Source organism: Nannocystis punicea (assembly GCF_026965555.1).
Taxonomy (GTDB): Bacteria; Myxococcota_A; Polyangia; order Nannocystales; family Nannocystaceae; genus Nannocystis; species Nannocystis punicea.
Window position 1 is genome coordinate 12,371,503 of record NZ_CP114040.1, and the last position, 115,343, is coordinate 12,486,845.

78 protein-coding genes and 2 tRNA genes (2 of these 80 only partly in view) are annotated in these 115,343 nt (G+C 71.1%); 39 read left to right on the forward strand and 41 right to left on the reverse strand.

Annotated features, from left to right (window positions below; translation table 11 throughout):
• On the forward strand, positions 1–2,317 hold the 3' portion of the coding sequence (locus O0S08_RS47635; protein WP_269036215.1) for an AAA family ATPase. 1,235 nt of this gene lie to the left of the window's left edge; 2,317 of the gene's 3,552 nt are visible here — the last part of the coding sequence; the start codon falls outside the window, past its left edge; it ends in the stop codon at positions 2,315–2,317.
• A 68-nt stretch (positions 2,318–2,385) separates the two neighbouring features.
• On the opposite strand, the gene asnB is transcribed toward O0S08_RS47635, so the two are convergent.
• Positions 2,386–4,263: an asparagine synthase (glutamine-hydrolyzing) gene (asnB, locus tag O0S08_RS47640; protein WP_269036216.1), complete on the reverse strand. Its 1,878-nt coding sequence runs from the start codon at positions 4,261–4,263 to the stop codon at positions 2,386–2,388.
• A gap of 111 nt (positions 4,264–4,374) precedes the next feature.
• On the opposite strand from asnB, the gene O0S08_RS47645 reads away from it, so the two are divergent.
• Positions 4,375–5,412, forward strand: coding sequence for a class I SAM-dependent methyltransferase (locus O0S08_RS47645; protein WP_269036217.1), 1,038 nt, complete (start codon positions 4,375–4,377; stop codon positions 5,410–5,412).
• Between the two features lie 140 nt (positions 5,413–5,552).
• Positions 5,553–5,629 (forward strand) — tRNA-Asp (locus tag O0S08_RS47650).
• Positions 5,630–5,771: 142 nt separating this feature from the next.
• Here O0S08_RS47650 and O0S08_RS47655 read toward each other — a convergent pair.
• On the reverse strand, positions 5,772–6,302 hold the full coding sequence (locus O0S08_RS47655) for a hypothetical protein (protein WP_269036218.1): 531 nt from the start codon (positions 6,300–6,302) through the stop codon (positions 5,772–5,774).
• Positions 6,303–7,031: 729 nt separating this feature from the next.
• Between O0S08_RS47655 and O0S08_RS47660 the strand changes: the two genes are divergently transcribed.
• The 5 genes from O0S08_RS47660 to O0S08_RS47680 all read left to right on the forward strand — a co-directional run bounded on the left by O0S08_RS47660 (position 7,032) and on the right by O0S08_RS47680 (position 16,180).
• A complete protein-coding gene (locus O0S08_RS47660) occupies positions 7,032–10,673 on the forward strand; it encodes a vitamin B12-dependent ribonucleotide reductase (RefSeq protein WP_269036219.1) in 3,642 nt (1,213 codons plus the stop codon).
• 131 nt (positions 10,674–10,804) lie between these two features.
• On the forward strand, positions 10,805–12,196 hold the full coding sequence (locus tag O0S08_RS47665; RefSeq protein WP_269036220.1) for a S41 family peptidase: 1,392 nt from the start codon (positions 10,805–10,807) through the stop codon (positions 12,194–12,196).
• 80 nt (positions 12,197–12,276) lie between these two features.
• Positions 12,277–13,149 (forward strand): divergent polysaccharide deacetylase family protein, encoded by an 873-nt coding sequence (locus O0S08_RS47670; protein ID WP_269036221.1) that lies wholly within the window; start codon positions 12,277–12,279, stop codon positions 13,147–13,149.
• A gap of 128 nt (positions 13,150–13,277) precedes the next feature.
• Positions 13,278–14,393 (forward strand): FHA domain-containing protein, encoded by a 1,116-nt coding sequence (locus O0S08_RS47675; protein WP_269036222.1) that lies wholly within the window; start codon positions 13,278–13,280, stop codon positions 14,391–14,393.
• The gene (locus tag O0S08_RS47680; protein ID WP_269036223.1) at positions 14,390–16,180 is read left to right on the forward strand and encodes an FG-GAP repeat domain-containing protein; all 1,791 of its coding nucleotides are present in this window, start codon (positions 14,390–14,392) and stop codon (positions 16,178–16,180) included. The genes O0S08_RS47675 and O0S08_RS47680 overlap by 4 nt, the downstream gene beginning before the upstream one ends.
• A gap of 666 nt (positions 16,181–16,846) precedes the next feature.
• Here O0S08_RS47680 and O0S08_RS47685 read toward each other — a convergent pair.
• A tRNA-Arg gene (locus tag O0S08_RS47685) sits at positions 16,847–16,920 on the reverse strand.
• 131 nt (positions 16,921–17,051) lie between these two features.
• On the opposite strand from O0S08_RS47685, the gene O0S08_RS47690 reads away from it, so the two are divergent.
• From O0S08_RS47690 to bfr, 3 genes are all read left to right on the forward strand, one after another.
• A complete protein-coding gene (locus tag O0S08_RS47690) occupies positions 17,052–18,920 on the forward strand; it encodes a S8 family peptidase (RefSeq protein WP_269036224.1) in 1,869 nt (622 codons plus the stop codon).
• 863 nt (positions 18,921–19,783) lie between these two features.
• Entirely contained in the window at positions 19,784–19,996 is a 213-nt protein-coding gene (locus O0S08_RS47695) for a (2Fe-2S)-binding protein (protein ID WP_096328988.1), read from the forward strand.
• A gap of 155 nt (positions 19,997–20,151) precedes the next feature.
• Positions 20,152–20,616, forward strand: a complete 465-nt coding sequence (gene bfr / locus O0S08_RS47700) for a bacterioferritin (protein WP_269036225.1) — start codon at positions 20,152–20,154, stop codon at positions 20,614–20,616.
• Positions 20,617–21,307: 691 nt separating this feature from the next.
• On the opposite strand, the gene O0S08_RS47705 is transcribed toward bfr, so the two are convergent.
• The 4 genes from O0S08_RS47705 to O0S08_RS47720 all read right to left on the reverse strand — a co-directional run bounded on the left by O0S08_RS47705 (position 21,308) and on the right by O0S08_RS47720 (position 24,643).
• Complete coding sequence (locus O0S08_RS47705) at positions 21,308–21,496, reverse strand: hypothetical protein (protein ID WP_269036226.1); 189 nt, start codon at positions 21,494–21,496, stop codon at positions 21,308–21,310.
• Positions 21,497–21,578: 82 nt separating this feature from the next.
• The gene (locus O0S08_RS47710; RefSeq protein ID WP_269036227.1) at positions 21,579–22,475 is read right to left on the reverse strand and encodes a hypothetical protein; all 897 of its coding nucleotides are present in this window, start codon (positions 22,473–22,475) and stop codon (positions 21,579–21,581) included.
• A 25-nt stretch (positions 22,476–22,500) separates the two neighbouring features.
• Positions 22,501–23,931 (reverse strand): S41 family peptidase, encoded by a 1,431-nt coding sequence (locus tag O0S08_RS47715; protein ID WP_269036228.1) that lies wholly within the window; start codon positions 23,929–23,931, stop codon positions 22,501–22,503.
• A 4-nt stretch (positions 23,932–23,935) separates the two neighbouring features.
• Positions 23,936–24,643 carry a Crp/Fnr family transcriptional regulator gene (locus O0S08_RS47720; protein WP_224197154.1) on the reverse strand — a complete coding sequence of 236 codons (708 nt, stop codon included), beginning with the start codon at positions 24,641–24,643 and terminating at the stop codon, positions 23,936–23,938.
• A gap of 199 nt (positions 24,644–24,842) precedes the next feature.
• On the opposite strand from O0S08_RS47720, the gene O0S08_RS47725 reads away from it, so the two are divergent.
• Positions 24,843–25,271, forward strand: coding sequence for a hypothetical protein (locus tag O0S08_RS47725; protein ID WP_269036229.1), 429 nt, complete (start codon positions 24,843–24,845; stop codon positions 25,269–25,271).
• Positions 25,272–25,434: 163 nt separating this feature from the next.
• On the opposite strand, the gene O0S08_RS47730 is transcribed toward O0S08_RS47725, so the two are convergent.
• The 6 genes from O0S08_RS47730 to O0S08_RS47755 all read right to left on the reverse strand — a co-directional run bounded on the left by O0S08_RS47730 (position 25,435) and on the right by O0S08_RS47755 (position 32,124).
• Positions 25,435–26,607, reverse strand: a complete 1,173-nt coding sequence (locus O0S08_RS47730; protein WP_269036230.1) for a S41 family peptidase — start codon at positions 26,605–26,607, stop codon at positions 25,435–25,437.
• Between the two features lie 418 nt (positions 26,608–27,025).
• Entirely contained in the window at positions 27,026–27,406 is a 381-nt protein-coding gene (locus O0S08_RS47735) for a helix-turn-helix domain-containing protein (RefSeq protein ID WP_096328995.1), read from the reverse strand.
• A 134-nt stretch (positions 27,407–27,540) separates the two neighbouring features.
• Positions 27,541–29,934, reverse strand: coding sequence for a TonB-dependent receptor (locus tag O0S08_RS47740; RefSeq protein ID WP_269036231.1), 2,394 nt, complete (start codon positions 29,932–29,934; stop codon positions 27,541–27,543).
• 100 nt (positions 29,935–30,034) lie between these two features.
• Positions 30,035–30,448, reverse strand: a complete 414-nt coding sequence (locus O0S08_RS47745; protein WP_269036232.1) for a hypothetical protein — start codon at positions 30,446–30,448, stop codon at positions 30,035–30,037.
• Positions 30,449–30,556: 108 nt separating this feature from the next.
• Positions 30,557–31,390, reverse strand: a complete 834-nt coding sequence (gene proC, locus O0S08_RS47750) for a pyrroline-5-carboxylate reductase (protein ID WP_269036233.1) — start codon at positions 31,388–31,390, stop codon at positions 30,557–30,559.
• Between the two features lie 35 nt (positions 31,391–31,425).
• Positions 31,426–32,124, reverse strand: a complete 699-nt coding sequence (locus tag O0S08_RS47755) for a hypothetical protein (protein WP_269036234.1) — start codon at positions 32,122–32,124, stop codon at positions 31,426–31,428.
• A 69-nt stretch (positions 32,125–32,193) separates the two neighbouring features.
• Between O0S08_RS47755 and O0S08_RS47760 the strand changes: the two genes are divergently transcribed.
• The 3 genes from O0S08_RS47760 to O0S08_RS47770 all read left to right on the forward strand — a co-directional run bounded on the left by O0S08_RS47760 (position 32,194) and on the right by O0S08_RS47770 (position 35,150).
• Positions 32,194–32,805, forward strand: coding sequence for a hypothetical protein (locus tag O0S08_RS47760; protein ID WP_269036235.1), 612 nt, complete (start codon positions 32,194–32,196; stop codon positions 32,803–32,805).
• A 497-nt stretch (positions 32,806–33,302) separates the two neighbouring features.
• The gene (locus O0S08_RS47765) at positions 33,303–33,638 is read left to right on the forward strand and encodes a ComEA family DNA-binding protein (RefSeq protein ID WP_269036236.1); all 336 of its coding nucleotides are present in this window, start codon (positions 33,303–33,305) and stop codon (positions 33,636–33,638) included.
• 540 nt (positions 33,639–34,178) lie between these two features.
• Positions 34,179–35,150, forward strand: a complete 972-nt coding sequence (locus O0S08_RS47770; RefSeq protein ID WP_269036237.1) for a hypothetical protein — start codon at positions 34,179–34,181, stop codon at positions 35,148–35,150.
• 392 nt (positions 35,151–35,542) lie between these two features.
• Here the strand turns inward: O0S08_RS47770 and O0S08_RS47775 are convergent, their stop codons facing one another.
• The 3 genes from O0S08_RS47775 to O0S08_RS47785 form a co-directional block, all read right to left on the reverse strand.
• Positions 35,543–36,688 (reverse strand): hypothetical protein, encoded by a 1,146-nt coding sequence (locus tag O0S08_RS47775; RefSeq protein ID WP_269036238.1) that lies wholly within the window; start codon positions 36,686–36,688, stop codon positions 35,543–35,545.
• Positions 36,689–36,922: 234 nt separating this feature from the next.
• Positions 36,923–37,678, reverse strand: coding sequence for an alpha/beta fold hydrolase (locus tag O0S08_RS47780; protein ID WP_269036239.1), 756 nt, complete (start codon positions 37,676–37,678; stop codon positions 36,923–36,925).
• Positions 37,679–37,768: 90 nt separating this feature from the next.
• Positions 37,769–38,617: a tetratricopeptide repeat protein gene (locus O0S08_RS47785; protein ID WP_269036240.1), complete on the reverse strand. Its 849-nt coding sequence runs from the start codon at positions 38,615–38,617 to the stop codon at positions 37,769–37,771.
• 1,273 nt (positions 38,618–39,890) lie between these two features.
• Between O0S08_RS47785 and O0S08_RS47790 the strand changes: the two genes are divergently transcribed.
• Together O0S08_RS47790 and O0S08_RS47795 are read left to right on the forward strand one after the other, a co-directional pair.
• Positions 39,891–40,547, forward strand: coding sequence for a hypothetical protein (locus O0S08_RS47790; protein ID WP_269036241.1), 657 nt, complete (start codon positions 39,891–39,893; stop codon positions 40,545–40,547).
• Between the two features lie 626 nt (positions 40,548–41,173).
• A complete protein-coding gene (locus tag O0S08_RS47795) occupies positions 41,174–42,217 on the forward strand; it encodes a PA0069 family radical SAM protein (protein WP_269036242.1) in 1,044 nt (347 codons plus the stop codon).
• 313 nt (positions 42,218–42,530) lie between these two features.
• Here O0S08_RS47795 and O0S08_RS47800 read toward each other — a convergent pair whose 3' ends face one another.
• Complete coding sequence (locus O0S08_RS47800; protein WP_269036243.1) at positions 42,531–43,571, reverse strand: methyltransferase; 1,041 nt, start codon at positions 43,569–43,571, stop codon at positions 42,531–42,533.
• Between the two features lie 388 nt (positions 43,572–43,959).
• Between O0S08_RS47800 and O0S08_RS47805 the strand changes: the two genes are divergently transcribed.
• From O0S08_RS47805 to O0S08_RS47815, 3 genes are all read left to right on the forward strand, one after another.
• On the forward strand, positions 43,960–47,091 hold the full coding sequence (locus O0S08_RS47805; protein ID WP_269036244.1) for a DEAD/DEAH box helicase: 3,132 nt from the start codon (positions 43,960–43,962) through the stop codon (positions 47,089–47,091).
• A gap of 7 nt (positions 47,092–47,098) precedes the next feature.
• Positions 47,099–48,622, forward strand: coding sequence for a phytoene desaturase family protein (locus O0S08_RS47810; protein WP_269036245.1), 1,524 nt, complete (start codon positions 47,099–47,101; stop codon positions 48,620–48,622).
• A 522-nt stretch (positions 48,623–49,144) separates the two neighbouring features.
• Positions 49,145–50,284, forward strand: coding sequence for a DUF4350 domain-containing protein (locus O0S08_RS47815; RefSeq protein ID WP_269036246.1), 1,140 nt, complete (start codon positions 49,145–49,147; stop codon positions 50,282–50,284).
• Positions 50,285–50,349: 65 nt separating this feature from the next.
• Here the strand turns inward: O0S08_RS47815 and O0S08_RS47820 are convergent, their stop codons facing one another.
• The 4 genes from O0S08_RS47820 to O0S08_RS47835 form a co-directional block, all read right to left on the reverse strand.
• On the reverse strand, positions 50,350–51,168 hold the full coding sequence (locus O0S08_RS47820) for a cyclic nucleotide-binding domain-containing protein (RefSeq protein ID WP_269036247.1): 819 nt from the start codon (positions 51,166–51,168) through the stop codon (positions 50,350–50,352).
• A 70-nt stretch (positions 51,169–51,238) separates the two neighbouring features.
• Entirely contained in the window at positions 51,239–53,020 is a 1,782-nt protein-coding gene (locus O0S08_RS47825; protein ID WP_269036248.1) for an HTTM domain-containing protein, read from the reverse strand.
• Positions 53,020–53,973, reverse strand: a complete 954-nt coding sequence (locus O0S08_RS47830; protein WP_269036249.1) for a hypothetical protein — start codon at positions 53,971–53,973, stop codon at positions 53,020–53,022. The genes O0S08_RS47825 and O0S08_RS47830 overlap by 1 nt, the downstream gene beginning before the upstream one ends.
• A 266-nt stretch (positions 53,974–54,239) precedes the next feature.
• Positions 54,240–56,810 carry an HTTM domain-containing protein gene (locus O0S08_RS47835; RefSeq protein WP_269036250.1) on the reverse strand — a complete coding sequence of 857 codons (2,571 nt, stop codon included), beginning with the start codon at positions 56,808–56,810 and terminating at the stop codon, positions 54,240–54,242.
• Between the two features lie 237 nt (positions 56,811–57,047).
• Here O0S08_RS47835 and O0S08_RS47840 point away from each other — a divergent pair, with 237 nt between their 5' ends.
• Both O0S08_RS47840 and O0S08_RS47845 read left to right on the forward strand, forming a co-directional pair.
• Entirely contained in the window at positions 57,048–57,557 is a 510-nt protein-coding gene (locus tag O0S08_RS47840; protein ID WP_269036251.1) for a TlpA family protein disulfide reductase, read from the forward strand.
• Between the two features lie 14 nt (positions 57,558–57,571).
• Positions 57,572–59,152 (forward strand): formylglycine-generating enzyme family protein, encoded by a 1,581-nt coding sequence (locus O0S08_RS47845; protein ID WP_269036252.1) that lies wholly within the window; start codon positions 57,572–57,574, stop codon positions 59,150–59,152.
• Positions 59,153–60,113: 961 nt separating this feature from the next.
• Here O0S08_RS47845 and O0S08_RS47850 read toward each other — a convergent pair.
• The 6 genes from O0S08_RS47850 to O0S08_RS47875 all read right to left on the reverse strand — a co-directional run bounded on the left by O0S08_RS47850 (position 60,114) and on the right by O0S08_RS47875 (position 69,434).
• Positions 60,114–60,731, reverse strand: coding sequence for a hypothetical protein (locus O0S08_RS47850; RefSeq protein WP_269036253.1), 618 nt, complete (start codon positions 60,729–60,731; stop codon positions 60,114–60,116).
• A 160-nt stretch (positions 60,732–60,891) separates the two neighbouring features.
• A complete protein-coding gene (locus O0S08_RS47855; protein WP_269036254.1) occupies positions 60,892–61,548 on the reverse strand; it encodes a hypothetical protein in 657 nt (218 codons plus the stop codon).
• A 146-nt stretch (positions 61,549–61,694) separates the two neighbouring features.
• Entirely contained in the window at positions 61,695–63,758 is a 2,064-nt protein-coding gene (locus O0S08_RS47860; protein ID WP_269036255.1) for a S9 family peptidase, read from the reverse strand.
• 65 nt (positions 63,759–63,823) lie between these two features.
• Entirely contained in the window at positions 63,824–64,807 is a 984-nt protein-coding gene (locus O0S08_RS47865; protein ID WP_269036256.1) for an ADYC domain-containing protein, read from the reverse strand.
• Positions 64,808–65,007: 200 nt separating this feature from the next.
• The gene (locus O0S08_RS47870; protein ID WP_269036257.1) at positions 65,008–68,850 is read right to left on the reverse strand and encodes an nSTAND1 domain-containing NTPase; all 3,843 of its coding nucleotides are present in this window, start codon (positions 68,848–68,850) and stop codon (positions 65,008–65,010) included.
• Between the two features lie 92 nt (positions 68,851–68,942).
• Positions 68,943–69,434, reverse strand: a complete 492-nt coding sequence (locus tag O0S08_RS47875; RefSeq protein WP_269036258.1) for a hypothetical protein — start codon at positions 69,432–69,434, stop codon at positions 68,943–68,945.
• A 365-nt stretch (positions 69,435–69,799) separates the two neighbouring features.
• On the opposite strand from O0S08_RS47875, the gene O0S08_RS47880 reads away from it, so the two are divergent.
• Entirely contained in the window at positions 69,800–70,732 is a 933-nt protein-coding gene (locus O0S08_RS47880) for an LIC_10091 family protein (protein WP_269036259.1), read from the forward strand.
• Between the two features lie 645 nt (positions 70,733–71,377).
• Here O0S08_RS47880 and O0S08_RS47885 read toward each other — a convergent pair.
• The gene (locus tag O0S08_RS47885; RefSeq protein WP_269036260.1) at positions 71,378–75,064 is read right to left on the reverse strand and encodes a UvrD-helicase domain-containing protein; all 3,687 of its coding nucleotides are present in this window, start codon (positions 75,062–75,064) and stop codon (positions 71,378–71,380) included.
• A 911-nt stretch (positions 75,065–75,975) separates the two neighbouring features.
• Positions 75,976–78,927, reverse strand: coding sequence for a PD-(D/E)XK nuclease family protein (locus tag O0S08_RS47890; protein ID WP_269036261.1), 2,952 nt, complete (start codon positions 78,925–78,927; stop codon positions 75,976–75,978).
• 300 nt (positions 78,928–79,227) lie between these two features.
• On the opposite strand from O0S08_RS47890, the gene O0S08_RS47895 reads away from it, so the two are divergent.
• The 4 genes from O0S08_RS47895 (at position 79,228) to O0S08_RS47910 (ending at position 83,381) form a co-directional block, all read left to right on the forward strand.
• Positions 79,228–80,373, forward strand: coding sequence for an O-antigen ligase family protein (locus O0S08_RS47895; protein ID WP_269036262.1), 1,146 nt, complete (start codon positions 79,228–79,230; stop codon positions 80,371–80,373).
• Positions 80,370–81,239, forward strand: a complete 870-nt coding sequence (locus O0S08_RS47900) for a glycosyltransferase family 2 protein (protein ID WP_269036263.1) — start codon at positions 80,370–80,372, stop codon at positions 81,237–81,239. Before O0S08_RS47895 ends, O0S08_RS47900 begins: the two co-directional genes overlap by 4 nt.
• The gene (locus O0S08_RS47905) at positions 81,239–81,922 is read left to right on the forward strand and encodes a TylF/MycF/NovP-related O-methyltransferase (protein ID WP_269036264.1); all 684 of its coding nucleotides are present in this window, start codon (positions 81,239–81,241) and stop codon (positions 81,920–81,922) included. Before O0S08_RS47900 ends, O0S08_RS47905 begins: the two co-directional genes overlap by 1 nt.
• Positions 81,923–82,166: 244 nt before the next feature.
• On the forward strand, positions 82,167–83,381 hold the full coding sequence (locus O0S08_RS47910; RefSeq protein WP_269036265.1) for a hypothetical protein: 1,215 nt from the start codon (positions 82,167–82,169) through the stop codon (positions 83,379–83,381).
• A 95-nt stretch (positions 83,382–83,476) separates the two neighbouring features.
• Here the strand turns inward: O0S08_RS47910 and O0S08_RS47915 are convergent, their stop codons facing one another.
• The 3 genes from O0S08_RS47915 to O0S08_RS47925 form a co-directional block, all read right to left on the reverse strand.
• Complete coding sequence (locus O0S08_RS47915) at positions 83,477–84,283, reverse strand: HEAT repeat domain-containing protein (protein WP_269036266.1); 807 nt, start codon at positions 84,281–84,283, stop codon at positions 83,477–83,479.
• 79 nt (positions 84,284–84,362) lie between these two features.
• Positions 84,363–84,968: a class I SAM-dependent methyltransferase gene (locus O0S08_RS47920; RefSeq protein ID WP_269036267.1), complete on the reverse strand. Its 606-nt coding sequence runs from the start codon at positions 84,966–84,968 to the stop codon at positions 84,363–84,365.
• The gene (locus tag O0S08_RS47925; protein ID WP_269036268.1) at positions 84,923–85,213 is read right to left on the reverse strand and encodes a hypothetical protein; all 291 of its coding nucleotides are present in this window, start codon (positions 85,211–85,213) and stop codon (positions 84,923–84,925) included. Before O0S08_RS47925 ends, O0S08_RS47920 begins: the two co-directional genes overlap by 46 nt.
• 75 nt (positions 85,214–85,288) lie before the next feature.
• Here O0S08_RS47925 and dnaX point away from each other — a divergent pair, with 75 nt between their 5' ends.
• The 6 genes from dnaX (at position 85,289) to O0S08_RS47955 (ending at position 90,904) form a co-directional block, all read left to right on the forward strand.
• Complete coding sequence (gene dnaX / locus O0S08_RS47930) at positions 85,289–87,334, forward strand: DNA polymerase III subunit gamma/tau (protein ID WP_269036269.1); 2,046 nt, start codon at positions 85,289–85,291, stop codon at positions 87,332–87,334.
• 89 nt (positions 87,335–87,423) lie between these two features.
• A complete protein-coding gene (locus tag O0S08_RS47935; RefSeq protein WP_224197196.1) occupies positions 87,424–87,750 on the forward strand; it encodes a YbaB/EbfC family nucleoid-associated protein in 327 nt (108 codons plus the stop codon).
• A complete protein-coding gene (gene recR, locus O0S08_RS47940; RefSeq protein WP_269036270.1) occupies positions 87,747–88,352 on the forward strand; it encodes a recombination mediator RecR in 606 nt (201 codons plus the stop codon). Before O0S08_RS47935 ends, recR begins: the two co-directional genes overlap by 4 nt.
• A 286-nt stretch (positions 88,353–88,638) precedes the next feature.
• Positions 88,639–89,112, forward strand: a complete 474-nt coding sequence (locus O0S08_RS47945; RefSeq protein ID WP_269041920.1) for a roadblock/LC7 domain-containing protein — start codon at positions 88,639–88,641, stop codon at positions 89,110–89,112.
• 9 nt (positions 89,113–89,121) lie between these two features.
• Positions 89,122–89,709: a GTP-binding protein gene (locus O0S08_RS47950; protein ID WP_267706392.1), complete on the forward strand. Its 588-nt coding sequence runs from the start codon at positions 89,122–89,124 to the stop codon at positions 89,707–89,709.
• A gap of 322 nt (positions 89,710–90,031) precedes the next feature.
• Positions 90,032–90,904, forward strand: a complete 873-nt coding sequence (locus O0S08_RS47955) for a hypothetical protein (protein ID WP_269036271.1) — start codon at positions 90,032–90,034, stop codon at positions 90,902–90,904.
• Positions 90,905–91,748: 844 nt separating this feature from the next.
• On the opposite strand, the gene O0S08_RS47960 is transcribed toward O0S08_RS47955, so the two are convergent.
• A complete protein-coding gene (locus O0S08_RS47960) occupies positions 91,749–93,497 on the reverse strand; it encodes a tetratricopeptide repeat protein (RefSeq protein ID WP_269036272.1) in 1,749 nt (582 codons plus the stop codon).
• Between the two features lie 120 nt (positions 93,498–93,617).
• Here O0S08_RS47960 and O0S08_RS47965 point away from each other — a divergent pair, with 120 nt between their 5' ends.
• The 4 genes from O0S08_RS47965 to O0S08_RS47980 all read left to right on the forward strand — a co-directional run bounded on the left by O0S08_RS47965 (position 93,618) and on the right by O0S08_RS47980 (position 100,897).
• Complete coding sequence (locus O0S08_RS47965; protein ID WP_269036273.1) at positions 93,618–94,544, forward strand: M48 family metalloprotease; 927 nt, start codon at positions 93,618–93,620, stop codon at positions 94,542–94,544.
• Positions 94,544–96,379: a dynamin family protein gene (locus O0S08_RS47970; protein ID WP_269036274.1), complete on the forward strand. Its 1,836-nt coding sequence runs from the start codon at positions 94,544–94,546 to the stop codon at positions 96,377–96,379. Before O0S08_RS47965 ends, O0S08_RS47970 begins: the two co-directional genes overlap by 1 nt.
• The gene (locus O0S08_RS47975) at positions 96,376–99,429 is read left to right on the forward strand and encodes a dynamin family protein (protein WP_269036275.1); all 3,054 of its coding nucleotides are present in this window, start codon (positions 96,376–96,378) and stop codon (positions 99,427–99,429) included. The genes O0S08_RS47970 and O0S08_RS47975 overlap by 4 nt, the downstream gene beginning before the upstream one ends.
• A gap of 793 nt (positions 99,430–100,222) precedes the next feature.
• Positions 100,223–100,897 (forward strand): ribonuclease H family protein, encoded by a 675-nt coding sequence (locus tag O0S08_RS47980; protein ID WP_269036276.1) that lies wholly within the window; start codon positions 100,223–100,225, stop codon positions 100,895–100,897.
• 120 nt (positions 100,898–101,017) lie between these two features.
• On the opposite strand, the gene O0S08_RS47985 is transcribed toward O0S08_RS47980, so the two are convergent.
• From O0S08_RS47985 to O0S08_RS48005, 5 genes are all read right to left on the reverse strand, one after another.
• A complete protein-coding gene (locus O0S08_RS47985; RefSeq protein WP_269036277.1) occupies positions 101,018–101,632 on the reverse strand; it encodes an RNA polymerase sigma factor in 615 nt (204 codons plus the stop codon).
• 78 nt (positions 101,633–101,710) lie between these two features.
• The gene (gene mutM / locus O0S08_RS47990; protein ID WP_269036278.1) at positions 101,711–102,574 is read right to left on the reverse strand and encodes a bifunctional DNA-formamidopyrimidine glycosylase/DNA-(apurinic or apyrimidinic site) lyase; all 864 of its coding nucleotides are present in this window, start codon (positions 102,572–102,574) and stop codon (positions 101,711–101,713) included.
• On the reverse strand, positions 102,558–103,406 hold the full coding sequence (rsmA, locus tag O0S08_RS47995; RefSeq protein WP_269036279.1) for a 16S rRNA (adenine(1518)-N(6)/adenine(1519)-N(6))-dimethyltransferase RsmA: 849 nt from the start codon (positions 103,404–103,406) through the stop codon (positions 102,558–102,560). Before rsmA ends, mutM begins: the two co-directional genes overlap by 17 nt.
• Before the next feature lie 309 nt (positions 103,407–103,715).
• Positions 103,716–104,762 (reverse strand): tRNA (adenosine(37)-N6)-threonylcarbamoyltransferase complex transferase subunit TsaD, encoded by a 1,047-nt coding sequence (gene tsaD, locus O0S08_RS48000; protein WP_371879585.1) that lies wholly within the window; start codon positions 104,760–104,762, stop codon positions 103,716–103,718.
• A gap of 11 nt (positions 104,763–104,773) precedes the next feature.
• A complete protein-coding gene (locus O0S08_RS48005) occupies positions 104,774–107,011 on the reverse strand; it encodes a DUF4388 domain-containing protein (RefSeq protein ID WP_269036281.1) in 2,238 nt (745 codons plus the stop codon).
• 368 nt (positions 107,012–107,379) lie between these two features.
• On the opposite strand from O0S08_RS48005, the gene O0S08_RS48010 reads away from it, so the two are divergent.
• Positions 107,380–108,438, forward strand: coding sequence for a rhomboid family intramembrane serine protease (locus tag O0S08_RS48010; RefSeq protein WP_269036282.1), 1,059 nt, complete (start codon positions 107,380–107,382; stop codon positions 108,436–108,438).
• Between the two features lie 202 nt (positions 108,439–108,640).
• On the opposite strand, the gene O0S08_RS48015 is transcribed toward O0S08_RS48010, so the two are convergent.
• The gene (locus O0S08_RS48015; RefSeq protein WP_269036283.1) at positions 108,641–108,898 is read right to left on the reverse strand and encodes a hypothetical protein; all 258 of its coding nucleotides are present in this window, start codon (positions 108,896–108,898) and stop codon (positions 108,641–108,643) included.
• Positions 108,899–111,239: 2,341 nt separating this feature from the next.
• Entirely contained in the window at positions 111,240–111,881 is a 642-nt protein-coding gene (locus O0S08_RS48020) for a 16S rRNA (guanine(527)-N(7))-methyltransferase RsmG (protein ID WP_269036284.1), read from the reverse strand.
• Between the two features lie 37 nt (positions 111,882–111,918).
• Between O0S08_RS48020 and O0S08_RS48025 the strand changes: the two genes are divergently transcribed.
• The gene (locus O0S08_RS48025) at positions 111,919–113,088 is read left to right on the forward strand and encodes an aminotransferase class I/II-fold pyridoxal phosphate-dependent enzyme (RefSeq protein WP_269036285.1); all 1,170 of its coding nucleotides are present in this window, start codon (positions 111,919–111,921) and stop codon (positions 113,086–113,088) included.
• Between the two features lie 990 nt (positions 113,089–114,078).
• On the opposite strand, the gene O0S08_RS48030 is transcribed toward O0S08_RS48025, so the two are convergent.
• A protein-coding gene (locus O0S08_RS48030; protein WP_269036286.1) for a tRNA modification GTPase crosses the window boundary here: on the reverse strand, positions 114,079–115,343 show its 3' portion. 58 nt of this gene lie beyond the right edge of the window; only the last 1,265 of its 1,323 coding nucleotides appear in the window; its start codon lies off the right edge, out of view; it ends in the stop codon at positions 114,079–114,081.

Genomic DNA, 115,343 nt, shown 5'->3' on the forward strand with positions numbered 1-115,343 from the left:
GCTGCGTGCCAGCCTCGCCGACCTGGCCGCCGCCGCGCCCGACCTCGAGGACAGCGCCCTGCTCGCCGAGCTCGAGGACGCCCTGGCCCGCCGCGCCGAGCTCGACCGCGAGGAGCTGGCGATCGCCCGCCTGCGCGCCGACCTCGACCTCGGCCTCCTGCGCCTGCACCCGCCGCTGCCCGCCGCCGAGCTCGCCGCCGCCCCCCTGCCGCGCCCCGCCGAGCTCGACGATCACCACGCCCGCCACCTCGACCTCGAGCGCGAGCGCCGGGCTGCCCTTTCAGACCTGTCCCGAGAGCAAGACGACCTCACCCGCGCCCGCGCCGAGCTCGAAGCCCTCGCCGCCGGCGACCTGCCCGATCCGTCGGCCCTCGCGGTCGCCCGCGCCCGCCGCGACGACGTCTGGCAGGAGGTCCGCCGCCGCCTCCACACCCAGGAGGGCTTCGGCGCCCTGTTCGTCGGCGCCGACGCGGCCGACTCGGGCCCCGACACCTCCGCCGCCCGCAAGCAGCTGACGCGCCGCTACGAGCGCGCGGTGGCCGACGCCGACGACCTCGCCGACCGCCTGCGCGACGCCGCCGATCTGCTGGCCAAGAAGACGGGCCTGCAGCAGCAGATCGATCGCGCCGAGCAGGACGTCGCCCGCGCGCAGGAGCGGGTCGCCGCGGCCACCCGCGCCGAGGCGCGCTGGGCCGCCGACTGGGCCGCGCTGTGGCGGCCGACCAGGATCGTGCCCGGTCCGCCCGCGGCGATGATCCCGTGGTGCCGCGACGCCGCCAGCCTGCGCGAGCTCGCGGCCGAGCTGATGCGCCGCGAGGAGGTCGTCCGCCGCCTGCGCCCGGCGCTCGACGAGTTCACCGCCCGCCTGCAGCGCCGCCTCTCGTGGCCCGGCGCCAGCCTGCCCGCGCTCGCCCAGGGCCTCCGCGACCGCGAGCGCACCGCCCTGGCCGCGCGCGCCCGCCACGAGGCCGCCTCCGCCCGCCTCGCCGGCCTCGACAGCGCCGTCGCTCGCGGCCACGCCGCCCACGCCGCCCTCTCGCGCGAGCTCGCCGACATCCGCGCCGCCCTCTCCTCCCTCCTCGTCACCCTCGGCCTGCCCGCCGACCTCGAGCCCGACGCCGCGCTCGCCCGCATCGATGCCCTCGAGGACATGTCCCAAAAGCTAGCCGCGCTCGAGGCCCGCCGCGAGGCCCTGGCCCGCGGCGAGGCGCTCCTCGCCGGCTTCGACGCCGAGTTCACCGCGCTCCTCGCCCGCCTCGGCCGCCCCGCCGGCGACCTCGCCCCCGAGCACACCGTCGACCGCCTCAGCCGCCGCCTCGCCGAGGCCCGCACGGCCGCCGCCGCCGCCGAGCAGGCCCGCGAGCAGGCCGAGGTCAAGCAGCGCGAGCGCGACGCCCTGGCCGAGACCCGCGCCGCCGCGTCCGCCGAGCTCGAGGCCCTGGCCGCCCGTGCCGGGGCCCGCGGAACGCCTGAACTTTTGGACATGTCCGAACGGGCACTCCAGCGCGCCCGCCTGCAGCGGCGCCAGGGCGAGCTGGCCCTGCGACTGGCCCGCGCGCTCGGCGACGGCCCGGCCCGCGACAGCTACGACGCCGAGCTGCAGGGCGCCCGCCGCGAGGCGCTGATGGCCGAGCGCGACGACCTCGCCCGCCGCCTCGCCGACCTCGACCGCCGCCGCACCGGCGCGCTCGAGCAGAAGGGCAAGCTCGACAACCAGCTGCAGCACCTCGGGGGCGACCGCGCGGCCCGCCTCAACGCCGAGTGCGAGGCCCTCCACGCCGACCTCACCCAGCACGTCGACCGCTACGTCCTCGTCCAGCTGGCCCAGCAGGTGCTCGCCCGCGTCACCGACCGCTACGCCCGCGAGAACCAGCCGGCGATCCTCCACTACACCTCCGACCTCCTGGCCACGATCACCGGCGGCCGCCACCTCCGCGTCGTCCCCCAGCCCGAGGCCGGCACCCTCGCCGCAGTCGGCCGCGGCGGCCGGCTCCGGCTCCCGAGCGAGCTGTCCCTCGGGACACGCGAGCAGCTGTTCCTCGCCCTCCGCCTCGCCTACGTCCTCGACTACTGCGACCGCAACGAGCCGCTCCCGCTGGTGATGGACGACGTCCTCGTCAACTTCGACGAGGACCGCGCCGCCACCACCCTGCAGGCCCTCCGCGACGTCGCCCGCACCACCCAGATCCTCTTCCTCACCTGCCACCGCCACCTGATGCACCTGGCCCGCCAGACCACCGACACCGGCGCCGACCTGCAGATCGTCGAGCTCCCCGGCCCGCCCGCGGCCACCATCCCGCGCGCCGCCGAAGCCTGAACCATCGGACATGCTCTTTCGAGCATGCCTCAACGGACATGCCCGCCCGGGCATGTCCTATTTTGGAACTAGTCGGAGTACATGCGCTGCCACTGCTCGAGCACGATGAGCGACCAGATCCGCAGCGCGTGATCGCGGGTCCCGCGGCGGTGCTCGCCGACGATCCGGGCCACCCCGTTGACGTCGAACAGGCCGCGCCGCTTGATGACGTCGGGGTGCAGCCAGTCGGAGACGATGCGCGCCTCGGCGGCCTTGAGCCAGGCCCCGAACGGCGCCGAGAACCCGAGCTTCTTGCGCTTCAGCACCGTTGGCGGCAGCCACTCGCCGGCGATCTCCCGCAGCACCCGCTTCGACGCCAGCGCGGTCACCCGCATCGACGACGGCGCCGCCGCCATCTGCTCGAGCAGCACGTGGTCGCAGAACGGCACCCGCACCTCGAGCCCGTGGGCCATGCTCATGCGGTCGGTGCAGCGCAGCACGTTCTCGGGCAAGAAGCCGTGGATGTCGGCGTACCATGCCCTTGCGACCAGGTCCCCGAGGACAGGTCGGTCGAAGGCCTCGGCGATGAAGTTCGGCGCGCGCACCTCGGCGATCCGCCGCGCCGTCTCGCGCGCGTAGGGCCGGTCGCGCGCCGACTCGGAGCCCTTGCCGACCCACGCCGCGTAGCGCTCGCCCGGCGGCAGCGCCAGGCTGTCGAGGAATTGCCGGCCCCAGCGGCGCAGGCTGAGCGCCGTCGTCGGCTCGCCGAGCACCCGCAGCGCCCGCCCGGCCAGCGCGATCGCCGACGGCGGCACGCGCCCCAGGTGCTCGGAGATCCGCAGCCCCCGGTAGCGCGGATAGCCGCCGAACACCTCGTCGCCGCCGTCGCCCGCCAGCGCCACGGTCACCCGCTGCCGCGCGAAGCGGGACAGGTGGTACGCCAGCAGCGCCGTCCACGACCCGAACGGCTCGTCGAAGCCCGCGACCATCGCCGCCAGGTCGTCGAGGATGTCGATCTTCAGCTCGAGCTCGTGGTGCGACAGCCCGAAGTGCCGCGCCACCTCCCGCGCGTGGTGCCGCTCCTCGTAGCTCGCGCCCTCCGGCCCGTAGCCGACGCAGAACGTCTGCAGCGCCGTCCCGCGGTTCGCCAGCGCCGCGACGATCGTCGACGAGTCGAGCCCGCCCGACAGGAACGCCCCCACCGGCACGTCCGACACCGTGTGCAGCTCGATCGCCTCGGCCAACGTCGGTGCCACCGCCTCCGCCCACGCCTCCACGCTCGAAAGCCGCGGGTCCGGCGGCCGCGGCTCGCAGTCCCACCAGCGCGAGATGGTCACCTGTCCCTCGCGCCAGGTCAGTCGATGCCCCGGCGGCAGCTGCTTCACGCCAGCGAAGATCGAGCGCGGCGGCGGGACATAGTAGAGCTCGAGATACCCGTCGAGCGCCGCGAGGTCGAGCGAGCGGTCGACCGCCGGGCTCTTCAGCAGCGCCTTCGGCTCCGACGCGAACAGCAGCACGCCGCCCGCCACTTGCGAATAATAAAGCGGCTTCTGCCCCAGCCGGTCGCGCACGAGGTGGAGCTCGCGGGTCCGCCGGTCCCACAACGCGAACGCGAACATCCCCCGCAGCCGCTGCAGCGCCGCCGGCCCCTCGCGCCGCCACAGCTCGAGCAGCACCTCGGTGTCGCCGCGCGTGCGCAGCGGCACCCCGGCCGCGAGCAGCTCGGCGCGCAGCGCCGCGAAGTTGTAGATCTCGCCGTTGTAGACGATGACGAGGTCGCCGCTCGCGTCGACCATCGGCTGGGCCCCGCCGGCGAGGTCGAGGATCGCCAGCCGGCGATGACCGAGCCCGACGTCCGGCTCGAGATGCACCCCGTCACCGTCGGGCCCGCGGTGTCGCAGCGCCGCGGTCATGCTCGCCACCAGAGCGGCGTCGCAGGCCCCGACCATGCCGGCGAGCCCGCACATCAGGCCTCGACCCCCGCAAGGCGCGAGCCTCGGCCAGATTCGGGTCGCCAGGGCGGCATCGGGGACGAGCTTGTCATACTATGGCCCGGCCCGCCTGAAGCCGCTCTCATCATGACCGCCGCGACCGACGCCCCCACCGACGCCCCCACCGTCGAACCCGTCGAAGCCTGTCCGGTCTGCGGCGCCCGCGACCGCCACCCCCTCCTCCCCGAGGTCCACCGCATCGGCGTGGTCCGCTGCCAGGGCTGCGACCTCGTCCACGCCACCGGCCACTACGCCGCCACCTACCTCAGCGAGTCCTACTACGCCGCGCGCGCCAAGCAGCGCCAGTCGCCCACGCGCCCCTCGGCGCGAGACATCGACCGCAAGCGCCGCAACGTCGAGCTCTACGACCGCCTCAGCGGCGGCCGCCTCGGTCGCCCCCGCGCGGGCGCCCGCGCCCTCGACATCGGCTGCGACACCGGCCTCCTCCTCGACGTCCTGCGCGAGCTCGGCTACCGCACCGAGGGCATCGAACGCTCCCCCGCCGGCGCGCAGGCCCAGACCGCCGGCCACGAGGTCCACGCCCTCGACATCGAGGTGACCGACCTGGGCCTCGGCCGCTTCGACCTCATCACCATGACCCACGTGCTCGAGCACCTGCGCGAGCCGGTGCGCGGCCTGACGTGGATCCGCCGCCACTTGGCCCCCGGCGGCCTGGCAGTGATCGAGGTCCCGAACTGGGGCGATCTCCTGCGACCGCTGTGGGGCCGCCGCTTCCGCCCGCTCGAACTCGGCGACCACGTCAGCTTCTTCGAGCGCTCCACCCTCGCCGCCGCCCTCACCCGCGCCGGCCTGGAGCCGGAGATCTTGTGGAGCGCCCCGCAGATCGGCACCTCGCTCGCGCCGAGTTTGCTCACTGCCGCCGACCTCGCCCTCGACCTCCGCCGCCGCCTCCGTCGCGGCTCGCCCACCGTCGCCGGCGTCGCCGGCAACCGCCTCCAGTCCGCAAAACAGGGCCGGCGGTGGCAGCGCCTCGCCGGACCCCTGGTCGTCCGCGGCCTCGACAACCTCGACAGCGCCCTCGGCCCCTGGCTCGAAGGCATGTTCGGAGCCCACTGCGGCTGGGGTGCCAACCTCGTCACCGTCGCCAGGGCCCAATCCAGCTGAAGTCCCGACCTGAAGTCCCACGCCGGCCCGGGCTTTGCCGCCCCAACTTCGGGTGCTGGGACCCTCGGATCGTGCTTGACTTCCGCTCTGAACCAGAGCATCTTCCTGGCCCCTTGCTTCGAACGGTTGCAAGGGCCTGAGGGGTGGTAGTTAAGTTGGTCATAACGCCGGCCTGTCACGTCGGAGGTCGCGGGTTCGAGCCCCGTCCGCCCCGCCAGAGAAACTGAAGCGAAGCCCCGAAACCACCCGGTTTCGGGGCTTCGTGTTTTGGTCGCGCGACGAGCCCGCCGCGCAGCGACCTGCGCCGCGGAGCCCGAGAAGAAGTCGCCGGTCGAAGGCCGCGCCGACGCGGCCGCGCCTCACAGCGTCGAGAAGACCGCGTGCCGGCCGACGCCGATGCGCTCGAGCCGACCTTGCTTGACCAGCACCCCGAGGTGGTGGCGGAGCACCTTGCGATCGATGCGCGAGTACTCGGCGATGTCCTCGATCGTGACGTCGCCGTTGCCCTCGATGAAGGGCAGCACCTGGCGCGCGACCTCGTCGGTGGACAGGCCGCCGTCCTCGGGCGCCTCTTCCTTCTCCTTCTTCAGGGCCTTCGCCTCGGCCTCGACCTCGGCCAGCTCCTCCTCGAGGATCCGCCGCTTCTTCTTGCGACCGGTCGGCTCGGGCTCGGCGGCGACAGGCTCCGGCGCCGGACCGAAGCCGTCGCGCAGGTCCCCGAGGGTGATCTTCCCGAACTGCGCCCACAGCCCGCGCGCCTCGAGGAAGTGGACCAGGTCCCCGAGCGACACCGTGTCGCGGTTCTTGAGGCCCTTGAGCGTCTCGAGCGCGCTGAGCCGCTCGAGCGCGCCGCTCTCGGCGCGGAAAATGGCACTGGCTTCACGTGTCATGAAAATGTTCCAGATCGGGCACAGCGGCCGTTCCTGACGCCGCTGCGCGCTTCGGCCGGTATTGCTCATCCGATCGGCCCGCGCAAGCCGCGATCCGCCGGCCACCGGGGAATCATTGTCCCAACCGCCTCCGGGATTCACCTGCGCGCGAAGAGATCTCTTCGCCGCCTCCGCACAGATGCGTGAACGCGCGCTCAGGAATGTACGTAAATGCCCCTACAGGTACGAGTCCTGGCAACCCCAGAGCCCTTGTGGACTGCTTCCGCGCGGTTTCCGCCGTTCGCCGATCCCGCCGCCTTGTGCGGACCGCGCGAAGCCGCTGAGGCACCTCGACGCTCGACTAAACACCATTCCAGATCCGCGCAGGACAGGCAGGCTCGACAACGGAATTCCTGTGGATGCGGAAGGGGCGCAAGCCCCCGCCCTAGAGCCTGCGAAGGGGCGAAAAGCGCGGAGCGCGTAAGTTTTCAGCCCCAATATGTCGTGGTACAAGCCCCGTCACCCACAAGATGTGGGGGGCGAGGAGCGCTTTCGTCCGGCTTGCATCCGGGTGCTCCTCGGTCCATCTCTGCCCGACTACACAATTTCGCCCCTGCTGCTCGACTTCGCTCGCCCCGTCCTGGGTGTACGCGAAGCCTGGTCGCGGCTGGCCAGGTCTTGCTTTCGCAAGGCCGGTCGCGCATTTCACGCCCCCCCCCCGACAACTCTGCCCCCGGAGTCCGCCCCGTCATGAAGCTGTCCCGGCTGTTCACCAAGGATCAACCCCGACCTTTCTCCGGCGTCGAGTTCGAGCGCCGTAGCTCGCGGATCACCAACCCGGACGGGACGGTGGTGTTCGAGGCGAGCGACATCCAGGTCCCCCAGGGTTGGTCGCAGGTCGCAGTCGACATCATGGCCCAGAAGTACTTCCGCAAGGCCGGCGTGCCCGCCCGCCTGCGCAAGGTCGCGGAGGAGGGCGTACCCGAGTGGTTGTGGCGCAGCGAGGCCGACGCCGAGGCGCTGGCCGCCCTGCCGCCCGAGCAGCGCATGGTCGGCGAGACCGACAGCCGCCAGCTGTTCCACCGCCTGGCCGGCTGCTGGACCTACTGGGGCTTCAAGCACGGCTACTTCAGCGACGAGGACTCGGCCCGCGTCTTCTACGACGAGCTGACCACCATGCTCGCCGACCAGGCGGTCGCGCCGAACAGCCCGCAGTGGTTCAACACCGGCCTGCACTGGGCCTACGGCATCACCGGCCCGGCCCAGGGCCACAGCTACTGCGACCCGGTCACCGGTGAGCTCAGCCTGTCGAACAACGCCTACGAGCGCCCGCAGCCGCACGCCTGCTTCATCTCCTCGGTCAGCGACGACCTCGTCGGCCAGGGCGGCATCATGGACCTGTGGGTCCGCGAGGCCCGGCTGTTCAAGTACGGCTCGGGCACCGGCACGAATTTCTCGACCTTGAGGGGCGAGGGCGAGCCGCTGTCGGGCGGCGGTCGCAGCAGCGGCCTGATGAGCTTCCTGAAGATCGGCGACCGGGCCGCCGGCGCGATCAAGAGCGGCGGCACCACCCGTCGCGCCGCCAAGATGGTCATCGTCGACGTCGACCACCCCGACGTCGAGAAGTTCATCGACTGGAAGGTCATCGAGGAGCAGAAGGTCGCCGCGCTGGTGGCCGGCAGCCGGCTGTGCAGCCGTCACCTCAACCTGGTCCTGGGGGCATGTCACGACGTCGCCCTCACCGGCGAGGACCGCTTCGACCCGCGCAAGAACAAGGGCCTGAGCAAGGCGATCCACAACGCCCGCGCCGCCGAGATCCCCGAGAGCTACGTGCAGCGGGCGATCGCCTTGGCCAGGCAGGGCGCGCGCGAGATCGAGTTCAACGAGTACGACACCAACTGGGACAGCGAGGCCTACGCCACCGTCTCCGGCCAGAACTCGAACAACTCGGTGCGCGTCACCGACGAGTTCCTGCGCGCGGTCGAGGAGGACAACGCCTGGGACCTCATCCGCCGCAGCGACCGCAAGGTCCACCGCACCGTGCGGGCGCGCGAGCTGTGGGACAAGATCACCTTCTCCGCCTGGGCCTGCGCCGACCCCGGCCTGCAGTTCGACACCACCATCAACGAGTGGCACACCTGCCCGAACGACGGCCGGATCAACGCCTCGAACCCGTGCTCCGAGTACATGTTCCTCGACGACACGGCCTGCAACCTGGCGTCGCTGAACCTGACCAAGTTCCTCGCCCGCACCAGCGGCGCCAATGACCTCGACCTCGACGTCGACGCCGTGCGCCACGCCTGCCGCCTGTGGACGATCGTGCTCGAGATCTCGGTGCTCATGGCCCAGTTCCCGAGCGAGGCGATCGCTATCCGCAGCTACAAGTACCGCACCCTCGGCCTCGGCTACGCCAACCTCGGCACCTACTTCATGCTGCGCGGGATCGCCTACGACAGCGAGCTGGCGGTGGCGATCTGCGGCGGCGTCACGGCCCTGATGACCGCGGCCTGCTACAGCACCAGCGCCGAGCTGGCGCGCGAGCACGGCGCCTTCCCCGGCTACACCGCCAACCGCGAGCCGATGCTGCGGGTCATCCGCAACCACCGCCGCGCCGCCTACAACGCCCCGCGCGCCGAGTACGAGGGTCTGTCGATCGCGCCGATGGGCATCGCCCAGCACGTCTGCCCGAGCTACCTGCTCAAGGCCGCCCAGGCCGAGTGGGACGCCGCCCTGCGCCTCGGCGAGCAGCACGGCTACCGCAACGCCCAGGTCACCGTCATCGCCCCGACCGGCACCATCGGCCTGCTGATGGACTGCGACACCACCGGCATCGAGCCCGACTTCGCCCTGGTGAAGTTCAAGAAGCTCGCCGGCGGCGGCTACTTCAAGATCATCAACCAGTCGGTGCCCGCCGCGCTCGCCACCCTCGGCTACACCGAGACGCAGATCGCCGACATCGTCCGCTACTGCAAGGGCGCCGGCACTCTGGTCGGCAGCCCGCGGATCTCCCACACCGACCTCAAGCGCAAGGGCTTCACCGACGAGGTGCTCGCGCGCATCGAGTCGGAGCTGGCCGGCGCCTTCGAGATCGGCTTCGTCTTCAACCGCTACGTCCTCGGCGACGACTTCTGCCGCGACGTCCTCAAGTTCACCGACGCCCAGCTCAACGACCCGGGCTTCAACATCCTCGAGGGGCTCGGCTTCTCGGCCGAGGACATCCAGCGTGCCAACGACTTCGTGTGCGGCACCATGACGGTCGAGGGCGCCCCGCACCTGCGCGCCCAGCACCTGCCGGTGTTCGACTGCGCCAACAAGTGCGGCCGCTACGGCACCCGCTTCATCGCCCCGATGGCGCACGTGCGCATGATGGCCGCCGCCCAGCCGTTCCTGTCCGGCGCGATCAGCAAGACCATCAACATGCCGAGCGACGCCAGCGTGCGCGAGGTCGAGAGCGTCTACCTCGCCTCGTGGAAGTACGCGCTCAAGGCCAACGCCCTCTACCGCGACGGCAGCAAGCTCAGCCAGCCGCTCTCGTCCGCGCTCGCGGTCGAGGCCGAGGACGACGTCGCCGACGCGCTGGCGACCACCCAGCCGCAGGTGATCGAGAAGGTCACCGAGAAGATCGTCCACCGCTACCTCGCCAAGCGCCGGCGCATGCCCGACCGCCGCAGCGGCTACACGCAGAAGGCGACCATCGGCGGCCACAAGGTCTACATCCACACCGGCGAGTACGGCGACGGCACCCTCGGCGAGATCTTCATCGGCATGCACAAGGAGGGCGCCGCCTTCCGCAGCCTGATGAACTGCTTCGCCATCGCCATCAGCCTCGGCCTGCAGTACGGCGTCCCGCTCGAGGAGTACGTCGACGCCTTCGTCTTCAGCCGCTTCGAGCCCGCCGGTCCGGTGGTCGGCAACTCGCGGATCAAGATGTCGACCTCGATCATCGACTACATCTTCCGCGAGCTCGCCGTCACCTACCTCGACCGCAACGAGCTGGCCCACGTCAACCCCGAGGACCTCGAGCCCGACGCGCTCGGCGACCAGAGCCAGAACGAGGGCGTCGAGTTCCAGGACGAAGAGGTCGTCTCGGAGCGCATCGTCACCCCCGGCCCGCTCAAACTCAGCGCCAACCTCCCGCGCGGCCCCGTCCCCGGCAAGAAGCGCCACGCGATCGAGGTCGAGGACCGCACCGCCGCCGCCGAGCCCGCCCGCGCCGCCGCCAAGCCGCGCCCGGCCGCCGCCGCCGCCCCCAGCGTCAGCGAGCAAGTCCGCGTCGCCCGCATGTCCGGCTACGAAGGCGACGCCTGCGGCTCGTGCGGCAGCTTCACCATGGTCCGCAACGGCTCCTGCCTGAAGTGCGTCAGCTGCGGCGCCACCAGCGGCTGCTCGTGAACGACCCTTGCGCGCGGATCCTGCATCCAGCGGGATCCGCGCCTCGCCTCGCTGCACCACTGTTGCCCGCGGGGTGCCCGGCGGTACTCTTGACCGATGATGACGGCCAGGTCGCCGCGTAGGGACACACCATGACAGCCAAGCTCCGCGCCGTCGCGTTGGTCGGAATGGGCATGCTCTTCGGGGCAGGTCTTTCGGGATATGTCCAATCGGCCATCGCCCAGCCCGTCACCGCGCAGGTGGCCCAGCCGGCGCCGGCCGACTACTCGCGCTACCGCAAGCTCGACATGTTCGCGCGGGCGCTGACCATCCTCGAGAACCACTATGTCCGCCCGGTCGACAGCGAGAAGCTGATCTACGGCGCCATCTCCGGGCTCGTCGCCGAGCTCGACCCGCACAGCGAGTTCCTCCCGCCGCGCGAGGCCCGGATGTTGCGCGAGGACATCGAAGGCAGCTTCGGCGGCGTCGGCATGGTCGTCGTCCTGCGCCAGGAGACCGAGCCGCAGGCGCGCTACGTCCTCGAGGTCCGCGAGGTCGTCGCCAAGGGCCCGGCCGAGCGGGCCGGCGTCGCCGTCGGCGACCTCATCCCCTCGATCGAGGGCAAGCCGATCAGCCACTTCTTCGACCTGCGGCGGGCCATCATGGCGATGCGCGGCGCACCTGGCACGAAGGTCAGCTTCACCCTCGAGCGGCCCGCGCCCAAGGTCGACGGCAAGCCCGGCAAGCCGAGCGTGCGCAACGTCGTCGTCACCCGCGAGTACATCGACAGCCCCGCCGTCACCAGCCGCATGCTCGCCGAGGGCCTCGGCCACGTGCGCCTGCGCGACTTCTCCGAGACCAGCGGGCGCGAGCTGTCCGACGCGCTCGCCAGCTTGCGCGACCAGTCGCGCGACGGCCTCGCCGGCGTCGTCCTCGACCTGCGCGACAACGGCGGCGGCCTGCTCGACCAGGCGATCGCCATCGTCGACCTCTTCGTCAACGAGGGTCCCATCGTGCGCACCCGCGGCCGCCGCGGCGAGCTCCTCGACGAGGCCCGCGCCGTCCCCGGTCAGGCCTGGTCCAAGCTGCCGCTCGTCGTGCTCGTCAACAAGTCGTCCGCCTCGGCCTCCGAGATCGTCGCCGGCGCGCTGCAAGATCACCGGCGCGGCCTCATCGTCGGCGAGCGCACCTACGGCAAGGGCTCCGTCCAGGCCCCCTTCGAGCTCGGCGACGGCTCGCTGCTCAAGCTGACCATCGCCCTCTACTACACTCCCAACGATCGCCTCATCCAGGCCAGCGGGATCCAGCCCGACGTCGTCGTCGGCGCCGACTTCCGCCCCTACAAGGACAGCATGCCCGAGCTCGAGCCCGAGCGTGCCCAGCCGCGGCACCTCAAGCCCGAGGACTTCGGCTACCCCGCGGTCCCGCTGCAAGACGACAGCGAGGCAGTGCGCGCCGCCGGCGAGGACGCCCAGCTGCGCGTCGCGGTGCAGCACCTGCGCGGGCTCGTGCGGGTGCCGGCGCGCGGCGGCCGGCGGAGGTAGCGCTGGACTCGCACGGCGCTCCGTTCCTTCGATCCGTCGCGGCGCCGCCCTGGGCTCGCGCCTCGCTGATCGCGTGGTGGATGCTCGCGGCGGCGTTGTTCTGGCTCGCGCCCGCGCCGCCGCTCGCTCCGTTGGCGGCCGCCGAGGACGAGGCGATCTTCCAGCGCCAGCTCGACGAGACGGTGGCGCGCACGCGTCGTTGGCAGGACTCGCGCGGCGACCTGACGATCCCGTGGGACCAGGCGCGCGGGCACCTTGCGATCGTCATCGACGACATCGGTCGCGAGCTGCACTACTTCGATCAGCTGCTCGCGCTGCGCTTCCCGTTGACCTTCAGCGTCGTGCCGGGCGGCGTCTACGCCGTGGGCGCGCAGCTCCGCCTGCGCAGCGACCGTCGCCGGCCGCGGGAGATCCTCCTGCACCTCCCGTCCGAGCCGCTCGACGCCGCCAAGATGACCGGGGGTCCCGAGGCGCGGGAGCAATTCCTCCGCGTCGACGCCACGGCCGACCAGCTGCGGGCGGCGCTGCGGGCGGCGCTCGACCGCGTGCCGGTGGCCGTCGGCGTCAACAATCACATGGGCTCACGGCTCACCGCCGACAGGGCCGCCATGGACGCGCTGATGCCCGAATTGCGGGCGCGCGGCCTGTTCTTCCTCGACTCGCGGACGACCGTGCACAGCCAGGGCCTCGCGGCCGCGGACGCCGCAGGGGTCCCGGCGCTCGGGCGCGACGTGTTTTTGGACCACGATCCGCGGCCGAACGCGATTTTGGCCCAGCTCCAGCAGGCAGCCGCGCGCGCCCGCGAGGCCCCCACCGTCGTCATTGCCCATCCATCGCAGGAGGTCGTGGAGGCCCTGCGGGCCGAGCTTCCGCGGCTGTACCGGGACGGGATCGGCGTCTTTCCGCTGCGCGAGATCCTCGCACGCCGCGGCCTCGAGAAAGTGCGGGAGTGAACGTAGTTATTGCCGAAGCGGCAGCAACGGCTGGGTTGGCTGGCTCCGAGCGTGCGGATGCGGAGCCGCGGCGCCGCGGCCTCGCTTGACAGTAATTCGCTGAACTTCCTACCCTGAAGCTCACACGGATGGCCCTGCGACTGATCATCGAGGACGAAGAGGGCGCGACCACGATCGTGCCGCTCGGCGAAGAGGAGATCACGATCGGTCGGGAGCCAGGGAACACCATCCAGCTCACCGAGCAGAACGTCTCCCGGCAACACGCGCGTCTCACCCCAGGTTCGGAAGGGTGGGTGATCGAGGACCTCGACAGTTACAACGGGGTCCGGGTGAACGGAGTCCTCATCGAGGGCACGGTCAACCTCAACGAGGGCGACGTGGTGCAGATCGGCGATTACCACCTCGCCATCACCAACAACGCCGAACAGACGACCCTCAACATCGAGCGTCAGGGGGGCGTGCCGGGGACCGATCCGATGCGTGCCGCCCCCAGCATGGATCTGCCGCGGATCCCGGCCACCGAGGCTGCGGCGATGATCGCACCGCCGCCGCCGCTGCCCGACAGCACGCGCGATCGCGACGAAGAGCGACACACCGAACAGCCCGCTGAGGGCAAGGGTCGCGGCCTGCTGTTCGCCTTGCTCGCGGTGTTCCTGATCGGCGGTGGGTTCGTCGCGTATCAGTTCGCAGGCGGTAGTGGTGGTGGCGGCACCGAAACGCCGAAGACTCCGAAGGTCGATCCGCCGGCGAAGATCGAGGAGCCGCCACCGCCCGAGCCGAAGGCCGATCCGAAGCCGCCCGAGCAGCCGCCGCCCGAGCAGCCGCCGCTGCCCAACGATCCGGTGCCCGGGCTCACGACCGCCGGGCCGAGCGAGCCGCCGCCCGAGCAGACGCCGCCGACCAAGACCGACAAGCCGGTGACGCCGAAGGGCGAGAAGGTCATCAAGCCGACGCCGCCGCCGACCAAGACCGACAAGCCGCCGGTGCCCAAGGGCGATCCGGTGCAGCTCCTCGAGGACGCGCGCAAGGCCAACCTCGCCGGCAACGCCACGCAGGCCTACGACCTGGCCAAGAAGAGTTACGAGATCGAGAAGACCTCGAATGCCCTGGCGTTGATGGGCGCCTCGGCGTGCAAGATGGGCGATCAAGCGAAGGCCAAGTCGGCCTTCAAGAAGTTGACCGACCCGAACCGACAGAAGCAGATGGTCTCGGTATGCGCCGAACGCGGGATTGTGCTCGAATGAGCTGGGGTTCTTCGGGACATGTCCCGAAGAGCATGTTGCAACTCCTGACCGTCGCCGGCGCCCTCCTCGGCGCCTCGCCTGCGTGGGCCGCCCCGTGGGAGGACGCGACGGCGATGACGATCGGCACCACTTCAGAGTGGTCGAACAAGGTCGAGCTCGCCGACATCAACGGCGACGGGCTGGTCGACATCCTGTTCGCCAACGGGGCCGGCTACGCCTCGCCCGAGGCGCCCGAGCCGAACCGGGCCTTCCTCAACCAGGGCCCGGGCATGCCGTTCACGGAGGTCAGCGACGAGGTGTTCGGCCCCGAGTCCGACTTCACGCGGGCGATCAAGGTGCGCGACCTCGACGGCGACGGCAACGTCGACCTCATCGTCGCCAACACCTTCGAGACCCAGAGCCGGCTCTACCTCGGCGACGGCCAGGGCGGCTTCACCGAGGCCAGCGACAACCTCCCGCAGGAGCCGCGCAGCTTCGGCGACGTCGAGCTCGGCGACGTCGACGGCGACGGCGACCTCGACGCGGTCCTCGCCGACTGGGGCCCCGGCGCCGCCAACCAGAGCTCCGCCGTCACGCGCTTGTGGCTCAACGACGGCGGCGTCTTCACCGACGTCACCGAGACGAACATGCCCGACGCCCTGGTCGCGTGGTCGTGGGAGCTCGAGTTCGCCGACGTCGACAACGACCTCGACCTCGACGTGCTCGTCTCGTGCAAGTCGTGCACCGGCTCGTACATGTTCGTCAACGACGGCGCCGGCGTCTTCACCGACGCCTCGGACAAGCTGCCGCAGTACGGCAACAACTACGAGTTCGAGCCGATCGACCTGACCGGCGACGGCTACATCGACCTGATCACGATCAACGACGGGCCCGGGAACACCGAGCACATCTTCGTCAACGACGGCGCGGGCGGCTTCACCGACGCCACCGCCGATCTTTGGCCCGAGGCCGACAACATCCCCGGCGACGACAACATGGTCGCCTACCTCGACTACGAGTCCGACGGCGACGCCGACTTCGTGATCGCCGGCCTGTTCGGCAACGACGACCGGCTGATGCTCAACAGCGGCGACGGACACCTCGAGGTCGTCGACGCCTTCATGCCCGCCAACTCGCAGGGCACCCTCGGGATCGCCGTCGCCGACCTCAACGGCGACAAGAAGCTCGACGTCGTCCTCTCCGAGGGCGAGGCCCAGCAGGACGCCGACCGCGTGTTCCTCGGCGCCGACATCGCGGCCGACACCGCGGGCCCGAAGATCTCCCTCGTCACCGTGACCGACGGCACCGTGTTCGCGCGGATCCACGACAACAAGTCTCCCGTCATGCCGCACGACTTCCAGTCGGTCGTGCTGGTCGCCGGCGGCACCGAGGTGCCGATGCAGTGGTACGGCGAGGCGCTGTGGCGCGGCACCCCGAGCGAGGCGTTCGGCCAGCTGTGCGCCGTCGATGCCGCCGGCAACGAGACCTGCCAGATGTTCGGCGAGGACCCGGGCGAGACCGACACCGACGGTACCACGAGCACCACCGACGGCCCGGACCCCACGACCAGCACGAGCGACGCCCCCACCACCGGCGTCGACCCGACCACCACCACCGAGCCCGCGACGACCACCGACCCCGGCGGCACCACCGACGACGCGACGACCAGCGACGACACCGCCGGCACCGGTGACACCGCCGGCACCGACGACGACGGCGGCTGCGGCTGCCGTCAGCAGTCGCCCGGCCCCGGCGGCCTGCTCGCCCTCGCCCTGCTCGCCCTCCTGCGCCCCCGCCGGCGCCGCTGAGCCGCGCCTGTCCTCACGGGCATGTCTCATCGGCCAGCCGATTCAGGCTGCCGAAGGAGACATGTCCCATCGGCCAGCCGAGGACATCCGCGACTGGGCGAACACGCTCGGCGGCCTCGGCCACCCGTCGGCGATCCCGGGCGCTGGAGAGCATGAGTCCCGAAGGACATGTCCCAACAGTCATGCGCCGTGGGTACGCACGCTGGCCCACCGCTGCGGACCCCGGCGCTGAACCACGCAGGTCCTTCGAGGCATGTCCCATCGACCGACTGCCGAGGCCGCCGACGTGGAACAAGCTCTTTCGCACATGTCCCACGAGACAGACACGTTCTCGGTGAGTGCTCGCTCAGCCGGCCACGTAGCCCCGGCCACGCCCCTCGTCGGCGATCCCGCTGGCCGGCACCGCCGTCGCACCTGTTTTTCAGACCAGGCCCTCATCCACGGCGAGGTTCGTCGCGTGCGCCGGAGCGAGCCGCAGGCGACCGAGCTCGACCGAGACCTGCCCCACCGGGCGGGCAGGCGGCCCGCTCCCTGCAGCTCGACGCCCCGGATCGGCGCGTGATCCGCGGACGTCTCGCCCGGCCCTCTTCCTTCCTTCGCTCGGCTCTCGGAAAAATCGTGCGGACGACCCGGAGGGTCGCTGGGCCGGGGCGGCCCGGCAGTCGATGCGCTCGGCAGGATTCGAACCTGCGGCCCTCGGGTTCGAAGCCCGATGCTCTATCCAGCTGAGCTACGAACGCGGCGGAGCCAGGATACCCGAACTCGCGCCGGGCGAAAAGCGCACGCGCGGCGCGCCGTGCATGGGCCATGCCGCCCTTTTATACTGATGGACCTACTGACCGCCGGCCTCAGGCCCCTCCCAGGAGCACCCATGCGTCTCGTCTCGGCCCTCTCGCGTCACCGCACCCTCCTTTCGGCCTCAGGCCTCGCCGCCGCCAGCGTCTGGTTGGCCGTCGAGCACCGTCCCAGCGACGATGGCGTGCGGGCCGCGGACATCACGCCCGTCGCTGTCACCGACCTCGACGTCAGTGAGACCACCGGCGCCCTGCTCCTCGACCTCGTCGAGCCCGAGGACGGCGAGGGCGGCAGCGAGGCCGAGCTGCGCGCCCTGCTCGACAGCCTCGATCTCGCCTGGGAGCCGGCCGGCTTCTACAGCGAGGGCGAGCACCTCTTCCGCGTCGTCGGCGAGACCGACGAGCTGGCCGCGCTGCAAACCACTCTCGCGAGCAACCCGCTGGTCGAGGTCGTCGAGCCCGAGCTCGTCTATCAGCTTGTCGGCGAAGTCGCCGCTTCCCCGCCCTCGAGTGAGCCCGCCGACGAGCTCGAGCCGACCAAGGAACGCCGCCCGCGCTTCGAGCCCGACGACCCGATGTACAGCCGTCAGTGGCACATGCAGATGATCCACACGCCCGAGGCGTGGGGCGTCACCAAGGGCGAGGGCGTCATCGTCGCCGTCATCGACACCGGCGTCGCCTGGAAGGACCTGCCCGGCGTCGCCAAGCAGGTCCCCGACCTGGCAGGCACCGCCTTCACGCAGGGCGTCAGCTTCGTCCCCAACTCGCTCCCCGACGGCCTCGACGATCACCTCCACGGCACCCACGTCGCCGGCACGATCGCCCAGACCACCCACAACGCGCTCGGCGTGACCGGCGTCGCGTTCAAGAGCACGATCATGCCGCTCAAGGTGCTGTCCGGCGACGGCCGCGGCCAGATCCCCTGGATCGCCAACGCCATCCGCTACGCGGCCGACCACGGCGCCCAGGTCATCAACATGAGCCTCGGCGGGCCGATGCCCTCGAGCGTGCTGGCCAAGGCGATCGACTACGCCAACAGCAAGGGCGTCACGGTCGTCTGCGCCGCCGGCAACGAGAGCCGCGGCCGCGTCGGCTGGCCGGCCTCCAACAACGGCTCGGTCGCCGTCGCCGCGGTCGACGCGATGGGCGTGCGCACCTGGTACTCGAATTGGGGCAAGGACCTCGACGTCTCGGCGCCCGGCGGCGACACGCGCGTCGACAAGAACGGCGACGGCTACCCCGACGGCGTCCTGCAGAACACGATCCTCCTGCAGGACCCGCAGAAGAACGACTACATGTGGCTGCAGGGCACCTCGATGGCCTCGCCGCACGCCGCCGGCGTCGCCGCGCTGGTCGTCTCGCGCGGCGTCAACAACCCGCCCGAGGTCGAGCGGATCTTGAAGAAGACCGCGAAGCACCCCAACAACATCGAGTGGGACAAGGAGTACGGCGCCGGCATCATCGACGCCGTGGCCGCCGTCGACGCGGCGATCGAGAGCTACCAGGTCGAGCGCGGCGGCCTGCTCGGCCTGCTCGGGCTCGGCGGCCTCGCCGGTCTCGGCCTCGCCGGCCTCGCTGGCCGACGCGCGCGCGTGGCTGCCTTTGCGAGCATGTTCCTCGGGGCAGGTCTCGCCGCGGGCGCGTTCGGCCTGGCGCCGATCGCCTACGCCGCGGCCGATCTCGCCGGCGCCACCGCCATCGGCTCGCCGATCTTCCTGTCGGCCCTGCTGCCCGTGCTGGCCACCCTGCTGCTCGTCGGCGTCCGTCCGCTCCGCGGCGTCCTCGTCGGCCTCAACCTCGGCTACGCCGCCCTGCTCCTCCACGGCGCGATCGTCCTGCCGACGCTGCTGAACGGCCTGCCCGGCGGCCCGACCATCGACCGCCTGTGGCTCGCCGCGCACGCCCTCGTGGCCCTCGCCCTCGCCCGCCGCGTCTCGCGGATGTGATCCGCCGCGCGCCCTCGAAGCCCGCGCCTGCCCTCGCGCCGGCGCGGGCTTCGCACGTCGCAACCGCGACCAGGTCCCCATCGCGAAGCACGTCCAGGGACGTGCTTCTCGACATGCTGCAGACGACGCGCCGCGATGCCCGAGCGTCTGCATGACGTGCTCCGCTCCGTCTCCCGGAACCTGCGGGCGTCCCTCCTGCGTCGCAGACACTCCGCTTGAGGCACTCCCGGCCGCGCCGCAGCGATCTGCACTCGCATCGCCTCGTCACGCTGCAACGAGGCGCAGCTCCGTCGCTAAAACCTCTTCCCGATCAGACGAGTGACGCATCACGCTTCCTGGCGCGGACGACTCCGCGGCGCGACTTGGGTGCCGTAGCAGATCGACTCGCGCTCCCACGTGTTGCCGCCGACAAGCCCGCTGACAACTTCAACTCGTGCTCCCGTAGTCGGTTCGAGTGACGCACTCCGCCTGACGCTGAGCCGCAGCGGATCGCAGCGGACGAGCTGCGAAGGTTGGGCGAGCTCCGCGATACAGCCCCTCGGCGGCTCCCGCTCCCACTTCGAATCGCTCGCATCCGCACTTCCCTGGCGCGTCGATCGGCCTCCTCACGCGTGGTGTGAGCCAGGATCACGGTCTCGCGAGCGGACTCGGCCGGTCCCTTGTCGGCCCGCCAGCGGGCTCAATTCCTCAAAGCGCATCCCCCGCACTTCGTAGATGATCGGCGCGCAGGCCGCGCGAGCGGAATCAATCCTGAAAATCACTTTCAAACTCCTTGCGATCCGACCCGGAGGTAGGCACCCTGAGAGTGTCTTTCTGACAATGAATTTCAACGCCATCGTCAGGACCAGGACGCGTACGCCATCATGATCGTCTGTCTGTGCAAGGGTGTCTCGTGTCGCACGATCCTCGCCGAGGCTCGCCGAGGGGCCTGCACGCTGAAGCAGATCCGGCAGACCTGCCAGGCGGGTACGGGATGCGGTGCGTGCGTCCAGCAGATCCGGCAGCTGCTCGAGAGCGCCGCGCCGGCCCGGCACGAGCATCACAGCGGCAGCGTCGGCGGCGGCGAAGCGACCTGAGGCATCGCGCCGAAGTTGAAGGTCTTTTTCACGGCGACGACGTCGACGGCAGCGAAGCGACCTGAAGGGCCGCGCCGCCGCCGAAGTTGAACGTCTTTTTCACCGCGGCGCTACTGCCGGCGGGCTGCGTGAGCCCGTGCTAGCGTGCGCCCACGATGAAGGGCAACGACAAGATCCTCCACGCGCTCAATGACGTGCTGACAGCCGAGCTGACGGCGATCAATCAGTACTTCATCCACGCGAAGATGTGCAAAAACTGGGGCTACAACAAGATCGCCCACAAGGTCCGCGCCGAGTCGATCGACGAGATGAAGCACGCCGACGACCTCATCGAGCGAATCCTCTTCCTCGATGGGATCCCGAACGTTCAGCGCTACAACAAGGTCACCGTGGGCGAGTCGGTGAAGGAGCAGTTCGAGCTCGACCTCAAGCTCGAATACGACGCCGTCCAGCGCTTCAACACCTGCATCGCCCTCTGCCGCGACCTCGGCGACAACGCCACCCGCGAGCTGCTCGAGCGCATGCTGATCTCCGAGGAGGAGCACGTCGACTGGCTCGAGACCCAGCTCGGCCTGATCCAGGCGCTGGGCGAGCCGATGTACTGCGCCCAGCAGCTGTGACCGCCGCGCCTGACTTCGGGGGCACTTCTCGGCTGTCCTGAAGGTCAGCCGAGAACTCACCTCCGAAACGGGTCTCTCTGCGGCCCGCAGCGCCGACCAACCGGCTGTCCTGAGGGACAGCCACAGTCTTGCCAATGAGACCCCTTGCGGGCCTCTCTGCGGCTCGCACCGCCGGCCGACCGGCCGTCCTGAGGGACAGCCACGGCCTCGCCATCGAGCCCCTGTTGCGGGCCTCTCTGCGGCTCGCACCGCCGGTCGACCGGCTGTTCTGAGGGACAGCTATTATCTCGCCATCGAGCTTCCTTTGCGGCCTCTCTGCGGCTCGCACCGCCAGCCGGCCGGCTGTCCTGAGGGACAGCTATGATCTCGCCATCGAGACCCCTTTGCGGCCTCTCTGCGGCTCGCACCGCCGGCTGACCGGCTGTCCTGAGGGACAGCCACGGTCTCGCTATCGAGCCCCCTGTTGCGGGCCTCTCTGCGGCTCGCACCGCCAGCCGACCGGCTGGGCTCGCATCTCCGGCCGGCCGGCCGTCCTGAGGGACAGCCACGGTCTCGCTATCGAGCCCCTGTTGCGGGCGGCCCGGATCGCCGATCGGCTGTCCTGAGGGACAGCCACGTTCTCGCCATCGAGACCTCTGTTGCGGGCCTCTCTGCGGCTCGCACCGCCGACCAGCCGGCAAGGCTCCTGCTCTCACTCTGCCGTGGGCTGCGTCGACAGCTCCGCAGGCGAGCGCCGCGAGAGACCTGTGTAGCAAACGCCATTGGCTGTCCTTCGGGACAGGCGATGTCGACCGTTCGCCCCGCCGGCGAGCGCCTGGATGCTCAAGAACACCGCCTGTCCTTCGAGGCAGCCGATGCCGCTCTCCGTTGGCGAGGACATGTGCCCAAGGGGAGCTTGCTGGACTCCTGGCTCAGGAGCCCAGCTCGGGCCCCCATGCTCGCCCGCCTTGCGCGGGACAGCCTCACTTCTTCGCTTCGGCGGGCCCCTTGGCGTCCGCCTTCGTGTCGGACCCCTTGGCATCCGCCTTCGCGTCGGGCGCCTTCGCGTCCGCCGGCGGCTCGGAGCCCGGCAGGGGGAACTTCGTCTCGTCGACCGGCACGTTGAGCTCGAGCTTGGTGGTAACCGTCTTGAGCTTCTGCAGCTTCATGTCGGCGACTTGCTCGAACGCGAACCACACGCCGTCTTGCTCGCGGTAGTCGGACAGCGTCACCTCGACGGGGATCTCGCCCATCGAGCTGAACTGCTTGAGGCGCTGCGAGACCACGCGGTTGTCGCCGAGGTCGATGCGCAGGGTCACCGTGTTGCCCGACTTGCTGGCGGTCAGCGTCACCTCGGCGAACTTCTTGCCGCCGACCTCCTCGATTTTGGTCGTCTCGGCCTTGTCGAAGAAGCGCTTCCAGTCGTGGGCGATGTTCAGCGAGGCGCCCATCTCGTTCATCGCCGCCTCTTTGCCCGTCAGCTCGCGCAGGCCCTGGATCGGGTCGAGCGTCCACAGCTTGCCGGCCTTGCCGCCGCCGGTAGTCACGCCCACGCCCGGCAGCGTGACCTCCATATAGAAATCGTCGCCCTTCGACCACGTCTTGCCGGCGCCGGAGATCCCCGCCCCCAGGATCTCGACCTGCATCTCCTGATAAAAGCTCTTGATCGCGTCGAGCTTGGCCGCGCCTCCGCTCGCCTCGACCACCTTGGCCAGCAGCTCCGCCGCGTCGGGCAGATTATTGGCCGGGGGCACTACCTCGGCCGACTTCGTCTCGGTCGCCGGCGTCGCCTTGGTCGCCTCGGCCTTCTTCGCCTCGCCGCCGTCGCACCCGCCGAGAGCCATCAGGGCGGTCAGACACAGGACTTGCAGCCGTCGCATGCGGATAGCTCCTTGGGACATGTTCTCAGGGACTGGTGGCGTCGAAGGCCGCCACCGCGGCGGCCAGCACCGGATCGCGGCCGGCCACGAAGTCGGCGCGGGTCTCGACGGCGGTGATGTCGGGGCGGACGCCGTCGCCCTCGGCGACCGTGCCCTTGGCCGAGTGGTAGTCGCCGACGACGTATTGCAGCAGCGCGCCGTTGTCGAGCCGCTCGATCAGCGACGGCAGCGCCGCGCCGGCCGAGGCGCGCGCACCGGCCACGCGCACGCGGCCGAGGTCGCGCAGCCCGGCGGCGAAGATCTCCGACGTGCTCGCCGTGCCCTCGTCGACCAGCACGATCACCGGCCCCGCGAACGCGCCCGGATCGCCGGCCACGTTGAACTCCTGGGCGAACTCGCGGAACTGCAGCTTGCCGAGGCTACCTGACTCTTGGAGCAGGAGGCGCGCGACCGGGATCGACATCGCCCCGACGCCGCCGGGGTTGCCCCGCAGGTCGAGCACCAGCGCCTCCATGCCCTGCCCGCGCAGGTCCGTCATCGCTGCCTTCACGCGCTCGACCATCGGCAACATCCAGTAGTTGAACGCGATGTAGCCGACCTTCTTCTTGCTGCCCTCGCTGGGGAGCATGCGGTGTTCGACGGTGGTCGGCAGGTCGCGCAGGTTGCCGAGCGACACCAGCTCGCCGGACGGCGTGACACAGGCGACCTCCTTCGTCACCTCGGCGTCCTGGGCGCGGGGGTCAAGATACGTCAGGCTGCGCTTTTGGCCAGGTTGGCAGGACAGCGCCCGGCCCGCCTCGAACGCCGCGTGGTAAGCGACCTCGCCGGGTCGCATCGCCTCGCTGCGCGCCCGCTCGATCAGCGACTCGGCGGTCCTGTCGCCGATCTTCACCAATGCCGCGCCGGCGGGCACGCCGCTGGCGACGCCGCCGACCTTCGGGTCGACGACCACGAGCTGCTCGCCGATCATGCGCACGTTCACCGGCACACGCGCCGGGCCGCCGGCCCTGTCCTCGGGCTCCCCGCCGCCGAACGGAGGCACCACCTTGAAGTGACTCTGCCCGAGCGTCTCGAGCAGGTCGTTCATCACCTTGTAGGCTGCCGGCGCGTCGGCCACCGTCGTGAGCTTGGCGCCGTACTCCGCGCGCAGCGCCGGCCAGTCCTTGCAGGCCAGAGTCGGGTCGAAGTGCTTCTCGAGCACCGTCCGCCACACCCGCTCGAACGTCGGTGTGTACGGCGTCTCGGGCAACGGCGGCAGCGTCGCCGGGTCGAGCCCTGCCCAGCTGCGGCAGGTCTCGCCTGCGGGCGGGGCCGTCGCCTCGCTGGCCTTGGCGGGCGGTGTGGCGACCGCAGGCGCGTCCTGGGAAGTCGGCGCCGCCTTCCCGGACGTCGTTTGTTGGCCGCACGCGCAGACGAGCGCCACGGCTGCGGCGCTCACCGACCTGGGGAAGCGCATCGGCTCACTCGTAGGTCACGCGCTCGAGGGCGTTGAGATCGAGGACCACGATCTCCTGGCGGCTGAGGCTCAGGATCCCCTCGCGCTGCATGCGATTGAGGGCCCGCGAGATCTCCTCTCGAACGGTGCCCAGACGGGCCGCAACGGTGTTCATGTCGAGCTGCCGCGGGATCACGCACGGCTTGCCGGGCTCGGCCCCGGCGCGCATCGCCAGGGACAGCAGGAAGGACGCGAGGCGGCGCTCGACTGACCGAAGGGACAGGTCGAGCACCAGGTCGATCAGGCGGTTGGCGCGGAACGCCATGTGCCGCATCAGCGCGAACGCCAGCGGCTGCGAACGCCCTATAAGCGAGATCACAGGGTCCGTCTCGAACTGCCACGCCTCCGAGTCGAGCATGGCGAAGGCCGAGGCCGCGCACTGGACGTCACGCGGCAGGAAGCCCTCGCCGATCAGCTTCCCGGGCTCCGCGAGGTAGAGGATCTGCTCGCGCCCTTCCGAGGAGATGAGACTCAGCTTGAATTCGCCCGACTTCACCACGAACAGGCCGGGACCTGGCTCACCTCGGCGGAAAACTGAGCGTTTGCGCTTCACCTCGACGAGGTTCGCGCCGAGACATAGCTCGGTCATGGTCTCTTCTGGGACCTGGTCCCAACCGGCGTAGCGCAGCAGCGCCTGGCGGACTTGTTCGACTTCCGCGCCCTCGATCGGCATGGCGCAAGTGTAGCCGTTTTGCGCTCATGATGAGTCTCTCATTTGGTCCGAAGTGAGTTCATCCGGGGCCGTCAGCGGTTTTGCGCGGCTGCCGCATAAGCTCCAGGACCGCCGAGTTCGCCGACTTTTTGGATGGCCCACATGTAGGACATACACTCGCGCCAACTTACCCACCCCGCGCCAGAGAACGGAGCCACCCATGGAAACCCAGCAGATCGAGAAGCGCCCCCTGCGCCTGCCCCCCCTCCCGCGGCCCGGCAAGCCTCTCTATGAGCGGCGCCGCAACCGCTTCCAGGACACCAAGTCCGCGCTGACTGCGGCGTTCGACGGTGCAGTCAACCGCGGCGAGCTCGACCTCGTGATCGTCGCCGACGAGAGCGGCTTCGTCGTCTCCCAGAGCTCGACGGATCTCGACCTGACCATGCTCGCCGCAGTCACCCCGCTCATCGGCCGTGGCCGCGCGCGCGCCACCGTCAAGCGCGACGGCCAGGAGCGCGGCCTCAGCGTCAAGACGATCCAGGTCCTCGGCGAGACCCTCTACATCGCCTGCCTCGGCGGCAAGTTCGGCGCCCGCGAGCGCGAGCTGGCCACCAGCGCCAGCGCCGCCAAGCGGATCCTCCTCAGCTAGCGCGACGACCGGGTGGTCTCCACCCCCTCGCTCGCGCCGCGTCGCTCGCGCCCCGGGAAACGTCGGTCGGCGCGAGGGGTGAACCGCGGAACGACTGTCCTTAAATACATGTTTTAAGCGACAGGGCTGAAAGGCCCTGTCCTCTTGGACTACTCCACTTCGCTTACAGGGCCGAAAGCGCCGCGCGCAGCGCGGCCTCCGGCTGCGTCGTCATGTCGGCGACCGGGACGTCCGGCTCGACGCCGACCCCGTCGATCAGCCGATCTTTCGGCGAGAAGTAGCGGGCGATCGTCAGCGTCAGCACCGACCCGTCGTCGAGGCCGATGACGTCCTGCACTGTGCCCTTGCCGTAGCTGCGCTCGCCGATCACCTTGGCGCGTCCGTGGTCCTGCAGGGCGATCGCCAGCAGCTCCGAGGCCGAGGCCGAACGGTGATCTTGCAGCACCACGACCTTCGTCGCGTCGTCGGTGGCCGCCTGCGTCGCTCGCTCTTCGCGGAGGATCTGCCCGCCGCGACCGCGCGTCCGCACGAGCACGCCCTCGCCGACGAAGGTGTCGGCGATCAGCACCGCCTCGCCGACGTCGCCGCCCGGGTTGCCGCGCACGTCGAGCACCACGCCGCCGATGCCCGCGGCGCCGGCCGATCGACGCAGCTCCTTCAGGCTGTTGCGCACGCTGTCGGCGACGCCGGAGCGGAAGGCACGGATCCGCACGTGGGCGAACTTGCGGCCGCCGTGCTCGACGAGCGCCCCGCTGACGACCGGCAGCGACTGCCCCGAGAGCACCAGTCGTTGCGAGGTCGGGCCCGCGTCGCTGCGCCGCTGCACGGTGAGGTCGATCGTCTCACCTTCGCCGCCGAGCAGCAGGACGTCGACCTCGGCGCGCGACAGCATGAAGCCGATGTCCTGATCGCGAATTTTTAAAATGGAGTCGCCGGGCTGCAGGCCGATCTTCTCTGCCGGTGAGCCGGGCAACACCGCCGACACCTCGAGTCGCGCCGGTTTGCGCGAGCCGGGCTCGGCGCGCTGGAACTCGACGATCATCCCGGTGGTGCCGCCGCGGCTGCGCTGCTTGAGCAGCGCGCGCTCGTCGGCGGTGAGATAGTGACTGTGACGATCGAGGCCGCTGACGATCCGCTTCAGCGACTCTGCCAGTACGCGGCCGGGCTCGACCGGGTCGACATAACGGTCGAGGACGGTGCGGAGCGCCTTGCCGTAGGCGTCGGTGCCGAGGCTGTTACCGGCCTGCGCGTCGGGGAGTCCCGACTGGACGCACCACATCGTCGCGGCGCCGAGCGAGAAGGCCAGGAACGAGCGCCAGCGAGACACGAGGTTCATCGTGGCCGAAAGACGCGCGAGGGTCCAGGTTGGTTCCCGACCTCGCTTCGGCTTCGGCCCCGCGCGCGGCTGCCCGCGTCATGCGGCGTGCGGGAGGGCCGCCGGAGAGGCTGGCGCGACGGGCTGGTGGGTCAGAGGTTCGACCGCGCGACGCTGCTCCAGTAACTCGCGGAGGAGCGGGCGGGTTGTGGCGGCATCGACGAATACGCGGTTGAAAAGGGCTGGGCGAGAGCGGAGGCGCATGGTCCCGAACGTCTTGCACGTCGCGGGCCAGCGCGATGTCGAGGAGCTACGGGGACGCGACGGGGAGCGAGGGGGAGCGACCCAAGAAAAAATGGCAACGGCGCTTGGGGGCCGTTGCCAACTTGCGACTCGGCCCGCGGCCTGGACCGACCGGCCGAACGAGCCGGGGTGGGACTCAACCGCCTTCGAGCGTACGAGCGACCTTGACGAGGTCGCGGATCTGCTTGGGCGACAACTGGGCGGCGACCGCGTGGAGCTCGTCGAGCAGCTCGCCCTTGGGACCGCTCTTCGCCTTGGTCTTGGGCAGCAGGTCGGTCGGCTCGCAGCCGAACGCCTGAGCGAGGAGCAGCAGCGACTCGATGCGCGGAGCCTTGTAGCCGAGCTCGAGCTTGTTGACCGTGGTGACCGTCAGACCTGTCTGTTTGGCCAGCTCTTCGATCGTGAGGTGCGGCCGCCAACCGGTCTCACCCTCGCGCTTGCGGCGGGTCTTGGGCGGCGGAGTCGCGGTGCGCCACAGCCTGATCCGTCGTCCGATTTCCTGTGCAACTTCGTTCATCTTGAGCTCCTCGGTCGGATGTCCCGAGCCCCATCATGACACAAGTTACCTGGCGCTTCGAACAGTCCTCCGTTGCGGATGCTCACACGGGCATGTCTCATGGGACTTGTCCTTCGGGGCTTGTTGGCCCCCGCCTAGAACACCCCACGAAGGCCCAGGGAGGGCAAAATGTATCTTAAGCCACGCGAGCCGCAAGCCGTGTCGCTGACGATCGAGCCTGCGCCGGACGACGCTGCGTCCGAATCTCCGTTCAACACGCACGCGATCACTTCGCTCGAATACGTCGAGTTGAGCACGTCTGCGACGAAGTGCAGGCTCCACGCGCGGAAGCGCCAGGTTCGTTCGGCGCGCAGGTCGAGCTGGAAGTAAGCGGGCAAACGACGGTTGTTGCGGTTGTACAGGAGCGCCTCAGAAGCCGTCTGATCGCCGATCTGGACGGTGTACGGACGACCTGAATGAAAGTGCAGGCGACCGCCGAAGCTCCAGCGATCGCTGATGCGATAGCCGAGCACGACGTTGACGATGTGACGCTGATCCCAGTTCGAGGGGGCGCGGCCGCCGTACTCGTACTCGCGGGTCGAGCGCGACAGCGTGTACGCGGCCCACCCGTACGCGCGTTGACCGGGCATGAGGCGCACCATCGTCTCGAGCCCGTACGACCACCCCTTGGCCGAGATCACGAGGTCGTCGATCTCCTGCAGCTTGCCCGACGACAGCGACGCGAGGTCGTAGTCCTGCAGGTTCGACAGCCGACCGAGGTAGACGTCCTGCGTGATCGCCAGCTTGTTGCCGAGCACCAGCTCGTAGCCGACGCTGCCCTGGATGTTGCGCTGCAGGCCGCGCTCGAAGCCGAAGCTCTCGAGCCCCGGCAGCGGGACCGGGAAGCTCGGCGGCTGGTGGTAGACGCCGACGTTCTGGCGCAGCGTCCAGCGCTCGCCGACCTTCTCGCGCACGAGGATCCGCGGGTCGATGCCGAACGCGTGCGTCACGGTCCGCGCCTGCGGCAGCACCGGCGAGTGGCCGACCTGCGCGTAGAGATCGCCGCGCACGCCGGGCCGGATGTCGAACCCGCCCTTGCGCCACAGCAGCTCGGCGTACACGCCGGTGGCCGAGACCACGCGGTCGCTGAACAGCTGCGTCAGGCTCTCGAGCTTCCACCCGTCGCCCGCCATCGCCTGCGTCGCGCCGCGGAAGATCTGCACCTCCTGGTCGATGCCCGCCCCGAACTCCGCGTTGCCGCTCTCGCCGATCGGCACGCGCACGTCGACGCGCGGCGCGATGAGCCACTCGTTGCTGCGCGTGCGCGACAGGCCGGTGCGGTCGAGGCCGAGGCCGAGGCTGTAGGTCGCGACGCCGCCGCGCGGCAGCTCGTGGCGGATCTTCTGCACCAACCGATAGAACTCGAAGCGCACGAACGGGGTCGGGTTGGACTTCTCGCCCAGCTCGTCGAAGCTGCCGAGCGCGAACGCGGTGTAGGTCGCGCGCTTGCCGAGCGCGTGATCGAAGCGGGCCTGGTAGTCCCAGAAGCGCAGCTTGAGGTTGGCCTGCACCAGCGTCAGCACCCCCGCGGTGTAGCTGTAGCGGCCCGCGAACGTCAGCGACCCGCGCGCCGGCCCGCGCCGGCACGCCTCGCGCTTGGCTCGACCTGTCTTCTTGGACCTGGCCTTCGCGCGCTGTTCTCGGAGACATGCCCGATCGTACTCGTAGTTGAGCGGGATCTCGACCAGGCCGCCGGCGTCGGTGAGGCGGACGTCGAACTCGCCGTAGGCGCGGTCGCGTCGGGCCGCGCGCGTGCGGCCCTCGATGATGCCGCTGGCGTAGCGCCCGAGCCGCACCGGCGCGCCGCTGGCGTAGAAGTCGACCTGATCGATGAAGTACGGGTGGATGACGGACGGCCCGAGCGCGACGTGGAACAGGATCGGCACGCGCACGCCGTCGAGGTAGTAGCCGGTGTTGCCGGGCGCCGCGCCGCGGACCACCACGTACGGCAAGAAGCCCGCCAGCTGCGACACGCCGGGCAGGCTGCCGACCACGCGGAACGGATCGCCGAAGGTCCCGGGCACCGCGCGGAGCTCCTCGTCGCGCAGCGTCGTGCTCGACACCGCCACCTCGCGCTGCTGCCGGACCACCGTGCGGTACTTGTTGCCGGCGACGTCCGGCGCGAGGCGGTACTCGTAGACGAGATCCTGGCGATCTTCGAGCTTAATACTTACGGACAGGTCCTGAAAGCCAGCCGCGCGGATCAACAGCTTGTGCTCGCCAGGCGGCAACCACAGCTCGAAGTCGCCGGTCTTGTCGGTCTCGGCCGAGTTCTCGTCGCCGAGCAGACGCGCGCCGGCCACCGGGTCGCGGCTGCCGTAGACCATCACCCGCCCGCGCAGCCGCGCTCGCCCGAGCGGACTCGCCGGAGGGGACGTCGCCGCGGGCGTGTCTGTCTGTCTCGCCGCGGCGCCGCTCGCCGGCGCCTCGCTCGACGCGCTCGCCGGCGCCGACGTCAGCGCGAGCGCGAGGAGGAGGGCGAGCACCACGCGAGCAGGATATCGAAGTCCGCCGCGCGGAGGTCGCGAATGCGCGCGAGCTCGCCGTTGCCTTCGGCTCGGCTACCCGCGAGCACCACGCGATCGCAGCTCACGCTCCGTCGCGACGCGACGAGGCCCGCCGAGCGCCCGGCAGGCGAGCATCCTCGGCGCTCGACGGCCCTCGGCCTGTCGACGCCGGCTCCCGACGCGCGGGCGCTTCGACCGGCGGAGCGGAGCGGACGGCGGCCTGCGACGGCCGGGGCAGCGATCGGCGACGCTCGGCCGGCGACTCTTTCGTACTCGTCGCGCGCGTCGGCGCCTCGACGTACTCGCCGAAGATCCGCTGCTTCATGTCCTCGAGCATCGGCGAGATCCGCCCGCGCGTCCCGTCGAGCAGTTCCTTCGCCTGCGGGGTCTCGCCGATCCGGTCGACGTGCTCCGACAGCGTGTAGGCGCCGAGCTTGACGGTGCAGCTCGCCCACAGGATCGCCACCAGGAACACGAGGCTGAGCAGGGTGCGCATGAGGCCGGGCGCGCGGTCCGCCCGAGGCGCGCGCGCGCGATCTTCGAGCCCGCGGAGGCGCGAGGCAAATTTTCGACCGGCGACGACAGGCGGACCCGAGCCGCGCCGTCACTTCTCGGCCGAGCTGTCGCGTCCGAGCTCGCTGGCGACCTTGGCGGCCTCCTGGATCGTCCGCGCGAGGACGGAGCGGATCCTGCCGTCCTCCATGGTCAAGATGCCGGCGATCGTGCAGCCGGCGGGAGTGGTGACCTGGTCCTTGAGGGCGGCCGGGTGGAAGCCGGTCGACAGCACCATGCGCGCCGCGCCCTGGAACACCTGCGCGGCCATCTGCAGCGCCACCTGGCGCGGCAGGCCCATCATCACCCCGCCGTCGGCCATCGCCTCGATCATCACGTAGACGAAGGCCGGGCCGCTGGCGCCGAGGCTGGTCACCGCGTCCATCAACTTGTCCTCGACCTCGAGGCACAGGCCCACGGTGTCGAACAACTTCTTGGCCAGCGCGACCTCGACGTCGCCGGCTCGCTGGCCGCGCGCGAGCACGGTCATGCCCTGTCCGATGAGACATGGCGTATTGGGCATGGCCCGAATGACAGGGCTCTCGGGCAACCAGGCCTGCAGCTGGGCGAGGGTGACGCCGGCGGCGATGCTGATGACCGGCTTGTCGGCGAGCGCGGCGCGGACCCCCTCTTCGTGGAGCACCTTGCTGACGCGCTGGGGCTTGACCGCGATCAGCACGGCGTCGGCCTCGCCGATGGCGTGGAGGTTGTCGGTGGAGATCCGGACACCGTGGCGCTGGCGGACGGCCTCGGCGGCCTCGTGCCGGCGGGTGGTCGCCACGATCTGCGTCGGCGCCAGCAGCCCCGCGCGCAGCAGGCCGGCGACGATCGCCTCGCCCATGGTCCCGCAACCGATGATCGCCAGAGTACGCCCTGCCAGCAGCATGCGCGGGCGCTTACCACAGGCCGCGGGCCCGCGCCTCAAAACGGGCGGGCGGGCTGGTACACCCACGACACTGCGACCAGGTCGCGTTCGACGGGCTCGCCCGGCTCGCGGCTCGGTTCGGCGTCTTCGACCCACGGATCGACGTCGTCCTCGACCTCGACCGCAGCAGGCTCGAACGAGAAGGCCGCCTCGAAGGGCGCGGAGATCGCCGCCGGCATCTCCTTCGGGATGTCGAACCCGCGAGGCGGCCAGACCCCGCGCCCGATCGCGGCGATCTCCGTCAACAGGCTGCCGCCGGCGATCGCCTCCTCGAGCCGCCGCTTGAGCGCCTGCACCGCCGGGAAGTAGTCTTTGCGCGAGTAGCGCTGGTTGAGCACACAGAATTCCTCGTTCTTCAGGCCCACGCAGGCGAAGCACTGGGTGCAGCCGGTGCAGTCGACGCACAGGACGAGGTACTGCGAATCCTCACAACCTTCGCAGAATTCGAGGTGGCCCGAACGGACGCACGAGCGGCTCATGCGCGAGCGGGTGCAAGCGCGGCAGTCGTGGCACAGCTCGCAGTTGCTGCAGTCGTTGCAGCGGACGCACTGGACGCAGAAGCGGCAGCGGTTGCAATCGAGGCAGCCGTCGCAACGGAGGTTGCCTTCGCCGGCGCGGCTCGGTGCGATCCCGGCGCGGTGGGCGTCGAGGAGCCCACGGAACTGGGCCAGCAGTTCGTCGAGGGTCGGATGCACGGCCTACGAGGGTGCCACGGATCGCGGCGTGACCCAAAGTAGAGGGCCGTGTATGCTCCGCGCGCGTCCATGGCCCCCAGCCGCCTCCTGATCGTCGTTGCGCTGCTCGCGCAAGCCCTCGCGCTCGGCGCCTGTCAGCGAAAGATCGGCAGCGCGTGCCGTGTGAGCACCGATTGCAGCTTCCGCGGCGAGCGAATCTGCGACCTCTCGTACCTCACCGACAGCAACGGCAACCCCGACCCCAACGGCAAGGGCGAGTGCACGATCGAGGGCTGCACACCCGGCTCGTGCCCAAAAGAGGGCGCCTGCATTCAGGTCTTCAACACCGAGTTCCTGAGCGTGGCGTGCGATCCCGACTGCGAAGATCGCCGCCCGGTCGGCGCGGGCGACAACCTCTCGCCCGACGACCCGCAGTACAAGTGCCGCGAGCTCGACGACCCGACGATCTACAACCGCTGCACCGACCAGGAGCTGTGCTTGCCCGAGGGTCTGTGCGCCGACCTCCTGAGCGCGCGGATCTCCTGCCGCAAGGAGTGCAACAGCGACCGCGGCTGCCGCGACGGCTACGAGTGCCGCGAGACCGGCAGCAACGGCGTCTACGTCGCCTTCTCGCCGACCAACCCCGACTCGCTGCCGATCGAGAAGATCTGCATGCCGATCGAGCTCAAGGCCGGCGAGTAATCTTCTCGGCCCTTCGCAGGTCCGGCCGCGCGTCGCGCCATCGCGCTTCGGCCGACGCTCCGCCGTTCGAGCCCGACGAGTGACTCAGGACGGCGCCACGGACCGATCGCTCCCGACGGTCGGTCCGCGCCGCTTACTACATGTCTTTCAGGGCAGGTTATCTGTCCTGCTGCTTGCGACCTCGGCCAGCGGCCCGCAGTCGCTCGGTGGGCTCACGATCGCGGCCTCGTCACGCATTTCGCGGTCCACGCGAGCGCGCCGCTGTCCCGCCGGCTGGCCGGTGTCCAGCCGACGGGACACATGGCCCTTGAGTCATGTCTGAAAGTTCTTCCCTGAGATGCGAACCCCGGGCTGTCCCGCCGGCGGGCCGGGCGTCCCGCCGGCTGGCCACCCGGTGTCGGGGCCATGTCCCCAAGTACTTGAAATGCTTCGAACGGCCGCGCGGCGCTCGACTTGCTCAAGGTGCTGCATCGGCGCAACGCCGAACGGAGACACCCATGTTCAAGCAGATCCGCAACTTCCTGTCCCTGACCACGCTCGCCGCCACGCTGTTGGCGGCCACGCCGGCCTTCGCGGCGCCCACGCTCGAGGGTCAGGTCAACCTCAACACCGCGACCGTCGAGCAGCTCGAGCTGTTGCCGGGCATCGGCCCGGCGATGGCCAAGAAGATCGTCGACTACCGCGCCAACAAGCCGTTCCAGGAGACCAACCAGATCGTCCGGATCAAGGGCATCGGGCCCAAGACCTTCGCCAAGCTCAAGCAGTACCTCGTGCTCAAGGGCGAGACGACCCTGCGCGAGGTCCCGAAGGACGAGCTGGCCACCAAGCCCTGAGCCCGCGTGCTCCGGTGAATCGGGGCACGGGCACGGGCGCGACGGGCGAGGGATACTCCGTGGCCCCGCTCATCGCGACGGTCTGCACTCCTCCACGACGATGACGCTCGTCGCGTCCGTGCTCGTGCCCCGGTTCGCCGGCTCCAGCGCTTCTGGACATGTCCTGAAGTACATCTCACTTCGGTGAACCAATCTCCTCCACCTCGGAGACCGCGACCGGCGCCCAGCGATCGGCGAGCGTCCCTCCTTCACCTCGTACCGACGATGCGAACGCGCCGGCTCGCGGTCCTCCGAGCTCTTCGACCCGACCACACGCGGACTCGATTCTGCGCCTCTCGAAGGCCGTTCTCGTTTGGCCACGGCCATTGATCGTGCCTCACTGCCCCCGTGCCCTCGCTACCCAGCCCCACGATGCTCGTCCCCGCTAGCCTCTTCGAGCTCGGCCACCCTTCTCGCCGCCACCTGACTCGCACCGGGCGCTGGTCTTCGGCGCCCCTCGGCGCGTGCACCTCGCGCCAGGACGGGTTAAGGTTCCGGGGCGTGCGTTCGCGTCTCCTCGTCCCCGTCTTCGCCGCGCTCCTCGCCGCTGCCGCGGCCGGATGCCGTCCGCCCGAGATCCTCCCGCCCTATGAGACGGGTCAGGCGCCCAAGCCAGACGTGCTGCTCGGCGCGGCGGCGCCGAAGATCTCCGCCCTTCAGGTCCCGGTCGCCAAGATCCGGATCGGTCGCGCCCCCAGCGGCAACCTCATGTTCCTGGCCCAAAAGCCAGGTCGATTCTCCGGGCAGATCCAGATCGCCGGCCACGAATTCGTGTCCCTCGCCTTCAACGAGCGCGGCTACACCCTGCGCAACGTCGCCGCCGACAATCTGCCGGCCGGCTTCTTCGCCGGGCCCCCGGCGGACTGCGCGATCCAGCGGCTGCTCGGGGTGCCCTTCGCCGCCTCCGAGCTGGTGTCGCTGGTGCTCGGCGGAGCCCCCATGCTCGCGCCGCCGTACGAGGTCGTCGCGCAGTCCTGGGATCCTCGCCATGGCCACGAGGTCCTGCGCCTGCGTGCCCCCGGCTACGAGCAAGAGCTGCGCTTCGCCTTTGTCGACGGCGTGTGGTGGCCCGCCGGCAGCACCCTCTGGCAGCGCCGCGGCGACGGCGAGCTCGCGCGCATGTGGTCCCTCCTGCACGAGGAGCTGCACCCGGTCGACGGCACGGTGTTGCCGCGTCGCACTCGCCTCGCCGGTCCCAGCACGCGCCGGCAAGACCTCGTCATCATCACCTACGGCGCCCAGACCGTCGATCCCGACCTCGGGGGCAGCTCTGCGGCCATCAGCGACGATGACGCCGGCTGGGAAGACGAGGACACCGCCAGCCCGCCCGAGGGCGAGGGTGACGGCAGCGAGGCACCTGTCCCCGGGGACACACCGGCCGCGGCGACGCCCGCACCCGCCGAGACGACCATCCCCCCGCAGTTCACCCTGGACGGCGCCGGCCTGGCACCCCGCGGCGAGCTCTGCCGCTGAGTCACCTCCCAGCGCTCCCTCGCCCACCGAGTCCGCAGTCGCGCTCGACCGCCCTCGCATCAGCGCGACGAGCTGCACGCCGATGGGGCCTCGCCTGCCGCACCGGCGACCCCGAGACCTTCTCGCCCCGCAGGCCGCAACATCCGACTCGGGCAGCCTTCCAGGCGCTACCTGCAGCACCGGCGAGCCCGAGGCCTTCCCGCGCCACGCTGCATCCCTCAGCCTTCCAGGCGCTACCTGCAGCACCGGCGAGCCCGAGGCCTTCCTGCGCCCCGCAGACCCCGCTGCATCCGGACAGCCTTCCAGGCGCTACCCGAAGCACCTGCCGACGACACGCGAAGGAGCATGCACTGCGGGCACGCCCCTCCAGCCTGTCCTTCAGGACAGGACCACTACTTCGAGCCGAAGAAGTACTGCAGGCTGCCGCCGAAGTAGAAGCCCGTGTTCCAGCCGCCGGTGAGGTTGATGCCGAACGTGTCCTTGATGAGGAAGCGGGCCGTGACCAGCAGGTTGACGATCGGGATGACCGGCAGGTTGATGCCCTTCTCGCGGCCGAGCGCGTTGAGGTCGGCCTCGTTGCAGCCGTCCTTGGTGCACTTGGCGAAGCGGCCGGGGTTCTTGCTGGGATCGTTGTCGAGCTGGAGGCTGCCCGCCGGCGGAGGCGGGGCGCCCGGGTTGTCCGGGTCGGGCGACCAGTGCGGCGTGCACTTGGTGAAGTCGGAGTAGTCGGAGATCGAGTTGCAGGTGGCCTGCGGGTTGCCATCGGTCGAGCCGGCGGCCGGATTGCCGAGCGGCGTCTGCCACAGGCCCTTGCCGGTGATGATGCCGATGCCGAGGCCGCCGCCGCCGCCGAGCTGGAACGCGAAGTCCGGGGTCTCGACGATCGTCCCGCGGCCGATGAAGTCGACCTGCAGGGCGACGAAGCTGAAGTTGACCTGCGTGTAATCGGCGGCCCCGAGGTTCGGGTTGCCGTTCGCGTCCCTCTCGCTGTCGTCGAGCCACAGGCCGTCGGGCGCCTTGAGGCGGTGGTAGGCGACGGCCGGGACGATGTCGAAGTTCTTGGAGAAGCGGTAGATGTACTCGCCGCCGATGTAGAAGTTGCAGCCGTCGACGCGGGTGAGCCCGGCGCCGAACTTGCCGCCCGGGATCGAGTCGCCGCGGCACAGCGCGTTCGTCAGGCTCTGCACGTAGCCGCGGACCGCCCAGGTCGGGATGATCGAGATGCCGCCGCGGATACCGAAGCCGTGACGCGTCCACTTCGGCTTCTCCGGCTCCGGCGGCGGCGGCTCCGGCTCCGGCGTCGGCTCCGGCTTCACCTCGGGCGCCGGCTCCGGCTTCGGAGGCTCCTCGAGCTCCGTGCTCTTCGGCGCCTTCGAGCTCGTCGGCTGCCACTGATCACCCGCAGGCTGGGTCGTCGTCTCCTGCGTGGTCGTGGTGGTGGTCGTGGTCGTCGTCGTCGTCGGCTGCGTCGCTGCGGCCTGCGCCCACAACGAGCTCGCGCGCGCGTACGGGTTCGCGAGGGCGAGCTGAGGCGTCAACGCGAAAACACAAGCGACAGCAAGAGCAGAGCGACGCATGGCGTCTACTATACGCAGATCGCGTCGCGCGCGGCAAAACTGCTGCCGTCTTCAGGCCCCAGCCCAAGCGCGATTTCGCACACTCTCCAGCGCGCACTTCACGCTCGTCGGCAAACCGGCAAATCGCAGTTCACGATCCGGCCTGACCTCGGCGACATGGTCTTTGCGCCCGGCGGCTCACGGGCCAGCGAGGCTTCAGCGCGACAGGACCGCGCGCGCCGGCTCGTCCGGTTCGTCGAGGAACTCGCGGACCGCGGCATAGAACGGCTGGGCGATGACCAACGAAGAGTGACCGCCCGGTAACACGACGTAGTCGTGCTCCCGATCGACGCCCTCGATGGGCCCCGGGTCAGGGCAGAGCGCGTCGGCGTCGGCGTGGATCTGCCGCAGCCGCACGCCCGCCGGCAGCGGGGCGGCCCGCAGTTCCTTGAGGAACCGGCTGCCGGGACGCACCTGCCACACCGAGGCGCTGACCAGCCCGACGGTCGCCATGCCGGCGAGCGACATCCACGTCCCGCCGAGCGGCGTGCCCATCAACGCCAGCCGGCGCACGTGCCGATGGGCTTGCAGGAACTTCACCGCGTGCAGGGCCACGAGGCCGCCCATGCTGAAGCCGACGACGTCGACGCGATCGATCTCGAGGCTCTCCGTCAGCCCGCGCAGCTTGACCGCCAGCTCCTCGGCCGAACGGCTGAGCGAGCCCAGCTGGAGCATCCCGTGGTGGTAGCTGAACACCACCTTGCCGTCCGACTGCAGCCGCCGGGTCAGCGGCAACATCGTCCCGCGAGTGCCGAGGAAGCCGTGCACCAGCACCACCGGCCGGCTGCCGGGCTCGACCCAGGACATGTCTCCGGCGACACGATTGCCGCGCAGGAGGTGGCGCGCGTAGCCGAAGCCGTGGCTGATCGTCTCCGTCGCGTGCTGGATCATCCCTCGCTGTCGCTTCGCCACTGCTTCCTACCTTAGCAGCACGAGGGGGCCGGGTCGCAAGACTCGGCGCTGCGCGCGGAGGCTCGTACACGTGTCCGGACTTCCCCGGGATCAGCGCGTCCGTTCGGAGCGTGACAGGGCCAGCGCCGGCGTCGGCGACTCCGGCAACATGCCGCGGAACAGCTCGTCGCGGCCGCCGGTCCCGAGCGCCAGGCAGCGGGCGCGCGCCTCGCTGGCCAGGCGCGTGCCGGGGAACGACTGCATCGCCTGCTCGTAGCGCGCGACGGCCTGCCTGCGCTCGCCGATCTGCTCGTACGCCTGCCCGAGGTGGAACAGGTAGACCACGCGCGCGGGGTTGTAGCCGAGCGACTCGAGCCCGTGCTCGAGCAACGCGGCGGCCTCGCGTGCGCGACCCATGCGCGCCAGGCACAGGCCCTCGAGCGCGTTCCAGGCCTGCGCCACGGTCGGCTGGTAGGCCGGCGGGACGAAGCGGAGGCAGGCGTCGCGGTCGCCGCGGATCTTCGCCAGTCGTTCGGCCGTCGCCGTCTCGGCGACGCAAGCGATCTCATGCCGGCCGAAGGCCGCGAGCGCGTGCAGGTGCGGCGACAGCTTGGTCGACTGGTCGTCGTAGAGCGCGCCGGCTTCCTCGAGCCGCCACTCGGCGACCAGCAGCCCGCCGAGCTGCGCGCGCGCCAACCACTGGCGTTCGACGCTCACCGCCTCGCCCGCAGCGGCCAGCGCGAGCTCGCGCCGCAGGTGTTGCTCGATCTCTCGGTGCCGTCCGGTCGCGATCGCGCGCCGCAGCACCTCCGCCTCGAGCATCGCTCGCCGACGCCGGTCGCGCCCCACGAGCCACGCGCCGAACGACATGCTGAACACGAGGGCCGCGATCGCCGTGACCTCGCCGGAGCAGCCGGGCAGCAGCACGAGGGTCGGCAGGAGGGTCCACGCGTCGCGCACCTCTTCACCATAGCGCGACGCGACCGCCTGGCGTGAGCGAGCGATTTTTTTTGCCCCGTCGTGCAAAAGAAGGCCGGCTCGCATCGACCTCAGGGGGACCATGTCGCACGTCCCGCCTGAATTTGCCTCACGACCTCGCCGGTCGGCGGAGCTCTCGGCTCGCTCGCCCGCACCTGCCGCCACCCTGCCGATGCTCGCGGTCGTCCCTCTGTCCGCATCGGTGAAGGCGCGAGCCCCGGCCGCCTGCTCGCGGAGATCGGTCGTACCGGCCGGGCCGCCCGCCAGCGCCCGACCGCCCGCAGCGAGTTCGACCTCCCTCGCGCCCGCCCCGATGCTCACGCGCCGGCTGGCAGGGAGCCGGGCCACGCCGGCTGCTTCCCCCGCACTCGCCGATGAGCGCTCGCGGATACCCCTGCCTGCCGCGCGAGCCCGGACCCTCGTGCGGTCCATCCACTCCCGCGATGCGCTCGCCCGGGCCTCGGCCCCGCCCTCACGACCCGCGCCCGAGCCGGCTCGGTTCGTCGACTCATCCTCCCGCGATGCGCTCGCCCGGGCCTCGGCCGCGCCCTCACGACCTGCGCCCGCCCCGGCTCGGTTCGCCGACTCATCCTCTCGCGGTGCGCTCGCCCGGGCCTCGGCCGCGCCCTCACGACCTGCGCCCACGCCGGCTCGGTTCGCCGACTCATCCTCTCGCGATGCGCTCGCCCGGGCTTCGGCCGCGCCCTCACGACCTGCGCCCGCGCCGGGTCAGGTCGCCGACTCATCCTCCCGCGATGCGCTCGTCCGGGCCTCGGCCGCGCCCTCACGACCCGCGCCCGAGCCGGCTCGGTTCGCCGACTCATCCTCCCGCGATGCGCTCGCCCGGGCCTCGGCCGCGCCCTCGCGACCTGCGCCCGCCCTGGGTCAGGTCGCCGACTCATCCTCGCCCGGCCGCTCACACGATTCACCCGAGGAGGCTCGGCTCGCGGGGCTGCCTTCAGCAAAGAGGACGCGCTCCTTGCCCGCAGCCGCTCCTGTGCGAGCGCGTACCGGCGAAGCAAGCCCGTCGCCGGCTGCGCCTGCCCGGGCTCGAGCCCTCGCGGCCGCCACGACATCACGCCCTGCCTCGCGCATCGCTCCCGTGCTCGCCGACGGCTCGAGCCCGCCGGCCAGACCCGCAGCAGACGCCCGGCCGCCCGCCCGTGCCCCGGCCCCCGCGATCCGCTCCGGCGCCGCGGCGCGTCCGCTCGCCTCGCCTGCGGCGAGGCCCCGCGCGGCGGCCCGCGACTGTGCCTTGCCGGCCCTGCGAGCCCTGTTGGTCGATCCGTCCGAGTGCGCGCGTCACCCCGGGGCGCTCGTCCGCGAGCTCGCCCCCGGCTTGTGCGAGCTCGTCGCCTCCGCAGTGTCGGGTGGGCAGATCGAGATCCCCGATCGCCGCGAGCTCGCGGCCACGGGGCTCGGCCCTGCCGGCCTGTTCCATCGCGCGCGCCTCGGCACCTGCAACGAGCGCCTCGAGTTCGCGCTGGCTGCTCCCTCCGAAGGTGTCCATGCGTACATGCTCGGAGGGCCAGGTCGGCCCGACACCGCGGCCGCGGTGCTCGAGCTCGAGGCGCTGCTCGGTCAACCGCCGGGCCCGGTCGGCACGGTCGTCGCGTTCCCGGCCCGCGGCACCGCCCTGTTCATCGCCCCCGGCGCGCGTCGTCTCCGCCGCTCTCTGGTCGCCTGGGGCCTGCGGCAGTTCTGGTGCGCCGAACCCGAGGCCGCGCCGCAATGCCTGGGCGACACGCTCCGCTTCATGGCCGGCTGGGCCCGCGACGCCTACCGCACGCTCCCCGGCCCCGTCTCGCCGCTGCTCTACTGGCACCATCAAGGCAAGTTGAGCGTCCTCGGCGACCTCGGCCTCTCCCACTTGCCGCGGGAGTTGGCGCGGCTGGTCCTCGCCACGGCGTGAGCTCGCAGGCTGATGCGCTCGCCACTGGCGACATGTCCCATGGGCCATGTCCGCCGTGACGCCAGGCAAAGAATGTCTCGAAGGACGTGGCCGTGCAGGCGTCGGAGCAGCTCATGCTCGCCGCCGTCTCGTCACCGCGGGGAGACAGACCCCTCGCCACGGCGTAGCCCGCGTGATGATGCCCTCGCTGACATAAACCTGTCCCCGGGGCCAGGCACATCACGACTCACGCAATGAATGTCTTAAAGGACATGTCTTCGCAACCGCGACACCATCACCGCGGGCAGACAGACTCTCGCCACAGCGTGAGCCCGCGCGCCGATGCCAGCAACGTGTCCCCGGGGCCAGATGAGTCAAACTCCGCCACGAAATCTTCCAAAGAGCCTGTCCTCGCGACACCATCGCGCGACCGCGGGCAGATGGACATATCCTTCCGCTCAGGCACCGTCGAAACTCCCTGCATCTCCGCCGCTCGCCGTCCGTCGCCGACTCGCCCGGGACGCACCGGTTCGACTCCGCCGGGCGTCAATCTTCGGCGGCAGCCGCGCCACACGCCACACGCCCCCACGAGGGCATCCTCGTCTCGCCGCTTCCGCCTCGACGTCCGCCTGCTAGGCTCCCCGCCCGTGCCGCGTCCCGTCGACAACCCGCCGAACCCGTGGCTGTCGACGCACGTCGAGTACTTCGGCGAGCCGCCGCCGGCCGGCCTCGAAGTCTTCGAGGAAGAGGCGCGCAGCGTCGTCGCCACCAACGACAGCCCCGACATCCCGTTCCGCTACAGCGTCAACCCGTACCGCGGCTGCTATCACGGCTGCGCCTACTGTTACGCCCGGCCCACGCACCAGTATCTCGGCTGGGGCGCGGGCACCGACTTCGAGCGCAAGATCGTCGTCAAGGTCAACGCGCCGGCACTGCTGCGGCAGTTCCTGGCCCACCCCAAGTGGAACCGCGAGCTGCTCGCCTTCAGCGGCGTGACCGACTGCTACCAGCCGCTCGAGGCCTACTACGAGCTGACGCGCCGCTGCCTCGAGGCGTGCATCGAATTCGCCAACCCGGTCGGCATCATCACCAAGGGGCCGCTGGTCGCCCGCGACGTCGATGTTCTGGCCGAGCTGAACCGCCGCGCCAGCGTCTCGGTCACGATCAGCATCCCCTTCGTCGACGAGGCGATGGCGCGGCGGATCGAGCCCTCGGTGGCGCGGCCGTCGAAGCGGTTCCAGGCGCTCGCCACTCTGAGCGCCGCGGGGATCCGCACCGGCGTCGCCATCGCCCCGATCATCCCCGGCCTCAACGACAGCCAGATCCCCCAGATCCTCGCGCGCGCCCGCGAGAGCGGGGCGCAGAACGCTTTCCTCACCCTGCTGCGCCTCCCGGCCGAGGTCTTGCCGGTGTTCGACGGCCGCCTCAAGGAGGCCGAGCCGCTGCGCCACGCGCATGTCCTCTCGGCCATCCGCGACGTCCGCCGCGGCGCCCTCAACAACGCCCAGTTCGGGCGGCGCATGGACGGCGAGGGCCCGCGCTGGCAGGCCATCGAGCAGCTGTTCGCGGTGCACGCCCGCCGCCTCGGCTTCAACACCGATCCCCCGCGGCTCCCTGCCCAGGCCACCATGCGCGCCGAACCTGCCCCCAAGGCCAGGCCGCAGCAGCGCTCCCTCTTCGGCGACGACTGACCCGCCACCCATTCCGCAGCAGCGCTCCCTCTTCGGCGACGACTGACCTCGCCGTCACCCGTTCCACGGCAGCGCCTTCGCTCTTCGACGACGACCGCGCACCTCCTGCTCGAAGCCGCGGCCTGCGCAGCTCGCTCACCTGTCTTCAAGACCAGGCCAGACGCATCACCCATCTCCTGCAGCGACCACCGTCGCCACCTGTCCCGGAGGCCAGGCCGTGGCGGCGCCGCCCGCTTCGGCCACAGCACCGCGCAGCTCGCATTTCTTCTGCAGCGACCACCGTCGCGACCTGTCCCGAAGGACACCCTGCCCCTCACTGCCAGCGCGCGCGCACGACCCAGAACCCCGGCACCTCGTGCGTCTCGATCTGCGCGCGCGTGTCCTTCAGCACCTGCACCAGGCGGCCCGAGCGGTTGACCACGAACCACGCCTCGCCGCCCTCGCGCAGCCAGCGGGGCAGGGGCTCGACCAGCGCCGCGAACGCCTCCGGGGGCGCGTGGGTGGGCGGGTTGACCAGCGCCAGCTCGACCGTCCCGCGCCACGGGTGGGCCGCGGGCAGGCCGTCGGACAGCAGCGCCTCGACGCGCTCGCAGCCGAGGCGGGCCGCGTTCTCGCGCACCAGGCCGGCGGCGATCACGTTGCTCTCGACCGCGAGGACATGTCCTTTCGGCCATCTTCGGGCCGCCCACAGCGCCAGCGGTCCGATGCCCGCGCCGAGGTCGACGACTCGCCGCGGCGTCGGCAGCTCGGCCGCGGCCAGCGTCGTCAGCAGCGCGCGCGTGCCGTCGTCGAGGTGTTTGCGGCAGAACACCCCGGGAGCCGACAGCAGCGGCACCTCGCCGAGCAGTGGTTCGGCGATCTCGTAGCGCACCGAGAGCAGCTCGGCGGCCGCCTTGGCGTCGAAGCGGTCCGACTTCTCGGCCGCCAGCAGGTGGTAGCCGCGGTCGCGCTCCGCGGTCTCGCACGAGCCGAGCAGCGCGGCGATCGTGCGGGCCAGCGAGGCCGCGCCCTTGTCCTTGCGGACGGCGCACAGGAGCTTGCCGCCGGGCAGCAGGACCGATGCGGCGAGGGCCAGGCAGGCCTCCGAGAAGTCCTTGCCGAGGTGCGCGCGGGGCCACACTGCGGCGGCGCGGAAGCGCGGGGTGGTGTCGACCGCCCACGGAGCGACCAGCGCCGCGGGTTCTTCCGCGGACTGCTCGCGGACATCGATGGCCCAGCGCGTGGCCTCCGGCCGCAGACCGGGCAACGGTCCGCCGAATACCAGCGCAAGCGCCTCCGGCGGCAGGTCCTGGACCGCGTGGGCGAGCAGGCGCACGCCCGGGTCGGAGGGATTAAAGAGGTTCTCGCCCTGCACTGCGCGGAGGGATAACAGCGGGGCGCCTGGCGCGCAATTCGCCGCATACGACGCCCGCAGTCGACGCCATCGCCCGCGTCAGCGCACACACGGACTCGACCCCCGCGAAACACCCCTGGAGCGGCCCCTGAACGCGCTGCGAGCGGCCGACGTAGCGGCGATCGGCGCCGGCTGCCAGGCAAATGCGGCCGATTGCGAGATTGGGGGTGGACCCGCGAAACGGCCCGTGTTAAAGCACCTGCGGACCCTCCGCCGACCTGGCGTGTATTCGCCGCGGTCGCCGTCGGGCCCGTGCTTGTTGGAGCTCTCGGCGACTTCGCTCGCCGCGCGGGTCCGGCTGCCGAGGCGTGGCCGACCGTGTCAGGCCCGTCATCGTCCCAGGATCTGCGTGTCCACACTCGAAGCGTTCCTCCCCCTGTTCGAGCCGGAGTCGCTGGCGAAGATCGCCAGCAAGAAGGCGTACGCCGCCGGCGTCGAGCTGTTCGAGGCCAAGGCCGTCAACGACATCGTCTTCGCCGGCAACTGTCTCAAAGGCAAGGTCAAGGGGACGCATCCGCAGCCGCACGCGACCACCATCAAATTTCTCGAGTCGGGCGCGGTCGAGGCGACGTGCGACTGCCCGACCTTCACCGACGGCTGGGAGAAGTTCTGCCACCACGCGGTGGCGCTGGCGCTCGCGCTGCGCAAGCAGTACCAGGCCGGCGGCGAGATCACGATGACGCAGAACCCGTGGACCGCCGAGGTCACGGGCACCGGCGCCAACGCCCAGCGCTACACGATCGAGGCGCGGCGCGGCAACTGGCACGTCATGGCCTTCCGCGGCGGCGGCACGCCGGTCGTCAGCCGGCGCCGCTACGAGGGCATGAGCCCGGCCGACCGCGTCATCCACCATTACCTCTCGCAGGAGGTCGACGACGCCGACGACGGCGGCCACGTCATCGACGACATGGCGCTCTCGGGCCTCCTCTACTTCGCCCGCGCCGGCAGCACCGTCAGCCTCAAGGGCGTCGGCAAGCTGCAGTTCGCCGCCGAGCCGCTGACCCTGCGCGTGCGCGCCGAGCCGCGCCCCAGCGACAACAGCGTCGTCCTGCACGCCTTCCTCGAGCAGCGCAGCACCGGCCGCGACCTCGAGGTCCCCGCGGGTCGCATCATCGTCGGCGCGCCGACGTGGTTCCTCGTGCCCGAGACCGCCGAGGTCTTCCTCGTCCCCGACACCCCGCCGTGGGTGCTCGAGGCGGTCGCCAAGCAGCCGCGGATCGTCATGGACGCCCGCGTCAGCGCCCAGGCGATGGACGCCCTCAGCGAGTCGCTCAAGACCGTCGGCGTCCCGCACCAGGACCTGTTCGCGCTCGCCTCCGACTCGCGCAAGATCGACGCCATCATCGCCACCGTCGAGGGCGACGCCTCGCAGATCAAGGTCGCCCTGGCGGCCCGCTACGGCAACGTCACTCTCGGCATCACCGGCAGCGAGCCCGAGTCGGCGCGCTACACCATCAACCTCGGCGACCAGCCGCTCAGCTTCTACCGCGACGTCGAGGGCGAGGCCGTCGCGCGCAAGACGCTGACCGACCTCGGCCTCAAGTACAACCCCGACGCCGACGGCTTCATCGCCACCGGCGACGCCGCCGTCGAGTTTACGATCGTCGGCATCCCGCTGCTGCCCGAGACCTGGGAGAAGCGCGTCCCGCAGCTGCCGCGCGTGCGCAGCAAGTCGCCGACCCCGCGGCTGGCCGTGCGCAGCAAGGAGGGCAGCGTGCTCGACCTCGACGCGGTGGTCGACGTCGAGGGCGAGGAGGACCTGATCTCCTTCCGCGACCTCCTGCGCTGGCTGCACGAGGGCCGGCGGTGGATCACCCTGGCCGACGGCTCGGTCGCCAAGCTCGACCCGCAGATCCTCCAGCCCATCGCCGAGGCCGCCGGGGCGATCGAGTTCGACAAGCAGGGCCACGCCGAGATCAGCACGCTCGAGCTCGGCACCTTGACCCGCCTGCTCGGCGCCGTGCCCTCGGCCGACGTCGCCAAGGAGGTCAAGCGGTTGATGGAGAACATGACCGGCGAGCGCTCGGCCAAGGCGCCCAAGCGGGCCAAGACGCTCACCGCCAAGCTGCGCGAGTACCAGCGCTCCGGCTTCGCGTGGTTGTGGCAGCTCCACGAGAACCAGATGACCGGCATCCTGGCCGACGACATGGGCCTCGGCAAGACGGTCCAGGCGCTGGCGCTGCTGACCAAGGCCAAGGAGGAGGAGGGCGACGCGCCGACGCTGATCGTCTGCCCGACCTCGGTGCTGAGCGTGTGGAAGCAGGAGGTCAAGAAGTGGGCCCCGAGCCTCTCGCTCATGGCCTGGCACGGCGCCGAGCGGGCCGAGAACCGGCGCCTGCTCAAGAAGTCCGACATCGTCGTCACGACCTACGCCATCTTGCGCCGCGACATCGAGGAGCTGAGCAAGATCCGCTGGCGCTACGCCCTCCTCGACGAGGCGCAGTACATCAAGAACTGGGCCACCACCACCGCCAAGAGCGCCAAGCAGCTGACCGCCGAGCACCGCCTCGCGCTCACCGGCACCCCGGTCGAGAACCACCTGGCTGACCTCTGGGCCATCTTCGACTTCCTCGCGCCCAACTTCCTCGGCAAGCTGTCCGACTTCCAGAAGAACTACGTGCGCCCGATCGAGGACGGCGACACCAAGACGCTCGAGGCCCTGCGCGCGCGCATCCGGCCGTTCGTCATGCGCCGCAAGAAAGAGGACGTGGCCCAGGAGCTGCCGCCGAAGACCGAGCAGACGCTGTTCGTGCAGTTCGGCCGCAGCCAGCTCGGCCTCTACAACCGGATCCTCAAGACCGCGAAGGACGAGATCAAGGGCCGCATCGAGGAGGTCGGCCTCGAGAAGTCGCAGATGACGATCCTCGCCGCGCTCACGCGCCTGCGCCAGGTCTGCTGCGACCCCCGCCTGCTCGGCCTGCCCGACGCCTCGACCCTGCCGCCCTCGGCCAAGCTCGACGCCTTCAAGGAGCTCATGGCCGACTGCGTCGGCTCCGGCCGCAAGGTCCTGGTGTTCTCGCAGTTCGTCGAGATGCAGAAGCTGCTCGGCGACGCCCTCAACGAGCTGAAGATCCCCTACCTCTGGCTGCACGGCGGCACCAAGAACCGCGAGGAGCTGGTCCAACAGTTCCAGACCAAGTCCGGTCCGCCCGTGTTCCTCATCTCCCTCAAGGCCGGCGGCTCCGGCCTCACCCTCACCGAAGCGGACACCGTCGTCCACTTCGACCCGTGGTGGAACCCCGCCGTCGAGGACCAGGCCACCGACCGCGCCCACCGCATCGGCCAGGACAAGCCCGTCATGGTCTACCGCCTCGTCTGCGAGGACTCGGTCGAGCAGAAGATGGTCGAGCTCGGCGCCCGCAAGCGCGAGGTCGCCGAGAGCGCGCTCGGCCGCGACGTGTCGGCCGGCAAGAAGCTCACCATGGAAGACGTCGAGGCGCTGCTCGAGACCCCGAGCGCCGGCGCCACCTGGGACCAGTGAGGGCACCATGGCCGGCGACCCCGACGCGATCGTCATCGGCTCCGGCCCCAACGGCCTGGTCGCCGCATGCATGCTCGCGCGCGCGGGCCTGCGCGTGCTCGTGTGCGAGGCCAACCCGCGGCGCTGGGGCGGCGCGCTCGGCTCGGAGGAGGGCACCCTGCCCGGCTTCGTCCACGACGTCGGCGCCGCCTTCTTCCCGTTCCCGCGCATCAGCCCGGCCTTCCGCGCGCTCGACCTCGAGAAGCAGGGCGTGGAGCTGTGCTTCGCCGAGTTCGACAGCTGTCACCCCGCGCCCGACGGCTCGGTCGCGTGCATCAGCCGCGACCTCGACCTCGCCGCCCGCCACTTCGGCGACCCGCGCGACGGCGAGACCTTCGCCGCGCTGGCCCGCTGGTACCGCGGCGTCGAGCCGGCGGTGCTGGGGATCCTCCTCAACACGCTGCCGACGCTCTCACCTGTCCTGAAGTTACTGCCGTTCGGGATCTTCAAGCTCGCGCGGATCTTGCTGTCCTCGGGGGCAGGTCTGGCGCGACGGCTGTTCCGCGGCGAGGCGGCGCGGCGGGTCATGCCGGGCCTCGCCCTGCACGTCGACGTCGGCCCCCGCGACCCGCTCGGCGCCGCTCTCGGCTTCATGCTCGGCATGACCGCGACCACCGGCGGCTACTCGATCCCGCGCGGCGGGGCGCAGGCGCTGGCCGACGCCATGGTCGCCGACCTGCGGCGACACGGCGGCGAGATCCGCCTCGCCAGTCGGGTCGAACGGATCCTCACGGAAGGTCGCCGGGCCGTCGGCGTCCGCCTCGCCGACGGCACCGAGCTGCGCGCGGCTCGTCGCGCCGTCCTCGCCGACACTGCAGCCGCCTCCTTGCTGCTCGACCTCGTCGCGCGCGACCTCGTCCCCGCGCGGGTCGTCCGCTTCATGGAGCGCTTCCCCCAGGGCTGGGGCACCTTCAAGGTCGACTGGGCGCTGTCCTCGCCGGTCCCGTGGTCTGTCCCCGAGGCCAGGCGCGCCGCGGTCGTCCACGCCGGCGACAGCCTCGACGACCTCGAGCGGTTCACCGCCCAGGTCCGTCGCGGTGAACTCCCCGACAACCCCTACCTGGTCATCGGTCAACAGAGCCTCTTCGACCCGACGCGCGCCCCGGCCGGCAAGCACACTCTGTGGGCGTACTCGCGCGTGCCGAGCCATCCCCCGGGCGGCTGGCAGGCCCACGCCGACGCGTTCGCCGACCGCCTCGACGCGCGCATCGAGGGCCTCGCGCCGGGCTTCCGCAGCACCGTCCTCGCGCGGCGGATCGTCGCCCCACCTGACCTCGAGGCCATGGACGCCAACCTCGTCGGCGGCGACCTCGGCGGCGGCTCGAACGCGTGGCACCGCCAGCTCGTCTTCCGCCCGCTCTTCCCGTACTTCCGCCACCGCATGCCGGTCGAGGGTCTTTACCTGTGCTCGAGCTACGCACACCCGGGCGCGGGCGTGCACGGCATGTGCGGCTACAACGCGGCCCAGATCGTCCTGCGCGACCTCGGCTGAGCGTCGACGCGAACGGCCGGCGCAGGCGACCTGCGACGAACTCGACGATGCCGTCACGAAAGCGAGGCGGTGGCGACCGCATCCGCGACACCTCGGCCTCGCCCTGTTCGGCAACGAGGGACGAGGTGCTCGCGGGCCGCGTCACGCAGTCGCCGACCTGTCCGCGCGAACTCGATCGACGAGGACATCGCGCCGTTCAGCCCGGCATCTCTGCGTCGACATCCTCGCGGACGGCAACAACAGGAACGCATCGTCGCGACCTCGCAGGCCCGGTCGTCGCCGCGCAGACCCCCTTCACGCGAGCTGTTCGCGTGCGACTCGAGGTCGACACCGTCCGCAGCGACGCCGATCCGCAACCCTGGATAAACGGCAGGTCGTCACCCGAAAACTTCTGCACGATTCCGCAGGCAGAGCGTCCTCCCGGGCCGCCCCCCCCGCGCGCAGGACGTCGCGTGCGTGCGCGCGGCGACGCGCGAGCGAGTGCGTCGCAACGCGGCGGCACACTCGCTACCATCGATGCGCATGACAACCTGGTTTGGTCCTCTTTCTGCGCTGCTCGGCGCCGCGATCGTCCTCGCCGCCCCGGGCTGCGGCGACACCAACAATAACGTCACCGCCTCCAACGGCGGCAGCGACTCCGACGCGACCCTCGGCCCGACCTCCACCGCCACCGACGGCACGATCACCGCGAGCGGCAGCGACAGCGACAGCGGCGAGACCGACGGCACCGGCTCGGCCAGCATGACCTCGCTGCCGACCACGGGCGACCCGACCTCGACCACCGGGACCTCGCAGACGTCGACGACCACCGAACCGGACACCACCTCGACCACGAACCCGGTCGACACCACCGACGGCCCCGACACCACCCTCGGCACCACCGAGCCGGGCACCTCGAGCACCGGCGACAGCAGCACCACCGGCCCCGAATGCATCCCCACGGGCGACGAGACCTGCAACGACCTCGACGACGACTGTAACGGCATCGTCGACGACGTCGACGTCGGCGGCGACGGCATCTGCGACTGCCTCAACATCGCCATCTTCGGCAACGAGGGCGCCAACCCCTCGTCGGAGTTCCAGACCTGGCTCGAAGACCAGGGCACCCAGGTCGACCGGATCTCCCTCGACGACACCCCGATCGACGCGGTCACCCTCGAGAAGTACGACATCGTCATCCTCGACTGGCTGGTCCGCAACTACAGTGCCGACGAGGCCGCCATCATGAAGACCTGGGTCGACGGCGGCGGCGGCCTGATGTCGATGACCGGCCACACCAACAACCAGACCGTGGTCGATCGCCCGAACTCGATCATCGCGCCGATGGGCCTGGCCTACAACAACAGCCAGGGCTTCTTCAGCGGCCCGGTGACGCAGTGGGCCCAGCACCCGATCACCGAGGGCATCTCCTCGGTGTCGTTCTACGGCGGCCTCTACGTCGACATCACCGACGACGGCGTGGCCACCAACGAGGTGATCGGCACGTTGCCGCAGGGCCCGGTCGCGGTGGCACAGGTCCGCAACGACGGCAAGCTGTTCATCTTCGGCGACGAGTGGATCGAGTTCGACTCGGAGTGGCAGCAGATCCCGCAGATCAAGCAGTTCTGGGTCAACATCCTCGCGTGGCTGTCGCCCCAGAACTTCTGCACGATCCCGCAGTGATCGAGGCTGCGATCCTCGCTCGCGCTCCGTCACGAGCGACGAGGGAGGATCGACAGGTCGTAGTGCTAGCGCCTAGCGAGTTCGTCGCGCCGGGCGCGTAGCCGGGCCACGTCCGGCACGACGATCCGCCCGAGGTAGAACTCGACGAGGCCACGCCCGCTCAGTTCGTTGAGCCCGAGCACCGCGGCCTTGCTCGAGATGTCGGCGTTGTCGGCGATCTTCTGGCAAGTGAGGATAAGGCCGACCTCCCCGCTGTCGATGCCGTGGGCGGCCTCCACCGCCTCGCACAGGTAGCGAGCCACCGCCGCCTCCGCGCCCCTCGGCAGCATCGCCACCGCGTCGTCCGTGCCGAACCTGTGGTCGGGCTCGAAGATCTGCTCGAGGGTCAGCTCGCGCAGGCCGGGGACCCGCAGCAGCATCGGCGCGAGCTCTCGCAGGGTCAGGTCGGGTGAGCTGCGCAGGAGCTCCACGACCCTGGCCTCGAGGCTGCGACCGGCCACCGAGGCGAAGTCGTACTCGAGGAAGTGCCAGCCGCGCGGGTGATGGTTCGGCAGGTGGTCGCGGCAGATCCACCGGCCGTGCTCGAAGATCCCGTGGGCCAGCGCCGCGAACGCCCCGGAGCGCTCACGATCGGTGACCCAGCCGCCGCACTCGCAGCAGCGGCCGCAGTTCCGGTCGGGGTCCTCCTCCAGCAGCCCCGAACGGGTGGAGACCCATCCGATCTGGTCGTCGAAGTCGTCCTCGCCCTTGCCGAGGGCGTCGTCGATCGCCCGCTCGATGCGACTCGTGATCTCGCGGTACTGGCGATCGTCGTCGTCGGGCTCGTCGTATTCGATGATCACCCCGAGGGTGAGCAGGTGCTTGCACTTCTTGTTTTCACTCATCGAGACAGCCAGGCGCGCGCGGGACTCCCGGCAGCGGGCGTGGCCCTCTCAGGCTGCCCGCGCGCGCGGCTCAGCGCAAGTCGAAGGTCCGCAGCACCGCCCGCCCGGCCAGGGCGCGCAGGCCGGGCGCGAGGCACCACGGGTACAGCCACCAGAAGCCGGGGAGGATCGCCACGAGCGCGCGACCGGCCTCGGCCCCGGCCTGGCGCGTCTTGTCGCCCGGCGCGGTGACGACGAGCGCCCCCGCGGGCACCGCCGAATCTGTCTCGAAGTGCAAGCGCGCGCCGAGGTCCCACATGCGCAGCAGAGCGACGCGGCGGATCGACGCCTCGTCGGCCGCGTGGTGGACGACGTACGGCTCGCGCGGGCCGCGGTGGCGCAGGCGATCGAGCGGGCGCAGGAGCGAGGCCTGGAGCCCCGGCTTGCGCTTCGGCCGATCGCCCTCGCCCTCGGCCAGCGGGCGCGACATCAGCGTCCGCCACACCGCGTCGACCTCGGCCCCCGACAGCCACGGGATGTAGACCGCCAGCATCACCTGCACGAAGGTGCCGACGTTCATGACGACGTCGATCACGAGGTGCATGATCACGCCGACGCCCAGCCACAAGCGCTTGCCGCACAGCCACCGCAGCACCCACGCGTGCGTGCCCGGCCGGCGGGCTCGCAGCCACACGTAGCTGCCGACGAGCAGGGCCGGGAACGCGAGCACGCCGGCGACCACCAGCGCCTGCGCCTGCTCGCGGGTGATCGGCACCGGGGCCTCGCCCGGGCTGTAGTAGTACCAGGCGGTCAGGCCGCCGACGTAGGCGAGCACGCCGATGACCGCGGCGATCAGCGCGTACGACAGCAGTCGGCGCCACGCCTGCACCTTGGGCCATGTCCCTGCGGACACATCGCGCTCGTACCGGCGCAGCGCCACCCCGACCAGCGCCAGCGGGAACAGGGTCTCCCACGCCTTGGTGATCCAGGTCGAGAGCGGCAGGAAGCCGATCATGTGCAGGAAGGTGGCGATCTGGATCTGCGCCGGGTGGCGGTAGAAGTGGTCGAGGCTGAGCGCGTAATAAAGCGCGGTGCCGTCGAACCAGGTGAGGCCGCTCTTGAGCGAGCCGGTGGCGCAGTAGATGATGGCGAGCTGCAGCATCATGAGCCGCAGCGGCCACGCGGGGATCTGCCGCAGCGCGGGGACGACGACGCTGCCGGCCAGCAGCTCGCGCTTGCGTCGCCACCAGGTGTCGAGCGAGTAGGCCTCGCCCCAGCGGGTGAGCAGGCCGAGGAACAGGAACACCCGCAGGACGGTGTCGCCGCCGCTGTAGAAGACCGGGCTGTAGCTGTAGAAGGTGTTGACGAGGAACCAGCTGAGCAGCGTGCTGAGGCGCGTCTTGACGCCGAGGATCATGGCGGTGACGCTGGCGCAGGTCAGCGCGAACACGGCCCACACGAAGGCCGGGTCGGCGCGCAGGTGGAACAGCGAGAACTTGGCCCACAGCGCCGGGACGACGCTCCACCAGTGCTCGAAGCCGTGCTCCGGGTCCCACAGCTTGCGCAGCTCGCCGCCGTAGTTCTTGCGCGCCATCGCCGGCAGCCACAAGCCCTCGTCGGTGAACAAGAACCGCATCAGCGGGATCAGGTCGAGCAGCGTCCACAGGACGACGACGCCGAAGGCGATGCGGAACAGCCCCGCCGGCCGCGGGTCGACCCGCTCGAGCCACAGCCGCCGCCACAGCTCGGGCCGCACGAGGAAGAACGCGAGCGCGCAGCCGAGGCCGAGCCACAGCGCACCTGTCGCAAGGGACATGTGCGCGGAGAGGTCGACCGCGGGCGCCTTGGCCGGGGCGAGCAGCGCGGCCAGCATCAGTCACCTCCCCCGTCGGCTCCGCCGACCTCGTTCGGCGGCGGCGGCTCCTCGACCGGCGCGCCCTCGGCCCCGCCGCCCTCGTTGCCGCCGCCCTCGCTCGGCGGCGGCTCCTCGACCGGCGCGCCCTCGGCTCCGCCACCCTCGGCGCGGACCTGGGCGCGCGTGGCGTCGGTCGCTCGTCGCCGCTCGAGGATCCGCGCCTTGGCGTCGGCGCGGTCGCGCCAGGTGTTCTCGTCGATCGCGACGAAGGCGTCCTCCGGCAGCAGCGGGAAGCCGTAGCGGGCGCGGATGTCGTTGGGCAGCTGCGCGTGCGGGGTGGTGGCGCAGTCGAAGCCCTTGAGGGCCTCCTTGTACAGCTTGAGCTCGAACGGGTCGAAGCCCATGGTGGCGATCGCCTTCGACGGGTGCGGGACCTTCGTCCACATCTTGGTGAAGTTGACCCGCACCGGCGCCTCGCCGCCGTGGGTGCGCGCCCACTCGCGGCAGACCCACGCGGCGTACGGCGACTGGTAGCGCTCCTGCTCGAGCAGCCGCCGGTTGATCTTCCCCATGCGGTCGTAGAAGAAGTACGGGTAGTCGCGCCGGCCGTAGATGTCGTGCAAAAGGTCGAGCTCGCCGCCGTCCTTCGTCACCACCCGCACCTGCAAGAACTGATTGGTCCGGTGCGGGTTCGGGGCGAACATCGCCCAGCTCTGCACGCTCGAGGTGGCCCGCATGTACGCGCCCGCGTGCAGCAGACCCGCCAGCTTGCGATTGAACCGCTCCGCCAGCCCGGCCGACGGGGTGGTGTGCTGCAGCAGCGCGACCGTGTGATAGAGGATGAACAGGCTGACGAACACGGCCGCCCAGCCGCGATAGGCCCACGGCTCGTCCGACGGGTCCCGGGCAGGCGGCGCCCGCAGCAGCGCGTCGGCCAGCCGCGGCGCGGGCTGCTCTGCCGGATGACTCATGGGACATGCTCCTTGGGGCATGCTCTGCCCACCACCGGCGCGCGACGACGTGCCCCGTGCGTCCTCGTCGCTCGTCGAGCCTCGCTCGCGGCCCCACGAGGTCCTGCTCGGCCGCCGCTCGAAACGAACTGTCCCTCAAGACATGTCCCGTACACCATCACGAAAGTCCAAGTTTAATAAAGTCGCGCTCGCCGTCCATTGCGACGGGCCCCCCGCGCGTCGGCGGCCCGGCGCCGCGGCGGGGTGCCGCCGCGTTCGCGAAGATTCTACTCGCCATCGCCACCTCCCTCGTCCTCGGCGCCGCGGGCGGGCTCCGGCGTCTCGGCCGCGGCAGGCGCGGCGGGCGTGGCAGGCGTGGCGACGCTGGTGGTGCGGGGCTGGGGGCTGCCGCCCCAGTCGCGGCGGGAGGCCCAGCTGCGGCGGCGCTGCTCGGCCTGGCGGGCCTGCTTCTCCTGGGCGGCCTCGAGCTCGCGGAGGTCGGCCTCGTCGAGCTCGACGCCGTAGCGCTGCTTCAGGACCGCGGGCAGCTGGCCGTTCTTGAGGCAGGTGTGGGTCTCGAGCAGCTCGTAGCTGGCCTTGAGGTCCTTGGGCCGATACCAGCCCTTGGCGGCGACCTGCTCGGGGGTGGGGATCTTCGTGGTGATCCGCCAGGTCTCGACCCTGGCCGCGGGGGTGCCGTAGTCGATGAACCAGTTGCGGCAGACGAAGAACGACCACGGCCGCAGGTACGACTTGCCCTTGCCGATCATGCGCCGATGCATCTTGCGCATGCGGTCGTTCCAGATCCACGGGAACGGGCGGTAGCTGTAGCTGTTGTAGCCGATGTCCCAGCGGGTCCCGTCGGGCAGGACCACCACCGTCTTCATGAACGTGTTGGCCCGCGGCGGGTTGGGCGCGAACATGTTCCAGCTCTGCGAGGTGCCGGTGACGCTGAGGTAGCTGCCGTACACCGCCCGCGCCCCCGACCGCCACGAGCTGAACACGTTGCTGCTCGGGAACAGGCTCAGCGCGACGGCGCTGAAGTGCCAGGTCACGCAGCCGAGCGCGACCGCCCGGTAGAGCGCGCCGCCGGCCAGCCCCGGCGCACCGCCCGGCGCCGCGCTGCGTGGCACTTCGGACATGCCCTTGAAGACATGTCGCAAAGGCCTGGCGAACAGGCGGAACACCACGGCGACGGCGGCGACCAGGCCGAGCCAGGCGTAGACGAGGGTGCCGACGTCACGATCGCCGCCGATCCGCTTGTAGACGATCGCCAGCAGGAGCAGGCCGAGGACCACGACGATCGCGTCGGGGATCGTGCGGCCGCGCGCGGGCAGGTCCTCGGGCCGCTGGGCCGGGCCGAACCACTGCTCGCCGCTCGCCGGGAGGATCCGCCGCAGGCCGGTGCGCCGGGCCTGCCGCCACAGCCAGTGCAACGCCGCGGCGATCTCCTCGCCGCGCAGCCACGCGACGTAGACCATCAGCATGATGAACGGGAACATGCCGATGTTCATGAACAGGATCAGGAAGCCGTGGAAGACGACGCCGAGGCCGAGCCACAGCCGGCGCCCGAGCAGCCACCGCTGCACGAACGCCTGATCGATCGTCCACCGACGCACGCGCAGCGGCCAGCGCCCGAGCGCGAACCAGGCCGCGATCAGCAGCGGCACGACCACGCCCATGGCGATGTGCACCCGGAACACCCCGGCGCTGACGATCGCGGCCGCCTGCTCCGGCTGGTTCTTCGGCAGCTCGCCCACGTACGGGTAGGCGAGCACGCTGATGCGGTAGAGCGCGAGGTAGCCGAGCACCAGCGCGAGGCGGCCGAGCCAGCGGCGCCACGGCCGGTCCTGGGCGACAAACCACGGCTGGTCGCGGTGGCGCAGCTGGAACCCGAGGATCGCGCCGAGCATGGCGATCGCGAAGTGCTCCTCCCACCAGCGCGTCACCCACGTCATCAGCCGGAACAGGTTGGTCCCGAACACCGCCGAGACCTGCTGCGTCCAGTCCTCGAAGCGGTAGAAGTGGTCCATGTTGAGCGCGTAGTAGAGCGCGTCGCCCTGGACCCACACGTTGCCGGTCTTGACGATGCCGGTGGCGGTGTAGATCGCCACCAGCTGGGCCATGATGAGGTAGCGCGGCCAGCTCGGGACCAGGCGGTAGACCGGCTGCTTGCCCGGCTGCGCCGGCTCACCGACCTCCTGCAGCTTGCCCGCGCGCCGCAGCAGCTTGCAGCGGACCCAGTTGTCGACGCTCCACGCGTCGCCGGTGCGGGCGAAGATCAGCACCCACCACAGGGTGCGGTACACGGTGTCGGTGCCCTCGAGGTAGAGGCCGTTGTGGTTGTAGATGCTGCACACCAGCAGCCACGAGAGGACGCCGGTGAGGCGCGAGAGGACGCCGGCCGCGTACAGCAGCAGGACCCCGAAGATCGCGTACATCACCCAATCGACGCCGTCGGGCGACGACCAGAAGTAGAACAGCGAGTGCTTGCCCCACAGGTACTTGAGGACAGCCCAGTTGTCGAGGAAGCCGTCCTCCGGGGTCCAGCCGAGCAGCGCCGAGCTGCCGAACCGCGAGCGGATCTCGTCGAGGTCGTAGAGGCCCTCGTCGCTCCACAACATGCGCCAGTACGGCTTCAGGTTCCAGAAGCACTGGATCGTCATCAGCGCGGTGCCGATCCTCAAGGTCGCGAACATGCGCGGGTCCTCGAGCGCGAGCAGGCTGCGCCGGATCCACTCCATCCGCGTCGCCGCCCACGCCAGGGTCGCCACCACCACCGCCAGACACAGCCAGCCGACGTGGCTGCCGAGCTCGGGGGGGACGCGGCTGAAGTCGAGCGCCTCGGGTGCCAACATCGGGTGAGGCCGCCGACACTAGCACGCCGGGGGCCCTCGCCAGAGCCTGATCCGTATCCGCAAAATTTGCGCGATGGGCACAATAGAGGCTACTGGCGCGGCCTGGACCGGTGATTCTGCCGGAGGGTCAGGGTCGGGCGCGCGCCGCTCGTGAGCTGTCCGAAGGGACATCTTGGTCGGGCGGATCCGTCACGCAGAGGCTTTCGCGGGCGGCCTGGTTCGCGGTACAGGAGAGTGATGCCTTGGAGCAGGCGGCGGGTGTTGGGGCTCGTGGCGGCGGCGGCGGGTTGTCGGCCGTCGGAGATGCCGCCGTCGGCGCCGACCAGCCTGCTCGGGGAGCTGGCGCCGCAGTTCTCGCGGCGGGGCCTCGACGGGCGGGTGGTCGACCTGGCGGCGCTGCGCGACCGGGTGGTGGTGGTCGAGTTCTTCGCCCGCTACTGCGAGCCGTGCTGGAAGCACCTGCCCAAGGTCCGGCGCTGGGCCGCGCGGCAGCGCGACGTCGCGGTGATCGGGATCGGCGCCGACGAGTTCGCCGGCGACACCCAGGCGATGGTGCGCGCGCTCGGGGTCGACTTCCCGGTCGTCCACGACAGCGGTCTCGTGCTCACCGCCCGCTTCCGGGTCGACAAGATCCCCTCCACCCTGGTCCTCGACCGCGGCGGGCGGGTCCGCTGGCGCTCCTTCCCCGGCGACGGCGTCGGGGCGATGGACCGGGCCGTCCTGGCGGTCCGCCGCGCGCGCGATTGAGGTACGCTGGCAGGGTGTCCGCCCCCCGTCCGGCCGCGCTCGCGTTCGGGTTCGCCGCTCTCCTGTCCGTAGGGCCAGGTTGTCGCAACGCCAACCTCGCCAGCGCCATGGCGCAGACGCCGAGCTACGAGCCGGAGGATCAGACCCGCTGCGGGGTCGCGCGCAGCCACGCGCGGCCGCTGATCATCGAGTGGCCCGCGCACGACCGCAGCGAGCTCGAGACCCTGGTGGCCGAGGGTGAGCGGATGGTCGCGGTCCGCTACGCGGGCTGCGAGATGGAGCTGCTGCGCGGCTGCACTGCGCCGGGCAGCTACCGCTACCAGGGCGTGCAGCCGAAGCGCGAGGACTACCTGTTCAAGCGGGCCGACGACCTGTACGCCAAGATCCCGCTCGGCGCGGCCAACCTCGAGGCGGAGCTCGAGCGCCACGGGGCGCTGACTCTCGGCATGACCGTGGTGGGCCGCTGGCAGGGCGGGCACGGGCGGCCGGCGCGGGTCGACCTGCGCGGCGACTGCGAGCGGGCGACGCACGTGATCTCCGGGCTCTCGGTCGGGGCGTTTCGCCTGTCCTCCGAGGCAGGTGCGGAGATCCGCGGCGAGGCCAAGTGGATGAACATGGGCGGCGGGGCCGGCTCGTCGGCGGCGCGCGGCCTGGTGCGCAGCGACGGCGACCTCGGGTCCTGCGGCGACGACCGCGAGGACGGCCCGCCGAGCCGCTGCCGGGCGCTGCTGCGGGTCGAGGTCGAGGCGATCCGCGAGCCCGCCGAGGTCGCGGCGGCGCGGGCCCGTCAGGTGTGCCCGGGCGACGCGGCGCTGGTCGAGGGCGGCCGCTTCCGCGCCAGCGTCGGCGGCCAGGTCGAGGTCGCCGACTTCTGCCTCGACCGCGAGGAGGTGCGCGTGGCCGACTACGCCGCCTGCGCCGCCAAGGGCCCCTGCTCCGAGGCCGCCACCAGCGCCCGCTACAAGAGCTCGAGCGCCGAGCTCGAGTGGGCCAGCTCGCAGTGCAACGGCGACCGCGGCGGCAGGCGGCGCCACCCCGTCAACTGCATCAGCTGGAACCAGGCCGCCGCCTACTGCCAGTGGGTCGGCGGCCGCCTGCCGACCGAGGTCGAGTGGGAGTGGGCCGCCCGCGGCGGCGAGCAGGAGCGCACCTACGCCTGGGGCGAGCAGGAGCCGGGGCCGCGGCTGGTCAACGCCTGCGGGGAGGAGTGCGCGCGGGCGCGGACGCGGCTGCAGCCCGAGCTCAAGCATGGCCTGAAGGACATGCCCCCGGAGACATGGCTCAAGTTACACAACAAGAGCGACGGCGAGGTCGGCACCGCGCGGGTCGGCAGCTACGGCGCCGGCCGCGGCCGCGGCCAGCTGGCGGACCTGGCCGGCAACGTGTGGGAGTGGACCGCGAGCGCGGAGATCTCCTACCAGACCGGCGAGGAGCAGCAGATCGGCTGGGGCGGGCCCGACACCGGCCGCCGGGCCACCCGCGGCGGCGGCTTCCTGTCGACCGACGACGCCGACGTGCGCACCACCGCCCGCCGCCTGCGCGACGTGAAAGACCGCCGCCCCGACCTCGGCTTCCGCTGCGCCTACGACCCGTGAGGGTCACGTCTGGCTGCATGTCCCGAAGGACAGGCGACATGGCACCGCGCTCACACGCGTGAACGCCAGACTGCGTGAGGCCTGGTCGGCCGAATGTCCCAAAGGACATGCGGCCTGCTCTCGCGCCGGAGCCAGTCCCGCCCGCTTCATCATGCGCGGCAGGCAGGGCTCACGACCTTGTCCTGAAGGACAGGCAACCAGGCCTCGCGCTCACACGCGTGAACGCCGATTTGCGTGAGGCCTGGCTCAGACGCATGTCCCAAAGGACATGCGACCTGCGTCGCGATATGGCCCCGCCAGCTTCCTCATCCGCGGCATGCAGGGCTCACGACCTTGTCCCGAAGGACAGGCAACCAGGCCTCGCGCTCACGCGCGTGAACGCCGGTCTGCGTGAGGCCTGGTCGGCCGCATGTCTTACAGGACAGGCGGTCTGCGCCCGAGTCGGCCCCGCCGCTTCCTCATGCGAGGCATGCACGGCTCACGACCTGCGCGAGCTGCTGTCCACTGTTGGTCGCGCCGCACTCGCCGCCAGGCGTCGACCCTCCCCGCACGACGACAAGCGGGGCCGGCGACGCTCTCCCCAGGCGGGCACGGAGCGGCGGAGTGGGACGCAGGCGGGAGGGGCCGCAGGCAACCGCGCGCAGGCGCCATCGTCCGCGAAACGCATACGAACATGTCCTCAAGGTCAGATCACGTTCGAAGCCGAAGGGCGCCGAGCACGTTGCCTGGGAGGGCCCCGCCGTGGCGAGGGACCCGCTCCGCCGCTCCGTGCCCGCCGTCACCCAGGCCTCCACGGCCCCGCGTCTTCGGGCCCGCGTCTTCAGGCCCGCGTCTTCGGGCCCGCGTCTCTGGGCCCGCGTCTTCGGGCGCGCCTCTCTCAAGCAAGGCCCGCTCTCGAGGCCGTCGAGCCATGTGGCCTGAAGGACATCTTGCGCCAGCCGAAGATCGGCCTGTCCCGAAGTCACCACGGGCACTTCGGGCGGCAGGTCGCTTTGAGGCAGCCGGTCAGCGGCTTCCACAGGCCATACGACGGGCCCTCGGTGCCCCCCCACAGGTTGACCGTCGTCTCGCACGGCTCCTGGCACTCGAGGTCGTAGCAGCCGTTGATCTGAGCGCACTGCTGGATCGCGGTGCAGCCGGGGTCGGCGTGGCAGGCATCCCACAGCATCAGGCAGGCGGTGCAGATGCATTCGCTGCACTCGTCGCCGGGGTCGACCTCGGCGAGGCAGGCCTCGACCGGGTCGGGCATGGTCGTGCTGCCGGTCTCGCCGGTGGTGGTCTCGTCGCCGGTGGTCGCGGTCGTGCTCGTCGTGCTCGTGCTGCTGCTCGCGGCCTCGCCGGTGCTCGTGGTCGAGGTCGTGCTGCTGCCGCTCTCGCCCTCGCTCGCGCTGCCGCTCGCCCCCTCGCTGCCGCTGCTCGCGCTGCTCGAAGTCGAGCTCTCGGCGGTGCCGGTCGAGACGCTGGTGACCGCGGTCGTGACTCCGGTGACCATGGTGGAGCCGCCGCCGTCCTGGCGGCAGGCGGCCAGAACAGCGAGGAACGCGGCGAGGACGGGGGCGGCGAGGGGGAGCCGGACCATGTGGGCTCGACGATATCCGCTCGCATCCGCGCCGGTCAAAATCGCGCGGGAGGCGCGAATGTGACCTCGCCCGGGGGCGAAAACAAACACCGGCGCAGGGGCTGCGCCGGTGTGGAGCACCGGAGGGTTCAGGCCCGGTGCGAGGGGTGCGAGCCGGGGCTCAGCACTGACCCTGGCACTGCTGGTCGACGCAGGTGCCGATCTGCTGGGCCAGCATGCCCGACGGGCCGAACGGTCCGCCGTTCATCTGGATGATGTCGCCGCACGGCCCGAGGCAGTCGATGCCGCCGCAGCCGGCCTCCTGGGCGCACTCGCGGATCGCCGTGCAGCCGGCGTCCGCCTCGCAGGCCTGCAGCTCCTCGAGGCACTCGGTGCAGGCGCACTCGCCACACGGATCGCCCGGGTTCACGTTCTCGAGGCACTGCATCAGCTCGTCGTCGGTGGTGGTGCCGTCGGTCGTGGTGGTGGTGGTGCTCTCGGTCGTGGTGCCGGGCTCCTCCGTCGTCGTGCCGGGCTCTTCCGTCGTCGTGCTGGGCTCGGTCGTCGTCTCGGGCTCGACCGTCGTCGGCTCGACCGTCGTCGCCGGGGAGGTCGTCGTCGGGTCGTCGCCCGTGATCGAGGTGCCGGTGCCCTCGGTGGCGGTGGCGTCGGTCGTGCCCGGCTCGGTCGTGCCCGGCTCGGTCGTGCCGTTCGTCGTCGAGTCGGTGGTGCCCAGCGTCTCCTGCACGTTGGTGTCGGAGGTCTTGCCGTCGTCACCGCAGGCGCCGAGAGCGAGCAGGCTGAACGCCGTCATCGAGAAGAAGAAGTTGCGAATCATAGGTCAGTGCCTTTCTGATGGGCGCCAGGCGCCCTTTCCGCCGCACCCTAACATGGCACCCGAGCAGGTGGGCCAGAAAGGAGCGAAAAAGCTCATCGCCACGCGTCAAGTGACGCGCTCCACAACGACGTAGCAGACTCGTCCGCTCAGAGGCCTGCTGCGCTTGCGGACGCGGCCCCGGCCGGCGGCGCGGCGACCTTCTGCAACATGTCGAAGCGGGCTTGATAGAGCTCGGCGATCCGCCCCAGGCCCTCGATGTGATGGCCCTGGCCGGCGAATTCGACGAGCGTCACCGGCTTGCCGAGCGCGCGGGCCTTCTCGTAAAAGGCGCGCGACTCACCGACCGGGACGCGCCAGTCGTTGCTGCCGTGAGTGAGGAGCAGCGGGGCCGCGAGCAGGTCGACGTGGCTCAGCGGGCTGCGATCCTTCATGCGCGCCAGGTCCTCGGGCCGGCTCGGGTCGCCGCTCTCGAGCACCACCCAGTCGGGGATGTTGCACTGGTCGTGGAAGCTCTTGATGTCGGAGAAGCCGGCGTGCGCCAGGCCGAAGCCGAACTCGTAGCGGTCGTTATGTCCCTTGGTACCTGGCGGAAAGGTCAGGGCCCGCATGGTCGCGTAGCCGCCGTGGCTGCCGCCGAACACGCCGATCTGCGCCGGTCCCAGGCCGAGAGTGCGCTCGGCCCAGCGAGCGACGTGGAACAGGTCGACGATCTCGTCGCCGCCGAGGTCGCGGTCGTTGAGGGCCGCGAACGCCTTGCCGAAGCCGTCGCCGCCGCGCACCGTCGGCGAGACGACCGTCAGGCCGGCCGCGCACATGACGTGGTCGAAGGTGCTGTAGCGGTTCTCGCCGCCGTAGAACGCCTCGATGAGGGCGAGCCGCCGGCCCGGGTCGGCGGGCGGGCGCAGCGGGGTGAGGACGAAGGCGTGCAGCTCCCGCGGCTTGCCGGTGGCCTTGTCGCGGTCGAAGGTCGGGATCTTCACGCGCTCGGCCTTGCACTGGACGACCGCGTCGCGCACCGCGTCGGTGAGGCCGACGCTCCAGCCGCGGCTGAACGCCGGGCCCTGGGCGTCGGCGAGGACCTGCTGGACGTTGAGCTCGAAGTACTGGTCGGGCGCCTCGTGGGTCCAGATCACGCGGCCGTCGCGGCCCTCGAGCACGTCGGCCGAGCCGGGCAGCGGACGCGCCGCCAGGACCTTGCCGCCGCGCGGGTCGATCACCGCCAGCGACGAGCCGAGCGGGCTGCGGTGCACGCCGACCACGCCGATGTCGGTGATCGACGCCGAGGTCAGGTCCTCGGTGAAGCGGGTCAGCTGCTTCACCGCGCCTGTCTTTCGGGACATGCTGTAGAGGTTGCGGTAGCCGTCGTCGTTGGCGAGCAGCAGCCCGGTGTCGGCGTCGAGCCAGCCCTCGAGCAGCTCGGCGTCGGTGCGCGTGACCTTGGGGTCGGTGACGACCCGCACCGCCGGGCGCGCCGCGGTCAAGTCGACCGCGACCAGCTGGGTCCGGTTGCGGTCGCCGTCGACCTGGGCGGCGAAGTACACCTCGCGGCCGTCGGGCGAGAACCGCGGCACCGACCATGTGAACGACAGTGCAGGCGTATCGCAGACGACCTCACGCGCCGCCTTGCTGGCGACGTCCATGACCCGCAGGCAGGTGCGGTACGGCGGCGCCGCACCGGCGCGCGGGAGGTAGGCGATCTGCGATTCGGCATCGTCGAGGCCGAATCCGTAGACGTAATCGTGATCGGTGACCTGCTCCAAAGACCCTGTCTTCAGATTCAGGGTCCACAGATTCATGTGCTCGTCATTGCGAGCATCGGCGTGCAGCCACACGGTGTCGCTGGCGGCGTGGTGGTGCAGGCGCCACAGGCTGCGCTGCGACCAGTCGACGTCCGAGACGGTGACCGCCTGCGTCAGGCTCTTCGCCGCGTCGCCGGCGAGGTCGAGCATCTGCAGCTCGTAGCGCTCGCCGGTCTTCAACACGAACAGCTTGTCGGTGCGCAGGCTCGGCATCCATTGCACATAGGGGAAGCCGGTGAGGAACGGCGCGAGGTCGACGGTGCGGTCGAAATAGCGGACCACGCCGACCTCGGCCCCGGCCTCGCCGTTCGCCTCGCCCGCCGGCGGCTCGGCGTTCGGATACGGCTTCGCCGCTCGCGGCGGGGCGCAGGCGGCCAACAGGGTGAGCGACGCGACGAGGGGGATCCGCATGGCCCTACCCTGCTAGCAGCCCGCCCGCGCCCGAAGCAAGGGGGGCGCGGGCAGCGGCGCGCGGGTCAGAGCGCGTTGGCCTGGGTCATCAGGAGGCCGCCGAACTCGGTCGGGCTGCTGTTGGTGCAGGTGGGGAGCACGCCCTTGCCGGCGGCCACGCACTCGGCGATGACCGTGGCCCGGCTCCACGACTGCCGCCGCGGCGTGTTGAGGCAGACCGCGCCGTCGGGGCCCCACTTGGCCTCGACCGGCCAGGCGGTGCCGGGCACCTGGATGCTCCACTTGTCGCTCACGTCGATCGGGTTGCCGTTGACCGTGTGGGTCACGCCGGTGCCGCAGTAGTCGGCGCGGATCATCCGCACCGCCGCCTGGTGGGCGTCCTTCAGCGAGGTCGCGCCGGCGGACCGCCACGGCGCGTAGCCCCACTCGACCGCCTTGGCCAGCGCGGCGCCGCGGCAGGCCCAGGTGAACGCGTCGGGGTACTCGAGCCGGCTGCCGGTGCTCTCGTCCCACGCGAAGTTGAGGGCGATCGCCTCGGTCGGGTTGCTCGCGCCGTCGCGGCACAGATAATCCCAGGTGACCTCGTCGACCTGATAGCGCACGTCGTTGAAGTAGATGTCGGGGTCGGTGCTGCTCTGCACGACGCCGGCGATCCGCAGCTTCTTGTGCTCGTAGCTGCCGGGCGTGATCTCGTAGTCGAAGTCGTACTCGGCGTCGACGAGGTCGGCCCCGGACCGCTGGATCGAGTCGAGCAGCGCGGTGATGAGGCTGCCGGCGGTGACGGCGAAGCTCTCGAGCTCGGATGTGTTCATGCGCATGCCATTCATCCGCATGCCGTTCATCCGCATGCCGTTCATCCGCATGCCGTTCATCCGCATGCCGTTCATGAGCGGCCCGTTGATCTCGACGCCGTTGTCGACCACCTTGCGAAAAGTGACGTCGTCGTCGACCGGGGTGCCGAGGTGCGTCTGCTCGACTGCCTCGTCACACCCGACCAACCCGATGCACAACCCGGCGACCACCAAAATGTTCTCATTACGCGAAAACATGCTGTCCCCTCCCACGAGCCGGACATCCCGGCCCCACCATCCGTTCATAACGCGGGCGCCGCGAATTTACGAGCGAGGCGGCGCCGCGAAATCTTCGCACCGCGTGCGGGCGCCCGTCCGGCGCTCGCCGGCGGCGTCTTCGACGATTGCCCGCCGGCCTCCGAGGGCCCGCGAATCATCGCGCAGGGCGGATGACCTCTTCACGATCCGCCGGTCGGCCGTGCAGTCGCGATCGAGGCGCAAACACGCAGCCCCAGCGTCGAATCGCGGGTGTCCGGAGCCCACGGATAGCGGTTGACGGAGCGACAGGTCACCTCGTCGTAATAATAAGCCCCGCCGCGGATGATGCCCTCGTTCGCGGCCAGGGACGAGGTCGTCCACTCCCACACGTTGCCGACCAGATCGTCGACGCCGAAGGGGCTGCGCGAAGCGGGATGGGCGCCCCCGACATCGGGCCCGCCGTGCTCGGCGACGCGGGCGTAGGTCTCGTCGTAGTTGGCGTCGGCGCGCGTGATCGTGTCGGCGTGCGGGAAGTTGCGGGCGTCGGCGCCCCGGGCCGCGCGCTCCCACTCCCACTCCGAGCAAAGCCGGGCGCCCGGCACCCGCCCGGTGCGATCGAGCCAGGCGAGGTACGCGTTCGCGTCGTCCCACGAGATCGCCGAGACCGGCATGTCGAGCCAGTCCTGCTCCGCCAGCGCCTCGCGCCCGGCGTACTTGAGCGCCTCGCCGGCGCGCGCGGTGTACGTCGCCTCGCCGGCCTTCGTCACCAACCGCCAGCCGCGCTCGTGCGGCTCGAGGCGGACGCCGACGTGGAACTTGTCGGCCTCGACGCCCGGGGTCCGCAGCGCCCGCTCGGCCGCGGGCAGGTCGTCGAGGAAGGCGATCCACTCGCGCCAGCTGGTCTCGCGCCGGGCGATCACGTAGCTGTCGGTGACGACCTCGTGCTGCGGCGCGGCGAAGAAGAACTTGCGGCGGATCGTGTCCTCGTCGGCGCTGCCGAACAACGACGGCCCGGCGGCCACGAACGCGAAGCCGGCCGGGATCGCCGCGGCCGGCGGGATGTCGAGGGCGACCCGCCGCGCCTCGGCGCGCTTCAGCAGCACGGGGTAGAAGATCGGCTCGCGCCCGGCGAGCTCGAGCTCGAGCAAGTACGAGCCCGGCGCCAGCTCGAGCGGCGCGACCGGGGCCTCGCCCAGCTCCCTCGGCTCGATCAGCACGTAGCGGTGGGCGTCGTCGCGCTGATAGCGGGCGATCTTCACGCTGGCAGACTCGGGCGCGACCGTCACCGACAGCGAGGCCGGCGCGGTCCAGCGGGCCAGCCGCGTGCCGTCGTCGTAGAGCTTCACGCGGGCGATCAGCTCCTCGGCCAGCTCGGGCTTGTAGCGCTCCTCCGCCAGCACCGCTCGCTCGTAGAGCGCGTCGGCGATCAGCCGCCTCGCCTCCGGGTGCGCGGGGTCGAAGCCGAGGGCCAACTCGGCGGCCGAGATCGCCTCCTTGTACGTGCGGTCGGCCTCGTCGAAGCGCTGCAGCGTGCGCGCCCACTCCACCTCGCCGCCCGGGACGTCGCGCGCGTCGAACTTCCGCAGCGCTTCCACGCGGCTCGTCTCCGCCGCCTGGTCGTGCACGTGGGCGGCCGCGAACGCCTGCCGCGCGCGCGCGAGCTGGTCGTCGACCCGGCCGGCGAGCGCGCGCGCATCCTGGACCTTCACCCCGGCGAACGCGAGCCCGGCGACGAGCGGCAAGGTCGCGACCGCGGCGGCCCGCAGCCAGCGACGGCGGCGCAGCTCGGCCGCGCTGGCGGTGAGGAACTCGCGCTCGCGCGCCCGCAGGCTCGCGGCCTCGAGCTTGTCGGCCTCGTCCAGCTGCTCGGCCGTCCACAGGCCCACGCGGCCCTGGCCGAGGCGCTGCCACTCGACCGCGGCCTGCTCGAGGCGATGACGGATCTCCCGCGACTCGCGCTCCTCGTTGATCCAGCGCTGCAGGGTGCTCCAGTTGCGGATCAGCGCCTCGTGGGCGATCTCGTGGACAGTCCCGTCCTGGGCCTCGCGCGCGACCACGAGGCGGCCGCGGACCAGGGCCTCGAGCGCGGCCTCGCTGGCCGGGTCGGCGCTGACCAGGTCCTCGACCGGCAGGCTGGCGCGCGTGTCCTCGATCGTGACGAGGCGCATCAACAGACGACGCACTGCGATCCGCTGCGACGGCGGCAGGCCGGCGACGACGTTGTCGGCGTGGCGCGCCAGAGCTCCGGTGACGCGACCGATCCGCTCGAGGTCGGCGGCGGTGATGATCTTGCTGCCGGCCTCGCGCGCCTCCCACAGCTCGGCCAGCGCGAACTGCAGGAGCGGCAGGCTGCCCTCGACGCCCGCCTGGATCAGCTCGTCGACGAGGCCCTCCGAGGCGAAGTGCACGCCCTGCAGCGCCGCCGGGCCGACGATCGCCTCGCGCATGCCTTCGCGCGTGAGCGGCGTGAGCAGGTAGACCGCGGGGTTGATGAACGGGCCCAGCTGCGGCAGCGCGGCCGCGCGGGTGAGGAAGTCGCCGCGCACGCTGGCGAGCAGGCGCAGGCTCGGCACGCCGGCGGCGAAGGCGGTGAGGAAGCGGCCGAACGGCTCGACCTGCGGCGCCTCGCTGAGGGTGACGAGCTCCTCGAGCTGGTCGATGAAGAGGACGAAGCCGCGGTCCTTGCCCTGACGGCGGGCGAGCAGGCGCACCAGGCCCTCGGGCTCGCCCATGAGCAGCGTGCGCAGGGCCTCCTCCTTGAGGGTGAAGTGCGAGGCGAGCGCGGACACCAGAGTCTGCAGCGGACGCCGACCGGGGATCATCGCCAGGCTGCTCCACGTGCGCCCGCCGACGCCCGGCGGCTCGCTGGCTTGCGGCAACACGCCGGCGCGGCACAGCGACGACTTGCCGACGCCCGAGTCGCCGGCCACGAGCACGAACGACTGCACGCGCAGGCGATCGACGACCGCGCGGATCTCCTGGACCCGGCCGAAGAAGACCGCGCGGTGGCGGGCCTCGAACGCCTGCAGGCCGCGGTACGGGTTGCCGTGGATCGCCTCGGCGATCGGCCCCGTGGTGAGCAGCAGCTCGAGCGCGGTGCACAGCTCGTCGGCCGAGGCGAAGCGGGCCGCCGACGAGCGCTGCAGGCAGCGGTCGATCAGCGCCGCGAAGCGGGCGTCGACCCCGGGCGCGACGTCCTGCAGCGGCCTCGGAGATGTCTCTTGGGACAGGCGCGCGAGCTCGAGCGTGCTGCTCGCCTCGAGCGGCGGATGGCCGGCGCACAGGATGTAGAGCAGCGCGCCGAGGGCGTAGATGTCGGAGCTGCGGGTGGCCGACTCGGCGCGCCACAGCTCGGGGGCCATGTAATAAGGCGTGCCGACGAGGACCTCGCAGCTCTCGTCCTCGGGGACGCCGGCCATGCGCTCGGCCATGCTGCTGCCCGGCAGCGCGACGACGTCGATCCTCGGGCTGCCGAACTCGGCGGTGTCGCCGAGGCGGCCGTCGCCGAGCGCTGCGGGCAGGGGCGTCTTGAGGTCGGGCAAGCGGCCGCCGGACCCCTGCGGCACCAGCTTGGCGAGGCCGAAGTCGAGGAGCTTGATCTCGCCGAGCTCGTTGCGGATGACGTTGGCGAGCTTGATGTCGCGGTGCAGCACGCCCTGGCGGTGCGCGGCGGCCAGGCCGCGAGCGAGGCCGACGGCGATCGTCAGCGCCTCCTGCCACGGCAGAGCGCCCTTGATGTCCGACAGCGGCTGGCCGCGGACGTACTCGGAGATGATGTAGAGCCGACCCTCGAGCTCGCCGATCCGGTGGATCGACATCACGTTGGGGTGGGCGATCCGGGCCGCCGCGCGCGCCTCGGTGACGAACCGCTCACGCGTGCGCGGGTTCGACTCGCGCGCGTTGATGAACTTGATCGCTACAGGCCGGTCGAGGATCGTGTCGTGGCCGAGGAACACGACCCCCATGCTCCCGCTGCCGAGCACGCGGACGAGGCGGTACTCGTCGAACTGTTGCGGGAGGGACCATTCGCCGTCGGCCGACATCGAATGCGCGTCGACCCCTCCTTTCATCGTTTCGTCGATGACCGCAAGTATATACGGCGGAGCCTGCGCTCCGGGGCGCCATGAGGCGGCGATCAACCACCGGCGCCGCCGGCTCCCGGCCATGCGCCGCTCGCGGATGCACCGCTGCGGGCGTCGGCACCGGACCCGTGCGCCAGCCGTCGACCCTCGACCTGATACAGGAACTCGAGCGCGGCGTCGAAGCTCGCGCCCTCGCCGACGACCTGCACGACGATCGTGCCAGTCCCCGAGCCGATCTCGAGCACCAGCCGACGCGAGGTGCCGTACAGCAGCATCAGCAGCAGCGCCACGCCGAACAGGCCGTAGGTGATCGTACGGTCGTACTCGAGAGCGGCGATCCCGAGCACCGCCGTCACTGCCGCGAGCCACAGCAGCCACGGCAGATGATGACGTCCCAATCGGACCCACTGCACCGCGTCGACCGGCATCGACGTCAGCGCCGCCGACGAGCCCTCGCGCGCGACCTGCCAGACCCGATGGGATGTCAGCGTGATGTCCCGCCAGGTGGAGATCAGGTGCTCGCCGCGCAACAGCTTGCGGTTCATACGGTCGCGGCATGCTACCGCCGCCGCGAGGGGCGAGAAAGCGCGGCGTCCGGCCGGTCGGCCCTGAGTTATCCTCGCCGCTCGAGGTGCGGATGCTGTTGACCCTGGTCGCGAGCGGATGGCTCGTGAACGCCGCTTGCGACGCTCCTGCAGACCCTGGACCGCGCGCGGGCGAGCGGCCGGCCGCGGCCCTGGCGGAGCTGCCCCCGGCGGCGCCGCTGCCGGTTGCAGCTACACCGGACCGAGCCGGCGGCGCGTCCGCAGACAGCGATCGGGGCGGACCCGCGGCGCGCATCGACGGCCCGGCACCGCTGTCGCCGTCGCAGCTGGCGACGCTGCAGCAGGTGCGGTCCGAGCGGATCTTCATGACCCCGCTCGAACACTTCACGGTCAGCAACGAATACCGCCACGAGCTGTGGTTCCCGTTCGTGCGCGAGCTCGGCGGCGTCTACGTCGGCGTCGCCTCGGACCAGAACTACACCCTGCTGGCGGCGGCGCGCAGCGAGCTCGCGTTCCTCGTCGACATCGACCGCGAGGTCGTCGACCTGCACCGGATCTACGCGGCCCTGATCGCCGCGGCGCCCGACCCCGCGGCGTTCCTGGCGCTGTTCGAGCCGCGGGACCGCAGAGCGGCGCACGAGGCGATCGCCGCGGGGCTGGCGAGCGACACCCGCGACCAGCGGAGCCGCGCTCAGGCGCTGTTCGAGGCGCAGCGCGAGTCGCTGGCGGTGTACCTGCAACGGGTGCGCGAGGAGCAGACGGGCTCGTGGTTGGCCGACCCTGCTGCATACACCTATGTCCGCGAGATGTTCGCGGCCGGACGGATCCGCGTGCACCAGGGCAACCTCACCGGCAGGACGACGATGGTCGACATCGCCGCGGCCGCCCGCGCCCTCGCGCTGCCGGTCACCGTCCTCTACCTCAGCAACGCCGAGGACTATCTGTTCTACACCGACCGCTTCGCCGCCAACGTCGCCGCGCTGCCGGGCGAGGCGCGCAGCGTGCTGCTGCGGACGATCCACGACCGCTTCAGCGGATGGGAGAGCGCCGGCGAGGGCGACGCGCGCTGGAACTACCAGGTCCAGGCGCTCCCCGACTTCCAGCGCCGACTCGGGGACCGCACCCACGGCCGCAATCAGGACCGCACTTCGATGCTGGCCGCGGCCGTCGCCGCCGGCGCGGTCGAGCGCAAGGCTCGCGGCCTGAGCGCGATCGCCCTGAACCCGCTCGAACGAAGTGGCGGGGGAGATCTCCTCGTCGCTCGCGCCGGCGATGCCGACGACTCGCGGCGAGACTGACGCGCGCCGAGCCTCGGCGTTCGCAGGTCTCTTCGGACATGTTCCTTCGCGCGATCCGCCGGGCCGGAGCGTCGCTCTGGCCGTCGGGAAGACCTGTCTCTTCGGGCATGCGAGTTCTTCGGAGGCGGTGACATGGCGATTTGGACATTCTTCATTGAACATGTCTTTAAGTGCAGATATTTTGACGACGACTCGGACCGCGAGCACGAGGACGCGCTCTGCTTGCGCACGCGCGGCCGCCTACTCGCTGCGGCGTCAGGCAGACACTGCGTCGCGGTACAGAGGGCCCGCTCTTCGGCCTCGGACGGTCCCTCGAATGGGTCGGACAGCGCCGACCGCGTTCACGGTGCGCCTGCTCGGACGCGGCGGCGCGCCGGGCGGATACCGCGTCGTCCCGATGGCCTCGGACGGCTCCTCGAATGGGTCGAAGCGGTAGCGCCTTCGCGTCGAGTCGGCGACCGCTCAGGCCGCGAGCACGACGGCGGCGGCCGCGAATAACACGACCGCCTCGACCTGCTTGCGATCGAGGTCCGCCTGCTCCGCCGCGCCAGACGGCCATGGCGTTCCGAGGGACGCGCGCCCACTCCTCCGCCTCGGACTGCTCCTCGCATCGGTCGAGGCAGCGCCCCGACAGGTCGCGACCTGTCAGACCGCGAGGACGACGTCGGCGGCCGGGAACAGCAGGACCGCCTCGACCTGCTTCTTCTCGAGGCCTGCCTGCTCGGCCGCGGCGGCGCGCCAGGCGGACACGGCGTCGCGGTACATGCGGGCCCGCTCCTCGGCCTCGGACAACTTTTCGATGTTGTCGAGGCAGAGGCCGTAGACCGTGGCCTTTTGCACATGTCCCTCGGGACCGGCAGGATCGGCCTCCTCGATGGCGAGCTCGAGGTTGGGATCGAGCTCGAGCACGAGGCGGGCGATCTCGCCGGTCTGGAGGGCACCTCCGTCGAGGCGGGCGAACGGGACCTGCCGCTCGACCCGCAGGCCCGCGGGGTCGCGGTCGCCGCGGCTCAGCGCGGCGCGCAGGTTGGGGCCCTCGAGCACGCGCAGGAACTCCTGCACGCGCGCGCGTACCCACGTCTCGTCGCGGCTCGGCGCGGCGGCGCGGACGATCGCCTCGAGCTGCGGGGTGCTCGGGTTGAACTCCTCGAACCAGCCGATCTCGGCGAACAGCGCCCGCATCGCCGCGCCCCAGTGGGACAGCGGCGTGTCGGCCAGATGCATGTGGTCGGCGACGGTGCGGCCCGGGTCCTGCGCCAGCACTGCGGCGCGCACCAGCGGGCCCTGCGAGGGCAAGAAGCTGAGGCCCGCCGGCTCGCCCGCGAGCGCCTCGCGGGCCGGGCGCTCGCCGGTCCGCGGGCCCGACGACTCGAGGTGCGGGTCGGACGGGTCGCTGACGTCGGGCGTTACATAGGCGTGCGGCGCCAGCCAGCTGCGGTCGCCGTGCTCGAACAGGACGCTGTCGGGCTCGACCGGCCCCTCGTGGAGCGCGTGGATCAGCATCGCCGAGGCCCGCGCCGGCGCCCCGCGGCTGCCCTCGCCGGGCGGGTCGACGAGCATGAACAGACCCTCGCGCGCGCGCGTGACCGCGACGTAGAGGAGGCACAGGCTCTCGTGCGCCAGGCGGTCGATGTGCTGCTCGAAGATCGGGCGCAGGTCGTCGAACTGCTGCCACATGTCCTTCGAGACATGCCGGGCGATCCGCACCACCGGGCCGGCGTCGCCGTCGCGCTCGTAGACGACCTTGAGCGTGCGCGTCGAGGCCAGCTCGGTCTCGAGCTCGGGCAGGATGACGATGTCGAACTCGAGGCCCTTCGACTGGTGGACCGTCATCACCTGGACCGCGGAGGCGGCGGGGTCGGCGACCGGGCGGGTCTCGACCATGGCGACGAACTGGTCGCAGCGGAGGGTCCGGCGCTCGTCCCACACCTGGGCCAGCTGGATGAGCTGCATACAGCGCCGGTACTGCCGCTCGTCGACCTTCGAGGCGATCGCGCGCACCCACTGCTGCAGCGTCGGCGCCAGGCCGTCGCTGGCGATCTGCCGGCGCACCCGCGCGGCCACGCGGCGCTGCAGGTTGCGGTCGTCCTTGTCGAAGCCGACCACCTGTCCCAAGGGACTGGCGAACACGTTGAAGCCGGCGATCGAATGATCGGGGTGGTCGGCCAGGCGCAGGAGGTCGAGGATCGCGTTGACCGCCGGCGCGTCGGTGAGCGGACCGCCGCCGCGGCCGGTCGCGGGGATCTTCAGGCGCGTGGGCCCGAGCTCGTAGAGCACGCGGCCGACCGCGCCGTTGGTGCGCAGGAGGACGCCGATCGTCTTGCCCGGGTGGCGGTGGTACAGCTCGGCGACCAGCGCCGCGGCCTCCTGCAGGCGCAGCGCCTGCCGCTTGCCCTGGTCCTCGCAGCGGCCGACCGCGCGCACCTGGACGTAGCCGGCGATCTTGCGCGTGGTGGTGTGCTGCTCGAACTCGGAGTCCCAGCGCCGCGCCGCGTACGGGTAGCGCAGCAGCGACGGGTTGTCCTTGAGGTTGGTGAAGATCTTGTTGACGACCTCGATCACCGCCGGCGACGAGCGGAAGCTGGTCGCCAGGGTCTCCTTGTGCAGCACCTGACCACCTGGCCGATGGAGCAGGTCGTCGAGGCGCGAGAGGATCTCCGGGCAGGCGTTGCGCCAGCCGTAGATCGACTGCTTGACGTCGCCGACGCAGAAGAAGCTGCGCTCGTCCGTCGCGTACGAGACGGTCTCGTCGACGATCGGCCGCAGGGCGTTCCACTGCTGGATGCTGGTGTCCTGCATCTCGTCGAGCAGGACGTGGCGCAGGCGGGCGTCGATGCGGAAGCAGATCTCGTCGAGGTGGCCGGAGAGGTCGGCCTGCGCCAGCGCGACGGTGAGGTCGGCGAAGGTCAGGACCTTGTGCTCGCGCTTGACCCGGCGATAGCAGCGGTCGAACAGCTGCAGCAAGGTGCAGGTGGCCCGCGTCTGCTCGATGACGCGGCGGCGGAACACCCCGCGCGCGTGGCCCAGGAGGCGCCGGTAGGCGAACACGGTCCCCGGGGCGATCGGCTTGTTGTAGTAGACGAGCTCGTTCTCCGCGACCTTCTTGGCCAGGCCGGTGGTGAAGAACTCCATCCAGTCGTCGGAGCTGCCGGTGCGGCACTGCTCGGCGCGCTGGCAGTCCTTGGTGTGCGCCTCGATGCCGCGCTTGCCGAGGTCGGTCGGCACCGCGAAGCGCAGGCCCAAGATCGCGTCGTCGAGCTCCTGCTCCGACAGCGTCGGCTCGGGCGCGATCGCCTCCCACGCCGAGGTGTCGTGACACTCGCGGTAGAGGTCGTAGAGCGAGCTGACCGTGTTGTCGATCGTGTCGGTGACGGCCCGCTCCGAGCTGCCCTCGGTCAGCGACGCCAGCAGCTCGATGATCGCCTCGGTGTCGCCCTCCTCGAGCATGAGGCCGATCGCCTCGCGGCGCAGGCGGAAGGCCTCGTCCTCGTCGACGATCCGCGCGTCGGTCGGCAGGCCGAGCTCGAGCGAGAAGCAGCGCACGATCGTGCCGAAGAAGCTGTCGAGCGTGCGGATCTGCAGGCGGTGGAGGTTGTTCGCCAGGCTGGCCAGGAGGTCGAGCACGCGCGTGCGCGCGAGCTCCCGGTGGAGCCGGTGGCCGAGCTCGTCGCGCTTGGCGGCGTCGTCGGCGGCCTCGGCGAGGGTGCGCAGGATTCGATCGCGGATCTCGCCGGCCGCGGCGCGGGTGAAGGTGCTGGCCAGGATCGAGTACGGGAAGGCGCCCCGGCTCAGGACCTGCAAGTAGCGGTTGGTCAGCTGGTAGGTCTTGCCCGAGCCGGCCGAGGCCAAGATCCGCATGTGCTCGAGCCGGTGCCCGCCCGCCAGCCGCGTCTCCGGCGGCAGATCCAGAGCGGCCTCGGCGACCCGCTCGGCCTCGGCGATCACCGCCAGGACGTCCTGCCGCGGCGCCGGCGGGCTGTCCGAAAAGACATGCGAGGTGTCCGCCGGGACAGGTCGCTTGCGCGGGCGCGGCGGCTCGCGCGGGACGGCCTCGGCCAGCGCGAGGGCGTCGCCGAGGCTGTCGGCGGGCGCCGGGAGGTCGGAGACGTCCGGGTGAAAGACCGAGTCCTCTCGCATGTCCCCGGGGACAGGCGAGAGGTCGGACGAGTCTTTCGAGCGGTGCTGCGACTCGTCGAAGGATTCGGCGGCGACGTACGCTCCGCTGCCGCCGTCCTCCGCGGGGACGAGGCCTCCGGCGTCCTCGACGTGGATGTCCGCGAGGACAGGCTCGACTCGTTCGGCAGCTTCAGCGAGCCGCACCGAGCGACTCACGGGAGAGTCCTCGGAGAGCGGTCCCTCGTCGGTGGCGCCGGGCGCGTCGTCCGCGGGCTGCCGACTCTTCGTGGCTCTCGGACGGCGCGTTCGCGTGTCTGAAAAAACAGGTGGTTTCGCGTCACTCGCGGCGTCCGTCGCACCGTCCGCGTCCACGGGGGCGAGCGGCTCCGCGTCGTTCGAGGTGCCGCGCGCGTCCGCGAAAACGGGCGGCTCATCTCGGAGCGAGGTACCCTTCCCGCTGCGCGCGTACGCGGAGGCGGGCGGCTCCTGGTCGCTGGCGGGACCCGTCGCGCCGTACGCGTCCGCGAAGGCGGGTCGCTCAATGTCGATAGCGGCGCGACGCGCTGCCCCGGAGGCAGGTGGCTCCGCGTCGGTCGAGGTGCTCTTCCCGCTGCGCGCGTGCCTGGTGGCAGAGGCAGGCAGATCGCCGTCGCCCGTCTCATCGCGCGGCTGCCTGTCCTCGCGGCCAGGTCGCTTCACTCCGGCCGAAATCGTGCCGCGCCCTTGCCTGTCCGCAGGGACAGGTCGCTCGGGTTCGACCTGCGTCGCGCCGGAGCTGCGCGCCCGCACGTTCGCGACGGCCGAACGCTCCCCGCCGGCCTGGGCGTCGGTGCTGCCGCGCGCCTGCCTGTCCGCAGGGCCAGGTCGCTCGCCGTCGCCCTTGCGGCCGCGCTTGCGCGGCTCGGGGGCGGGCTCCGGCGGCTGCGGGGCCGGGCGGGCGGCCGCCTCGGCGCTGCGGGCGAAGGCGCCGGCGACTGCGTTGAAGAGGTCGCGCGCGGGGCGGGCGACCTGCCGCGGCGCGGGTCGGTTGCGCCTGGCTTTGCGGACAGGTGGAGGCTGGGCCGCGGCCGCCTCGGGCTCGCCGAACAGCCACAGCGACTCGGGGCGCGGCGGCTTCTCCGGGTCGCTCACGCCTCGGCCTCCAGGTCGTCGGCGCCGCCGAACACGCGGGTCTGGCAGATGTTGGCGAAGTCGTCCTGGTAGCGGGCGGCGAAGTCGCCCATGATGTCGAAGCGGCAGGCGCGGATGCTGCGGACGATGTCACGCGCGGTGCCGACGGCGTCGTCGAGGTCGGCCGGGGTCCAGCGAGCGACGTGCAGCGCCTCCTGCTCCGGCTTCTTCGGCAGGTTCATGTAGGCCAGCTGGACCGGGCCGGTGTAGCCGTGCTGCGCCGCGAGGTGATGGTAGAGCGGCAGCTGCAGGTCGCTCCACTGGCTCGCCGAGCCGCGCGCGGCCCGGTGCGTCTTGTCGGGGCTGTGGCCCGACTCGCTGGTCTTGTAGTCGATGATCATCCACGAGCCGTCGCGGATGTTCTGATCGATGCGATCGATCTTCCCCTTGATCCGCATCGGCGCCTGATCGGGAATTTGAAGAAATGTCTCTTCGGGCAGCTCGAACTCGCAGCGGCGGATCTTCCACCCGTCGGCGCGGCGGCGGGCCTGGTGCGGCGCGAACGCGACGAGGCGCTGGCGCAGACGGGAGATCTGGATCCGGATCGCCGGCAGCGGGCGCGCGCCGAAGGTCGCTCGCGCGCGGTCGTCGAGCACCCCGTCGAGGTAGCGCGCGATCGCCTCGGGGTCGACGCTGTCGGCGATCGCCGGGTCCTCGCCGAAGCGCTGCAGGACGTCGTGGGTCAGGTTGCCGAACTGCAGCGCGTCGAGCTCGACGGCGCTGTCGTCGACGAGGCGCAGGCGGCGGACGTACTTGAGGTAGTAGCGGAACGGGCAGCGCAGGTACCAGCCGAACTCGGTGACCGTCATCGCCTGCGGTTCGACGAACGCGCCGGGTTCGGGGATCCGGAAGCCGGAAGTCGCGCCCGAGGGCGGGGCGCCGTACGGCAGGGCCCAGCGGCGGGCGTGGTTCGGATCGCAGAGGCGGAGGATCCGCGCGGGCAGGCGCTCGAGGTCGCCGGCGAGGAGGAGGCGCGAGGGCGTGAGCGGCTCACCGTCGGCGGCCTGACGCCCGGCGATGAAGGTGCACTTGACCCGGCTGCGGCGGATCGCCTCGATCAGGTAGGCGTCGCGGGCGTAGCGGCGGCCGTTGCTGAGCACGCCGAGGTGCTCGCGCAAGCCGTCCGGGAGGAACGCGTCGGCGGTGACCGCCTGCGGCACCGCGCCGTCGTTGCACCCCGCGAGCACCAGCACCGGCGCCGGGTCGTGGTGCAGCTCGAGCCAGCCGAGCATCTCGATCTGTCCCGAGCGCGGATCTTCGGGGACGCGCAGGCCGGCCAGCTGGGCCAGCACGAGCCGCAGGGCGGTCGGGCCGTCGACGTCGGGCTGGAGGCCGGGCGCGGCGCCGGTGAGGTTGCCGAGGTTCTTGGCGATCTCGATGCAGGTGTTGGCGACGCGCTGGTCGCTGATCGCCTTGGCGTGGACGTCGAGGTGGCCGTAGGCGTTGCGCAGGACCTCGAGGATCGGCTCGAACCACTGCGTCAGCGGCCGGCGGTCGCCGACCAGCGGCGAGTACAGCTTGGCGACGATGTCGTGGAGGATCTGCATCCGCCGCGCGGCCTTCTCGTCGCCGAGCCAGGCGGTGCCGAGGTTGTCCTGCAGGTGCTCGGTGTGATAGCGGTCGAGCACCGTCAACCACTCGACGATCGTGTGGTCGTCGGCGGCGACGTCTTCCTTGCTGTCCTTTGGGCCCTGTCCTTCGAGACCTGCGCTGAAGGGCACGTCCTCGGGGACCTGCTCGACCGGCTTGCCCTCGGCCCACTCGGGCGCGGGGCCGGCGACCGGCTTGGCCTTGCCGAGCAGGCGGCGGACGAAGCCCTCGACGTCGGGGTGGCGGACGAGGGAGGCGAAGGCGAAGAAGCGCGGGTCGCGGACCCACTCGAGGCCGGCCTGAAGCAGGCGGAACGGGCGGCCGTGGAGGGCCAGGAGGCCGCGCGGGTCGTGGACGGCGATGTCGGCCCACTGCCCGGCCTGGGTCATGGTGGGGGCGAGCTTCTCGTCGCCGAGGCCGATCGTGACCTCTTCGGGGCGGTAGGCGCCGCCGAGGTCGGCGAGGCAGCGGATGACGGCCTGGGCCTGATCGGCGGGGCGGTCGGCGATGATGAGCTGCTCGTCGGGGATCTCGATCGGGCGGCCGGACCAGAAGTTGCGCTCGACGCAGCCGTCGGCGTCGAAGCCGGCGTAGAGGTGCTCGGGGGCGTGGATCAGGGCCGTGGCCCGGTCGCCGTAGGCGCGGACGATGGCGCGGTGGACGCGGGCGAGGTCGACGACGCCGACGAGCACGAGCTGGTGATCGGGGTCGACCGGGGTGGCGCCGTCGACGAGGGCGGCGATGACTTCGCGGCGGCGCTCGTGCGGGCAGACGCGGTCCTCGCGGGCCAGGCGCTCGCGGTAGCGCGACTCGAGGCGCTCGAGCACGGCCCAGCGCTCGGCCTCGCGGTCCATGTTCATGCGCGCCGCGACCTTGGCGACGTCGCGGAGCGACAGCAACTCGGCCGACAGCTCGTCGACGACGCCGACGACGGTGCCCGCGAGCTCGTGCCAGGCCGGCCAGTCGTAGAAGTCAGGGCGGCTCGGCAGGAGCGGCGTGATGTGCTCGGGGCGGGCCTCACGCAGGACGTGCATCCACGCGAGGGTGCACTCGAGGGTCGAGGCGGTCCGGGCGTCGCCGGGGACCAGCAGCTCGGCGAGGGCCCCGGGGGTCAGGACCTGCGGCGGGACCAGGCGGAGGCCGCGCTCGGCGCATTGCCGGAGGAGCAGGTGCAGCAGGACGCGGCCGGCGCGGGCTCCAGGCAGCACGCAGCGGACCGCCCGAAGGTCGCAGCGGCGACCCTCGGCGTGGCGCTCGATGAGCCAGGCGGCCGCCGCCGGGAGCAGCGGCCCTTGCCAGTCCAACCATTGACGCTGCATGGGCCTCTCGCCGGACAGGCAACCTACGAAACGAAAAGGGGCCACGCAAGGCCCGCGGAGCGCCGGAGATCGCTCGAGAGGGCCCTGGGGGCTGCTAGATCCATCGGGCAGGTGACCGCCGCGGGCGTGAGGTCCGAGACGGCGGCGGTATTGCGGCCGATCGCCGGAGATTCGCGGCTTTTCGTGGCCTCGCCGGATTTGTCGAAAATTTGACAGGCTCGGCCGTGGCGCCGTACCCGGCCCCTCACGCGCCGCAGAGGTCGGCGTCCGGCGGGGTCGGCGTGGTAGCGTGACGACCGGGTGTTCACGACGGTCTTCGCCGCGGCCGCGATGGTCCTGACCCTCGCCCTGCCGCCCTTCCCGCAGGGCCTGACCATCCTGATCACGATGTACCTGCTGCTGGTGACGCTGGCGGGTTTCGGCGGCTTCCTGCGCTCGTCCGCGGCCAGAGCGCAGGTCACCCTGCTGTTGCCGTGGGTCCTGGCGCTGATCATCGGCCTGGCCGTCGGCACCATCGGCGGCAACTCGCTAGGGCAGTCGCTGGAGGACGCCCTCTCGTACCTGCTGTTCGCCCTCGGCCTGTGCGCCGGGCGAGCCGCGAGCCGCCCGCGCTGGCTGTTCGCGGCGGTCCTGCTGGTCGCGGTGGTCGACGGCCTGGCCTCGCTGTACCTGATGCCGACGTGGGACCTCAGCCGTTACCGGTCGGTCTACAACTACTTTAAGATGGCGATCGGCCACCCGCTGGTCGGCCTGTTCTGCGCCACCTTCCTGCTGCACTTCGTGCACAACCGGTCGCTGCGGCGGGTCTGCTCGCTCTCGCGCGCGGTGCTGGTGGTGGTGGTGATCGCCACGGTGAGCCGCGGGATGGTGCTGGGCATGACGCTCGGCTGGCTGACGAGCCTGTCGGTCCGCTCGCCGCGGAAGGGCGCGCTGGTGGTCGGGCTCGGGGTGCTGGCGGCGGTGGTGTTCGCGACGGTGCTGTCGGACTTCGCGGTGACGTACCTGCGCCTGGGACAGCAGGGCACGGTGGACGCGCGGGTGCGGGAGATCGAGGAGTGCCTGCACATCTTCGCCGAGAACCCGATCTTCGGCGCGGGCCTCGGGGCGGAACTCGAGGTCGACGGCCATCATGCCAGTTACGTGCACAACATGGTCGCGTACCACCTGTGGAAGTTCGGCCTGGTCGGCTCGGCGCTGTTCGCCCTGCCGGTCTTCTCGCTGGCGCGCCAGGCGATGCGGACGCCGCTGCACCTGCGCGCGCCGATCTTCTCCGGGGCGGTGGCCGTGATGCTGTACGTGGTCACCGCCGCGTCGTACAAGAGCTACATCCTGGTGCCGATGGTCGGCATCGTGGTCGGCGCGGCGCTGCAGGTCTCGCTGCCGGCGCGGGCCCGCCAGGGCGGCTCGCCGGCGCTGCAACAACATGTCTCGAGGGCCAGCTCATGACACCGTTCGCCGTCGTCATCCTCACGCGTGACGAGGAGCTCAACCTGCCGAAGGCCCTGGCCTCGATCGCCGGCCGTTGCCCGGTGGTGATCGTCGACTCGAACTCGGTCGACCGCACCGAGGCGATCGCGGCCGAGTACGGGGCCGAGTTCGTGGTCCACAAGTTCGAGGACTACTCGAAGCAGCGCAACTGGGCGCTCGAGCAGGTCCAGGACCGCTTCGAGTGGATCTACTTCCTCGACGCCGACGAGGAGTTCACGCCGGCGCTGTGGGACGAGGTCCAGGCGACCATCAAGCGCGACGACCTCGACGGCGCCTACGTCCGCTGGGACGTGCGGATCCTCGGGCGCAAGCTCAAGCACGGCGAATTCACCCACGCGATGATGCTGCGGCTGATGCGGCCGAAGGTCGCCCGCTTCAGCCGCGGGATCAACGAGCGCGTCGACGACAAGGACCTGCGGATCACCTTGCTCAAGGCGCGCATGATCCACCGCGACGCCAAGCCGATGTCCGAGCTGTTCCGCAAGCACGTCGGCTACGCCGCGCGCGAGGCCAAGGTCTACGTCGACGGCCTCAGCCAGCAGCAACGCCTCGCCGAGCTGCACCTGCGCACCAAGGCCGGCCGGGTGGCGGTGCTGCGGCGGATCTACAACAAGCTGCCGCTGTTCGTGCGGCCGTTCATCAACTTCTCGCGGGCGATGGGCCTCGGCGCCTGGCGCGACGGGATCCCCGGCGTCCTCCACGCCGGCATGCACGCGCTGTGGTACCCGATGCTCATCGACCTGCTGATCCACGAGGAGCTGCTGCGCCGGGCCGGCAAGCTCGACGAGGAGTTCGCGCCGCGCTGGGGCGGGGAGGACGCGTAGTGGCGGCGCGCCTGTTCAAAGAGCTGCTGACGCGGGTCGGGGCCCGCCTGTCCTCGCGGACAGTTCACAACCTCAACGCGACGATCAACTACGTCGAGGTCGGGCGCTGGATGGCCGCCCGCGGGTTCGACACCTCGAGCCGCGCGGCCCATCGGTTCGAGATCTACGAGAACATCGCCCGCGCTCTCGGCGACGCGCAGGTGCTGTACCTCGAGTTCGGCGTCCACCGCGGCGAGTCGATCGCGCGCTGGGCCGAGCTGCTCCCGGGGACAGGTCGCCGCTTCGTCGGCTTCGACAGCTTCGAGGGCCTGCCCGAGGACTGGACGGCGATCGATCGCAAGGGCACGTTCTCGACCGGCGGCGTGACGCCCTTGACGAGCGACCCGCGGGTGTCGTTCGTCAAGGGCTGGTTCGACGCGACGCTGCCGGAGTTCGTGGTGCCGGCGCACGAGCGGCTGGTGCTGCACTTCGACGCCGACCTCTACAGCTCGACGCGCACGGCCCTGCGAGCGCTGGAGCCCCACATGTCCGTCGGGACCTATCTGCTCTTTGATGAGTTCGCCGACCGCAACCACGAGCTGCGCGCGTTCGACGAGTTCTGGGCGACCCACCCCGAGTGGGAGTTCCGCCTGGCCGGCTGCGACCGGATCCTCGCGCGCGTGGCCTTCGAGCGGGTGCGGTAGTGCGGATGCGGGGTAGATCGGGCGAGGCAACCTCGAGCTGCGTGGCGGAGCTCCCTACGGCGGCGCGTGGCCTTCGAGCCGCTCCGAGAGCGCACGCGGGCACCCTGAGCCTCGGGACGAAGCGCGCAGCCGAGGCCGGTCGCAGCCCCCGCGAGTCGGCAGTGGGCGGCCTCGCTGTGAGCGCGCGGAGGCAGGGCGGGCGCGCGGGCTGCGATCGCAGGGCGCACGAGGCGAGTGACGCGCGGTGAGTGAGGAGCGACAGCAGGGCCCGCGCGGGCACGCCTCGGCGTTCGTGTGGATGGCCGGGCTGTCGGTCGTGACGCTGCTGCTCGGGGCCACGCGCGAGTTCCTGATCGCCCGCGAGCTGCGGGCCAGCGGCGCGGCCGACCTGTTCTTCCGCGGCCTGGTCGCGGTGTCGGCGGCGCGGATGGTCGGCCTGTCGCTGTACCGCTCGCGGTGGTTCCCGACGTCGCGCGAGGTTTCAGGGACAGTGCTCTTGCGACAGGAACGATGGGTCAGCCTGGCGATGGCCGCGGCCGGGGTGATCGCGCTGCTGGCGATCGTCGGCCCGCGCGCGTGGGGCGACCCGACCGTGTGGGTGTTCGCGCTCGGCGTGACGCTCGCGGTCCACGGCTCGGCGCTCCGCGCCCTGGCCGAGCGGGCCGGGCGAGAGCGCCGCGGCTTCGCGCTCGAGTGGGGCATCCCGCTCGGGACCATCGCGGGGGCCACGCTGCTGCCAGGCGGCGCGCTCGGGCCGTCGCTCGGGCTGGTGGCCGGGCTGGCGGTCGGAGTGGCCGGAGTGTGGCCGACGGCTCGCTGTCCTGGGGGACATGAAACAAAGAACATGCCCCATGAGACACCTGGGAGGACAGCCGCGCTGCTCGTCGACGCGCTGGTGTACGCCAACCTCGGGCTGCTCGACGCGGCCCTGTCGCACCTGTTCCCGGTCGGCGGGTTCGCGCGGCTGAACTACGCCTACCTGTTCGTCAACGCCGCGATCATGGTGCCGTCGGCGGCCGCGACGGTGGTGGCGCTGCGGGCCTCGGCCGGCGACCCCGCGCGGGCGCACTCGGGGCTGCGCCGCTGGGCGGTGCTCGGCGGAGTGGCCGGCGCGGGCGCGGTGGCGGCGGTCGGGCTCCTGTTCGGGTGGGCGCCGGCCGCGGCGACGATCGATCGAGCGATCGGCTGGGACGTGTCCGAACAGACAGGCGTGCTGATCCTCTGGAGCGCGCCGTTCGCCGGGTTGCGCCTGGCCAACACGATCGGCCGCCAGTCGCAGGTGGCCGCCGACCCGCGCGGGCTGCTGGCGTGGGACCTCGGCGGCATCGCCGGGCGGGCGCTGATCTTGGGGTTCGGGGCGGGGCTCGTCGGGCTGATCGCGTCGCCGATCGGGCTGGCCTTCGCCGAGCTCGTGCAGTTGGGCGCGTGGTGGCGCGGGCCGCGACGCAAGGGTGAATGATGGTCGCGAGGGCTCGCCGAGAGCGGCCACTTCTTCGCCTCGCCCGGTGACGACACGTTCGGCAACGGCGCGACTGTGGGGCTCGGTCGCGCGGATCAGGGCGCGAGGCGCCGCATCGTCACGCGGGTCTGTTCGGGCTCGAGATCGACGGCCGTGACGACGCCGTCGCACGGCGCGAGCAGCGGCGCGCCGTCGACGGCGCCCAGCGGATCGCCGACGGCGACGAGCGCGCTCAGGGGGACGTCGAGAGTGACCCGGCCGCGGACCGTCACGACCTCGAGCCGCGCGCCCGGGTGAGGCGCCGGCAAGGGTCGGCCCACACGGGCGCAGATCGTCTCGATCGCGTCGAGCGGAGCGTCGAGGTCATGAGCGGCGACGCGAGCGGTGTAGGCGGCGAGCGCAGGCAGATCGCTCGCGGTGCCCCAGCGGCGCAGGCCCTCGACCGCGGTCGCACGCACCGCGCCGTCGCGGTCGAGCAACAACTTCGCCAGGTGCGGCGCGACCTCGACCTGGCCGCGCGAGAGCAGCGCGTAGAGGGCATGCCAGCGGACCGTGCCCTTGCGATGGCGCAGCCCGACGAACAGGAGCTCGGCCGCGCCCGGGCCGGGGACAGTGGCGACCGCGCTGACGATTTCGGGCCGATCGATCGTCGCCGGGTGCGCGCGGACCTCGTCCAGGAAAACCTGTGGATATGCCGCTGCGAGCTGCTTCAGGCAGGCGCATGCGTCGTTCTCGATCGCGCGGCGGCTCCGGCCCCTGGCCGTGGTGAGGCGGTTCGAGGCCAGGAGCGCCGCGAGGAATTCGCCGACGCCCGCGGGCCCTCGCGCGCAATAAGCAGCGATGGTGCGCTCGGCTTCGAGGCCTCCGAGCGCGGCCAGCAGCGTCGAGAGCGTCGGCTCCACACGCGGAGCATCGCACGCGGCAGCGTCGAAGACTCGCACCGACTTGTCGCCGGAGAGGTCCGGCTCAGGGCGCCGCTGCTCAGCGGGCGACCGCGTAGACCTCGAAGCCGGTGCCGAGGCCGGCGCGGTCGACCAGGCGGGCGACGGGCTCGGCGGCCAGGGCGAGGCCGGCGGACACGGCGCGGGCGGGCAGCGAGCTGCCGAGCATGAAGCGCTGGAAGCCGCGGCTCAGGGCGGCGCGGTCGAGGCCGGAGAAGCTGGTCCAGCGGACCGGGTCGAAGTCGACGGCGCCGAGCAGGGTCTGCAGGCCGCGGCGGCTGAACAGCGACAGGTGGTCGGGCGGGATGACCATCGGGAAGCGGGGCCCCAGCGCCCGCGCCGGCAGGCCCGAGCTCGACGGGGTCGACAGGGCGAGGAAGCCGCCGGGGCGCAGCCACTTGCGGGCCTGCAGCAAGATGTCCTTCGGGACAGCCACGTGCTCGACCACCTCCCACATGGCGACGGCGTCGAAGCGCGGCGCCGGCGGGCCCAGGTCGGAGAACCACACGTCGTGGACCGTGTGGCCGCGGCGGCGCGGGCCCTCGGCAGTGCGGGCGCGGTCGACGCCCTCGACCTGCAGGCCGAGGTCGCGGCAAGCATCTAGAAAATGCCCGGGGCCGCAGCCGACCTCGAGCACCGAACGCACGCCGAAGCGGCGCAAGATGGCGGCGCGCGCGTCGCCCTCGGCCGCATGCGCTGCTCCTGGCCCTCGGCGCTGGGGTGATAGTCGGGCGCGAGGTAGAGGGTCTCGAGCGCCTGCGGGTCGGGCAGCGGCGTGACGAACACGGTGGCGCAGCGGCGGCAGCGGGCGTGGTCGAAGTCGCGGACGCGGAACGCGAAGTCGGCGTGAGGGCCGTCGCAGGCCGGGCACAGGCGGACCGCCGAGTTCACGCCCTCCTGATTAACACGGGCGGCGGAGGCTCGCCAGCCCGCCGGTGCCCCCGGCGTGCTAGGGTTCGGGCGCCCGTGGCTTACGTCGTCCTCGCCCGCAAGTACCGCCCGCAGCGCTTCGCCGACCTCGTCGGCCAGGAGCACGTGACGCGCACGCTGGCGAACGCGATCGCCCACGACCGGGTCCACCACGCCTACCTGTTCTGCGGCGCGCGCGGCCTCGGCAAGACCACCGCCGCCCGGCTTTTGGCCAAGTGCCTGGTGTGCGTCAAGGGGCCGACGATCGACCCCTGCAACGAGTGCAGCGAGTGCGTCGCGGTCACCGAGGGCCGCTCGGTCGACGTCATCGAGATCGACGGCGCCAGCAACAACCGCGTCGAGGATGTTCGCAACATCCGCGAGCAGGTCCGCTACCTGCCGCAGACCGCCCGGCGGAAGATCTACATCATCGACGAGGTGCACATGCTGACCGGCTCGGCCTTCAACGCGCTGTTGAAGACGCTCGAGGAGCCGCCCCCGCACGTCACCTTCATCTTCGCCACCACCGAGGTCCACGAGCTGCCGGCGACGATCCTCTCGCGAGTGTCGCGCTTCGACTTCCGCCGCCTGTCGAGCGCGCAGCTGGTCGGCCACCTCAAGTCGATCCTCGCCCGCGAGGGCGTCAGCGTCGAGGAGGCCGGCCTCTACACGGTCGCGCGCGCCGGCGACGGCTCGGTCCGCGACTCGCTCACGCTCCTCGACAAGGTGATCGCCTTCGCCAGCGACACCGGAAAGATCAGCGCCGAGGAGGTCCGGGTGGTCCTCGGGGTCCCGAGCACGCTCGCGGTCGCCGGCCTGGTCGAGGCCGTGCTGGCCCGCGACGCCACGCTGACCCTGCGGCGCTTCGACGAGATCTTCACCTCCGGGCAAGATCTCCTGGCCCTCGCGCTGGAGCTGCTCAAGCACCTGCGCGACCTCACCGTGGTCAAGCTGACCGGCAGTCGCGATGTCCTGCTCGACGCCTCCGACCAGGAGTTCGAGCACCTCACCCGCCAGGCCGCGGATGTCGACGCGACCGCGCTGTCGCAGCTGTTCGACCGCTTCACCCGGGTCGTCGACGCCCTCCCGCGCACGCGCGTGCCGCGGCTCGTGCTCGAGATGGGGCTGCTCGACCTGGTCCACACCGAGCCGCTCATGCCGCTCGGCGATCTCATCGATCGCCTGGAGCAGATCTCTGCCCCAGGTCACGGCGGTGGGGGCGGCGGGTTCGCACCCGGAGGTCCGGCGGCGCGCGGTGGTGGTGAGGCGCCGCGACCTCAACGCTCGACCCCAGATTTTCCCGCGCGCCCGCCCCAGCGCGCCGCCGCACCCGACATCGACAGCTTTCTGGCGCAGCTGAAGCCGCCTGGCGCAGCGGGGCCGTCGCAGCCCGCGGCACCGCCGCCGCAATCGGCGGGTCCGCCGCAACCGGCAAGCCCGCCGCAGCGCCCGCCCGACATGCCGCGGGAAGCCGCCCGTCCGGCTCCGGCTGCCTCGCCGGTCCCCCAGCGGCGCCCGGAACCAGCGCCGGCGACCTTCGCTCCACCCACGCCGGCGGCCTTCGCTCCGCCCGCGCCAACCCCTTCGGCGCCGGCTCCCTCCGTCCCGCCGCAATCGGCAACCCCGACGGCCGAGGCGTGCGCCGTCTGCCCCGGCAGCCCGCGCGAGGCCAACGGTGCGGCGATCCCCTGGGCCAGCCTGCCGCCGTTCACCGCCTGGGAGGAGTTCTTGAACCGGATGCGGCGCGAGGAGATGGCGATCTTCGCCATCCTGGCCGAATTCGGGCTCCTGAGCGTCGACCAGGGGATCGTTCGCCTGGTCGGCAGCAACTATTACCGTGACATGCTCCAGAAGCACCGCGGGCAGATCGACGAGGCGCTGCATCTGCATATGGGGATGCCGTTCCGCCTCGAGCTGATCGAGGGCGAAGCGACGCCCCCGGAGACGCCGAGCCTGCGGCAGATCGAGCGCCAGCGTCAGGAGGCACTGCAGGCCGAGGTGCTGCAGGAAGCCAAGGCGCACCCGCAGATTCAGGCGCTCCTGGCCCAATTCGAGGGTCAGCTCAAGCAGGTCCGGCCGCTGGTCGCGCCGCAGGCCAAGTGAGCAATCCGGCCCGGGAATTGGCGCTCACGGCAAGCCGACAGGCCTTTGGACCTGTGCCCCGGAGCTTTCCGGAGTAGGATGAACCCATCATGAGCGAGTTTGACCTCGGAGCGATGATGCGGCAGGCGCAGGTTTTGCGCCAGCAGCTTGAGAGCATGCAGCAGAACCTCGACCACGAGGTGGTCGAGGGCAGCGCGGGGAGCGGCCTGGTCAAGGCCAAGGCATCGGGGACGCAGCGGCTCATCAGCATCGAGCTCGCCCCGGCGGCGATGACCGAGGACCGCGAGATGGTGCAGGACCTGATCGTCGCGGCGGTCAACAACGCGCTCGATAAGGCCAAGTCGCTGCAGCAGCAACGGGTCGGCAACCTGATCCCCCCCGGCATGATGGGCCCCGGCGGCTTCCCTGGGCTGTGAGCGGCGACGACGCGCAGAACCCCCTGCAGCGCCTGGCGGCGCTGCTGACCCGGTTGCCGGGCATCGGCGAGAAGACGGCGATGCGCCTGGCGCTGTCGCTGGTCAAGGCCAACGGCGACTACGTGGCCGCGCTGGCCGAGGCGATCGCCGGGGTCCATCGGCAGCTCGGGCTGTGCGAGGTCTGCTTCGACCTGTGCACCGGCGGGACGTGCGAGCGCTGCCGGGACTCGCGCCGCGACACTGGCACCATCTGCGTCGTCGCGCAGCCGCAGGACCGGATGGCCATCGAGCGGACCGGCGCGTACCACGGGCTTTACCACGTGTTGCATGGGGTACTCGACCCGCTCGGCGGAGTCGGACCCGACGAGCTGCGGGTCAAGGAGCTGCTGCGGCGGCTGCAGGGTGACAGCGTCCGCGAGGTCATCGTCGCCACGAGCCCCAACGTCGAGGGCGACGCCACCGCGGTCTACCTGGCGAAGTTGCTGCGTCCGCTGGGCGTACAGGTATCAAGGATCGCCAGCGGGGTCGCCGTCGGCGGAGAGCTCGAGTACGCCGACATGAACACCTTGAATCGGGCGCTCGCGGATCGGCGCGCGCTGTAGGGCCCGAGGACGCGCGGAACGACTCGCCTCGAGACGCGGGTCGGTCGGGGTTCCCGATGCCCACGCGCGCCATGGCCGCGTCACGCGGTCAGAGCGCCGCGCGCTCGCGTGAGCATGCGACGACCCTGAACGTCGGGCCACGGTCATGGAGAGGCTTTGCGCCGGCTTTCGCTCGAGGCTGCCATCCGTGATGGACTTGCCCGAATGACTTTGTTACGGTTTTGGCGCCCATGGACATAGGTCCGGGTCCCCACGTCGAGCCTCAGGAGTCTCACCCTTGAACCCGCTGAATCCCCAGCTCGTGATGTATGAAGAGGAGCAGAAGCAGATCCAAGCGATCGCTGAGCGGCTCCATCAGGACTCGCGAGCGAGAACGATTCTCCTCATCGACAAGAACGGACAGCTCGTCGCAGCCGCGGGCGACAGCGCCGCCCTCGACACGACCTCGTTGAGCTCTCTGGTGGCCGGCAACGTCGCGGCGACCGGTGGCATCGCTCAGCTGTTGCGCGAGGACGAGTTCACCGCCCAGTTCCACGAGGGCAAGGGCATGTCGATCCACATGTCCCTGGTGGGCCGGCGGATCATCCTGGTCGTCCTGTTCGACAAGAACACGACGCAGGGACTGGTCCGTCTCCGCGTCAAGAGGGCCCAAGACGAACTCGTGCCGATCTTCGAGGCGCTGGCCAAGAAGGTGACCACGCAGTCGGCGCCCTTCGCGGAGATCACCGATCAGGACATCGACAACCTGTTCAACGACTAGCGAGAACCGATGTCGTTCATCAACTACAGTTCGCGCGAGATCAACTGCAAGCTCGTCTATTACGGGCCTGGACTCTGCGGCAAGACGACGAACCTGCAGTACATCTACAACAAGACGCGTCCGGAGGCGAAGGGCAAGATGATCTCGCTCGCCACCGAGACCGAGCGGACCTTGTTCTTCGACTTCCTGCCCCTCAGCCTCGGCGAGATCCGCGGCTTCAAGACGCGCTTCCACCTGTACACCGTCCCGGGTCAGGTGTTCTACGACGCGAGCCGCAAGCTGATCCTCAAGGGCGTCGACGGCGTGTGCTTCGTCGCCGACTCGCAAGACGCCCGCTACGACGCCAACATCGAGAGCCTCGAGAACCTGCGCATCAACCTCCAGGAGCAGGGCTACGACCTCGACAAGCTGCCGTACGTGATGCAGTACAACAAGCGCGACCTCCCGAACGCGATGTCGATCGAGGAGCTGTCCGCGGCGCTCAACCCGACCCGCGTCCCCGAGTTCGAGGCGATCGCGCCGAACGGCCAAGGCGTGTTCGACACGCTCAAGGCGCTCGCAAAGCAAGTGCTCGCCGAGCTGCGCAAGGGCACTTGACCCCGTGCGAGCGCCGCTCGCCGTCTGTATTTCAGGACATGTTGAATCGGACAGGTCTCTTGCGACAGCCACGTGCCGTTCGTCGGCGCCCGTCGCGTGGAGCGTCCACATGGAGATTAAAGTCACAGCCATGGGGCCGCGACTGCAGGAGATGACTCTCCCGCCGCGAGACACCGAGCGCTCGGACGACGCGTTCCCCGCCCTTACGGCCGCGAGAGGCCAGAATTAACCAGTTGGAGCGCCTCTAACGCTGTGTATTATCCCCTCGTGTGGTCCGCGCCCAGCCCCGCGCGAGCCGCCTGACCGAAGCGGAAGCCCAATCATGGCCACGGAAGAATGGATTCAGGAGTCCCTCGCGCGGCTCGAGAGCCTCGAAGAGGAGCGAAAGAAGCACGAGGACGCGCTGGAAACCGCCAGCGACCCCGCCACGCTCCGCATGCACACGCAGGCCGTCGAGCGGCTCGAAGTGAAGATCCGGGCGCTGTACGCCGAGCTCGAGGCCGTCGCCGCGCAAGACGGCGGTGACGAGGCCGAGGCCGATGACGACAGCACGGCGGACGAGGACCTCGACGACGCGTCCCCCTCCGAGCCCGAGCCGGTTCGTGCCGCGCCCGCCCGCCCCGCCGCTCCCGCGGCTGCGCCCTTCTCCTCGCCCGCGGCCGCGCCGTTCAGCTCGGCACCCGCTGCCGCGCCGTTCAGCTCGGCCCCCGTCTCGCCCTTCGGCGACGCGCCCACCTCGGCCCCGTTCAGCTCGCCTCCTTCCGACACTCCCGCGTTCACCTCGTCGCCCGCCGCGTCGTTCGACGCCGGCGACGACCACGAAGGCGGCGGCTCGGGCAGCAAGATGGGTCTCATCATCGGCCTCGTCCTCGTCCTCGGCGGCGTCGGTGCCTACTTCGCCTTCGGTCGCAAGCCCGTAGAGGAGACCCCGCCGCCCGCCGCTCCCACGGAGCTCAAGGTGATCAAGAGCGGCGAGGTCCCGCCCGACACGCAGGGCCCCCGCACCGCCAAGGGCGGCGACATCGACGCGACCCACGGCGCGCACATCAAGGAGACCGATCGTCGCACTGGCGGCGGCGGTGGCGGTGGTGCCAGCAGCAGCAGCCCGCCCTCCTCGACCGAGCCGAAGAAGAAGAAGGAAGACAAGGCCACCAAGATCGAGTCGACCGACGACCCGCTGGCCGGCATCCGCTGATCCTCGCGCGGCTCGCCGCCGCCACTGCCTCAAGGGCCATGTCGCTTCCGACATGGCCCTTCGTGCATCTGGAGTTCGAGCCGTCGCCGCCGCGCAGAATCACCGCGGGCGCGCAAACTGTCCGTGGATATCCGGAGCGACACGACCAGCACTGCCCACCGGCTGCTCGCTCTCCGCATCGCGCCACTCGGGACACGGCCGCTTCGCGAGAAGCGCGAGTGCTCGAGGCACTCCAGTACTCAACGCGGAGGGTCGCTCGTGGTTCCGCGGACGGACGTCGGTAGCGGCGACGGCGATGGATGCTCCTCGAGCTTGCGACGCTGCGAGGAAGGAAGTTCCGATCGCTCGAGGAGTCCCGGCAGCGCCCCACCTCGGCCCGCGAGCACGAGACGCGCGTGCCTTCGTCCGCCCGCGTCGAGCGACGAGCACGACGTCTCTGCTTCTTCTCGTCGGTCTTCGGAGTCGGCGGCGCGCGGAAGACCGGCGCAGGGCCGGCGGGGTTCGGCGGCCGCGTGTGAGCACGAGACGCGCGTGCCTTCGTCCGCCCGCGTCGAGCGACGAGCACGACGTCTCTGCTTCTTCTCGTCGGTCTTCGGAGTCGGCGGCGCGCGGAAGACCGGCGCAGGGCCGGCGGGGTTCGGCGGCTGCGTGTGAGCACGAGACGCGCGTGCCTTCGTCCGCCCGCGTCGAGCGACGAGCACGACGTCTCTACTTCTTCTCGTCGGTCTTCGGAGTCGGCGGCGCGCGGAAGACCAGCGCAGGGCCGGCGGGGTTCGGCGGCTGCGTGTGAGCACGAGACGCGCGTGCCTTCGTCCGCCCGCGTCGAGCGACGAGCCCGACGTCTCTACTTCTTCTCGTCGGTCTTCGGAGTCGGCGGCGCGCGGAAGACCGGCGCGGGCCCGGCGGGGTTCGGCGGCGGCGTCGAACCGATCGCGGGCAGGTCGAGCCGCGTCGTACCGCGCGTGGGCAGACCGGTGCGTGGCATCGCCGGCGCGAACGGAGCGCCTGCGGGCGGCGCAGCGACGTTGTTGAGCGAGGGCAAGTTCGGAGCCGGCGGCTTGCTCGGCTCGTTGGTCGGCAGCACGCCGAGCAGCGTCTGACGCCGGCGCATCACCGGCGCGTCGTTGTCGGCCTTGGCCTCGGGCGCAGCGACCGGCGGCGTCACCGGCCCCGGCATGAACAGCGACGTCGCGCGGGGAGCCGGAGCAGGCGGCGGAGCAGCAGCAGGCGCGGGCTTCAGATCCGGCGCAGGACCGGGCGTGAACGGCATCGTCCCGCCGACGCGCGGTGCCCCGATGATCGGCGGCGCGACCGGCAGCGGCGTGTTGCCGATGTCGGGCACGATGAGGCTCGGCGGCGCGGCCGGAACGGCGGGCACCTCGGTCGACAGCGCCGCAGCCACCGAATCGATGCGAGACTTCGAGTCGTCGCTGTTCTTGTCCTTGAACAGCTCCGACAGCGGCGTCGCCGAGATGTGCGGCGTCGAGAACAGATCGATCTCGAGACCCGGACGCGGCGCGTCGGGGTCGCGCTCGATCGGCGCCGCGGGCCTCACCGGCTCGGCTACGGGCACCGGCACCGACGCATGCGTCGCCGCCTCGGCGGGCGCGAACCTCCGCGTCGGCTCGGCGGTCTCGGAGCGCGACTCGTTCATCCCAGCCTCGCTCGCGGTCGGCTCGCCGCCGCCGCCGATCTCGCCCGACACGATCTCGCTGGCGGCCGCCTCGCTCGAGACCACGATCGTCGTGCGCCGCGAACGCGCGCGACGCTCGCGGCGGAGCTGCGCCTCGAGGTAGTCCTGCAGACCCTTGCGAGCGCGCTTGATCAGGTCGTCCGTCACCGAGTCGGGCGCCACGTCCTTGATCGCGATCTGCACCTGCTCGAGCACCACCGACGCCTCGTCGATGCGCTCGAGCTTCTGCAGCGCGAGCGCCTGCGCGGCGACGATCCGCGGGTGGTCGCCGATGGTCTTGCGCGCGGCCTCGATGTAGCTCAGCGCCTGCTTGAACTTCTTGCTCTCGATCAGCAGGACGATGCCGAGGTCGAGCTGGTCGCGCGGGCCGAGCAGGTTGGCCTGCGTCAGCTTCTGCAGCAGCTCGCGGGCCTTGGTGCGCTCGCCGGCGACCACGTGCGCGTGGGCCTGCGCGCTGATCAGCATCACCGCCTCGGGCTGCCCGCACAGCTCGGCCGTCTCGGCGAAGCCGGCCGCGGCCGCATGTCCGTCGCCGAGCTTGAGGTTGAGCAGCGCGAGCTGCAGCGTGCGCCAGCCGGCCGGCGCGAACAGGCGGACGATCGGCCGCTGCGGCAGCTCCGTGAGCAGCTCGCCGGCGCGAGAGCGATCGGCGGCCAGGACCTCGCGGCCGAGCTGCTCGAGCCGGCTCGTCACCAGGCCCGGCAGCAGCAGGAACACGCCGAAGCCGGCGAGCACGAAGCTGACGCGCAGCGCGGTCGACGACATCAGCAGCCCGACCAGGATCAGCACCCCCGGCACGGCCCATTGCACGACCTTCCCCTGGACGGGGCGGGCGCTCCGCAGCCAGAGGTGCTGCGGGACCACGACGGCCGGGAGCTCGCTGTGTTTGGGACCTGCCATGAGTTATCCGCAGCCGGGCATACCTAGATCGGCGCAGCCCTGCAAGCTAGTTTGCGCCCTCTCCGGCTTTTCGGCCGGACCGGCGACAGATCGCGTGGCACGCCTGCTAGAATCGCTCCGGTGAGCTCCCCACTCGACCTCGGCCGCTTCGTCCAGCGCCGTCAGCTCCGCGGCTACGAGCAGGACCTCGCCCGCGCCAGCTACGCCTACGGCGTCGATCTCCGCCGCTTTCAGTGGCTCAGCCACTCGTTGGCGGCCCAAACCGCCATGCGCGCGCTCGAGTTGCGGTGGAGTGAACATGCGACGTCGCTGATGACCTCGGGGGACCTACAGTACCCCGAAGGTGCCGACAGTCTCCCGATTCTGCAAGAGCTCATCCAGATCGCCGAGCTCTTGCACGCCGGCTTACCCGGCATCCGCTTCGTCTCTGCGAAGGGCCGCGCGTCCGGTATGTGGCCGCTCGTGGCGCCGCTCGCCAACTCTCGCGGCGGCGACGCGTGGCTCGTCCTCGACCGCGACCGCCTACAAGCCGAGCCCCCGGGCGTCCGCGCCTTCTTGCTCGCGCAGGGCCTCGCTCACCTGCAATGCGGCCACGGCGGCCTGTTCATGGCACACCTCATGAGTGCGCGCGACCGCGTCACCCACGGCCTCGTCCGCGCCTTGCTCCGCTCGTGGAGTCAGGTCGCCGTCTTCTCGGCCGACCGCGCCGGCCTGCTCGCCGCGGGCGAGCTCGAACCCGCCTTGCAAGCGCTCGATCCGCGCGGCCGGCCGCAGCCCGACTGGCTCCCCGCTTTCTCGCCGCGACCCGAGCGCGAGCGCGCCCTGCGGGAGTTCGAACGCAGCCGCGTCGTCGCGCGCATTCGCTCGCAGCAACACCTCCGCCGCGAACAAACCTCGCCCGAGGAGATCGTCGCGGCCCTCGAAGCCAGCGAGGCGACCGGCGCCGCTGCGCAGCCGGCGGACGCACCCGCCGCCGAGGTCCCGGCCGACGCCTGGCCGCTCGCGCGCTGTGATCAGCGCCTCACCACGCGACTGAGGCTCCTGTGATGACGAGCTCCCCTTCGGCTCCCGTTTCCTCCGCCCTCCTCCACCTCGCCGACGGCCTGCGCCGAGCGGCCGACCAGCTCGGGCTGCCGCGCCTCGGCGCCCAGGTCGTCGAGGAGACCACCCGCCGGCTGACCGAGTCGCGCCTGCGGGTCCTCGTGCTCGGCGAGATCAAGCAGGGCAAGAGCACCCTGATCAACGCCATCCTCGGCGAGGCCTTGCTGCCCACCGGCGTCACGCCGACCACCGGCGCGGTCGTCCAGCTGGTCCGCGGCGACACCACCGAGCGCCGGCTCCACGGCCCCGCCGGCGCCGAGGTCCTCGCGCCCGAGCGGTTCGCCGAGCTCGCGCGCGGCAAGTCGCCGATCGAGGGCTCACTGGTCGTCACCACCACCAGCGAGCAGCTCCCGCCGGAGCTCGAGCTGATCGACACCCCCGGCATCAACGACATCCTCCGCCTGCGCACCCTCATCAGCCGCGGTGAGCTGCCCCGCGGCGACGCGCTGCTGCTCGTCCTCGACGCCACACAGGTGCTCAAGCGCACCGAGCTCGCCTTCCTGCGCGACGCCCTGATCGCCGTCGGCGGGCTCGGGGACAGCGGGGCCACGTTGTTGCTCGCGCTCAACCGCGTCGACCTGATCCCCGAGGCCGAGCGCCCGGCTGTCCTTTCGCACATCCAGGCCCAGCTCGCGAGCATGATCCCCGGCCCGCTCGAGATCTTCCAGACCGACGCGCGCACTGCGGTCAAAGATCCGGCGAAGGACAGCCTCGGCGTGCGCGAGGTGCTGCGCCTGCGCGAGCGCCTCAAACAGCTCGCCGGCCAGACCCGCGACCTGTCGCCGCCGCGCGCCCGCACCTACCTGCTGCGCAACGCCGACCTCCTCGCCCACCACGCCGCCACGTTGGCTCGCGCCCTGCGGCTCGAGCACGCGGCAGTCCGCGACGAGCTGGCCGCAGTGCGCAAGGCCTTCATCGAGCAGCAGCTCGACGTCGAGCAGCAGCGCGCCACGATCGCCACTCGCCGCGGCGAGATCGTCGAGCGCACGCGCGAGCACCTCGCCAACTTCCGCGGCGAGCTCGAGGAGGCGATCCTCAAGCAGCTCGAGCGCCCCGACCTGCGCATCACCGCCGAGCTGCTGCCGACCGCCTCGCAGGACGCGCTCATGCACTTCGTCTACAGCGAGGCCGAGCGCCTGCGCCTCGCGCTCGAGGGCCTCACGCGCGAGGTCATGCAGACCTGCGGCGAGCAGGCCCAGCGCCGCCTCGCCACCGCCATGCTCAGCCTCGGTCTGCGCGGCCCCGTCATCCACATCCGCCCGCCCTCGGTGTTCGTGGAGGCCGGCACCCTCGCGGTCGGCGTCGCCGGCACCGCCGTCATGTACTTCGGCAACATCGTCACCGGCCTGGTGATGACCGTCGCCGCCCCGCTGGCCACCATGGTCCTGCGCGAGCGTTCGGTCCGCGAGGTCCGCACCGCCGCGCGCGCCAGCGTCCCGCCGGCGCTGGCCACCGCCTTCGGCGACCTCGAGTCGGCGCTGGTCCGCGCCGTCGACGACCACGTCGCCACGCTCGAGGAGATCCTCGTCCTCGCGCACGGTCAGCTCGGCGACCAGCTGCAGTCCCTGCTGCAGCGCGTGATCGACCTCGACGAGCACGCCGCCCTGCCGCCCGCCGATCCGCCGCAGGCGCCCGCGAGCGAGCCCGCCACACAACCTGTCTCTTCAGCCAGCGAGGCGCGCAAGACCGCAGCCGCCGAGCTCCGCGCGCTCGAGCCCCGCCTGGCCGACCTCCGCGCGCAGATCGCCGCGGTCCCGATCGCCCCCGAGCACGCGCGATGAGCAGCGACGACACCCGCAAGCCCAAGGACGAAGACAAGAACCCGCTGCGCTCGATGGGCTCCGCCCTCGGCGGCTGGGCCAAGCGCATGGGCACGATCCTCAGCGAGGTCGCCCAGCAAGGCCCGCCCGAAGAGGTCGCGCGGGCGCTCGCCCAGGCCCGCGAGCTCGGCCTCGTCGGCGACTACGCCGGCGCCGCGCAGCGCCTGCGCGAGCCGCTGGTGCAGCGGCCGAATGATCCTCACCTCAAGCTCGCCCTGGCGATCACCCGCGTCTCGCAGGTCCTCACCGGCAACGCGCACCTCAGCGTCCTGCTCGAGCTCTCCGAGCCGCAGAGCAAGCGCGGCGAGCGAGCCCTCCCCGAGACGCTCGCCGAGGCCGCGCGCCTGGTGTTGCGCGACGAGTTCGACCCCGCGCTCGACCAACTCCGCCGCGGCCGCAAGCTGGTCGAGGACGCCGCCGAGCCGGCGATCCACGACGCCCGCTTCCTCCTCAACCTCCTCACCACGCTCCTGCAGATCCGCCGCGGCCGCTTCGAGCGCGCGCTGCTCGAGTTCCAGCGGGCTCGCGCGCGCCTGCCCGAAGGGACACGTGGTCCGCTGCGCGCGTTGCTGGTCCGCGAGGGCGCGCAGCTGCTGCTCGCCGAAGATCACCTCGACGAGGCGATCGCCTGGCTCACGGGCGAGGCCGACCTCGGCAACACCGCCGCCGAGGTCGACCTCGGCACCGCGGCCGCGCGCGCCTACCTCGCCGTCGCCCTGGCCGCCAAGGGCGATCGCGTCGGCGCCGAGGCCGTGCGCGCGAAGCTCTCAGCCCGGCCCGAGTGGGAGGAGCACCTCGTCCGGATCCACCTGTGCCTCGGGACAGGTGCCGAGGCGCGCACCCTCGCCCTCCGGCACCTCCAGCAGGACCCGCAGAGCCCGCGGCGCAAGCGGCTGTGGGCCCTGTCCGAGGTCGCGGCCTGGCCGGTCGGTGGTTGCGACGCCACCCCGTCGATCCGCTCGACCGTGCTCGACGCCCTCGTCGACGCCGCCTCCTCGGCCGCCGGCGAGCGGCAGGAGCGTCACCTCCACGAGCTCGCCCACGTCGCCCTGCGCGCCGACCTCCTGTCCGATGGGACAGTCGCGCTGATCCGCCGGCGCCTGCAGGACGGGGCCGCCTCCGCCGCCGAGGAGCTGCGGCTCGTCAACGCCCGCCGGCGCATGCAGGACAACGACGAGCGCGCCGCCGACGACTTCCTCCCCGGTCCGCCGCCGCGCTTCCGCAGCCAACCCGACCTCGGCGGCCCCTTCGGCCCCGACGAGATCTCCCCCCTGCGCGACGCCAGCCAGCGCCTCGGCGTCCTGCGCGGCCAGCGGGCCCTGGCCTCCGCCGAGTTCTGCCTCAAGAGCCATGTCTCGGGGGACAGCCAGCCCGTCAACCTCCACGAGGCCGCGCAGGAGTACCTGGTCGAGGTCCTCACCGAGGCCCCCGAACACGAGCGAGCCCGGGCCCTCCTCGCCCAGCTCGCGCAACCACTTCAGAGCAACCGGCTCGAAGATCTGCTGGCCGCCGCCACCGCCCTGCTGGCGGCGATCCCGAGCCGCGTCCTCGGCGTCCCGATCACCGGCGTCGCCGACGCCCTCTCCGGCGTGATCGCGGCGCGCGAGCGCCTGGCCCGTCCGCTCACCATCGCCGTCATGGGCGAGTTCTCGTCGGGCAAGAGCACCTTCGTCAACGCGCTGCTCGGCGAGGTCGTCGCGCCGATGGGCGTGCTGCCGACCACCACCACCATCAACTTCTTCCGCCGCGGTCCCACGGGCGGCGCGCGCGTGCACTACCGCGACGGCAGCATCAGCACGGTCGCGCGCGGCGAGGTGCACACCTTCCTGCGCGGCCTCGACGACGTGGCGGCGAGCCGGGTGCGGCACATGGAGATCGAGCGCACCTCGGCGCGCATGGGCGAGGCGGCGGTGGTCGACACGCCGGGCCTCAACGCGCTCGACGGCTTCCACGAGCGGGTCGCCCGCGAGTTCGTCGACGAGGCCGACGCGATCATCTGGATCTTCTCGGCCACCCGCGGCGGCGCGGCCTCCGAGGCGGGTGTCCTCAAGAGCATGCGCGCCGACGGCCGCCAGGTCCTCGGCGTCCTCAACAAGGTCGACACCCTCGACCCCGAGGAGCGCACCGAGCTCACCGACTACCTCAAGCAGCAGTTCGGCGACGTCCTGCTCGACATCATCCCCGTGTGCGCGAGCGAGGCGCTCGAGCTGCGCACCGGCTCGGCCGACCCGGAGGCGCGCCACGACGATCCGTTCCGCGCCGTCGAGGACGCGCTGGAGAAACACTTCCTCGCCCACGCGCGCGAGCTCAAGCGTTCGCTGGCCGCCCGCCGCCTCGGCGACGCGCTCACCCGCACCGCCGCCGCAGTCCGCCACGCGATCGCCGGCCTCGAGACCAAGGCCAGCCAGAGCGGCCCGGTCGGCTCCGACCCGGCTCACCTCGAGGCCCGCCTCGTCGCCCTCGGCGACAAGGTCTACGGCCAACTGCTCGCCCTCGACGACCTGCTCACCCGCGAGTGCCTGGCCCTCGGCGTGCTCCGGGCCGGCGCCGGCGGCAAGATCCTCGTCACCGAGCAGGACGTCACCTACCTGACGGCTGTCCTTCGGGACAGCATCCTGCGCGCCCTCCAGGCCGACCTCGGCGAGCTGTCCCAAGAGCCAGGCTCCGACGCCTTCTCCGACATCCTCGCCGCGCGCCTGGTCCCGTGGGCCCAGGGTTATCTCGACAGCCTCGAGTCGTCCGGCTTCATCGCCTCGCTGATCCACGAGCACGGCCACGGCGTCGCCAAGGGCGAGGCGGCCCTGCGCGAGCGCTACCGCAGCGCCCTCGCCCCGGTCGCCGCCAGCTGGCGCAAGTTCATCCGCGGCCAGGTCCGGTCGATCCGCCAGAGCATCGCGCAGATGCAGCACCGCACCGCCTCCGCCCCCAGCGCCGAGGCCCTGCGCCTGCGCGCCACCACCCTCGCCGGCGTCGACGCGCTCCTCTCCGGCCTCGAGCAAGTCGCCCCGTGAGCTGGGGCCTCGCACTCTGACGCCCCACATCCTGGCGACCGCGAGCGAGTGCTGCGGGAGCCAGGAGAGCAGCAGCACGGCCGGGCTCGCAGGACGACGAGATGTTGCCCCGCGAGGATGTCGAGCATCCCGCTCGTCGCTAACGGCAGCACGGCCGGACTCGCGCGACGACGAGATGTTGCCCCGCGAGGATGCAGTCGTGCATCGTCGCCAGCGGCAGCGCGGCCGGGCTCGCTAGACGACGAGATGTTGCCCCGCGAGGATGTAGTCGTGCATCGTCGCTAGCGGCAGCACGGTCGGACTCGCGGGACGACGAGATGTTGCCCTGCGAAAATGCGGTCGTGCATCCCGTTCGTTGCGAACGGCAGTACGGCCGGGCTCGCGAAACGACGAGATATTGCCCTGCGAAAATGCGGTCGTGCATCCCGCTCGTTGCGAGCGGCAGTACGGCCGGGCTCGCGAGACGACGAGATGTTGCCCTGCGAGGATGTCGAGCATCCGCTCGTCGCGTGCTCGCGGCGAGCCGGACACCCCCGGCGCCACCTGCCTGCTGCGGAGCTGGCGGTCCCCGATGGCCGGAGTCGCCGCCGCGCCGGCGACAACGAGTCGAGCTCACGAGCACCGCGCGCCGCCCGCGACCTCCCTCGAAACTCGCCCTGTGCCGTCCAGCCCGGCGCTACTACAGCCTCGCTGCTCCGCGAGGCACCTGCCACCGCGCTGCCCGTCAGCGACGGGGCTCTATTCCGCGCCGGCGGCGATGCGCTATTGTCCGGCCTCGAGCAGGTCGCCGCGCATGAGCCTTGAACACACCTGGCCCGCCTGGGGCCTCGACGAGGCCGGTCGCGGCCCGATCCTCGGACCGATGACTCTGGCGCTGGTCGCCCTCGACGCTGCCGCGGCCACCGAGCTGCGGAGCCTCGGCGTCCAGGACAGCAAGCGCTTCGGAGCAGGTCCCAAAGCACAGGAACTTCGGGCCAGCCTCGCCGTCGAGATCCGCCGCCTCGCGCGGGTCTGCGTGTGCGTCGAGATCCACGTCGACATCATCGACGAGCACACTTTCCGCGGCCAGCTCAACGTGCTCGAGCAGCGCACCGCGCTCAAGCTCCTGGCCGACGCCGGCGCCCCCGAGGACGCCCACATCATCGCCGACGGCTGCCGGATCTTCACGCCCCTGCAGCGCAGCTATCCGCGCCTGTGCGCGGTCGACAAGGGCGAGTCGGCCCACGTCTCGGTCGCCGCGGCCTCGATCGTCGCCAAGCACGCGCGCGACGAGGCCTTCGCCGCCATCGCCGCCCGCTACGCCGCCGAGTTCGGCCCGATCGCCGGCGGCGGCTACCTCAACGCCGCCACCCGCCGCTTCCTCGACGCCTACAACAAGGTCCACGCCCGCCTCCCGCCCGAGGCCCGCAAGAGCTGGGGCGCCGAGAAGGTCGACGCCGGCGATCAGCTCTCCCTCATGGCCGACTGAAGCCTTGACTGCCTTGACTGTCTTTATGGGCATGTTCATAAGGACATGCCCATAAAGACATTCCCGTAAAAGCATGTTCTGACGAGCATGCGCTCTCGGACATGCCCGAAGAGCCAGCCATCACAGGTTGAAGTCGGCCAGGTCCTGTCGCAGCTTCTCGAGCGCGTAGCGCATGCGGCTCTTGACCGTGTTCTCGGGCGCCCCGACGATCTCGCCGATCTCTTTGAAAGAGAGCCCGTTGATCTGGCGCATCAGGAACACCTCGCGCTGGTCTTCGGGCAGCAGGTCGATCGCGCGGGCGATCCGCTGGCGGATCTGCGGGGCCGCCGCGCGTTCGTCGGTGGGCACGTCGTCGGCCGCGACCGTCTCGACCATCGCCGGGCCCTCGTCGTCCATCCCGCGGCGCGGCGTGTCGAGCGAAGTCGTGCGACGGAATTTGGCGCGGCGGCTCTCGTCCACGCACAGGTTGCGAGCGATCGTGTAGAGCCAGGTCGTCAGCTTGGCCGTGCGCTCGTAGCGGTCCTTTGAGCGGACCACGCGGAGGAACACCTCCTGCAGCAGCTCTTCGGCGCGGCTGCGGTTCTGCACGCTGCGCAGCAGGAAGTTGAACAGCCCGCGTCGGTGGCGCGCGACCAGCTCTTCGAACGCCCGCGCGTCGCCGTCGCGGAAGCTCAGCATCAGCGCCTCGTCGCTGCGCGGCTCGGGCGGGCGGCCGTTGCGGTGCGGGTCGTCCATGCCTTTGGAGGGCGGCCCTCAGTGTGCGCCCACCGCCAGCACTATGGCAAGACTCAGGCCAGAACGGCCGGGGGCGACTCAGCGGACCAGGCGCGTGCGAGGTCGCGGCTGGCAGCGCGGGCAATACGCCCCGCTGCGACCGCCGGACACGAAGCCGACCAGGGCCGCGCCGCAACGCGGGCAGGGTTCGTCGGCGCGGCCGTAGACCCGGAGGTCGTCCTGGTTGCGACCCACTTCGCCCTCGACGTTGCGGAAATCTTTGAGCGTCGTCCCGCCGTTGTCGATCCCTCGCTGCAGCACCGTCACGATCGTCCCCGCGAGTCGCTCCCACGCGCTCGCGTGCAGCCGCTGCGCCTCGACCATGGGGAAGATCCCCGCCGCGAACAGCGCCTCGACCGCATAGATATTGCCGAGCCCGGCCACCGCCTCCTGGTCGAGCAGCGCGTCGCGGATCGGTCGGCGCGACGCTCCCAGCCGTTCGGCCAGCATCGCCCCGCCGAAGCCGCGATCGAGCGGCTCGGGGCCGAGCGCCCCGAGCGGTTCGCTGGCCATCAACTCGGCGAGCGGCCCGGCCCGCAGCCCGCCGAAGCGCCGCGGGTCGACCAGCCGGACCTCGCGGTCGTCGGCCATGCGCAGCGCGAAGTGAGTGTGCACCACCTTTGGCTGCGCCGCCGTCGTCACCCCGCAGCGCCCGCTCATCCCGAGGTGGATCACCAGCCCGTTCGCCTCGGCGCCCGGCCCCGCGAACTCCCACACGATGTACTTGCCGCGCCGGCGGATGTCCTTCGGGACATTACCCTTGAGACAGTCGAGATTCTCCTCCGCCCAGCTCTTGCCGACCCGCAGCTTGTACGAGCTGCGCCACACCTCGACCACCGGCGCGCGCAGGTTCGCCGCTTGGAGCCCGCGGCGGACCGACTCGACCTCAGGCAGCTCCGGCACCGGCCGCCTCCCTCGCGCGCTGCAGCGCCGCGAATTGTTCCGGCCCCAGCGTCTCCGGCCGCACTCCCGGATCGATCCCCGCCGCCGCGCACCACGCCTGCGCCTCCGCCCGGCTGCCGAGCGCCGACAGCGAGTTGACCAGCACCTTGCGCCGCTGCTGAAACGCCGCGCGCACCAGCTGTCGCAGCCCCGCCTCGTCGGCCACCGCGCCCAGCGGCTCCGGCCGGGCGTCGAGGCGGATCACCGCCGAGTCGACGCGCGGCGCCGGCAGGAAGCAACCTCGCGGCACGTTGCGCACCCGCGCGATCGTCCGCACCCGCGACAGCACCGCAGTCACTCCGCCGTAGTCGTCGTCGCCGGGGCGCGCGCACAGTCGGTCGGCGACCTCCTTCTGCACCATCACCACCCACGGCCCCGCCGCCGGCGCCTGCTCGAGCAGCGCGAACAGCAGCGGGCCCGTCAGCTGGTACGGCAGGTTGCCGACGATCGCCACCGGCTCCGGCTGCCCGGCGATCGCCGCCGCGTAATCGAAGCGCACCGCGTCGGCCTCGTGCAGCACGAAGTTGGGCCGGTCACCGAGCTCCGCCCGCAGCACCGCGCACAGATCGCGGTCGCGCTCGATCGCCCACACCTCCGCGCCCGTCGCCAGCAGACGGTCCGTCAGAGTCCCGAGGCCCGCCCCGATCTCGATGACCCGTCGCCCCGGCCGCGCCCCGCTCGCCACCGCGATCGCAGCGTGCACCTCGGCCGCGATGAGAAAGTTCTGCCCCCAGCTGTGGCGCGCGTGCAGGCCGTAGCGGCGGAGCAGCGCTCCCGGCGAATCGATCGTCATCCCCGCACCTCGACCTGTCCCTGCGGACACCTCTTAAATTCTGTCCTCAGGACCAGCTCCATCATGCGCCCGCTCCGCGACTCGACCTGTTCCCGCCTGTACTTCGCGGTACCTGTCCTCGGAACCAGGTCGTTCTTCGCGCCCCGGGCTTCGACCTGCCCCTGCAGATTCCTCGCAGCACCGGTCCTCAGGACCAGCTCAGCCATCGCGCCGCGCCCGCCCCAGCCGTGCGGTGCCCGCCTCGCCCTCGCAGCTTGCGCGCCAACCTGTCCCTGCGGACATCTCTTAAAACCTGTCCTCGGGGCCAGCTCAGCCATCGCGCGCCCTTCCTTCGTCGAGCGCCAGGCTCGCATAGACCTCGACCGGCGGCTCACGGCGCAGCCCTGCCGCCCAGCGGAGGGCCGCGGCCCCGCCGATCATCGCCGCGTTGTCGCCGCAGTAGCGCAGCGGCGGCGCGCGCAGCACGAAGCCGTCGCGGCTCGCCGCCTCGGCCAGCGCCGCTCGCAGCCCGCGGTTCGCCGACACCCCGCCGACGATCGTCACCAGCGACGTCCCCACGCGCCGACGCGCCACGCGGAGCTTCGCCACCAGCACCGACACCACCGCAGCCTGGAACGACGCGCACACGTCCGCCAGCGCCTGCCGCGACGACGGCTGCCCGTGTTGATCGACGTACACCGCCACCGCCGTCTTGAGGCCCGAGAACGAGAACTCGAGGTTGTCGCGCGATCCGAGCATCGCCCGCGGGAACGGCACTGCGGTCGGGTCGCCCTCGGCTGCCAGCCGATCGATCACCGGACCGCCGGGGTACCCGAGTCCGAGCAGCTTCGCCGCCTTGTCGAACGCCTCGCCGGCCGCGTCGTCGCGCGTGCTGCCCAGCACCTCGTAGCGGCCGAGCGCCTGCACGTGCACCAGCTCGCTGTGCCCGCCCGACACCGACAGCGCCAGGTGCGGCGCGAACTCGGCGGGCGGCGCGTCCGCGTCGCCGAGGAACGGCGACACCAGGTGACCTTCCATGTGGTGCACGCCGACCAGCGGCAGACCTGTCGCAAGGGACAGGCCACGCGCCAGCTGCACCGCGACCAGCAGCGCCCCGACCAGCCCTGGCCCCTCGGTCACGCCGATCGCATCGAACCACTCGAAGCCGACGCCCGCGCGCGCCAGCGCTTCGCGGACCACCGGCACCGCCGCAGTCAGGTGATGCCGGCTCGCCAACTCCGGCACCACCCCGCCGAACTGCGCGTGCAGCTCGACCTGCGAGGCCACCACGCTCGCGCGCACGAACAGCCCCTCGACCACGGCGCAGGCCGTCTCGTCACAGGACGACTCGAGCGCGAGGATGCGGGGAGCGGCCATCGACCACGGGGTCACGGCGCAGGGAGCTTGCGCTGGAGCGAGCGCAACTGCGTGCGGACCGTGGTGGCGTAGCGCGCCTTGGGGTCGAGTTCAAGGTAGCGCTCGTATGCGTGGACCGCGGTAGCGACCTCACCGAGCTCCTCTGCGATCACCCCGAGAGCCAGCTGCGCGTCGGCCAGGTCGGCATCGGCCTCGACCGCGGCCTTGGCCGCCGGCAAGGCCTCCGCGAACTTCCCCTGATCGAGGCGCGCGTTGGCCAGCAGCGTCTGCGCCTCCGCATAGCGCGGCGCCTCCGTCACCAGCTCCACCAGAGTCGCCTCGGCATCCTTCGCCTTGCCGTTCTTATACTGCTTCTGCGCCGCCTCGAGCTTCGCCTGCTGCTCCGGCGAGATCACCGACGCGGCCTTCGGCTCGGTCGTCTCCGGCGGCGTCTCCGCCTTGACCGGCTCCACCTTCGTCGGCGGCTCGGGCGCCGGCTTCGTCTCCTGTGTCACCGGCTCCGCCTTCGCGGGCTCCGCTTTCACCGGCGCCGCCACCGGCTCCGGCGCCTGCGTACTCACCACCGCCGGTGCTGGCCTGTCCCTTGGGACATCTGCAGAACTCGGCCGCCACTGCAGCGCCGCCACCGCTGCCGCCGTCCCGACCGCCATCAACCCCCACGGCCACAGCGAGCGCCGCCGCGGCACCTCTTCCGCCGCCACCGCGAAGTTGGCCGCCGACAGCTGCGACGGCGCCGGCGCCGGGTTCACCCCCGAGTTCATCGCCAGCGTCTGCGCCACCAGATCGTTGAGCCGACCCAGGTCGGCCGCGCTGTCGGACAGCAGCGGTTGATTGCCGCTGTGCGACGGCTCGAACGAACTGATCGTCGGGATCGCCCCGCTGTGCTCGCGCTTGCGCACGATCACCGACGACGACGGCCGAGCCCGCGGCGCCGGCACGTCGCGCGGCATCACCAGCTCGCCGACGGCCTCGGCGCTCGGCGCACCCATCGGCGACGCGATCGTGAACGGGCCCAGACGGTCGGTCACGCGGTCAGGATGACCCACGCCCCCCTCGTCTGGCGAGTCACCTGGCCCGTGAGACTCATCAGGAATGCCGCCGACCAGCACGTCGTCGTGCTCCGATCCGCTGGCTCCGGGGAACGGCTGCGGATACGCCGGCAGCGGCGGCAAGTCGGCGACCGCCACCGGCGGAGGCGTGACCTGCTCGGACGGGATCTGGATCGCCATCGACGTCGCCCTGTGTAAATCCCACAGCTCGAGGTTGCCGTCGACGGGCGTCTCCTGCGACCGCTCCTCGAGCGACGATTCGTGCGGCTCGAGCAGCAGCCCCTTGAAGTAGAGCTCGCTGACGATCTCGAGCGCCTCGAGGTCGTCGAGCCCGGAATCGTCGATCGCCTGGATGATCGTCCGCTTGGCGTTGAAGCGGCGGAGGATCGTCTGCTCCTTCGGCGTCAGCTCCGCGTCCGACTTCGTCGCCAGGTTGGTGTCGACGATCAGTACGTGGTCGAGCGGCGGCAGGCCCTCGAGCAACCGGCCCCACTCGTCGACGCGGCGCATCCCCTCCATCAGCAGGCTCTGCGTCGACTCCTCGATCGTCGGCACCCGGCTGATCGACTTGAACTCGACCTCGAAGCGCCCATCGCTCAGCCCGAGCAGGCGGAACACCGCCGCGTCGGCCTGCAGGCGCCCCATCTGCGCATCGATCAACCGCCCGTCGCGGAACCACACCGTCGCCGGCCCGAGGTCCGTCTCGAACTCGATCGCCCCGCTCTTGCGGGAGATCTCGATCGTCTGCATCAGGTCGACGATCGCCATATCGGCGAGCTGCCCGCTGAACTTGGTGCGCGCGTCCTTCTTGCCGATCCGCTCCTGCTGCTTTCTTTGCAGCAGCATCTTCACGCGGACCATGATCTCTTTGACGTAGATCGGCCGGGTCAGGTAGTCGTCGACGCCCAGCTCGAGCCCGTGCACCTTGTCTTCCAGCTCGGTGGCGCTGGTGAGGAAGATGAAGGGGATCTGGCCCCACTTCGCGTGGCTCTTGACGATCCGGCAGAACTCGAAGCCGCTACCGTCGGGTAGCCGCGTATCCGACACGATCAGCTCGGGGTCCGTCAGGTCGAGGAACTGCAGCGCCTGCAGCATGTTCTCGGCCGCGGTGATGCTGTAGCCGGCCTTGCGGAGGCTGACCTCGAGCACCCGCCGCGTCCGTGAGTCGGCGTCGACGATCAGCAGGTTCTGCCGGGCCATGTGCCTTCACCTGCACGGGAATTTAGGGCCCCCCGGCTCCTCGACGCACCCGCTGCCCCCGACGTCTCCACGGCTTTTGAGACGATAGCAACCCCGCGAACCGGGCGGCAAGCGGCCGCGCCGCGCGCTGCCGGGGCAATATGTCCCAAAGGCCATGGACGTTAGTGCGCCTCTCGTGTTTTCCGTGCGCGGAGTTTCTCTGCTAGCTTGTCGCCGTGGCCGGGGAGCCGTCACATGTCGAGGAGGACACGTCGCCGCGAGACCCCCGGCGGGCGCGCGCAAAACCCCCGCCCGCCGCGCTCCCTCTCCCACCCGAGCCGCTGAGCGTCCGCCTCCGCCAGGCTCCAGTCACCGCCACATTGCTCGGCGTGTGCATCGTTCTCTACGCGATCACCTTTGTCGCCACGCTCGCCCAGTCGCCCGATCCACTGGACACCGCGCTGCGCAGCGTGTGGAGCCTGAGCCTCACGGACAGCACGGAGATCTTCCGCCAGCTCGGCGCCCTCGAGCTCTCGCGCGTGTGGCTGGACGGCGAGTGGTGGCGCGTCGCCTCCACCGGCCTGCTGCACGGCAGCCTGCTCCACCTCGTGCTCAACGGCATCGCCCTGCTCTCGGTCGGTGAATGGGTCGAGCAGGCGTGGGGCCATTTTCGCACCTTCGCGCTGTTCACGCTGGCGAGCCTCGGCGGCGCCCTCGCCTCTCTGGCCTGGTGCGAGTCGCCGATCGTCCTCGGCGCCTCCGCGGGGATTCTCGGTCAGGCCGGCGCGCTCTGGCTGGCGCGTCGCTGGGGCCCCGAGTCGATCCAGGAAAAACTCGCCCCGATCTCCGCGACCAGCCTGGCGATCCTGATCCTGATCTGCCTCGGCCTCGGCCTGCTGGTCCCCGGGATCGCCCAGGCCGGGCACCTCGGCGGCCTGGCAGCCGGCCTCCTGCTCGGAGGCGCTTGGGTCGCCGGCAGGCCCTGGGTGAAGGGCACCCTCTCGCTCGCCCTCGCCCTCCTGCTCGGCGGCCTCGCGTGGCTCGGCGCGCATCCGACCCACCGCACCAACTACTACGCGATCCTCGGCTTCCGCATGCTCGCCGACGACCACCCCGCCGACGCCCTCATCCTCTTTAATAGAGGGCTCGAACGCGACCCCGAAAACGCCAACTTCCGCAACGCCGTCGCCTATCAGTTGGCCCTCGACGGCGTCGAGCTCGACCGCGCCGAGTCGCTCGCCCTGGCGGCGCTCAAGCCCGACCATCTCAACGCCAGCTACCTCGACACGCTCGGGTGGATCTGGTGTCGCCAGGGCCGCGCCGATTCCGGAACGCGAGTCTTGCACGCGGCCGCGTGGATTGCGAGCGAGCGTTTTCCAGAACTCGACGAACACCTCCCCGGCTGCGCCACGGCCGCAGCGCCGAGTGTTCCACGTGAAACACCCTGAGCCCGACCACTCAACGCCAGCTTCCTCGACAAAATCGGGTAAATCTGGTGCCCCCCAGGGCCGCGCGAATTTCGGAACGCGAGTCCTGCACGCCGTCGCGGTGGATCGCTAGCGAGCGTTTTCCAGAGCTCAACGAACACCTCGCCGGCTGCGCCACGGCCGCAACGCCGAGTGTTCCACGTGAAACACTTTTGAGTCGGGTCTAGCTGGCGAGCTCAGGCTTGAAGAAGGCAAAGCCCCTGCAGTTGACTTCGCGCGGGCGACGGTCGAGCTGGTACGAAGCAACGGACGGAGCTTCAGCGAAGGCCCGCGCACGCGAGCACCACTGCAAAAAGTTCGGCGGCGTCAGCCGCACCTCGAGCTGAGCAGATTGTGGCGTGCTGCGCGACCAGATCGCCTGCGCTGGGTTCGCGGATGTGCTGCCGCCGTCCACCTGCCCCGCCCGCCGTAGTTGCAGCATTCCACGTGGCACCCTCACTGGTCGAGACTCGGCGAGCTACTCGAACGAGGACCATCCTTTGAAACTCACGAGTCCGCCGGCTCCCCAACCAGGTCGGATAACAGACCTGACCCCACCAGTCCAGCGACATGCTCTGCATTGCGCCCCTCGTGGAGGCGGTCTCCAGCGCCAGTCGCAGCATCGAGCTGAGCAGCATATGGCGTGCCGCGCGGCTCAATCTCTGCAGGCCCCTGGTTGCTGACGACGGCACCTGCCGTGCCCGCCCGCCGGTGACGTTTCACGTGGAACACTCGCTGGTCGTGACCCAGAGAGCGAGGACCGGTCCTCGAGACTCAGAAGGGCGAGACCGCCTGCCCGCAACGAGGGCGGTGTTTACCGATACGGCATCCCAGCGGCATGGTCGCCATCGCGCCATGCTGCGGCGATCTTCAACGACATCGACCGCGTCGGCCGTACAATCAGGCTGAGAGACTGCGGCATCTACGGCGTGACCAGGCCGCCCGCCCGAGGTTCGTCAGATTGCTGCCGACGTCCACCTGCCGCACCCGACCCGGCGGCAACGTTTCACGTGGAACACTCGCCGGTCGAGCTTCCAAGCCGAGCACTCGAACGGGGACGGCCGTCGAAACTCCGGAGGGCGCACTCGGCTGCCTTCCACCACCAGCCCGCCTGCGGGCACGAATCGCCGTCCACCTCGCGCCGGACGAGCGCCGGTCCGCGGCTCGCCGACCCAGCACCACTTGCCTGGCCGTTGCTGCGAAGCCGTGACCATCAACGATCTTGCTAGCTGCCTACCGGCTGGTTGGGACCTGTGTCCGATAGCTCAAGGACAGGCCGACTCATCATGCTCCTAGGCTCAATATTTCAAAAATCGCACTGCTCCGGTCCCATCCAGCAGCGCCTCGGGCTGCCGCGCCCCACATCGTCCCCGAGGCCTGCGGCTCCAGCCATGAAAGTGCCTGTATCAAGTAACCGGTGGCCTTCCTGCCCAAGTTCCTGTGCGGAGTTACCGGTCCGGGGTCCCGCCAACCCGACCCCAGCAGTGTTTCACGTGAAACACTCCGAGCTCCCCGCACTATCTGCCCCACAGCGCGCGTCGACCCGAACGGGCTGGGCGGGGCAGAATTGCGGCCCAACGTCGGCCAGCCTGTTCGGCGACGCGGACGCCGGTCTCGTCGTAGTCGGCTTCGGCGGGCCTGATCGTGTCGGTGTCCGAGGGTGTGAGCATCAGTGCCCCTGCCCAGGCGGATCGCGGCGCTTTTGTTGGGCTCGTTCTCGCTGAGCGCAAGCCGCGTCGCGGCCTCATCGAGCCCTCAGCCACCGCACGGGCACCACCCGCCAAGACTGTCCCCCACCGTCCCGCCCCTAAGGGCGTGATGAGCGCGCCTGCCCAGCGTCTCTCGCATCGCGACGCCCTGCCGCCAGGGTGGGGCGAGAGCGCCTACGTCATCGCCGCAAACGGGTCAAGCCGCCAACCCCTCTCGGGCGCTGGCCAGAGTCCGAGCGGCGCAAAGATGTCCATAGCGACCGTCGCGCCCAAAACGTCGGATCCGGGGAGGGGTCGTGCAGGGCGTGACCGAGGGTGGCTCAGTAGACCTCGAGGACAGCCCAGTCGGCGTCGTCGCGGGCGGCGGCGGAGGGGCCGAAGCGGTCGGAGCCGTTCTGGTCGTGCGCGGTGAGCAGGTGGCCGTGCTCGTCGAGATCGAGGCGACCGTTCCCGTCCTGGCGGTAATCCGACCCGACGCCAAACCGGCTTCTGGCAGAGCAGGTGTACCCGCGACTTGGAGGGCTGGTGAGCGGCCGGCGTTCTGTTCCACGTGGAACACCGCTGCGGCCATCGGCCTCCGTTGCCCTCCCTGGCCGTAAGAAGCGCTTCCCAGTTCGATCGCTTCTGAGGGACGCGGATCTGCCCCTATGAGTCCCCTCGAGCGCCAGCCTCGAGCCGCGTGGCACCGCGCCAAGCTGCCCCGAAGCGCCTGCTCCTCCCCGGTCGGCAGGATCCGACCCGCCACGTTCGCGCGCCGTCCACCTCGCCCCGAACTCTTGAATCGATTCGCTTCAGCGTCGCCTCCCGCTACCGAGAATCTAGCGGCCCATTCTCGCTCTGACCCTGAGGCCACTTCGCTCTGACGACCCATCAGCCACACGCGGGACCCACTTCGCAAGCACCCGCCAGTACCTCTCGGCTGCCACTGGCCGGTCCGAACCGCTATTCCGGTGGGGCCCCTGAAGCGACTGAGCGCCCAGGCCCTTTGAGTCAAGCAGAGCCGCCCCGAACAGGCGCCGTCAGAGCGGCCACGGCTCAGGAACGCCCCCCGTTCCAGCGTTCCACGTGAAACGCTTACCCGCCCCGCACCCCGCGGATCGACCACCGCGCGTCATCCACTCTCCCCACCTCGCCTGTAAACGGGTCGGTCTCCGCCCTCACGTGCGCGACCACCACGCCTCCCGACTTGACCCACCGCTTGCCCAGCTCGACCCAGACCTCGGGAGCGAACACTGCCCTCGCGCTTGCCCAGTCGAAACTGCTGGCGGCCACAATCTCGCCGGCCTTGATCGGTCGCCAGGACGACCCCTCGATGTGCCCGCGGACCACCCGGCAGTCTCGTCGCCCGATCTGGTTGATCGCCAGGTCGAGGAAGGACGCCCGTCGCTCTCGCGGCTCGACCAGCGTCACCTGTACCTCGAGACAGGCTGCAACGACCAGCCCCGGGAAGCCTGCGCCCGAGCCGACGTCGATCCAGCTCTGTCCCGCATGCCAGCCGATCGCGTGGGCCAGGCCGACCACTTGCAACCCCTCAAGGACATGTCCCAACAGACCTGCCTCATCGGTCGCCCCGCTCAGGTTGAACGCGCGGCCGAAGCGGTGCCACAGCCCCAGCAACAGGCGCACCCGCTCCACTGCGGCTGCATCAATCTCGAACCCGAAGCGCGTCGCCGCCGCCGCGAGCTGGTGGCCAACATCGACGTTGCTCCCCTGCACGCTCGCGGAGTAAGAAGAGCCCTCGTTTCTGTCAAGCATGTCCGAGCTGTTGAACCAGCGACTTCGTCGCCGCCTGGCTGCCCTGCAGGACGAGGGCCTTGCCCGCGAGTTGCCGCGGATCGGTCGTCGAGACGGGGTTCGCTACGAGCTCGACGGCAAGTGGGTCACGGGCTTCTGCAGCAACGACTACCTCGGTTTCGCCAACCATCCGCGCCTGCGTCCCTCGAACTTCGCCTCGCTCGAGGAAAACAGTGCGGGTGCGACGGCCTCCCGCCTCGTCGCGGGCGACCTTCCCGCTCACCGTGCTGCCGAGCGATCGCTCGCCGCGCTGGTCGGTTCGGACGACGCAGTCCTGTTCCCGAGCGGCTTTCAGCTCAACGTCGGCGTCTTGCCGGCGCTGATCGAGCCGGACGACGCGGTCTTCAGCGACGCGCTCAACCACGCCAGCCTCATCGACGGCCTGCGTCTGGCTCGCTCGCGTCCGACGATCCTCCCTCACCGCAGCCCGCCGGGCGAGAGCGACGGCCCGACCTGGTGGGTCACCGAGTCCATCTTCTCGATGGACGGCGACACTGCCGAGCCTGCCCAGCTGCGCGAGTTCAGCGAGCGTGGCGGCATGCTCTACCTCGACGAGGCGCACAGCCTCGGCCTCTTCCCTGGCGGCGCAGGCTTCGCCCGTCACCACGCGATCCGTCCGACCGTGCTCATGGGCGGCCTGGGCAAGGCGTTCGGCCTGGCCGGTGCTTTCGCCGCCGGCAGCCACGAGGTCTGCACGTGGATCCGCACTCGCGCCCGCAGCTTCGTGTTCAGCACCGGCAACGCCCCCGCCCTGGCCGAGCAGGCCCGCCTCGCCGCGGAGCTGCTCGCCGGCCCGGACGGCGAAGAACGCCGCGCCCGCATGTGGTCCAACGCGCGCCTCCTGGCCGCCGCGCTCGAACGCCCCCCGCCGGTGTCCCCGATCTTCCCGGTGTTGATCGGCGCCAACCAACTCGCCGTGACCGTCAGCCGCGCCTTGCTCGAGCGCGGCTGGCATGTCCAGGCGATCCGCCCCCCGACGGTCCCCGCCGGCTCCGCCCGCCTCCGACTCACCGTCACCGCCGATCACGAAGAAGCGCAGGTCCACGGCCTCGTGTCCGCTCTCCGCACTCTGATGCAGCAGTTCGGCCTCTCCCTCGCCGACTCTCTGCCGCCCATCCATCCGCACTGAACCTGGCGTTTTGGCCCTGTCTTTTGGCACCTGTCTATTGAGACATATACCCTGGAGCCGGCCGACTCGCATGGAGACTCGCGTGTCATCTCTTCATGCGCCACATGTCCCCAAAGACATATAAGCTCTCGCACCGCTCATCGCTGCATTCGTTCGCCTCTGAACGAGAGGTGCTCACCACAGACCCGGCCGCCCTGCTCGACGTCCAACGCGTGACACCTGCAGCCTCGCGCCTCTCGTCGCTGCATTCGTTCGCCTCGGAACGAGAGTTGCTCGCAACCAGACCCGGCCGTCCTGCTCGACGTCCAACGCGTGACACTTGCAGCCTGGCGCCTCTCATCGCTGCATTCGTTCACCTCGGAACGAGAGATCTGCTCGCCGCCAGAGCGGCCGCCCTGTTCGACGTCCAACGCGTGACACCTGCAGCCCTCGCGCCTCTCGTCGCTCCATTCGCTCGCCTCGGAACTTCGAAAGCTGCTAGCGCGGAGTCCGGCCCTCGGCTTGACGTTCAACGCGTGACACCTGCAGCCTCGCGCCTCTCGTCGCTCCATTCCTTCGCCTCGGACTAGATCTGGTCGCGACGAGACCAGGCCGCCCTGCTCAAGGTCCAACGCGTGACACCTGCAGCCTCGCGCCTCTCGTCGCTCCATTCCTTCGCCTCGGAACAAGCTCCAGCGAGCGACGAAGCTGTCCTCCGCTCGCCGTCCAACGCGTGACACCTGCAGTCCTCGCGCATCTCACCGCCGCATCCGTTCACTTCGAAACGAGCTCCAGCGCGCGACGAGGCTGGCCTCACCCCTCGCTGTCCAACGCGTGACACCTGCAGTCCTCGCGCAACTCACGGCCGCATCCGTTCACTTCGAAACGAGCTCCAGCGCGCGACGAGGCCGCCCACTGTTGTCGTCCAACGCGTGGCGCCTTCTATCCGGCGACGCTCAGTGCGACAGACTCGTTCCCCAACTTCCTCAGCACGCCGCGCGCGTGCCGGGCTCACTTGCCGATACAGAACTGGCTGAAGATCCGCCCGAGCACCTCTTCGCCCACCGGCCCGAGGGCGTCGCGCCCGGTGATCTCCGCCAGCTGGCGCTCCGCGACGCCGAGCTCGAACGCCACCAGCTCGAGCGGCGCGGCGCGCTCGAGCTGCGCGAGCGCCGAGGCCATCGCCGACGCTGCCTCGGACGCGCGATCGCGGTGACGGGCCAGCCCGATCCACGGGGCGCTCTCGTCGCCACGCAGCTTCCTCGCGATCTCGACACGCAAGCCCTCCAGGCCTTCGCCGGTTTGAACGCTCACCCCGAGCCAGTCGGGGCGCCGCGTCCCAAGGTCGCGCTTGCTCTCCACTCGCAACGCCTCGGACACCGCTGCATCGAGCGGATCCACGTCGGCGGGCTCGAGCCACAGCACCAGCTCTGCGCCGGCGATCTGCTCGCGACTGCGGCCGATACCCTCGTGCTCGATCGAGTCGTCGGTCGCGTGGCGCAGCCCCGCCGTGTCGACCACCACCACCTCGAGGCTGTCGAGCTGCAGCTCCGCCTCGACGTAATCGCGAGTCGTTCCTGGCGTCGGCGAGACGATCGCGCGCGAGCGGCCGAGCAGCGCGTTGAACAGCGCGCTCTTGCCGGCGTTGGGCGGCCCCGCGATCACCACGCGGGCTCTCTCGCGGGCGCGTTGTCCGGCCGCGAAGCTGCGCAGCCAGGCCCGGGCCGTCGCCTCGTGTTGCATCAATTCCTCTCGCCAGCGCCGCACGTCGCCCGCCGCGACGTCCTCCGGGAAGTCGAGGTTGGCTTCGATCTCCGCGCGGAGATCTCCCACCACCGTACGCAGCGCTTCGACCTCGCGTCCGAGTTCGCCGGCGACGAGCCGCCGCGCCTGGTCGATCGCCGCCGACGTCCTTGCGGCGATCAGCGCTGCGATCCCCTCCGCCTGCTCGAGGCTCAATCGCCCGTGCTCGAAGGCTCGTCGCGTGAACTCGCCGGGTCCGGCGGCTCGCGCCCCGCGCTGCTGCAGCGTAGACACGATCCGCCCGACGTTGCGAGCGCCGGCGTGGACGTGCAGCTCGATCACGTCCTCGCCCGTGAACGACCTCGGTCCTGGCATCCAGGCCACGAGCGCCTCGTCCCCCGCGCCTTCGCCGTCACGCAGGAGGCGGCGGGCGAGCGTGCGTGGGGACGGGAGGGTCTCGACGAGTGGTTCGACGAGCGCACGCGCTTCCGGCCCGCTGACGCGAACGATCGCCACGCCGCCGTCGGGGGTTC

Coding starts and splice junctions, on each gene's coding strand:
- O0S08_RS47900 (WP_269036263.1), top strand. CDS start 80,370: ATGACACCGTTCGCCGTCGTCATCCTCACGCGTGACGAGGAGCTCAAC.
- O0S08_RS47865 (WP_269036256.1), bottom strand. CDS start 64,807: ATGTTTTCGCGTAATGAGAACATTTTGGTGGTCGCCGGGTTGTGCATC.
- O0S08_RS47860 (WP_269036255.1), bottom strand. CDS start 63,758: ATGCGGATCCCCCTCGTCGCGTCGCTCACCCTGTTGGCCGCCTGCGCC.
- O0S08_RS47645 (WP_269036217.1), top strand. CDS start 4,375: ATGACCGCCGCGACCGACGCCCCCACCGACGCCCCCACCGTCGAACCC.
- O0S08_RS47725 (WP_269036229.1), top strand. CDS start 24,843: ATGGAAACCCAGCAGATCGAGAAGCGCCCCCTGCGCCTGCCCCCCCTC.
- O0S08_RS47875 (WP_269036258.1), bottom strand. CDS start 69,434: ATGAACCGCAAGCTGTTGCGCGGCGAGCACCTGATCTCCACCTGGCGG.
- O0S08_RS47730 (WP_269036230.1), bottom strand. CDS start 26,607: ATGAACCTCGTGTCTCGCTGGCGCTCGTTCCTGGCCTTCTCGCTCGGC.
- O0S08_RS47745 (WP_269036232.1), bottom strand. CDS start 30,448: ATGCGCACCCTGCTCAGCCTCGTGTTCCTGGTGGCGATCCTGTGGGCG.
- O0S08_RS47655 (WP_269036218.1), bottom strand. CDS start 6,302: ATGACACGTGAAGCCAGTGCCATTTTCCGCGCCGAGAGCGGCGCGCTC.
- rsmA (WP_269036279.1), bottom strand. CDS start 103,406: ATGACGATCGATTCGCCGGGAGCGCTGCTCCGCCGCTACGGCCTGCAC.
- O0S08_RS47660 (WP_269036219.1), top strand. CDS start 7,032: ATGAAGCTGTCCCGGCTGTTCACCAAGGATCAACCCCGACCTTTCTCC.
- O0S08_RS47720 (WP_224197154.1), bottom strand. CDS start 24,643: ATGCCGATCGAGGGCGCGGAAGTCGAACAAGTCCGCCAGGCGCTGCTG.
- O0S08_RS48015 (WP_269036283.1), bottom strand. CDS start 108,898: ATGCTGCAACTACGGCGGGCGGGGCAGGTGGACGGCGGCAGCACATCC.
- O0S08_RS47980 (WP_269036276.1), top strand. CDS start 100,223: ATGAGCCTTGAACACACCTGGCCCGCCTGGGGCCTCGACGAGGCCGGT.
- O0S08_RS47825 (WP_269036248.1), bottom strand. CDS start 53,020: ATGCTGGCCGCGCTGCTCGCCCCGGCCAAGGCGCCCGCGGTCGACCTC.
- O0S08_RS47670 (WP_269036221.1), top strand. CDS start 12,277: ATGCTCGCGGCGGCGTTGTTCTGGCTCGCGCCCGCGCCGCCGCTCGCT.
- O0S08_RS47955 (WP_269036271.1), top strand. CDS start 90,032: ATGGCCACGGAAGAATGGATTCAGGAGTCCCTCGCGCGGCTCGAGAGC.
- bfr (WP_269036225.1), top strand. CDS start 20,152: ATGAAGGGCAACGACAAGATCCTCCACGCGCTCAATGACGTGCTGACA.
- O0S08_RS47830 (WP_269036249.1), bottom strand. CDS start 53,973: ATGAGTCATCCGGCAGAGCAGCCCGCGCCGCGGCTGGCCGACGCGCTG.
- O0S08_RS47765 (WP_269036236.1), top strand. CDS start 33,303: ATGTTCAAGCAGATCCGCAACTTCCTGTCCCTGACCACGCTCGCCGCC.
- O0S08_RS47840 (WP_269036251.1), top strand. CDS start 57,048: ATGCCTTGGAGCAGGCGGCGGGTGTTGGGGCTCGTGGCGGCGGCGGCG.
- O0S08_RS47735 (WP_096328995.1), bottom strand. CDS start 27,406: ATGAACGAAGTTGCACAGGAAATCGGACGACGGATCAGGCTGTGGCGC.
- O0S08_RS47680 (WP_269036223.1), top strand. CDS start 14,390: ATGAGCTGGGGTTCTTCGGGACATGTCCCGAAGAGCATGTTGCAACTC.
- O0S08_RS47970 (WP_269036274.1), top strand. CDS start 94,544: ATGACGAGCTCCCCTTCGGCTCCCGTTTCCTCCGCCCTCCTCCACCTC.
- O0S08_RS47890 (WP_269036261.1), bottom strand. CDS start 78,927: ATGCAGCGTCAATGGTTGGACTGGCAAGGGCCGCTGCTCCCGGCGGCG.
- O0S08_RS47880 (WP_269036259.1), top strand. CDS start 69,800: ATGACCCCGCTCGAACACTTCACGGTCAGCAACGAATACCGCCACGAG.
- O0S08_RS48025 (WP_269036285.1), top strand. CDS start 111,919: ATGTCCGAGCTGTTGAACCAGCGACTTCGTCGCCGCCTGGCTGCCCTG.
- O0S08_RS47760 (WP_269036235.1), top strand. CDS start 32,194: ATGGCCCCCAGCCGCCTCCTGATCGTCGTTGCGCTGCTCGCGCAAGCC.
- O0S08_RS47870 (WP_269036257.1), bottom strand. CDS start 68,850: ATGTCGGCCGACGGCGAATGGTCCCTCCCGCAACAGTTCGACGAGTAC.
- O0S08_RS47820 (WP_269036247.1), bottom strand. CDS start 51,168: ATGAGTGAAAACAAGAAGTGCAAGCACCTGCTCACCCTCGGGGTGATC.
- O0S08_RS47815 (WP_269036246.1), top strand. CDS start 49,145: ATGACAACCTGGTTTGGTCCTCTTTCTGCGCTGCTCGGCGCCGCGATC.
- O0S08_RS47810 (WP_269036245.1), top strand. CDS start 47,099: ATGGCCGGCGACCCCGACGCGATCGTCATCGGCTCCGGCCCCAACGGC.
- O0S08_RS47960 (WP_269036272.1), bottom strand. CDS start 93,497: ATGGCAGGTCCCAAACACAGCGAGCTCCCGGCCGTCGTGGTCCCGCAG.
- O0S08_RS47935 (WP_224197196.1), top strand. CDS start 87,424: ATGAGCGAGTTTGACCTCGGAGCGATGATGCGGCAGGCGCAGGTTTTG.
- proC (WP_269036233.1), bottom strand. CDS start 31,390: ATGCTGCTGGCAGGGCGTACTCTGGCGATCATCGGTTGCGGGACCATG.
- O0S08_RS47855 (WP_269036254.1), bottom strand. CDS start 61,548: ATGATTCGCAACTTCTTCTTCTCGATGACGGCGTTCAGCCTGCTCGCT.
- O0S08_RS47950 (WP_267706392.1), top strand. CDS start 89,122: ATGTCGTTCATCAACTACAGTTCGCGCGAGATCAACTGCAAGCTCGTC.
- O0S08_RS48005 (WP_269036281.1), bottom strand. CDS start 107,011: ATGGCCCGGCAGAACCTGCTGATCGTCGACGCCGACTCACGGACGCGG.
- O0S08_RS47675 (WP_269036222.1), top strand. CDS start 13,278: ATGGCCCTGCGACTGATCATCGAGGACGAAGAGGGCGCGACCACGATC.
- O0S08_RS47985 (WP_269036277.1), bottom strand. CDS start 101,632: ATGGACGACCCGCACCGCAACGGCCGCCCGCCCGAGCCGCGCAGCGAC.
- O0S08_RS47690 (WP_269036224.1), top strand. CDS start 17,052: ATGCGTCTCGTCTCGGCCCTCTCGCGTCACCGCACCCTCCTTTCGGCC.
- O0S08_RS47715 (WP_269036228.1), bottom strand. CDS start 23,931: ATGCGCTTCCCCAGGTCGGTGAGCGCCGCAGCCGTGGCGCTCGTCTGC.
- O0S08_RS47835 (WP_269036250.1), bottom strand. CDS start 56,810: ATGTTGGCACCCGAGGCGCTCGACTTCAGCCGCGTCCCCCCCGAGCTC.
- O0S08_RS47850 (WP_269036253.1), bottom strand. CDS start 60,731: ATGGTCCGGCTCCCCCTCGCCGCCCCCGTCCTCGCCGCGTTCCTCGCT.
- O0S08_RS47710 (WP_269036227.1), bottom strand. CDS start 22,475: ATGCGACGGCTGCAAGTCCTGTGTCTGACCGCCCTGATGGCTCTCGGC.
- O0S08_RS47975 (WP_269036275.1), top strand. CDS start 96,376: ATGAGCAGCGACGACACCCGCAAGCCCAAGGACGAAGACAAGAACCCG.
- tsaD (WP_371879585.1), bottom strand. CDS start 104,762: ATGGCCGCTCCCCGCATCCTCGCGCTCGAGTCGTCCTGTGACGAGACG.
- O0S08_RS47665 (WP_269036220.1), top strand. CDS start 10,805: ATGACAGCCAAGCTCCGCGCCGTCGCGTTGGTCGGAATGGGCATGCTC.
- O0S08_RS47705 (WP_269036226.1), bottom strand. CDS start 21,496: ATGTCCTCGCCAACGGAGAGCGGCATCGGCTGCCTCGAAGGACAGGCG.
- asnB (WP_269036216.1), bottom strand. CDS start 4,263: ATGTGCGGGCTCGCCGGCATGGTCGGGGCCTGCGACGCCGCTCTGGTG.
- O0S08_RS47695 (WP_096328988.1), top strand. CDS start 19,784: ATGATCGTCTGTCTGTGCAAGGGTGTCTCGTGTCGCACGATCCTCGCC.